80 protein-coding genes and 2 pseudogenes (1 of these 82 running past the window's edge) are annotated in these 90,000 nt (G+C 73.2%); 57 read left to right on the top strand and 25 right to left on the bottom strand.

Features of this window, described 5'->3' with window-relative positions:
• Positions 1 to 611: pseudogene (locus ACWC97_RS18945) on the top strand (hypothetical protein); the annotation flags it as partial.
• A complete protein-coding gene (locus tag ACWC97_RS18940; protein WP_352280580.1) occupies positions 596 to 1,375 on the top strand; it encodes a tetratricopeptide repeat protein in 780 nt (259 codons plus the stop codon). The pseudogene ACWC97_RS18945 and the gene ACWC97_RS18940, both read left to right, overlap by 16 nt.
• Positions 1,376 to 1,440: 65 nt before the next feature.
• Here ACWC97_RS18940 and ACWC97_RS18935 read toward each other — a convergent pair whose 3' ends face one another.
• Positions 1,441 to 2,724: a DUF1015 domain-containing protein gene (locus ACWC97_RS18935; protein ID WP_352280579.1), complete on the bottom strand. Its 1,284-nt coding sequence runs from the start codon at positions 2,722 to 2,724 to the stop codon at positions 1,441 to 1,443.
• Between the two features lie 71 nt (positions 2,725 to 2,795).
• On the opposite strand from ACWC97_RS18935, the gene ACWC97_RS18930 reads away from it, so the two are divergent.
• Together ACWC97_RS18930 and ACWC97_RS18925 are read left to right on the top strand one after the other, a co-directional pair.
• Entirely contained in the window at positions 2,796 to 3,824 is a 1,029-nt protein-coding gene (locus ACWC97_RS18930) for an HAD-IIA family hydrolase (protein ID WP_450650383.1), read from the top strand.
• Positions 3,825 to 3,970: 146 nt separating this feature from the next.
• Positions 3,971 to 4,831 (top strand): ABC transporter ATP-binding protein, encoded by an 861-nt coding sequence (locus ACWC97_RS18925; protein ID WP_450650381.1) that lies wholly within the window; start codon positions 3,971 to 3,973, stop codon positions 4,829 to 4,831.
• Here the strand turns inward: ACWC97_RS18925 and ACWC97_RS18920 are convergent.
• Positions 4,808 to 5,155: an SCP2 sterol-binding domain-containing protein gene (locus ACWC97_RS18920; RefSeq protein ID WP_352280574.1), complete on the bottom strand. Its 348-nt coding sequence runs from the start codon at positions 5,153 to 5,155 to the stop codon at positions 4,808 to 4,810. The genes ACWC97_RS18925 and ACWC97_RS18920 overlap by 24 nt on opposite strands.
• A 43-nt stretch (positions 5,156 to 5,198) precedes the next feature.
• On the opposite strand from ACWC97_RS18920, the gene ACWC97_RS18915 reads away from it, so the two are divergent.
• The 6 genes from ACWC97_RS18915 to ACWC97_RS18890 all read left to right on the top strand — a co-directional run bounded on the left by ACWC97_RS18915 (position 5,199) and on the right by ACWC97_RS18890 (position 11,218).
• On the top strand, positions 5,199 to 5,513 hold the full coding sequence (locus tag ACWC97_RS18915; RefSeq protein ID WP_450650379.1) for a hypothetical protein: 315 nt from the start codon (positions 5,199 to 5,201) through the stop codon (positions 5,511 to 5,513).
• 7 nt (positions 5,514 to 5,520) lie between these two features.
• Positions 5,521 to 6,336, top strand: coding sequence for a TlyA family RNA methyltransferase (locus tag ACWC97_RS18910; RefSeq protein ID WP_402396962.1), 816 nt, complete (start codon positions 5,521 to 5,523; stop codon positions 6,334 to 6,336).
• Positions 6,337 to 6,353: 17 nt separating this feature from the next.
• Complete coding sequence (locus tag ACWC97_RS18905) at positions 6,354 to 7,259, top strand: NAD kinase (protein WP_450650376.1); 906 nt, start codon at positions 6,354 to 6,356, stop codon at positions 7,257 to 7,259.
• A gap of 107 nt (positions 7,260 to 7,366) precedes the next feature.
• A complete protein-coding gene (gene recN, locus ACWC97_RS18900) occupies positions 7,367 to 9,112 on the top strand; it encodes a DNA repair protein RecN (RefSeq protein WP_450650375.1) in 1,746 nt (581 codons plus the stop codon).
• Between the two features lie 69 nt (positions 9,113 to 9,181).
• Complete coding sequence (locus ACWC97_RS18895; RefSeq protein ID WP_450650373.1) at positions 9,182 to 9,943, top strand: hypothetical protein; 762 nt, start codon at positions 9,182 to 9,184, stop codon at positions 9,941 to 9,943.
• A gap of 174 nt (positions 9,944 to 10,117) precedes the next feature.
• Positions 10,118 to 11,218, top strand: a complete 1,101-nt coding sequence (locus ACWC97_RS18890) for a glycosyltransferase family 4 protein (RefSeq protein ID WP_450650371.1) — start codon at positions 10,118 to 10,120, stop codon at positions 11,216 to 11,218.
• A 9-nt stretch (positions 11,219 to 11,227) separates the two neighbouring features.
• Here the strand turns inward: ACWC97_RS18890 and ACWC97_RS18885 are convergent, their stop codons facing one another.
• Positions 11,228 to 12,853: a PucR family transcriptional regulator gene (locus ACWC97_RS18885; protein ID WP_392279238.1), complete on the bottom strand. Its 1,626-nt coding sequence runs from the start codon at positions 12,851 to 12,853 to the stop codon at positions 11,228 to 11,230.
• 254 nt (positions 12,854 to 13,107) lie between these two features.
• Here ACWC97_RS18885 and ACWC97_RS18880 point away from each other — a divergent pair, with 254 nt between their 5' ends.
• Positions 13,108 to 13,968, top strand: coding sequence for a sulfurtransferase (locus ACWC97_RS18880; protein WP_450650369.1), 861 nt, complete (start codon positions 13,108 to 13,110; stop codon positions 13,966 to 13,968).
• Between the two features lie 20 nt (positions 13,969 to 13,988).
• On the opposite strand, the gene ACWC97_RS18875 is transcribed toward ACWC97_RS18880, so the two are convergent.
• Entirely contained in the window at positions 13,989 to 15,791 is a 1,803-nt protein-coding gene (locus ACWC97_RS18875; protein ID WP_450650367.1) for a glycoside hydrolase family 15 protein, read from the bottom strand.
• 426 nt (positions 15,792 to 16,217) lie between these two features.
• Between ACWC97_RS18875 and ACWC97_RS18870 the strand changes: the two genes are divergently transcribed.
• From ACWC97_RS18870 to ACWC97_RS18805, 14 genes are all read left to right on the top strand, one after another.
• On the top strand, positions 16,218 to 17,879 hold the full coding sequence (locus ACWC97_RS18870; protein ID WP_352280564.1) for a CTP synthase: 1,662 nt from the start codon (positions 16,218 to 16,220) through the stop codon (positions 17,877 to 17,879).
• Between the two features lie 92 nt (positions 17,880 to 17,971).
• Positions 17,972 to 18,598 (top strand): NUDIX hydrolase, encoded by a 627-nt coding sequence (locus ACWC97_RS18865; RefSeq protein ID WP_352280563.1) that lies wholly within the window; start codon positions 17,972 to 17,974, stop codon positions 18,596 to 18,598.
• 173 nt (positions 18,599 to 18,771) lie between these two features.
• On the top strand, positions 18,772 to 20,835 hold the full coding sequence (locus tag ACWC97_RS18860; protein WP_450650365.1) for a tetratricopeptide repeat protein: 2,064 nt from the start codon (positions 18,772 to 18,774) through the stop codon (positions 20,833 to 20,835).
• A 143-nt stretch (positions 20,836 to 20,978) separates the two neighbouring features.
• The gene (ald, locus tag ACWC97_RS18855) at positions 20,979 to 22,094 is read left to right on the top strand and encodes an alanine dehydrogenase (protein WP_352280587.1); all 1,116 of its coding nucleotides are present in this window, start codon (positions 20,979 to 20,981) and stop codon (positions 22,092 to 22,094) included.
• A 369-nt stretch (positions 22,095 to 22,463) separates the two neighbouring features.
• On the top strand, positions 22,464 to 23,579 hold the full coding sequence (locus ACWC97_RS18850; RefSeq protein WP_352280561.1) for a ParA family protein: 1,116 nt from the start codon (positions 22,464 to 22,466) through the stop codon (positions 23,577 to 23,579).
• Positions 23,576 to 24,169 carry a hypothetical protein gene (locus tag ACWC97_RS18845; RefSeq protein ID WP_450650398.1) on the top strand — a complete coding sequence of 198 codons (594 nt, stop codon included), beginning with the start codon at positions 23,576 to 23,578 and terminating at the stop codon, positions 24,167 to 24,169. Before ACWC97_RS18850 ends, ACWC97_RS18845 begins: the two co-directional genes overlap by 4 nt.
• A 111-nt stretch (positions 24,170 to 24,280) precedes the next feature.
• On the top strand, positions 24,281 to 25,351 hold the full coding sequence (locus ACWC97_RS18840; protein ID WP_450650362.1) for a segregation/condensation protein A: 1,071 nt from the start codon (positions 24,281 to 24,283) through the stop codon (positions 25,349 to 25,351).
• The gene (scpB, locus tag ACWC97_RS18835) at positions 25,348 to 25,995 is read left to right on the top strand and encodes an SMC-Scp complex subunit ScpB (RefSeq protein WP_352280559.1); all 648 of its coding nucleotides are present in this window, start codon (positions 25,348 to 25,350) and stop codon (positions 25,993 to 25,995) included. The genes ACWC97_RS18840 and scpB overlap by 4 nt, the downstream gene beginning before the upstream one ends.
• A complete protein-coding gene (locus tag ACWC97_RS18830; protein ID WP_450650360.1) occupies positions 25,995 to 27,119 on the top strand; it encodes a pseudouridine synthase in 1,125 nt (374 codons plus the stop codon). The genes scpB and ACWC97_RS18830 overlap by 1 nt, the downstream gene beginning before the upstream one ends.
• A gap of 135 nt (positions 27,120 to 27,254) precedes the next feature.
• On the top strand, positions 27,255 to 27,908 hold the full coding sequence (gene pnuC, locus ACWC97_RS18825; RefSeq protein WP_450650359.1) for a nicotinamide riboside transporter PnuC: 654 nt from the start codon (positions 27,255 to 27,257) through the stop codon (positions 27,906 to 27,908).
• Positions 27,905 to 28,984, top strand: a complete 1,080-nt coding sequence (locus ACWC97_RS18820) for an AAA family ATPase (protein WP_392279245.1) — start codon at positions 27,905 to 27,907, stop codon at positions 28,982 to 28,984. Before pnuC ends, ACWC97_RS18820 begins: the two co-directional genes overlap by 4 nt.
• Positions 28,981 to 29,715, top strand: a complete 735-nt coding sequence (locus tag ACWC97_RS18815) for an NUDIX hydrolase (protein ID WP_450650357.1) — start codon at positions 28,981 to 28,983, stop codon at positions 29,713 to 29,715. The genes ACWC97_RS18820 and ACWC97_RS18815 overlap by 4 nt, the downstream gene beginning before the upstream one ends.
• Positions 29,712 to 30,734: an ADP-ribosylglycohydrolase family protein gene (locus ACWC97_RS18810; protein WP_450650355.1), complete on the top strand. Its 1,023-nt coding sequence runs from the start codon at positions 29,712 to 29,714 to the stop codon at positions 30,732 to 30,734. The genes ACWC97_RS18815 and ACWC97_RS18810 overlap by 4 nt, the downstream gene beginning before the upstream one ends.
• 3 nt (positions 30,735 to 30,737) lie before the next feature.
• Positions 30,738 to 31,544, top strand: a complete 807-nt coding sequence (locus ACWC97_RS18805; protein WP_450650353.1) for a nucleotidyltransferase domain-containing protein — start codon at positions 30,738 to 30,740, stop codon at positions 31,542 to 31,544.
• On the opposite strand, the gene ACWC97_RS18800 is transcribed toward ACWC97_RS18805, so the two are convergent.
• Positions 31,545 to 32,246, bottom strand: a complete 702-nt coding sequence (locus ACWC97_RS18800) for a nucleotidyltransferase domain-containing protein (protein ID WP_352280552.1) — start codon at positions 32,244 to 32,246, stop codon at positions 31,545 to 31,547. It abuts the gene before it with no gap.
• A 99-nt stretch (positions 32,247 to 32,345) separates the two neighbouring features.
• Between ACWC97_RS18800 and ACWC97_RS18795 the strand changes: the two genes are divergently transcribed.
• From ACWC97_RS18795 to der, 4 genes are all read left to right on the top strand, one after another.
• The gene (locus ACWC97_RS18795; RefSeq protein WP_352280551.1) at positions 32,346 to 33,431 is read left to right on the top strand and encodes a prephenate dehydrogenase; all 1,086 of its coding nucleotides are present in this window, start codon (positions 32,346 to 32,348) and stop codon (positions 33,429 to 33,431) included.
• Positions 33,432 to 33,565: 134 nt separating this feature from the next.
• Positions 33,566 to 34,267, top strand: coding sequence for a (d)CMP kinase (cmk, locus tag ACWC97_RS18790; RefSeq protein WP_352280550.1), 702 nt, complete (start codon positions 33,566 to 33,568; stop codon positions 34,265 to 34,267).
• Positions 34,225 to 34,929 carry a lysophospholipid acyltransferase family protein gene (locus ACWC97_RS18785; protein ID WP_450650350.1) on the top strand — a complete coding sequence of 235 codons (705 nt, stop codon included), beginning with the start codon at positions 34,225 to 34,227 and terminating at the stop codon, positions 34,927 to 34,929. Before cmk ends, ACWC97_RS18785 begins: the two co-directional genes overlap by 43 nt.
• A 63-nt stretch (positions 34,930 to 34,992) precedes the next feature.
• Positions 34,993 to 36,462, top strand: coding sequence for a ribosome biogenesis GTPase Der (gene der / locus ACWC97_RS18780; RefSeq protein WP_352280549.1), 1,470 nt, complete (start codon positions 34,993 to 34,995; stop codon positions 36,460 to 36,462).
• Between the two features lie 114 nt (positions 36,463 to 36,576).
• On the opposite strand, the gene ACWC97_RS18775 is transcribed toward der, so the two are convergent.
• Positions 36,577 to 36,936, bottom strand: coding sequence for a hypothetical protein (locus tag ACWC97_RS18775; RefSeq protein ID WP_450650347.1), 360 nt, complete (start codon positions 36,934 to 36,936; stop codon positions 36,577 to 36,579).
• Positions 36,937 to 37,076: 140 nt separating this feature from the next.
• Positions 37,077 to 37,868: a hypothetical protein gene (locus tag ACWC97_RS18770; RefSeq protein ID WP_352279325.1), complete on the bottom strand. Its 792-nt coding sequence runs from the start codon at positions 37,866 to 37,868 to the stop codon at positions 37,077 to 37,079.
• Positions 37,869 to 38,235: 367 nt separating this feature from the next.
• On the opposite strand from ACWC97_RS18770, the gene ACWC97_RS18765 reads away from it, so the two are divergent.
• The 4 genes from ACWC97_RS18765 (at position 38,236) to ACWC97_RS18750 (ending at position 41,964) form a co-directional block, all read left to right on the top strand.
• Positions 38,236 to 39,519, top strand: a complete 1,284-nt coding sequence (locus ACWC97_RS18765; RefSeq protein WP_352279324.1) for a glycosyltransferase family 4 protein — start codon at positions 38,236 to 38,238, stop codon at positions 39,517 to 39,519.
• The gene (locus ACWC97_RS18760; protein WP_450650345.1) at positions 39,516 to 40,370 is read left to right on the top strand and encodes a transferase; all 855 of its coding nucleotides are present in this window, start codon (positions 39,516 to 39,518) and stop codon (positions 40,368 to 40,370) included. Before ACWC97_RS18765 ends, ACWC97_RS18760 begins: the two co-directional genes overlap by 4 nt.
• A 63-nt stretch (positions 40,371 to 40,433) precedes the next feature.
• On the top strand, positions 40,434 to 41,393 hold the full coding sequence (locus ACWC97_RS18755; protein ID WP_352279320.1) for a helix-turn-helix transcriptional regulator: 960 nt from the start codon (positions 40,434 to 40,436) through the stop codon (positions 41,391 to 41,393).
• Positions 41,394 to 41,748: 355 nt separating this feature from the next.
• Positions 41,749 to 41,964, top strand: coding sequence for an I78 family peptidase inhibitor (locus ACWC97_RS18750; RefSeq protein WP_352279318.1), 216 nt, complete (start codon positions 41,749 to 41,751; stop codon positions 41,962 to 41,964).
• 91 nt (positions 41,965 to 42,055) lie between these two features.
• On the opposite strand, the gene ACWC97_RS18745 is transcribed toward ACWC97_RS18750, so the two are convergent.
• Positions 42,056 to 43,066 carry a phosphatase PAP2 family protein gene (locus tag ACWC97_RS18745; RefSeq protein ID WP_450650342.1) on the bottom strand — a complete coding sequence of 337 codons (1,011 nt, stop codon included), beginning with the start codon at positions 43,064 to 43,066 and terminating at the stop codon, positions 42,056 to 42,058.
• Between the two features lie 522 nt (positions 43,067 to 43,588).
• On the opposite strand from ACWC97_RS18745, the gene ACWC97_RS18740 reads away from it, so the two are divergent.
• Positions 43,589 to 45,295 (top strand): MFS transporter, encoded by a 1,707-nt coding sequence (locus ACWC97_RS18740; RefSeq protein WP_352279314.1) that lies wholly within the window; start codon positions 43,589 to 43,591, stop codon positions 45,293 to 45,295.
• Between the two features lie 73 nt (positions 45,296 to 45,368).
• Positions 45,369 to 46,565, top strand: coding sequence for an acyl-CoA dehydrogenase family protein (locus ACWC97_RS18735; RefSeq protein ID WP_352279312.1), 1,197 nt, complete (start codon positions 45,369 to 45,371; stop codon positions 46,563 to 46,565).
• A 45-nt stretch (positions 46,566 to 46,610) separates the two neighbouring features.
• Here ACWC97_RS18735 and ACWC97_RS18730 read toward each other — a convergent pair whose 3' ends face one another.
• The gene (locus tag ACWC97_RS18730; RefSeq protein ID WP_352279311.1) at positions 46,611 to 47,048 is read right to left on the bottom strand and encodes a cell division protein SepF; all 438 of its coding nucleotides are present in this window, start codon (positions 47,046 to 47,048) and stop codon (positions 46,611 to 46,613) included.
• A 308-nt stretch (positions 47,049 to 47,356) separates the two neighbouring features.
• On the opposite strand from ACWC97_RS18730, the gene ACWC97_RS18725 reads away from it, so the two are divergent.
• The 7 genes from ACWC97_RS18725 to ACWC97_RS18695 all read left to right on the top strand — a co-directional run bounded on the left by ACWC97_RS18725 (position 47,357) and on the right by ACWC97_RS18695 (position 55,990).
• Complete coding sequence (locus tag ACWC97_RS18725) at positions 47,357 to 48,589, top strand: DUF5685 family protein (RefSeq protein ID WP_450650396.1); 1,233 nt, start codon at positions 47,357 to 47,359, stop codon at positions 48,587 to 48,589.
• Positions 48,590 to 49,049: 460 nt separating this feature from the next.
• Positions 49,050 to 50,882 carry an FAD/NAD(P)-binding protein gene (locus tag ACWC97_RS18720; RefSeq protein ID WP_450650339.1) on the top strand — a complete coding sequence of 611 codons (1,833 nt, stop codon included), beginning with the start codon at positions 49,050 to 49,052 and terminating at the stop codon, positions 50,880 to 50,882.
• Between the two features lie 79 nt (positions 50,883 to 50,961).
• The gene (locus ACWC97_RS18715) at positions 50,962 to 52,029 is read left to right on the top strand and encodes an LLM class flavin-dependent oxidoreductase (RefSeq protein WP_450650337.1); all 1,068 of its coding nucleotides are present in this window, start codon (positions 50,962 to 50,964) and stop codon (positions 52,027 to 52,029) included.
• On the top strand, positions 52,026 to 53,327 hold the full coding sequence (locus ACWC97_RS18710) for an NtaA/DmoA family FMN-dependent monooxygenase (RefSeq protein ID WP_450650335.1): 1,302 nt from the start codon (positions 52,026 to 52,028) through the stop codon (positions 53,325 to 53,327). Before ACWC97_RS18715 ends, ACWC97_RS18710 begins: the two co-directional genes overlap by 4 nt.
• A 4-nt stretch (positions 53,328 to 53,331) precedes the next feature.
• Positions 53,332 to 54,147: a DUF1684 domain-containing protein gene (locus ACWC97_RS18705; RefSeq protein ID WP_352279305.1), complete on the top strand. Its 816-nt coding sequence runs from the start codon at positions 53,332 to 53,334 to the stop codon at positions 54,145 to 54,147.
• A 254-nt stretch (positions 54,148 to 54,401) separates the two neighbouring features.
• The gene (locus ACWC97_RS18700; RefSeq protein WP_352279304.1) at positions 54,402 to 55,301 is read left to right on the top strand and encodes a S1 family peptidase; all 900 of its coding nucleotides are present in this window, start codon (positions 54,402 to 54,404) and stop codon (positions 55,299 to 55,301) included.
• A gap of 209 nt (positions 55,302 to 55,510) precedes the next feature.
• Positions 55,511 to 55,990 carry a hypothetical protein gene (locus tag ACWC97_RS18695; protein WP_352279303.1) on the top strand — a complete coding sequence of 160 codons (480 nt, stop codon included), beginning with the start codon at positions 55,511 to 55,513 and terminating at the stop codon, positions 55,988 to 55,990.
• Positions 55,991 to 56,023: 33 nt separating this feature from the next.
• Here the strand turns inward: ACWC97_RS18695 and ACWC97_RS18690 are convergent, their stop codons facing one another.
• The gene (locus ACWC97_RS18690; RefSeq protein WP_450650394.1) at positions 56,024 to 56,920 is read right to left on the bottom strand and encodes a DUF4231 domain-containing protein; all 897 of its coding nucleotides are present in this window, start codon (positions 56,918 to 56,920) and stop codon (positions 56,024 to 56,026) included.
• A gap of 257 nt (positions 56,921 to 57,177) precedes the next feature.
• Between ACWC97_RS18690 and fxsA the strand changes: the two genes are divergently transcribed.
• The 4 genes from fxsA to fxsT all read left to right on the top strand — a co-directional run bounded on the left by fxsA (position 57,178) and on the right by fxsT (position 65,141).
• Positions 57,178 to 57,345: an FxSxx-COOH cyclophane-containing RiPP peptide gene (fxsA, locus tag ACWC97_RS18685; protein ID WP_385218200.1), complete on the top strand. Its 168-nt coding sequence runs from the start codon at positions 57,178 to 57,180 to the stop codon at positions 57,343 to 57,345.
• A 66-nt stretch (positions 57,346 to 57,411) separates the two neighbouring features.
• A complete protein-coding gene (gene fxsBH, locus ACWC97_RS18680; RefSeq protein WP_450650332.1) occupies positions 57,412 to 59,658 on the top strand; it encodes a radical SAM/SPASM protein FxsBH, inactivated beta-hydroxylase extension form in 2,247 nt (748 codons plus the stop codon).
• A 244-nt stretch (positions 59,659 to 59,902) separates the two neighbouring features.
• Positions 59,903 to 61,228, top strand: coding sequence for an FxsC protein (gene fsxC / locus ACWC97_RS18675; protein WP_352279299.1), 1,326 nt, complete (start codon positions 59,903 to 59,905; stop codon positions 61,226 to 61,228).
• On the top strand, positions 61,212 to 65,141 hold the full coding sequence (fxsT, locus tag ACWC97_RS18670) for an FxSxx-COOH system tetratricopeptide repeat protein (RefSeq protein ID WP_450650329.1): 3,930 nt from the start codon (positions 61,212 to 61,214) through the stop codon (positions 65,139 to 65,141). Before fsxC ends, fxsT begins: the two co-directional genes overlap by 17 nt.
• Positions 65,142 to 65,208: 67 nt before the next feature.
• Here the strand turns inward: fxsT and ACWC97_RS18665 are convergent, their stop codons facing one another.
• From ACWC97_RS18665 to ACWC97_RS18640, 6 genes are all read right to left on the bottom strand, one after another.
• On the bottom strand, positions 65,209 to 66,084 hold the full coding sequence (locus tag ACWC97_RS18665) for an alpha/beta fold hydrolase (RefSeq protein ID WP_450650327.1): 876 nt from the start codon (positions 66,082 to 66,084) through the stop codon (positions 65,209 to 65,211).
• Positions 66,085 to 66,242: 158 nt separating this feature from the next.
• The gene (locus ACWC97_RS18660; RefSeq protein WP_385210419.1) at positions 66,243 to 66,755 is read right to left on the bottom strand and encodes a hypothetical protein; all 513 of its coding nucleotides are present in this window, start codon (positions 66,753 to 66,755) and stop codon (positions 66,243 to 66,245) included.
• Positions 66,756 to 66,851: 96 nt separating this feature from the next.
• Positions 66,852 to 68,099, bottom strand: coding sequence for a vWA domain-containing protein (locus ACWC97_RS18655; RefSeq protein ID WP_450650325.1), 1,248 nt, complete (start codon positions 68,097 to 68,099; stop codon positions 66,852 to 66,854).
• The gene (locus tag ACWC97_RS18650; RefSeq protein ID WP_450650323.1) at positions 68,096 to 69,370 is read right to left on the bottom strand and encodes an AAA family ATPase; all 1,275 of its coding nucleotides are present in this window, start codon (positions 69,368 to 69,370) and stop codon (positions 68,096 to 68,098) included. Before ACWC97_RS18650 ends, ACWC97_RS18655 begins: the two co-directional genes overlap by 4 nt.
• A 78-nt stretch (positions 69,371 to 69,448) precedes the next feature.
• Positions 69,449 to 70,831, bottom strand: a complete 1,383-nt coding sequence (locus tag ACWC97_RS18645) for a hypothetical protein (RefSeq protein WP_450650321.1) — start codon at positions 70,829 to 70,831, stop codon at positions 69,449 to 69,451.
• A gap of 149 nt (positions 70,832 to 70,980) precedes the next feature.
• Positions 70,981 to 72,018 (bottom strand): DUF3533 domain-containing protein, encoded by a 1,038-nt coding sequence (locus ACWC97_RS18640; RefSeq protein WP_385210428.1) that lies wholly within the window; start codon positions 72,016 to 72,018, stop codon positions 70,981 to 70,983.
• Between the two features lie 243 nt (positions 72,019 to 72,261).
• On the opposite strand from ACWC97_RS18640, the gene ACWC97_RS18635 reads away from it, so the two are divergent.
• From ACWC97_RS18635 to ACWC97_RS18615, 5 genes are all read left to right on the top strand, one after another.
• On the top strand, positions 72,262 to 72,627 hold the full coding sequence (locus ACWC97_RS18635) for a DUF2089 domain-containing protein (RefSeq protein ID WP_352279286.1): 366 nt from the start codon (positions 72,262 to 72,264) through the stop codon (positions 72,625 to 72,627).
• Positions 72,624 to 72,884 (top strand): hypothetical protein, encoded by a 261-nt coding sequence (locus ACWC97_RS18630; RefSeq protein WP_385210430.1) that lies wholly within the window; start codon positions 72,624 to 72,626, stop codon positions 72,882 to 72,884. Before ACWC97_RS18635 ends, ACWC97_RS18630 begins: the two co-directional genes overlap by 4 nt.
• Positions 72,885 to 72,907: 23 nt before the next feature.
• A complete protein-coding gene (locus ACWC97_RS18625; RefSeq protein ID WP_392279262.1) occupies positions 72,908 to 73,339 on the top strand; it encodes an SHOCT-like domain-containing protein in 432 nt (143 codons plus the stop codon).
• Positions 73,340 to 73,583: 244 nt separating this feature from the next.
• A complete protein-coding gene (locus ACWC97_RS18620) occupies positions 73,584 to 74,474 on the top strand; it encodes an esterase/lipase family protein (RefSeq protein ID WP_352279282.1) in 891 nt (296 codons plus the stop codon).
• Positions 74,475 to 74,567: 93 nt separating this feature from the next.
• Positions 74,568 to 76,115 (top strand): trifunctional class I SAM-dependent methyltransferase/NUDIX hydrolase/VOC family protein, encoded by a 1,548-nt coding sequence (locus ACWC97_RS18615; protein ID WP_385210436.1) that lies wholly within the window; start codon positions 74,568 to 74,570, stop codon positions 76,113 to 76,115.
• 99 nt (positions 76,116 to 76,214) lie between these two features.
• Here the strand turns inward: ACWC97_RS18615 and ACWC97_RS18610 are convergent, their stop codons facing one another.
• From ACWC97_RS18610 to ACWC97_RS18600, 3 genes are all read right to left on the bottom strand, one after another.
• Complete coding sequence (locus tag ACWC97_RS18610; RefSeq protein ID WP_450650317.1) at positions 76,215 to 77,651, bottom strand: APC family permease; 1,437 nt, start codon at positions 77,649 to 77,651, stop codon at positions 76,215 to 76,217.
• A 453-nt stretch (positions 77,652 to 78,104) separates the two neighbouring features.
• Positions 78,105 to 78,599, bottom strand: coding sequence for a DUF402 domain-containing protein (locus ACWC97_RS18605; RefSeq protein WP_352279277.1), 495 nt, complete (start codon positions 78,597 to 78,599; stop codon positions 78,105 to 78,107).
• Positions 78,580 to 79,500 carry an N-acetyltransferase family protein gene (locus ACWC97_RS18600; RefSeq protein ID WP_450650315.1) on the bottom strand — a complete coding sequence of 307 codons (921 nt, stop codon included), beginning with the start codon at positions 79,498 to 79,500 and terminating at the stop codon, positions 78,580 to 78,582. Before ACWC97_RS18600 ends, ACWC97_RS18605 begins: the two co-directional genes overlap by 20 nt.
• An 81-nt stretch (positions 79,501 to 79,581) precedes the next feature.
• Between ACWC97_RS18600 and ACWC97_RS18595 the strand changes: the two genes are divergently transcribed.
• Complete coding sequence (locus tag ACWC97_RS18595; protein WP_352279274.1) at positions 79,582 to 79,959, top strand: GntR family transcriptional regulator; 378 nt, start codon at positions 79,582 to 79,584, stop codon at positions 79,957 to 79,959.
• Between the two features lie 31 nt (positions 79,960 to 79,990).
• On the opposite strand, the gene ACWC97_RS18590 is transcribed toward ACWC97_RS18595, so the two are convergent.
• The gene (locus ACWC97_RS18590; protein ID WP_352279272.1) at positions 79,991 to 81,085 is read right to left on the bottom strand and encodes a DUF5925 domain-containing protein; all 1,095 of its coding nucleotides are present in this window, start codon (positions 81,083 to 81,085) and stop codon (positions 79,991 to 79,993) included.
• A 224-nt stretch (positions 81,086 to 81,309) separates the two neighbouring features.
• Here ACWC97_RS18590 and ACWC97_RS18585 point away from each other — a divergent pair, with 224 nt between their 5' ends.
• The 3 genes from ACWC97_RS18585 (at position 81,310) to ACWC97_RS18575 (ending at position 83,396) form a co-directional block, all read left to right on the top strand.
• Positions 81,310 to 82,119, top strand: coding sequence for an SGNH/GDSL hydrolase family protein (locus ACWC97_RS18585; RefSeq protein WP_352279270.1), 810 nt, complete (start codon positions 81,310 to 81,312; stop codon positions 82,117 to 82,119).
• Between the two features lie 252 nt (positions 82,120 to 82,371).
• Complete coding sequence (locus ACWC97_RS18580) at positions 82,372 to 82,635, top strand: hypothetical protein (protein ID WP_352279269.1); 264 nt, start codon at positions 82,372 to 82,374, stop codon at positions 82,633 to 82,635.
• A 152-nt stretch (positions 82,636 to 82,787) separates the two neighbouring features.
• The gene (locus ACWC97_RS18575; RefSeq protein ID WP_352279268.1) at positions 82,788 to 83,396 is read left to right on the top strand and encodes a TetR/AcrR family transcriptional regulator; all 609 of its coding nucleotides are present in this window, start codon (positions 82,788 to 82,790) and stop codon (positions 83,394 to 83,396) included.
• Between the two features lie 36 nt (positions 83,397 to 83,432).
• Here the strand turns inward: ACWC97_RS18575 and ACWC97_RS18570 are convergent, their stop codons facing one another.
• A complete protein-coding gene (locus ACWC97_RS18570; RefSeq protein ID WP_450650311.1) occupies positions 83,433 to 84,254 on the bottom strand; it encodes an ABC transporter permease in 822 nt (273 codons plus the stop codon).
• A complete protein-coding gene (locus ACWC97_RS18565; RefSeq protein WP_450650309.1) occupies positions 84,251 to 85,228 on the bottom strand; it encodes an ATP-binding cassette domain-containing protein in 978 nt (325 codons plus the stop codon). Before ACWC97_RS18565 ends, ACWC97_RS18570 begins: the two co-directional genes overlap by 4 nt.
• Positions 85,229 to 85,291: 63 nt before the next feature.
• Between ACWC97_RS18565 and ACWC97_RS18560 the strand changes: the two genes are divergently transcribed.
• Positions 85,292 to 85,999 carry a TetR/AcrR family transcriptional regulator gene (locus ACWC97_RS18560; protein WP_352279264.1) on the top strand — a complete coding sequence of 236 codons (708 nt, stop codon included), beginning with the start codon at positions 85,292 to 85,294 and terminating at the stop codon, positions 85,997 to 85,999.
• A gap of 11 nt (positions 86,000 to 86,010) precedes the next feature.
• On the opposite strand, the pseudogene ACWC97_RS18555 reads toward ACWC97_RS18560, so the two are convergent.
• The 3 genes and pseudogenes from ACWC97_RS18555 to hmgA all read right to left on the bottom strand — a co-directional run bounded on the left by ACWC97_RS18555 (position 86,011) and on the right by hmgA (position 89,514).
• Positions 86,011 to 87,170: pseudogene (locus tag ACWC97_RS18555) on the bottom strand (type ISP restriction/modification enzyme).
• A 160-nt stretch (positions 87,171 to 87,330) separates the two neighbouring features.
• Positions 87,331 to 88,107, bottom strand: coding sequence for a GntR family transcriptional regulator (locus tag ACWC97_RS18550; protein ID WP_352279262.1), 777 nt, complete (start codon positions 88,105 to 88,107; stop codon positions 87,331 to 87,333).
• Between the two features lie 78 nt (positions 88,108 to 88,185).
• A complete protein-coding gene (gene hmgA, locus ACWC97_RS18545; protein WP_385210466.1) occupies positions 88,186 to 89,514 on the bottom strand; it encodes a homogentisate 1,2-dioxygenase in 1,329 nt (442 codons plus the stop codon).
• Positions 89,515 to 89,707: 193 nt separating this feature from the next.
• Between hmgA and ACWC97_RS18540 the strand changes: the two genes are divergently transcribed.
• Positions 89,708 to 90,000, top strand: partial view of a right-handed parallel beta-helix repeat-containing protein gene (locus ACWC97_RS18540; protein WP_450650306.1) — the beginning only. Its footprint extends 1,768 nt past the window's final position; the window shows 293 of its 2,061 coding nt (coding positions 1-293); it begins with the start codon at positions 89,708 to 89,710; the stop codon falls past the right edge of the window.

Below are 90,000 nucleotides of genomic sequence, written 5' to 3'. Positions count from 1 at the left end.
GGACGACGAGCGTGGCGGGTTCCGTGGTCCCCGGCGTGACGACGACCGGCCGCGTGGTCCGCGTCGTGACGATGACCGGGGTGGCTACCGCCGCGATGACAACCGCGGTGGCGACAACCGCGGTGGTGGGTTCCGTCGTGACGACAACCGGCGCGACGACAACCGTGGTGGTGGGTTCCGCCGTGATGACAACCGGCGTGATGACAGTCGTAGCGGTGGTTACGGTGGTGGGTTCCGTCGTGACGACCGGGACCGTGATCGGGATCGTGGGCCGCGTCGGGACGACGAGCGTGGCGGGTTCCGTGGTCCCCGGCGTGACGACGACCGGCCGCGTGGTCCGCGTCGTGACGATGACCGGGGTGGCTACCGCCGCGACGACAACCGCGGTGGCGGCTTCCGCCGCGACGACAACCGGCGCGACGACAACCGCGGTGGTGGGTACCGCGGGCAGCGGGACGACCGGGGTGGGCGGGGCGGTGGCTACCGTGGACGCGACGACCGCGGCGGCTACGACCGGCGTGACGACCGGGACCGCGAGCCCGTCAAGCGGCTGCCGATCCCGGAGGACGTCACCGGCGACGAGATCGACAAGGACGTGCGGCAGGAGCTGATGAGCCTGCCGAAGACGCTGGCCGAGGACGTCTCGCGCAACCTCGTCATGGTGGCCCGGCTGATCGACGAGGACCCCGAGCAGGCATACGCGTACTCGCGGATCGCGCTCCGGCTGGCCTCGCGGGTGGCCGCGGTGCGGGAGGCGGCCGGCTTCGCCGCGTACGCCACGCAGAAGTACTCGGAGGCGCTGGCGGAGTTCCGGGCCGCCAAGCGGATGACCGGTTCCGTGGAGCTGTGGCCCGTCATGGCGGACTGCGAGCGCGGGCTCGGTCGGCCCGAGCGGGCGCTGGCGATGGCCGGTGAGCCCGAGGTGCAGAAGCTGGACAAGGCCGGACAGGTGGAGATGCGCCTGGTCGCCGCCGGTGCCCGGCGGGACATGGACCAGCTCGACGCCGCCATCGTGACGCTCCAGAGCTCCGAGCTCGCGTCGAGCGCCGTGCACCCCTGGACGGCCAGGCTGCGCTACGCGTACGCCGACGCGCTGCTGGCCGCCGGTCGTGAGAACGAGGCCCGGGAGTGGTTCGGGAAGGCGCTGGAGGCGGACAAGGACGGCTCCACCGACGCGTCCGACCGGCTCGCCGAGATGGACGGTGTCGAGTTCGTCGACGCCCTCGACGAGGAAGAGGCCGACGAGAACGGGGCCGACGGCAACGGCGATGGGGACGACAACGGCGAGGCCGTGAGCCCGGAGCCGGAGACCGCCGCGGACGGCGACAAGGACGGCGCCACGGACGGCGACAAGGACCGCACGCCCGAGGCGTGAGACAACGAGAGAGGGCGGCACCCCGGGACCCGGGGTGCCGCCCTCTCTCGTTTCTCCGTTCCGCCTCAGTCCAGATCGAGGTCGAGACTGCGCAGGACCAGCCCGGTGGCCGGCTTCGGACCGAACGACGTCGACTTGCGAGGCATCGTGACCCCCTGCCGGGCGAGATCCCGCACCACCTCCTCGCGCACCGGATGCATCAGGACCGCCGTGCCGCCCCGCCGCTCGGCCTGCTCCACGGCGGCGGCGGTGTCGTGGATGTAGGCGATGTGTTCCGGGGCGTCCGGTATCTCCCAGACGTGGTCGAGCAGGGCCGCGTGCAGGACCGTCGCGTCCAGGGCCCGCCAGGCGGGCGGTCGGTCGGCTGGGACCGTGCGGGCCAGCAGACCGGGATCCGGACGGTCGACGAGATGGAAGCCGCCGTCGCCGGCGAGCAGGAACGCGTTGCCCTCGGCGGACGCCCCGGCGAGCGCCTCCAGTGCGTCGGGGAGCGGGCCGGGCACCTCGCGTACCCGGAAGAGCCCGTCCAGCGCGGCCAGCGCCGCGTCGACCGGGAGCCGGTGCAGCAGCCGGTGGATGGCGCGTACCCGGAGCGGATAGCGGGCCGTGTCGACGAGCAGGACCAGGCCGAAGTCCCAGGGGCCGGGCACCGTGTGCTCCCGCTGGAGGCGGAGGTAGGTGGCCCAGCGATGGTGCCCGTCGGCGATCAGCGCCTGGTGGTGGGCGAGATCGGTGCCGATCTCCGCCTGCTCGACGGGGTCGGTGACCGCCCAGAGCCGGTGCCGGAACCCGTCCTCGGTCGTGGTGGTGAGCAGCGGCGGACGGTCCGTCGCCCGCTCGATGACGGCGGCCGCCCCCGCCTCCCGGCCGTCGCCCCGGTAGCTCAGCAGCAGCGGTTCGAGGTGGGCCGCGGTGGTGCGCATCAGGTCGGCCCGGTCCTCCACGACATGGGCCATCACGTCCTCGTGCGGCAGCACGACGCCCTCGGCCGGGGCGGAGAGCGCCAGCGTCCCGATGACACCCCGTTGCAGCAGATCGCCGTTGCGCTGCTCGTACACGTACAGAGCGGGCTCGTGGTCCGGTGCGAGGACGCCCTCGGCGAGCCAGTGCTTCAGGGTCCGCGCCGCCTGTTCGTGGCGGGCCGCGGCCGTGTCCGCCTGGGGCAGGATCAGCCGGACGATGTTGTGCGGATCGGCCGACTCCAGATGATGGAGCCCGTCGGGCCGCACCACCACGTCGTACGGGGGAGAGGTCACCGCTGCGAGACTGCCGACCTGCTCGGGGACGTACCGCAGCCCACGGAACGGAATCAGACGCAGTCCCTGGCCGGCCGGACCTGATGTGTTCATCCGTGCATGGTAAGTGCGGGACGGGGATACGCGATGATCTGAACAGAAGCGGGTAGCGAGGAGCACAAGGAATGAGTCAGACGGGCAGAACCCGACCCAGTGGCAGCGGTACGGCGCTGAGCAGGGCGTACGACACGGCGCTGCTCGATCTCGACGGGGTGGTCTACGCGGGCGACCGGGCGATCGTCCACGCCGTCGACGCGCTGGCGGCGGCGAGGAACGGCGGGATGCACCTGGCGTACGTCACCAACAACGCCCTGCGCACACCGGACGCGGTGGCCGACCATCTGACCGCGCTCGGCGTCCCCGCGGAGCCCGGTGACGTGATCACCTCGGCGCAGGCGGTGGCCCGGTTGATGGCCGATCAGCTTCCCCCCGGTGCCCGGGTGCTGGTGGTGGGCGGCGAGGGGCTGCGGTCCGCGGTGCGGGAGCGCGGCCTGGTGCCGGTGGAGTCGGCGGACGACGACCCGGCGGCGGTGGCCCAGGGGTACGGCGGCCCGGACATGGCCTGGGGGCGGTTCGCCGAGGCCGCGTACGCGGTCGCGCGCGGGGTGCCGTGGTTCGCGTCCAACACCGACCTGACGATCCCGAGCGCCCGGGGCATCGCACCGGGCAACGGTGCCGCGGTCGAGGTCGTACGGATCGCGACCGGTGCCGAGCCGCAGGTGGCCGGGAAGCCGCTGCCGCCGATGCACCGGGAGACGGTGCTGCGGACCGGTGCCGAACGCCCGCTGGTGGTCGGCGACCGGCTCGACACGGACATCGAGGGCGCGTTCAACGGGGGCGTGGACTCCCTGCTGGTGCTCACCGGGGTGACGGACGCGGCGCGGCTGCTGGCCGCCGTTCCGGCGCACCGGCCGACCTACGTGGACGCGGACCTGAGGGGGCTGCTGACCGGGCAGCCCGAGGTGGCGGAGAGCGGCGGCGGGTTCGTGTGCGGGGGCTGGACGGCCTCGGTGCGCGGCGACGGGCTGGCGCTGGACGGGGACGGGGACGCGCTGGACGGGCTGCGGGCGCTCTGCGGGGCGGCGTGGTCGTACGCGGGGGAGGGCTCCTGCGGGCTGGACGCGGGGAAGGCGGTCGCCCGGCTGGGGCTGTAGGGGCGGGGCCGGGGAGGGACGCCGGTCGACGGCCGCAGGGAACCGGCCCACCGCCACAGGGAAAGATAGGTTAACCTAACCTAACTTTGTTCTGTTCGGTGTGCCGCCGTTCCGCACCCGCCCCCTCCGACTCCGGGAGTACGACCATGCAGCGCCTCGCCGCGGACGCGGTGACCCTCGGCTACGACGGCAGGGTGGTCGCGGAGGACCTCTCGGTGGAGATCCCCGACCGTTCCTTCACGGTGATCGTCGGCCCCAACGCCTGCGGCAAGTCGACCCTGCTGCGCGCGCTCGCGCGGATGCTGAGACCGGAGCGCGGCCGGGTGCTGCTGGACGGGCGGGCGATCCACCGACTGCCCGCGAAGAAGGTCGCCCGGACGCTGGGACTGCTCCCGCAGTCCTCCGTCGCGCCGGACGGGATCACCGTCGCCGACCTCGTCGGGCGCGGCCGGTACCCCCACCAGGGGCTGCTGCGCCAGTGGTCGCCGGAGGACGAACGCGTCGTCGCGGAGTCGATGGCGGCCACCGGCGTCGACGCACTCGCCGACCGCCATGTCGACGCGTTGTCCGGCGGCCAGCGCCAGCGCGTCTGGATCGCCATGGCGCTCGCCCAGCAGACACCGCTCCTGCTGCTCGACGAGCCGACCACGTACCTCGACATCCAGCACCAGATCGACGTCCTCGACCTCTGCGCCGACCTGCACGAGACGCAGGGGCGCACCCTGGTCGCCGTGTTGCACGACCTGAACCACGCCGCGCGGTACGCCACCCACCTCGTCGCGATGCGGGACGGCCGGGTGATCGCCGAGGGGCCGCCCGGCGAGATCGTCACCGCGGACCTGGTGGAGCGGGTCTTCGGGCTGCGCTGCCAGGTGATCGACGATCCGGAGACCGGGACCCCGCTGGTGGTGCCGGCCGCGCGCGGACCACGCCGGGCCGTCGCGGCGGCGGCCGGAGGCCCGCCCGGCGGACCGGCGCCCGGCCTACAGCAGCGACCTCAGCCGTAGGAGATCGCGGAACCCCGCCTCCAGGCGGACCCGGCCCGAGGCCCAGGCGCGGGCGAAGTCCAACTCGCCGTCGACCATGGCCACCAGGTCGTCGCCGGTCATCGCGAGCCGGATCGCCGCCTTCTCGCGGGGTGGCCCCCCGACCGCGTCCAGCACCTGGATCCGGCCATCGGTCAGCCGGCCGGTGAACGTGACGTCGAGGTCCTTGATGTGGCAGCTCAGCGAACGGTCGACGGCGGCCGCACCGCGTACGGCGCCGTCGGCCTCCGCGAGGCGGTCGGAAAGTCTGTCGAGTGCGCTGCGGCACTCCGCCATGGTCGCCATCGTGATCGACGGTACCCCAGCCCTTCGGGGTAGCGTTTCCCGCATGAGCGACTCGATGCGGGAGACCCCGGGGACAGGGGAGGCACGGGAGGCGGCGGAACCGGCGACGGCGGCCGTGCCCGAACCCGACCCCGCCGCACCGGCGCCCCTGGGCGTCCCCCGCACCCCCACCGGCCACGCCGGGGTGGACGCGGGCCTGGAGCGTCTCGCCGACGCCGACCACCTCCCGGCGGACGGACACATCGAGGTGTACGAGGATGTACACCGTGGGCTGCGCGAGACCTTGACCGCGCTGGACAACGCGCCCACGACCGCACCGGTACCCGCACCGGTGCCCCCGCACGACAACAGGAGCTGAACCGAACGTGGCCGGAGTGGCACGCCGCCGTCTCGACGCCGAACTGGTACGCCGCAAACTCGCGCGCTCGCGCGAGCACGCCAGCCAGCTGATCGCCGCCGGGCGGGTCACCGTCGGCGGGAACACCGCGACCAAACCCGCCACCCAGGTCGAGACCAGCGCCGCCGTCGTCGTGACCAAGGACGACAGCGACCCCGAGTACGTCTCGCGCGGCGGGCACAAGCTCGCGGGCGCCCTCGCCGCCTTCGTCCCCCTCGGCCTGGCCGTCGAGGGACGCCGGGCCCTGGACGCCGGGGCGTCGACCGGCGGCTTCACCGACGTACTGCTCAGGGCGGGCATCGGCCATGTCGTCGCCGTGGACGTCGGCTACGGGCAGCTCGCCTGGTCGCTCCAGTCCGACGACCGCGTCACCGTCAAGGACCGTACCAACGTACGGGAGTTGACGTTGGAGGCGATCGACGGGCAGCCGGTGGACCTGGTGGTCGGGGACCTGTCGTTCATCCCGCTGGGGCTGGTCCTGCCCGCCCTGGCGCGCTGCGCCGCCCCCGGCGCCGACCTGGTCCTGATGGTCAAGCCGCAGTTCGAGGTGGGCAAGGAGCGGCTCGGCAGCGGCGGTGTGGTGCGCAGCCCCGAACTGCGGGCCGAGGCGGTGCGCGAGGTCGCGCGCCGGGCCTGGGAACTGGGCCTCGGGGTGCGGGGGGTGACGGCGAGCCCGCTGCCCGGTCCGTCGGGGAACGTCGAGTACTTTCTGTGGCTGCGGGCCGGGGCACCTGAACTGGATCCCGCGGATGTCGACCGTGCAGTGGCGGAGGGGCCTCGTTGACGACGAATGCGGCACGAATGACGACGGACGCGGCCCGGACCGTGTTCCTTCTCGCGCACACCGGCCGCCCGGCCGCGATCCGCAGTGCCGAACTGGTCGTACAGGGGCTGCTCCGCAGCGGTCTGGGCGTACGGGTGCTGGCCACCGAGGCGGCGGACCTGCCGCTGCCGCCGTCCGTCGAGACGGTCACGGACACCACACCAGCGGCGATGGACGGCTGTGAGCTGCTGATCGTGCTCGGTGGGGACGGGACGCTGCTGCGCGGCGCGGAGCTCTCCCGGGCCTCCGGGGTGCCGATGCTCGGCGTCAACCTCGGCCGGGTCGGGTTCCTCGCCGAGGCCGAGCGCGACGACCTGGACAAGGTCGTCGACCGGGTCGTCACCCGCTCCTACCAGGTCGAGGAACGCATGACGCTCGACGTCGTGGTGCGTACCAACGGCGACGTCGTCCACACCGACTGGGCGCTCAACGAGGCGGCCGTGCAGAAGGTGTCGCCCGAGCGGATGCTGGAGGTCGTCCTGGAGATCGACGGCCGCCCCGTGACCGGGTTCGGCTGCGACGGGATCGTCTGCGCGACGCCGACCGGGTCGACCGCGTACGCCTTCTCGGCGGGCGGGCCGGTCGTCTGGCCCGAGGTCGAGGCCCTGCTGATGGTGCCGATCAGCGCCCACGCGCTGTTCGCCAAACCGCTGGTGACCTCACCGGACTCGGTGCTCGCCGTGGAGGTCCAGCAGCACACCCCGCACGGGGTGCTCTGGTGCGACGGCCGCAGGACCGTGGAGCTGCCCGCCGGGGCGCGGGTCGAGGTGCGGCGCGGGGCAGTGCCCGTACGCCTCGCGCGGCTGCACCACGCCTCGTTCACGGACCGGCTGGTCGCGAAGTTCGCGCTGCCGGTCTCGGGGTGGCGCGGCGTCCCGCACTGACCGGCGGACGTTCCCCCGGAGGTGTCGCGAAGGGCGGGGAGCATACCCGGGAGAGTGAGCCGTGGAGCGGGGTACGTCGCACATCGGCCTTCGGACCTCGTAAGGTCGTGTCCGTGTTGGAGGAGATGCGGATACGGTCGCTCGGAGTCATCGACGACGCGGTGGTGGAGCTGTCACCCGGTTTCACCGCCGTGACGGGTGAGACCGGCGCGGGCAAGACCATGGTCGTCACCAGCCTCGGGCTGCTGCTCGGCGGGCGCGCGGACCCGGCCCTGGTACGGATCGGGGCCAAGGCCGCCGTCGTGGAGGGGCGGATCACGGTGTCCGAGGGGGACGCCGTCGCCCTGCGGGCGGAGGAGGCCGGGGGCGAGATCGAGGACGGCGCGCTGCTGATCAGCCGTACCGTCTCCGCCGAGGGGCGCTCCCGGGCGCATCTCGGCGGCCGGTCCGTGCCGGTCGGGGTGCTCTCCGAACTCGCCGACGAACTCGTCGCCGTGCACGGCCAGACCGACCAGCAGGGCCTGCTCAAGCCGGCCCGGCAGCGGCAGGCGCTCGACCGTTACGCCGGCGACGGCGTCGCCCGGCCGCACGCCGCGTACGCCGCGGCCTACCAGCGGCTGCGGGCCGTCGCCACGGAGCTGGAGGAGCTGACCACGCGCGCCCGTGAGCGCGCCCAGGAAGCCGATCTGCTCCGCTTCGGGCTGGGCGAGATCGCCGCCGTCGAACCACTGGCCGGTGAGGACGCCGAACTGGCCGCCGAGGCCGAGCGGCTCGGCCACGCGGAGGCGCTCGCTTCCGCCGCGTCCCTGGCGCACACGGCGCTCGCGGGCGACCCGGAGGACCCGGAGGGCGTCGACGCGACGACCGTCGTCGCGGCCGCCGGACGGGCGCTGGACGCGGTGCGCGCCCACGACCCGGCGCTGGCGGCGCTCGCCGACCGGATCGGCGAGATCTCGATCCTGCTCTCCGACGTCGCGGGCGAACTGGCCGGTTACGCCGACCAGTTGGACGCCGACCCGCGACGGCTCGCCGCCGTGGAGGAGCGCCGCGCCGCGCTCACCGTGCTCACCAGGAAGTACGGCGAGGACATCGGCGCCGTGCTCGCCTGGGCCCAGGAGGGCGCCGCCCGCCTCACCGAGCTGGAGGGCGACGACGACCGGATCGGCGAGCTGACCGCCGAGCGCGACGCGCTGCGGGCCGAACTCTCCGCCCTCGGGCAGGAGCTGACCGACGCCCGCAACCGGGCGGCGGCGCTCTTCGCCGAGGCGGTGACCGAGGAGCTGGCCTCCCTGGCGATGCCGCACGCCCGGGTCTCCTTCGCGATCCGGCAGACCGAGGCTCCCGACGAGGCCTCCGGCATCGACATCGACGGGCGGAGCGTGGTCTACGGTCCGTCCGGCGCCGACGAGGTGGAGCTGCTGCTGGCCCCGCACCCCGGCGCCCAGCCGCGACCGATCGCCAAGGGGGCCTCGGGCGGTGAGCTGTCCCGGGTGATGCTCGCCGTCGAGGTGGTCTTCGCGGGCGCCGACCCCGTGCCCACGTACCTCTTCGACGAGGTCGACGCGGGCGTCGGCGGCAAGGCCGCGGTCGAGGTCGGGCGGCGGCTCGCGAAGCTCGCCCGGTCCGCCCAGGTCGTCGTCGTCACCCACCTTCCGCAGGTGGCGGCCTTCGCGGACCGGCAGTTGCTGGTCGAGAAGACCGTCGACGGGGCGGTCACCAGCAGCGGGGTCACGGTCCTGGAGGGCGAGGACCGGGTGCGGGAGCTGTCCCGGATGCTCGCGGGCCAGGAGGACTCCCGGACGGCACGGGCCCACGCGGAGGAACTGCTCGCCGCGGCCCGCTCGGACGGCTGACACCCGCCCGTCGTCACGGGGACGGCCCGCCAAAACCGTCCGGCGGGCCGTCCCCGTAGGCTGGCGCGCATGGGAGCGACGTTCGGGAGGACCGTGGCGGCCGGTGCCGTCGCCGCGACGGTGGCGGGCGGGGTGTACCGGGTCCTGCGGTCCCGGCCGCGCCCGTTCGGACGGCGCGTCAACCACGCGGGCCGCGCCGTCGACCTCTGCGCGGGTCCGGCCGCCGTGCTCGGGACCGCGGCCGGCGCGGCGGTCCTTCCGCTGCCGCCCCGCACCCGGTGCGCCGCCGTCCTCGCGGTGCTGGCGGCCGGCGGCTGCGGCGCCCACGACGACCGCGCCGGCGCGGGCGACCCGCGCAGCGGCTTCCGGGCCCACCTCGGCGCGCTCCGGGACGGCGAACTGACCACCGGCGCGGTGAAGCTCCTCGGCATCGGTGCCGCCGGGCTCGTCGCCGCGTCCCTGCTGAAGGAGCGGCCCGTCGACCGGATGCTCGGCGCGGTGGTGATCGCCGGAACCGCGCATCTGGTCAATCTGACGGACCTGCGGCCGGCGGCGGCCGCCGCCACCGTCCTCGCCCTCGGCGCCCCCGGGCTGCCGGGCGGGCTCGCCGCCGCCCCGGTCGGCGCCGTCGCCGCGCTCCTCGCCGACGACCTGGGGGAGCGGACCATGCTCGGGGACACCGGGGCGCACGCCCTGGGCGCCGGGCTCGGGGTCGCGATCGTCGCGGGCCGGGGCCGGGCCGGACTCCTCGCGCACGGAGCCGCACTGGTCGCGGCGGCGGCGTACGGGGACCGGATCGGGGACTTCGTCCGGGCGGTCGCGGACCGCTGAGGGCGGCGGAGGGGCAACATCGCGCCGTTTTCTCACCCGTGCGGGTGGCAGGCGGTGTCCGGAAGTCGAGGTAGGGGCCATGACAGCCGCCCGACTGTGCCGGAACGCCCGTACGGACTGGCATCCTTGGCGGTGCCCTCACCACCGACTCGGGAGCCCCGGGAGCCATTCAACGTGTCACAGCTGCGTACGGTCCAAGTCCTGGGCGGCGGCAGCGCGGGCAGCAACGCCCACGTCGGCTCGCTGACCGCCGGGCTCGTGGCGCGGGGCGTGCACGTCACCGTCTGCGCCCCCGCCGAACTGGACCACGCCTACGGCTACTCCGGCACGGGCGCCCGGTTCACCCCCGTACCCCGGCGCGGGGACCCCGTCTCCGTCGCCGCCCTGCGGAGCGCCTGCGCGAGCGCGGACCTCGTCCACGCGCACGGACCGCACGCCGCCGTGCGCGCCGCCCTCGCGCTCGGCGGACGGAGCGTCCCCCTCGTCGTCACCTGGCATGCCCGCGCCCACGTCGACGGGGCCCGCCGCCGGTTGGTCCGGATGATGGAGCGACGGGCCGCGCGGGCGGCCGCGGTCGTCCTCGGCACCACGTCGGACCTGGTCGACCGGGCGCGCCGGAGAGGGGCGCGGGACGCCCGGCTCGCACCGGTCTCCGCCCCCGCGCCCCGGCTGCCGGAAGGCGCCCGGCCGGACAAGGCCAGGGCCGAACTCGGCGTGGTGGGAAGGCCGTTGATCGTCACCTGCGGAAGCCTCGTGCCGCATCACGGCTACGGCACCCTGTTCGACGCCGCCCGGATGTGGCGGGACCTCGACCCCGGGCCGCTCCTGGTCGTCGTGGGCGAGGGGCGGGAGCGGTCCGCGCTCCAGCGCCGGATCCGGGACGAGGAACTGCCCGTCCGGCTCGTCGGCGACCGCGAGGACCGCGCCGAGCTGCTCGCCGCGGCGGATCTGGCCGTGCTGCCCAGCAGTTGGGAGGAGCGCTCGGTGCAGGCGCAGGAGGCGCTCAGGCTCGGCGTCCCGCTGGTCGCCACCGCGGTCGGTGGCGTGCCCGACCTGGTGGGCGACGCGGCGGAGCTCGTGCCGTACGGCAACGCGGAGGCCCTCGGGCGGACGGTGACCCGGCTGCTCGGCGATCCGCTGCGCCGCGCGGAGATGGCCGCCACCGGGCTCGCGCAGGCCGCCGAATGGCCCACCGAGGACGACACCATCGCCCAAGTGCTCAGCGTTTACGACGAGTTGACCCAGCCGCTGGCGGTGGCGGTACGGGCGCGCTGAGCCTCCCGGCTACTCGGTGTGCCGGCGGGCCCGGAGCGCCAGGCTCAGCGCCAGCACCGCCTGCGGGTCGTCCAGATCGGTGCCGAGCAGCTCCCCGATCCGGGCCAGCCGGTTGTACAGGGTCTGCCGGTTCAGATGCAGCTCCCGCGCCGTCTCCGCCTTGCGGCCCGCGTGCGCCAGATACGTCTCCAGCGTCGGCAGCAGCGCGGGGCGCGAGGTCCGGTCGTGGTCCCGCAGCGGCCCGATCGCCCGGTCCACGAACGCGGCCAGGTCCGGGTGGTCGCGCAGCCGCCACAGCAGCAGATCGATGTCGAGACGCCGGGCGTCGTACCAGGGCCGGTCGTCGAGGCCGTACGCGGCCGTCGCCGTCTCGGCGGCGTGCCGCAGGCTCGCCCCGGCCGTCGCCCAGCCGCCCGCCACCCCCACCACCACGACCGGGGGCCGCGCCCCGGCCCGTTCGAGACCGGCCCGCTCCACCCCGGCCCGCAGCGCCGTCGCGACCCGGTCCGCGACCGCCGTGCGCTCCGACTCGGATCGCAGCCCCAGCAGCACCGGCACCCGGCCCTCCACCGGCCGCACCCCCAGCAGCACCGGCACACCCACCGACGACAGCTCCTCCAGCACCGCGCGGGCCAGCGACGCCCAGTTCCCGGACGCCGACAGCTCCGGGGCCAGCCGCATCACGACCGGCAGCAGCGGCAGCGCACCCGGCTTGAAACCCAGGACCCGGGCCTGGGCGGGCGCGTCCTCCGGGGTGATCCGGCCCTCGGCGAGATCGGAGAGGAAGTCGCCCCGGCCCCGGGCGGCGAGCTCCTCCTCCTGGCGGGCCTGCATCAGGACGACGGCGAGGATGCCCGCCGCCCGCTCCGCCGCCATCCGGTGCACCGGCAGCAGCGGCCCGGACACCGCCAGCAGCACCAGCCTGGCCCGCACCGCACCGGTGCCGGGCCCGCCGCCCGGTACGTCCACCAGCACCGAACCGGTCGGCGGCGCCTCGCGGGCCGCCCGCCCGCCCCGCATCCCGTCCCACACCTGGAGGGGATCGGCGCCGACCGGGCCGGTGCCCGGCCCCGCCGCGTACAGCAGCTGCCCGTCCGCCGTCTCCAGGAAGACCGGGTTGGCCGCGAAGTCCGCCAGGATGCCGAGGACCTGGGGCACCCCGCCACCGCCGAGCAGCGCCTGGGTGCACCGCCGGTGCACGTCCTCGGCCTGCCGCAGCAGGGCGTAGTGGCCGTTGACGATCTCGGTGTGGATCTCCTCCGTCACCGCCACGAACGGCACCTCGCGGTGCAGCTGCACCAGCGGCAGCCCCGCGGCCCGGGCGGCGTCCACGATCGAGGACGGCAGCCGGCTGAAACGCGGACCGAGCTCCACCACCAGGGCGGCGATCTGCCGGTCGGCGAGCCTGCGGACGAAGGCGCGCTGCTCGGCCGGACGGGTGCCGAGCCCGAGCCCCGTGGTGAGCAGCAGCTCACCGCCCTTGAGCAGCGAGGCGATGTTCGGCACCTCACCCGCGTGCACCCAGCGGACCGTACGGTTCAGCCGCTCCGAGCCCGCCACCACCTCCGGGAGCCCGCCCCGCAGCCCCGGCAGCTCCAGGGCGCGCTGCACGGTGATTCCGCCTTGGGTCTCCACTTGCTCAGGCCTCGTACTTCCGCTTGATCCGATGGGCGTCCGCCCGGGTCTCCACCTTGATTTTCGCCCCGGTTCAGGACGGTACCGGCACTCGGCGCCCAGGGCGCCGCCGGGGGAGCCGCCGGTGGGAGCCGGTGCGGGCCCGATGCCGGCCGGCGTTGACACGGGGTGAGCGCCGCTGCGATCTTGTGGACGCCGCGCTGTCCGGGCGGCCCCGTATCCACAGAGATGACCTTGGAGCAGGTGTGGGCGACGTGTCCCAGGAACCGTCCGGCCCGTTGGTCGGCGTCGACTGGCTGGCGGCGCGGATCGGCGCGCCGGACGGGCCGGTGGTCCTCGACGCCTCGGTCGGAGCGCATCGGGGCGGGGAACGGCGCATTCCCGGCGCCCGGGTCTTCGACATCGACGGAGCCCTCTCCGACCCCTCCGTGCCGCTGCCCCACACGATGCCCGGCGCCGACCGGTTCACCCGGGAGCTGCGCGCCCTCGGCGTGAACGACGCGGACACCGTCGTCGTGTACGACGGCGCCGGGATCTACTCCAGCGCCCGGGCCTGGTGGATGCTGCGGGCGATGGGCTTCGACCAGGTCGCGGTGCTCGACGGCGGCCTGCCGGCCTGGACCGCGGCCGGGCTGCCCCTGGAGAGCGCCCCTCCCGCGCCCCCGGCGGCTCCCGGTGACTTCACCGCACGACCGCGCGCCGGGATGTTCGTCACCGCCGACGAGGTGGCGCGGACCCTGACCGACCCCGCCGCTGTGGTCCTCGACGCCCGGTCCCCGCAGCGGTACGCCGGTACCGTCGCCGAGCCCCGCCCGGGGCTGCGCGCCGGACACATGCCGGGGGCGGTCAACCTGCCCTTCGACACCCTCCAGCACGACGGCCGGATGCGCCCGGCGGACGAACTGCGCGCCGCCCTCACCGCCCGCGCCGGGGAGCGCGAGCGGCTGGTCCTCAGCTGCGGATCAGGGGTCACCGCCTGCGTGCTGGCCCTGGCGGCGGAGCTCGCCGGGTACCGCGGACAGGCGGTGTACGACGGTTCGTGGAGCGAGTGGGGGATTGCCTCGGGGCCGCACCCCGTGGCGACCGGGGCGGACGGGCCGGCGCCCGCCCCGTGAGACCGGCCCGGCCGGGCCGGTCAGCCGACGTACGCCCCGCTCGCGGTCAGCCGCAGTGCCGTGTCGATCAGCGGAACGTGGCTGAACGCCTGCGGGAAGTTGCCCACCTGGCGCTGGAGCCGGGAGTCCCACTCCTCCGCGAGCAGGCCCAGGTCGTTGCGGAGCGACAGCAGCCGTTCGAAGAGCTGACGGGCCTCGTCGACCCGGCCGATCATCGCCAGATCGTCCGCCAGCCAGAACGAGCAGGCCAGGAAGGCGCCCTCGTCGCCCTCCAGACCGTCCACCCCGGCGTCATCGCCGGACGTCGGATAGCGCAGCACGAAGCCGTCCTCGGTGGACAGCTCCCGCTGGATCGCCTCGATCGTGCCGATCACCCGCTTGTCGTCCGGCGGCAGGAAGCCCATCTGCGGGATCAGCAGCAGCGAGGCGTCCAGCTCCCGTGAGCCGTAGGACTGGGTGAAGGTGTTGCGCTCCGGGTCGTAGCCCCGCTCGCAGACGTCGCGGTGGATCTCGTCGCGCAGCTCGCGCAGCCGCTCCACCGGGCCCTCCGCGTCCCCGGACTCGATGAGCTTGATCGTCCGGTCGACGGCGACCCAGGCCATCACCTTCGAGTGGACGAAGTGGCGGCGCGGGCCGCGCACCTCCCAGATTCCCTCGTCCGGCTCGTCCCAGTGCTTCTCCAGGTACTCGATCAGCTTGAGCTGGAGCCCCGTCGCGTAGTCGTTGCGGGTCAGGCCGGTCATGTGGGCCAGGTGCAGGGCCTCGGTGACCTCGCCGTACACGTCGAGCTGGAGCTGGCCCGCCGCGCCGTTGCCGACCCGGACCGGGGCGGAGTTCTCGTAGCCGGGCAGCCAGTCCAGCTCGGCCTCGCCCAGCTCGCGCTCGCCCGCGATGCCGTACATGATCTGGAGGTTCTCCGGGTCGCCGGCGACGGCCCGCAGCAGCCACTCGCGCCAGGCGCGGGCCTCCTCGCGGTAGCCGGTGCGCAGCAGCGAGGAGAGCGTGATCGCGGCGTCGCGCAGCCAGGTGTAGCGGTAGTCCCAGTTCCGGGAGCCGCCGACGTCCTCCGGCAGGGAGGTGGTGGGGGCGGCGACGATGCCGCCGGTCGGCGCGTACGTCAGGGCCTTGAGCGTGATCAGGGAGCGGACCACCGCCTCGCGGTAGGGCCCGTGGTACGTGCACTGGTCGACCCACTCGCGCCAGAAATCGACGGTCGCGTCCAGCGAACCGTCCGGGTCCGGCAGGCCCGGTGGCTCGTGGTGCGAGGGCTGCCAGCTGATGGTGAACGCCACCCGGTCGCCCGGCGCCACGGTGAAGTCGGAGTACGTCGTGAGGTTCTCGCCGTACGTCTCGGCGGAGGTGTCCAGCCAGACGGAGTCCGGGCCCGCGACGGCGACCGTGCGCCCGTCGACCTTGTGCACCCACGGGGTGACCCGGCCGTAGCTGAACCGCATCCGCAGCTCCGAGCGCATCGGCACCCGGCCGCTGACCCCCTCCACGATCCGGATCACCTGCGGGGCCCCGTCGCGCGGCGGCATGAAATCGGTCACTCTGACCGTGCCGCGCGGGGTGTCCCACTCCGATTCCAGGACCAAGGAGTCCCCGCGGTAGTGACGGCGGTCCGCCGCCTGCGGCCCCGTCCCGTCCGCGGGCGCCGGGCCGAGGCGCCAGAAGCCGTGCTCCTCGGTGCCGAGCAGCCCCGCGAAGACGGCGTGCGAGTCGAAGCGGGGAAGGCAGAGCCAGTCCACCGTGCCGTCCCGGCAGACCAGCGCCGCGGTCTGCATGTCTCCGATGAGTGCGTAATCCTCGATGCGCCCGGCCACGTGCAATCTCCAGTCGAACGGCCATGGAGCCCCGTAGGGCATTGCTGCGAAAGAAGGGGAAAACGGGAAACAGAGTGTCGTCGCAAGGCCTTGGTATGGGGAAACCCGCGAACGCTTCACCTCGCCCGGGGCGAGTGGTCCGAGCAGGATACGACGCACTCCGTTGATCCGCGCGACGGTCTTGACAACCGGACAGGTCCGAACGGGTGTGTGTACGGACACCCGCGGTGATCGTGCGTGGTGGGGGGCCGGGACGCCGCCGGAAGCGGGTCCCACTCGGCGCTGTTACCCTGGTAGCCCGTGGACCGGTGGTCGTCCGCAACCGCAGACGAGGCCCCCGAACCGCAGCGACGGCACCTCCGGAGTCTCCGGACGACACAGCCGGTACGCACCTCACGATCGCGACCACGGGAGCCCCCTTTGGCTATGCAGCCCACATCCACGACGACCAAGCACATCTTCGTCACCGGGGGTGTCGCCTCATCCCTCGGCAAGGGTCTGACTGCCTCCAGCCTCGGTGCCCTGCTCAAGGCGCGTGGCCTCCGGGTCACCATGCAGAAGCTCGACCCCTACCTCAACGTCGACCCGGGCACGATGAACCCGTTCCAGCACGGTGAGGTGTTCGTCACCAACGACGGCGCCGAGACCGACCTGGACATCGGCCACTACGAGCGCTTCCTCGACGTCGACCTCGACGGCTCCGCCAACGTCACCACCGGCCAGGTCTACTCCCAGGTGATCGCCAAGGAGCGGCGCGGCGAGTACCTCGGCGACACCGTGCAGGTCATCCCGCACATCACCAACGAGATCAAGCACCGCATCCGCCGCATGGCCACCGACGACGTCGACGTCGTGATCACCGAGGTCGGCGGCACGGTCGGGGACATCGAGTCGCTGCCGTTCCTGGAGACCGTCCGCCAGGTCCGCCACGAGGTCGGCCGGGACAACGTCTTCGTCGTCCACATCTCGCTGCTGCCCTACATCGGCCCGTCCGGCGAGCTGAAGACCAAGCCCACCCAGCACTCCGTCGCCGCGCTGCGCAACATCGGCATCCAGCCCGACGCCATCGTGCTGCGCGCCGACCGCGACGTGCCGACCGCCATCAAGCGCAAGATCTCCCTGATGTGCGACGTGGACGAGGCCGCCGTGGTGGCCTGCGTGGACGCCAAGTCGATCTACGACATCCCGAAGGTGCTGCACACCGAGGGCCTGGACGCCTACGTCGTGCGCAAGCTCGACCTGCCGTTCCGCGACGTCGACTGGACGACCTGGGACGACCTGCTGGACCGGGTCCACAACCCCGACCACGAGGTCACCGTCGCGCTCGTCGGCAAGTACATCGACCTGCCGGACGCCTACCTCTCGGTCACCGAGGCCATCCGGGCCGGCGGCTTCGCGAACCGGGCCCGGGTCAAGGTCAAGTGGGTCGCCTCCGACGACTGCAAGACCGCGGCGGGCGCCGCGAAGCAGCTCGGCGACGTCGACGCGATCTGCGTCCCCGGCGGCTTCGGCGACCGCGGTGTCGACGGCAAGATCGGCGCCATCCGCTACGCCCGCGAGAACAAGCTGCCCCTGCTCGGCCTCTGCCTGGGTCTCCAGTGCGTGGTCATCGAGGCGGCGCGCAACCTCGCGGAGATCCCCGACGCCAACTCCACCGAGTTCGACGCCGCCACCGCGCACCCCGTCATCTCGACGATGGAGGAGCAGCTGGCGTACGTCGAGGGCGCGGGCGACCTGGGCGGCACCATGCGGCTCGGCCTGTACCCGGCGAAGCTCGCCGAGGGCTCGGTGGTCCGCGAGGCGTACGAGGACCAGCCGTACGTGGAGGAGCGCCACCGCCACCGCTACGAGGTCAACAACGCCTACCGGGCCGAGCTGGAGAAGAAGGCCGGACTGGTCTTCTCCGGCACCTCCCCGGACAACAAGCTCGTCGAGTACGTCGAGTACCCCCGCGAGATCCACCCCTACCTGGTCGCCACCCAGGCGCACCCGGAGCTCCGCTCCCGCCCGACCCGCCCGCACCCGCTCTTCGCGGGCCTGGTCAAGGCGGCCGTCGAGCGCAAGACCGGTGCCAACCCGGGCAAGTAGTCCGGGGCCGCGCAGGTATTAACGTTGACCGGGGTACGGATCCGCGAAGGACTCCGTGCCCCGGTTTCCGTGGTTTTCGTGGGAGGACGCAGATGGGTTTCCAGGACACGCCCGAGGAGTGGCAGGTCACCAAGACCGAGACGCCCTTCACCGGCAACAAGACCAGCGTCCGCACCGACGAGGTGGTGATGCCGGACGGCACCGTCGTACGCCGCGACTACCAGGTCCACCCCGGTTCGGTCGCCGTGCTCGCGCTCGACGCGGACGGCCGCGTCGTCGTGCTGCGCCAGTACCGCCACCCGGTGCGCCACAAGCTCTGGGAGATCCCCGCCGGACTGCTCGACGTCCCCGGCGAGAACCCGCTGCACGCCGCCCAGCGCGAGCTGTACGAGGAGGCGTACGTCAAGGCCGAGGACTGGCGGGTGCTGACCGACGTCTTCACCACACCGGGCGGCTGCGACGAGGCCGTACGGATCTTCCTGGCCCGCGGCCTCTCCGAGGCGGACGGGGAGCGCTTCGAGGTCTCCGAGGAGGAGGCCGACATGGAGCTGGCCCGGGTGCCGCTCCAGGAGCTGGTCCGGGGGGCGCTCGCGGGGGAACTGCACAACAGCTGCCTGGTGATCGGTGTCCTCTCGCTGGCGGCGGCCCTCGCCGGGGACGGGATCGACGCGCTGCGCCCGGCCGAGGCGCCCTGGCCGGCCCGCCCGTTCACGGTCTGACAGGCCACCCGCCCCACGGGCCCGCACGGTCCTTCGATCGGACAAGCCGTTGATCCGATCGGGGGATCCGTGCGGCACGCTCCGCCGAGAACGCCCGCGCGCCTGAACTACGCTCGGAACGCCCTGACCGGAGTCCCGGGGGGCGACGCGTGCAGCGAAGTGGAGCGTGGCCCGTGACGGATCAGGCGGTGGACACCAGCGGCCCGGTCGAGGCGCCGGGAGCCGAGGAGCCGTCCGGTGCCGCCCCACCCCGATTCCTCGGCCGGGAACGGGAGTTGAAGTCCCTGCGGGCCGACGTCGGGCACGCGGGTCTGGACACCCTGGCCGGCCGCCGGGCCGCCCGCCCCCGGGTCCTGCTGATCGCCGGTCGTCCCGGATCCGGCCGTACCGCGCTCGCCGACGAGCTGGTCCGGGAGCTGCTCGCCGAGGGCGGCCACCCCGACGGGCCGTTCCGCGTCCGGCTCACCGAACCCGGCGGCACCCCGGTCCCCACCGAGCGCACCGCCCGTGAACTCCTCGACCGGTTCGGCGTGACCGGCCCGCCCGGGGCGGACGGGGACGAGCTGGCCGGGATGGTCCGCGACGAACTGGCCGGGCGGCGTGCCGTGCTGGTCCTGGACGACGCGGTGGACGCCGAACAGGTCGACCCGCTGCTGCCGGACAACCCGGACTGCCTGGTCGTCGCCACCTCCGGGGGCCCGCTGACCGGCATTCCGGGCGTCCGGCCCTGCACCATCGGCGGACTGGAGGCGGGCCCGGCCGTCCGGCTGCTGGCCCGGCTCATCGGCGAGGTGCGGATCACCGTCGACCCCCGGACCGCCGAGACCCTCGCGGAGGAGTGCGGCGGGCTGCCGGCCGCCCTGGTGCTGGTCGGCGGCTGGCTCGCCGCGCACCCGATGGCCTCGGTCGCCGACGCCACCCGGCGGCTGCGCGAGTCGGCGGACACCACCGAGCCGTCCGCCGGTCCCCGTCCGCTGGCCCGCGCCTTCCGGCTGGCCCACGACGCGCTGCCGCCGGTGTCCGCCCGGATACTGCGGCTGCTCGCCCTCGCGCCCGCCGGCCTCGTCGACGCCCACACCGCGTCCGCGCTGGCCGGCTGCTCCGTATCGGCCGCGCAGCGGGCCCTCGACGACTTCGTCTCCCTCGGGCTGCTGCACGGCGACGAGGCCGGCCGGCCGCAGTACGAGGTGCCCGGCTGCCTCGCGCCGCTGCTGCGGGAACTGCTGGCGGAGCGGGACCGGCCGGCGGAGATCCAGCTGGCCAGGGCCCGGATGCTGGAGCGGACCGTACGGCTGCTCCAGTCCTGCCGGGCGGTCACCGAGCCCGAGGGCTCCCCGGTCCGCCGCAGGCTCGCCGGGCTGCCCAGGTCGCTGCGGTTCCCCGGACCGGAGGCCGCCGCCGCGTGGCTGCGGGCCCGTAAACCGGCCCTGCTCGCCGCCGCCCGGGCGGCCGTCGAGGACGGTGAGCTCGACACGCTGGCGCGGAGGCTGGTCTCGGCCCTGGTGCGGGCGCTGGCGGTGCACGAGGGCACCGAGTCCGCCGCCCCGGACCTGTACGGGCTGCACGGCCTGGTGCTGGCGGTCGCCGAGCGGCGCGGGCTGGCGCGCGAACAGGCCGCCGCGCTGCTCAACCTCGCCGACCTCGACGCCGGGAACGGCCGCACCCGGGAGGCGCTGGCCCGCTACCGGGCCGCGCTGGACGCCGGACGGGCCGCGAAGGACCTGTACGCCACCGGCCGCGCGATGGAATCCGTAGCCGGCGCCTACGCGGAGCTCGGGGACTTCCAGCGGGCCTCCGACTGGTACGGCCGGGCGCTGGCCCACCGGCTCGGCCAGGGGGAGCGGGCCGAGGAGGCCCGGCTGTACGGACGGCTCGGCGCCGTGCACACCTATGCCGGGCGGTACGGCGAGGCGCTGCGGAACTGGCGCGCCGCGGCGGCGGGCTACCGCAGGCTCGGGGACGTACCGGGCCAGGCGCGGGCGCTCAGCGAGGTGGCCCGGGTCCAGGAGTACGCGGGGCGGCCGCAGGAGTCGCTGCGGACCTGCCAGGAGGCCGTCGAATGGGCCCGGCGGGCCGAGGACGTACGGCTCCAGGCGGCGCTGGAGCTCCGGCTGGCCGACACCCTCTACCGGCTCGGCGACCCGGCGGCGGCCGGGCTGCACCGGGGCGTGGCGGAGAGACTGCTGAATCAGAAGGATGTGACCTACGAAATCCGCAGTGCCCCGACAGAAAAATAATGCTTTGTAAGGCTAGACACCGAGAAACCCTTCATTAGAATGGTCGTGCCGCGTGTGTTCGCGGTGTCTCCATTTACGTAGTGTCTATCCGGGTATGTATTGCTATGTCCGGATAACCCTCTGAGTCAAGGACCGTGATCGACGTGAAGGTCGGCATCCCCCGCGAAGTCAAGAACAACGAGTTCCGCGTGGCGATCACGCCTGCTGGTGTGAACGAGCTCGTCCGCAACGGCCACCAGGTCGTCGTCGAGAAGGACGCCGGCCTCGGCTCCTCGATCACGGACGAGGAGTACACCGCCGCCGGAGCCGAGATCCTCTCCACCGCCGACGAGGTCTGGGCCGCCGCCGACCTGGTCCTCAAGGTCAAGGAGCCGATCGCCGAGGAGTACCACCGCCTCCGCAAGGACCAGACGCTCTTCACCTACCTGCACCTCGCCGCCTCCCGCGAGTGCACGGACGCCCTCCTCGCGTCGGGCACCACGGCCATCGCCTACGAGACGGTCGAGACCGCCACCCGCGCCCTCCCGCTGCTCGCCCCGATGTCCGAGGTCGCGGGCCGCCTCGCCCCGCAGGTCGGCGCCTACCACCTGATGCGCTCGGCCGGTGGCCGCGGTGTGCTGCCGGGCGGCGTCCCGGGCACGGCGGCCGGCAAGGCCGTCGTCATCGGCGGCGGTGTCTCCGGCTGGAACGCCACGCAGATCGCCGTGGGCCTCGGCTTCCACGTCACGCTGCTCGACAAGGACATCAACAAGCTCCGCGAGGCGGACAAGGTCTTCGGCACCAAGGTGCAGACCGTCGTCTCCAACGCCTTCGAGCTGGAGAAGGCCGTCGTCGAGGCCGACCTGGTCGTCGGTGCCGTGCTCATCCCCGGCGCCAAGGCCCCGAAGCTGGTCACCAACGAGCTCGTCGCCAAGATGAAGCCCGGAAGTGTCCTTGTCGACATCGCGATCGACCAGGGCGGCTGCTTCGAGGACTCGCACCCGACGACGCACACCGACCCGACCTTCAAGGTCCACAACTCGGTCTTCTACTGCGTCGCGAACATGCCGGGCGCGGTGCCGAACACCTCCACCTACGCCCTCACCAACGCCACGCTCCCGTACATCGTGGAGCTGGCCAACCGCGGCTGGGTCGAGGCGCTGCGCCGCGACGCCGCGCTCGCCAAGGGCCTCAACACCCATGACGGGCAGGTCGTCTACCGCGAGGTGGCCGAGGCGCACGGCCTGGAGCACGTCGAGCTGAGCTCGCTCCTCGGCTGACGGGTCAACCTCGTTCGTCAACCTCACGTGTCCGGCCGGACCTTGCCGAGCAAGGTCCGGCCGGAGGCATGTCCGGGCCCGCTCCGGACGGCGTGCGACTCGTCTCGAACGTGAGCCTTCGACCGATTCGTACACCCGGGAAACACGCACGCCGGTGGTCGCACGCCCTTGACAGCGGGGTGTTCGATTGCCGACACATCGGGCCGGGTCCGGCGGATTGTGTTGCTGCGGAGCGGTGACACGCCATAGAGTCGCCAATCGTCGGCATGGTGCCACGCTGACCTATCGATAAGTTTCCTGGTCACATCCAAGGAGGTAAGACGACTTGTGAATGAGTCGACATTTACTCCCGGGGGTGTCCGGCCAGGAATGTCCGCGCGGAGCCAGAGCCCGAACGGGCTGGAGGCTGTCGGCTCCGTCGCTGTCCGCACCTTCGCCACCCAACAGCACATGACGACAGCCCCCCAGATGATGGACGGCCTACACGTGAACGCCATGGCCGGCAACGAGAGTGGCCGGGACACCGCCCACTTCGCCGACTTCGACGAGCCCCAGGGGCACTTCTACGACCCCGACGCCGAGTACGAGCCCGATCCGGAGTACGCGGCCACCCTCGCGCCCGACGCCGCCCGGCAGCGCCGCGAGCGGATCGGCCCGACCGGCCGCCCCCTGCCCTACTTCCCGATCCCGGGCCCGCTGACCGATCACGGTCCCGCGAAGATCATCGCGATGTGCAACCAGAAGGGCGGCGTCGGCAAGACCACGTCGACCATCAACCTGGGTGCCGCGCTCGCCGAGTACGGACGGCGCGTCCTGCTCGTCGACTTCGACCCGCAGGGAGCCCTCTCGGTCGGACTGGGCGTCAACCCGATGGAGCTCGACCTCACGGTCTACAACCTGCTCATGGAGCGGGGCATGTCGGCCGACGAGGTCCTGCTGAAGACCGCGGTCCCCAACATGGACCTGCTGCCCAGCAACATCGACCTCTCGGCCGCCGAGGTGCAGCTGGTGAGCGAGGTGGCCCGGGAGTCCACGCTCCAGCGCGCCCTGAAGCCGCTGCTGGCCGACTACGACTACATCGTGATCGACTGTCAGCCCTCGCTGGGCCTGCTCACGGTGAACGCCCTGACGGCGGCCCACAAGGTCATAGTGCCGCTCGAATGCGAGTTCTTCGCCCTGCGCGGGGTGGCGCTGCTCACCGAGACCATCGAGAAGGTCCAGGAGCGCCTCAACCCCGACCTGGAGCTCGACGGCATCCTCGCCACCATGTACGACTCCCGTACGGTGCACAGCCGCGAGGTCCTCGCGCGCGTCGTCGAGGCGTTCGACGACCACGTCTACCACACGGTCATCGGGCGCACCGTGCGCTTCCCGGAGACCACCGTCGCCGGTGAGCCCATCACCACCTACGCCTCCAACTCGGTCGGTGCCGCCGCCTACCGCCAGCTCGCCAGGGAGGTGCTCGCCCGGTGTCACGCCGAGTGAGTCTGCCCGGGGCCGACGAACTGTTCCGCACCACCGGGGGGATGGGGCTCCAGGCATCCTCGCCCGTGGAACGGCGGCGCAAGGCGAACAGCGAGACCCGGGTGCCCGCTCCGGCCGGTGAGGGCGACGCCGCGGTGGACGGCGCCGGGACGGACCCGGACCGGGCCGCCGGCGTCGCGCGCGAGGAGCACTCCGCGGCCGACGCCGACGCGGGGGAGCCGCGCAGCCGGGCCGGTGACGAGGACCGGCCCGCTGCGGCCGGACGAGGCGCCCAGCGGCAGACCCCGGCGCCCGCCGCCCAGGAGGCGGCCTCCGCCGCCGTCCAGCAGCAGCGGCGGCGCGGGAGCGCGGGCGGGCGCGGTTCGAACCGCCGCCCCAGCGGCCGCGAGCGCCACGACGAGAAGATCACGGTCTATGTCTCGGCCGAGGAACTGATGGACCTCGAACACGCCCGCCTGGTGCTGCGCGGGGAGCACGGGCTGGCCGTCGACCGCGGGCGGATCGTCCGCGAGGCGGTCGCGGTGGTCCTGGCCGACCTGGAGTCCCGGGGCGACGCGAGCATCCTCGTACGGCGGCTGCGCGGCCGCTGACGGGCACGGCGCCGGTAGCCTGCCCGAGGGGCGGCCGCCGGACGAGCGGTGCGGCCCCCTCCCGTACGGGCCGAAGCCCGCCGCCCGTATCCCGCTCGCCCCTGGACCCTCATGCCGACGACCGACGAATCCGCCCGCGCCCGCCGCCGCCCCCTGGGACGCGGTCCGGGCTCCGCGGCGGTGCCGGAACGGGCCGACGAGGAGATCCGCAAGACCTCCGAGCCGCAAGAGCCGCAAGAGGTGCCACATACGCACGAGGCGTCCGAGGTGTCGGAGGAGCCCGGGTCGTCCGAGGCGCCTGCGGCTTCCGACACCCCCGAGGCGGCTGAAACCCCCGAGTCACCCGCGCCCGCGTCCGGCCAGGACGGTACCGACGGACGGTTCACCGTCCGGCTGGCGAACTTCGAGGGGCCGTTCGACCTCCTCCTCCAGCTCATCGCCAAGCACAAGCTGGACGTGACCGAGGTCGCGCTCTCGAAGGTCACCGACGAGTTCATGGCGCACATCCGCGCGATGGGCCCGGACTGGGACCTCGACCAGACCACCGAGTTCCTGGTCGTCGCCGCGACCCTGCTCGACCTGAAGGCCGCCCGGCTGCTGCCCGCCGCCGAAGTGGAGGACGAGGCGGACCTGGCACTGCTCGAAGCCCGGGACCTGCTCTTCGCCCGGCTGCTCCAGTACCGCGCGTACAAACGCATCGCGGACATCCTCAGTGAGCGGCTGGCCTCGGAGGAGCGGCGCTTCCCCCGCACCGTCGGGCTGGAGCCGCACCACGCGGAACTGCTGCCCGAAGTGGTGATCGGCATCGGGGCACGGCGGTTCGCCGAGCTGGCCGTGAAGGCGATGCAGCCGAAGGCCCCGCCCCAGGTGTACGTCGACCACATCCACGCCCCGCTGGTCAGCGTGCGGGAGCAGGCCGGGATCGTGGTGGCCCGGCTGCGCGAGGCGGGCGAGGCCAGCTTCCGCGCGCTCACCGAGGACGCCCCCGACACCCTCACCGTCGTCGCCCGGTTCCTCGCGCTGCTGGAGCTGTACCGGGAGAGGGCCGTCGCGCTCGACCAGCCCGAGGCGCTCGGCGAGCTGCTGGTGCGCTGGGCCGGGGGAGAGGGCGCCGGGCCCGTGGTCACGGACGAGTTCGACAGCGAGGCGCGCGACGCCGACGAGGAGGACGGGAAGGCATGAACCAGCAGGAGACGGGCGACCCCGCCGTCGCGGAGCTCGACCTCAAGCCCGCGCTGGAGGCCGTCCTCATGGTCGTCGACGAGCCCGCCACCGAGGAGCACCTCGCCAAGGTGCTGGAGCGGCCCCGCCGGGCCGTCGCCGACGCGCTGCGCGAGCTGGCCGACGACTACACCGTGCAGCGCCGGGGCTTCGAGCTGCGGCTGGTCGCCGGCGGCTGGCGCTTCTACACCCGGCCCGCCTACGCGGCGGCCGTCGAGCGCTTCGTCCTGGACGGCCAGCAGGCCCGGCTGACCCAGGCGGCGCTGGAGACCCTCGCGGTGGTCGCGTACCGCCAGCCGGTCAGCCGTTCCCGGGTCTCCGCGGTCCGCGGCGTGAACTGTGACGGGGTCATGCGGACCCTGCTCCAGCGGGGTCTGGTGCAGGAGGCGGGCACGGAACCCGAAACAGGTGCGATCCTGTACAGGACGACGAACTACTTTCTGGAGCGGATGGGCCTGCGTGGCCTGGATGAGCTCCCGGAGCTCGCGCCCTTCCTCCCCGAGGCGGACGCGATCGAGGCTGAGACGCTAGAGGGTGTGCCGTCGTTCGATCCGGACGCACCGGACACCCCGGATACCCACGCAGACGACAAGACGGAATTTTGATGCGAAGCAGTGGCAGGAACAGCGGAAGCGGCAACAGCGGCGGCCGGAGCGGCAGCGGCAGCGGCGGCCGGAACCCCCGCGGCGCGGGCGCCGGGCGTGACGGCAGGCAGGAGCAGCGCCCCCGCCGCCCCCGCCCCGAGGAGCGCCGCTACGACGTGGGCTCCGGCGAGCAGGGCGGCGACGGCCCCCGCAAGGGCCGCGGCGCCGCGGCCCGGGGCGGCGCCAAGGGCGGCCCGCGCACCCCGCAGTCGGGTGGCGGACGCAGCGGCGGCGGTGACCGGCGCCGCCAGGGCGCCCCGTCCCGCCCGCGCGAGCTCGACGCCAAGATCGAGCAGCGCAACCGGGACCGGTACGCGAACAAGCCCGAGATCAAAACGCCCCGGACGCACCCCGGCGCCGAGCAGGAGGGCGAGCGGCTGCAGAAGGTCCTCGCCCGCGCCGGCATGGGCTCGCGCCGGGCGTGCGAGGAGCTGATCGAGCAGGCCCGCGTCGAGGTCAACGGCGAGATCGTGGTCGAGCAGGGCATGCGCGTCGACGTGCACAAGGACGAGATCAAGGTCGACGGCCTGACCGTCGCCGCCCAGTCCTACCTGTTCTTCGCGCTGAACAAGCCGGCCGGTGTCGTCTCCTCGATGGAGGACCCGGACGGCCGCCAGTGCCTCGGCGACTACGTCACCAACCGTGAGACGCGGCTCTTCCACGTCGGCCGGCTGGACACCGAGACCGAGGGCATCATCCTGCTCACCAACCACGGCGAGCTGGCCCACCGCCTCACCCACCCCAAGTACGGGGTGAAGAAGACCTACCTGGCCGCCATCCAGGGCCCGCTCCCGCGCGACCTGGGCAAGCGGCTCAAGGACGGCATCCAGCTGGAGGACGGGTACGCCCGCGCCGACCACTTCCGGGTCGTCGAGAACACCGGGAAGAACTACCTGGTCGAGGTCACCCTCCACGAGGGCCGCAAGCACATCGTCCGCCGGATGCTCGCCGAGGCGGGCTTCCCGGTCGAGCGGCTCGTCCGCACCTCCTTCGGGCCGATCCCGCTGGGCGACCAGAAGTCCGGCTGGCTGCGCCGCCTCACCAACACCGAGGTCGGCATGCTGATGCGCGAGGTCGGTCTGTAACGACCGCCCGGCCGTCCGCTCCACGACCCGCGGCCGGTCCCCGTCCCCGAAATCCGGGACAGGGACCGGCCGCGGGTCTTTTCCCTGCCCCCTCCCCGCTTTATAGTCAATATGACTATTAAGAAGGAGGCGGGCGTGAGTCTCGCGGAGTACCTCGATCCCCTGCAACAACCCTTTGTGACGGTGCTCGGCACCCCGGTCAGCTGGACCGAGGTGCTCGGCTTCGGCAGCGGGGCGCTCTGCGTATGGCTCGTGGCCCGCCAGCACCTCGCCAACTGGCCGATCGGCATCGCCAACAACGTCTTCTTCATCCTGCTCTTCACCCAGTCCGGCCTGTACGCCGACGCCGGACTCCAGATCGTCTTCATCGCCCTCGCCGCCTACGGCTGGTGGACCTGGACCCACGGGGGTGGACCGGGCTCACCCGGCCTGCCGGTGCGCCGCACCACGCGCACCGAATGGGCCTGGCTGCTCGCGGCGGGGGCGGTGGGGACCCTCGCCCTGACCGTCCTGCTCGCCCGCGCCACCGACTCGACCGTGCCCTTCTGGGACGCCCTGACGACCGCGCTGTCCCTGACGGCGACGTACGGGCAGTGCCGCAAGCTCGTCGAGTCCTGGTGGCTCTGGATCGCCGCCGACGTGGTGTACATCCCGCTCTACGCGTACAAGGAGCTCTATCTGACCTCGCTGCTGTACTGCGGCTTCCTGACGCTCTGCCTGATCGGCCTGCGCAACTGGCGCCGCGATGCGGCCGGGGAGCGGCGCGAGCCCGCGGGGGCGGCGGCATGAGGCGCTTCGGACACGGACTGGTCCTCGGCAAGTTCTACCCGCCGCACGCCGGCCACCACCACCTGGTCCGCACCGCGCGGGACCGCTGCGACCGGCTGACCGTGCTGGTCTGCGCCGCCTCCGTCGAATCCGTGCCGCTCGCCGACCGGGTGGCCTGGATGCGCGAGGCACACCCGGACGTGACGGTCGTCGGCGCCGTCGACGACATCCGGATGGACGTCCACGACCCGGCGATCTGGGACGCGCACATGGCCGTCTTCACCGAAGCCGTCCCCGAACCGGTGGACGCCGTCTTCACCTCGGAACCGTACGGGGACGAACTGGGCCGCCGGTTCGGCGCCGCGTCCGTCTGCGTCGACCCGGACCGCACCCGCTTCCCGGTCTCCGGCACCGCCGTCCGTCAGGACCCGGTCGGCTGCTGGGACTTCCTGGAAGCGCCGGTCCGGGCCGCCCTCACCCGCCGGGTCGTCGTGCTCGGCGCCGAGTCCACCGGCACCACGACCATGGCCCGCGACCTCACCCGGCACTACCGCGCCCGCGGCGGGGTCTGGGCCCGGACCGCCCGCGTCGACGAGTACGGGCGGGAGTTCAGCGAACGGAAGCTGGCCGCGCTCCGCTCCCGCCACCCCGGCGCCCAGTGGGAGGACGTCGTCTTCACCACCGACGACTTCCCGCTGATCGCCGAGGTCCAGAACGCCCGGGAGGAGGCCGCCGCGCGGACCGGCTCCCCGGTCCTCATCTGCGACACCGACTCCTTCGCCACCACCGTCTGGCACGAGCGCTACGTCGGCGGCCGCAACCCGCTCGTCGAGCGCACCGCCGACCGGATCGCCCACCACCTGTGGCTGCTCACCGACCACGAGGGCGTCGCCTTCGAGGACGACGGGCTGCGCGACGGCGAGGAGCTGCGCCCCTGGATGACCGACCGCTTCCGGGCCGAACTCACCCGTACCGGAAGGCGGTTCGTCGAACTCACCGGGACCCGCGAGGAACGCCTGGCCACCGCGGTGGCCGCCGTCGACGCGCTGCTCGCCGACAGCTGGCGGTTCGCCCCGCCCCTGCCGGAGAACCGGTGAGCGCCCGCGTCCCCGAGGGCTACGACCCGCGCGCCTTCGAGCCCTTCGCGGTCACCGTGGACCTCGCCGTCTTCACCGTCCGGGGCGGCCGGCTGCACGTCCTGCTCGTCGAACGCGGCGAGGAGCCGTACCAGGGGCAGTGGGCCCTGCCCGGCGGCTTCGTCCTGCCCCGCGAGTCCGCCGGGACGGCCGCCCGCCGGGAGCTCGCCGAGGAGACCGGGCTGACGGAGGACGCCGTCAGCGCCTTCCACCTGGAGCAGCTGCGCACCTACAGCGATCCGGACCGCGACCCCAGGATGCGGGTCGTCTCGGTCGCCTACGCCGCCCTCCTGCCCGACCTGCCCGAACCGCGCGGCGGCGGGGACGCGGCCAGCGCCCGGTGGTGGGAGACCGCCGACGCCGGCCCGCTCGCCTTCGACCACGACCGCATCCTCGCCGACGCCCACGAACGGATCGGCGCCCGGCTCGAGTACAGCTGTCTGGCCACCGCCTTCTGCCCGCCCGAATTCACCCTGGGGGAGCTCCAGCAGGTGTACGAGACGGTCTGGGGCGTCGAGCTGGACCGGCCCAACTTCCGGCGCAAGGTCCTCACCACGCCCGGCTTCGTCCAGGCCGTGGAAGGGGCCCCGCGCCGCACCGGCGGACGGGGAAAACCGGCCGCGCTCTACCGGGCGGGTGCCGCCACCGCGCTGCACCCGCCGCTGCTGAGACCGGAAGGAAGAACCACATGACCGTGACCGGGACCACCACCAAGCAGGCCGCCACCGGCACGCTCACCGGGCTGGCGCTCGGCGACGCGCTGGGCTTCCCGACCGAGTTCAACAACGTGCCGTCGATCCTCGCGAAGTGCGGGCCCTGGCGCACCATGCGGCTGCCGAAGCCGGCCTTCGTCACCGACGACACCCAGATGACGCTGGCCCTGGCGCGCGGCATCCGCACCGCCATGGACCGGGGCCCGCTCACCGGTCCGCGGCTGGTCCGCCCGGTCCGCGAGGAGTTCGTCGACTGGTACCACTCGCCCGACAACAACCGCGCCCCCGGCCGCACGTGCATGACCGCCTGCCGGCTGCTCGACGGCGACCGGCCCTGGCAGGAGGCCAGCCAGACCGGCTCCAAGGGCTGCGGCGCCAACATGCGGGTCGCCCCGATCGGCCTCGTACCCGGCCTGAGCGACGAACAGCGTTCCGGGGCGGCCCAGTTGCAGGCCGCCCTCACCCACGGCCACCCGACCGCGCTCGCCGCCTCCGACCTGACCGCCCGCGCCGTGCACCTGCTGGCGCGGGGCGCCGACCCGGCGGGCCTGCTCGGGCAGCTGCGCTCCTACGCGTACGAGAACAGCGGCCGGTACCTCACCCGCTGGCTCGGCGACCTCTGGCGGTACGCGGGCGACCCCTCGCCCGAGCGGTACGTCCGGCGCGGCTGGGAGGAGTGCCTGACCGCCCTCGACCGGGTCCAGGACGCGCTGCGCGACCCGTCCCCGGAGACCGACCCGTGCGAGCGGACCGGCGACGGCTGGATCGCCGAGGAGGCCCTGGCCACCGCCCTGCACTGCTTCCTTCTCTTCCCCGAGGACCCCGTCACCGCCCTCCGCCGCGCCGCCTGCACCCGGGGCGACTCCGACTCCCTGGCCTGCCTGACCGGCGCCTTCGCCGGGGCCCACCGGGGAGCGGCGGCCTGGCCCAAGGAGTGGGCGGAGCGGATCGAGCACCGGAGCGACCTGCTGGCCCTGGGGGCGCTCTGGGACGCTTGAGCCATGCGTACGAAGAACGAACATCTCGACGGCGACCTCGGGGCGGCCGGACTGCCGGTCACGGATCTCGCCCCGGTCATCGCCGGGGAGCGCCACCCGCTGCTGTTCGCCACGGTCTCGGGGGCGCATCTGTACGGGTTCCCTTCCGCCGACTCGGACGTGGACCTTCGGGGGGTCCATCTCCTGCCCGCGGAGGACCTCGTGGGCCTGCGCGAGGCCGACGAGACGTGCTCGCGGATGTGGGACGCGGACGGCGTCGAGATGGATCTCGTCACGCACGACCTGCGTAAGTTCGTCCGGCTGATGCTGAAGCCGAACGGCTATGTGCTGGAACAGTTGCTCTCGCCGCTGGTCGTGCACACGGGCGGGATCCACGCGGAGCTGTCGGCCCTGGCGCCGGGCGTGCTCACCCGCCACCACGCCCACCACTACCGGGGCTTCGCGGGCACCCAGTGGCGGCTCTTCGAGAAGACCGGCGAACTGAAACCACTGCTCTACACGTTCCGGGCCCTGCTCACTGGGATCCACCTGATGCGCCGCGGTGAGGTGCTGGCCCATCTGCCCTCCCTCCTCGCCGAGGTGGCGGAGGCCCCGTCCTACCTGCCCGGTCTGATCGAGGCGAAGGCCGCGGCCGAGCACGGGGGAGCGGAGGACGCGGCCGGTGTCCGGGCGGCCCGGGACGTCGAGGCGCTGCACGAGGTGCTGGACCGGGCCCGGGTCGCCTCACGGCTCCCGGGGACCGCGGGCGGGTTCGACGCCCTGCACGACCTCGTGGTGCGGGCGAGGCTGGGAGGCCGGGACACCCCCTAGCTAGGCCCTGTCCCAGGAGGCCGAGGCCCGGCGGGTGCGGACCAGGAAGTCCTCCACCCGGGCCCGGTCCGGTCCGGGCGGGAGCGGGGAGTCCCGGACCGCCTCGTCGTTCCGCTCGATCAGGCGGTTCATCCGGCGCTCCACCTCCGCCCACGGCACCTCGCCCCGCTTCACCGCCAGCAGCTCCTCGCGGGCCGCGCCCACCTCGATCGTGAGCGCCCCGGTGCGCAGCAGGTCCAGGCAGGAGGCCAGCAGGCGCAGCAGATGCATGGCGTGCTTCCAGCGCGGCACCCCGTGCTGCCGTACGTCGGCCTCCAGCTTCCGGCGCTGGCCGACGGCGTAGCGTACGAAGGTCTGGTGGGCCTGCCGGGAGAGGAAGGCGCCGCGCAGGGCGAGCAGCTCCCGGCCCACCGCGTCGGCATGGTCCACCAGCGGCGAGTGCAGGCACTCCAGCACATTGGGATTGGCCCGTAGCGCCAGTTCGCAGAACCGCTCCAGCTCCCAGGAGAACTGCTCCGGGGCCGGCCCCTCGACATGGGTCGGCGGCTTCTCGAACCGCCAGAACAGCGGGGTCGGCGCGAGGAACACCCCGCGCCGGTCGGTGTCGCTCCCCTCGGTGGCCAGCCCGAAGGCGCGCGAGCCCATCACACAGGAGTAGACCGTGTGGTCGCGGACGAGGGCCTCGGGGCCGGGAGTGATCATGACGGCGAGCGTACGGGAGCGGAATCGGCTTGCGCCGGGGATTACGGCCAGCCCTTAGGCTGACGGGTAACACCCCCGCACCCGCAAGGACATCGCCCAGTGAGAACCGCCGTCGTCATCGGAACGGGCCTTGTCGGCACCTCCGCGGCCCTCGCCCTCGCCGGGCGCGGCATCCAGGTCCACCTCCGCGACCACGACCCCGGCTCGGTCCGCACCGCCGCCGCGCTGGGCGCGGGCACGGGCGAGGCGCCCGAGGAGCGGGTGGACCTGGCGATCGTCGCCGTGCCGCCCGCCCATGTGGCTCCGGTGCTCGCCGACGCCGTACGGGAGGGCGTGGCCCGCGGCTACCTGGACGTCGCCAGCGTGAAGGGCGGCCCGCGGCGCGAGCTGGAGGCCCTCGGCCTCGACCTCACGCACTACATCGGCACGCACCCGATGGCGGGCAAGGAGCGGTCGGGCCCGCTCGCCGCGAGCGCGGACATGTTCGAGGGGCGGCCCTGGGTCCTCACGCCGACCCGGGACACCGACACCGAGGTGCTCAACCTGGCCCTGGAGCTGGTCGCGCTCTGCCGCGCCGTCCCGGTCGTGATGGACGCCGACGCGCACGACCGGGCCGTCGCCCTCGTCTCCCACACCCCGCAGCTGATCTCGTCGATGGTCGCCGCCCGGCTGGAGGAGGCCGACGAGACCGCCGTACGCCTCTGCGGGCAGGGCATCAGGGACGTCACCCGGATCGCCGCCTCGGACCCCCGGATGTGGGTGGAGATCCTGGCCGCCAACCCCGGCCCGGTCGCCGACGTGCTGGCCGGGGTCGCCGCCGACCTGGAGGAGACGGTACGGGCGCTGCGCGGCCTGGAGTCCGCCGACGACGACCGCCGCCGCGCGGGCACCGAGGGCATCGAGGACGTGCTGCGGCGCGGCAACGCGGGCCGGGTCAGGGTGCCCGGCAAGCACGGCACCGCTCCCACCGCCTACGAGACGGTCACCGTGCTCATCAGCGACCGGCCGGGCGAGCTGGCCGGGATCTTCGCCGACGCCGGACGGGCCGGGGTCAACGTCGAGGACGTGCGCATCGAGCACGCCACCGGGCAGCAGGCCGGTCTGGTGCAGCTGATGGTCGAGCCGAGCGCGGCCCCCGGGCTGAGCGCCGCGCTGCGCGAGCGCGGCTGGTCGATACGGCAGTAGGCACGGGGCGCCGGGGCCGGGGCCGGGCGCCGGTTGTCCACAGGGGTGACCGGGCCCGTCCCGACACTCGGTAACCTTGTTCGGGGCGGGGTTCGCACACGCCCTCGTCCCGCCCACCCCGTGTACTCAGGAAGGTGTCCACCACCGTGGAAACCCGTACGGCCCCGGCCGCAGTGATCGTCGCCATCGACGGGCCCTCCGGCACCGGCAAGTCGAGCACGTCCAAGGCCGTCGCCGCACAGCTCGGCCTGAGCTACCTGGACACCGGCGCCCAGTACCGGGCGATCACCTGGTGGATGCTGAACAACGGCATCGACGTGCAGGACGCGGCGGAGGTCGCGACCGCGGCCGCCAAGCCCGTCATCGTCTCCGGCACGGACCCCTCCGCCCCCACGATCACCGTCGACGGCGAGGACGCCTCGGGCCCGATCCGCACCCAGGAGGTCACCTCCAGGGTCAGCGCCGTCAGCGCCGTCCCCGAGGTCCGCACCCGGATCACCGAGCTCCAGCGCACCATCGCCGCCGCGGCCGAGCGGGGCATCGTCGTGGAGGGCCGGGACATCGGTACGACCGTGCTGCCCGACGCCGACCTGAAGATCTTCCTCACCGCCTCCCCGGAGGCCCGCGCCGCCCGGCGCAGCGCCGAGGTCAAGGGCTCCGACCTGGCCGCCACCAAGGAGGCCCTGATCAAGCGGGACGCGGCCGACTCCGGCCGGAAGACCTCCCCGCTGGCCAAGGCGGGCGACGCCGTGGAGGTGGACACCACCGAGCTGAGCCTCCAGCAGGTCATCGAGTGCGTCGTCACCCTCGTCGAGGAGAAGCGGGCCTCCCGGTGACCGGAGCCGCCCAGGGCCCGTCGTCGCCCTCGCCGCGCGGCGCGGCGGTCGGGCGCGGCATCGGCATCGGGCTGATGTACGGGCTGTGGAAGCCCCGCGTCCTCGGCGCGTGGCGGGTCCCGGCCGCCGGACCCGTCATACTCGCGGTGAACCACGCGCACAACATCGACGGTCCGATGCTGATGGGCACCGCGCCCCGGCCCGTCCACTTCCTGATCAAGAAGGAGGCGTTCGTCGGTCCGCTGGACCCGTTCCTGCGGGGAATCGGCCAGCTCAAGGTGGACCGTACGACCGTCGACCGCACCGCCGTCACCGACGCCCTCGGCGTACTGGAGAGCGGCGGGGTCCTCGGGATCTTCCCCGAGGGCACCAGGGGCGAGGGCGACTTCGCCTCCCTGCGGGCCGGGCTGGCGTACTTCGCGGTGCGCAGCGGGGCGCCGATCGTGCCCGTGGCCGTCCTGGGAAGCACCGAGCGGCGCGGGCGGTTGATATCGGCGCTGCCGCCGCTGCGCAGCCGGGTCGACGTCGTCTTCGGGGACCCCTTCGAGGCCGGTGACGGAAGCGGGCGGCGTACGCGCAAGGCGCTGGACGAGGCGACGGTACGGATCCAGGGGCGGCTGACCGCCCACCTGGACGAGGCCAGGCGCTTCACCGGGCGTTAAGTAAGACTTGAGTAGTGGGCCGCCTGTTCGCGGCCCATCGATGATGCAAGAGGAACGGACTTCATGAACGACCAGATTCACTCCGACGGCTCGGACCATGAGCACGGAGCACTTGGCGACGCCGAGTACGCGGAGTTCATGGAGCTCGCCGCGGAGGAGGGCTTCGACCTCGAAGAGGTCGAGGGCGCCATCGACGAGGCCGGACACGGGCCGCTGCCCGTCCTCGCCGTCGTCGGCCGCCCCAATGTCGGCAAGTCGACCTTGGTGAACCGGATCATCGGCCGCCGCGAGGCCGTCGTCGAGGACAAGCCCGGCGTCACCCGCGACCGCGTCACCTACGAGGCGGAGTGGGCGGGCCGCCGCTTCAAGGTCGTCGACACCGGCGGCTGGGAGCAGGACGTGCTCGGCATCGACGCCTCCGTCGCCGCCCAGGCCGAGTACGCGATCGAGGCGTCCGACGCGGTCGTCTTCGTGGTCGACTCGACCGTCGGCGCGACCGACACCGACGAGGCCGTCGTCAAGCTGCTCCGCCGGGCCGGCAAGCCGGTCGTGCTCTGCGCCAACAAGGTGGACGGGCAGAGCGGCGAGGCCGACGCCACGGCGCTCTGGTCGCTGGGTCTCGGCGAGCCGCACCCGGTCTCCTCGCTGCACGGCCGCGGCACCGGCGACCTGCTCGACGCCGTGCTCGAAGCGCTCCCGGAGGCCCCGGCGCAGCGCTTCGGCAACGTGGTCGGCGGCCCGCGCCGGATCGCGCTCATCGGCCGCCCGAACGTCGGCAAGTCCTCGCTGCTGAACAAGGTGGCCAACGAGGACCGCGTCGTCGTCAACGAGCTCGCGGGCACCACCCGCGACCCGGTCGACGAGCTGATCGAGCTCGGCGGCATCACCTGGAAGTTCATCGACACGGCCGGTATCCGCCGCCGCGTCCACCTCCAGGAGGGCGCCGACTACTACGCCTCGCTGCGCACCGCCGCCGCCGTGGAGAAGGCCGAGGTCGCCGTCGTCCTGATCGACGCCTCCGAGACGGTCAGCGTCCAGGACCAGCGCATCATCACCATGGCCGTGGAGGCCGGGCGCGCCCTGGTCATCGCCTACAACAAGTGGGACAAGCTCGACGAGGAGCGCCGCTACTACCTGGAGCGCGAGATCGAGACGGAGCTGGCGCAGGTCGCGTGGGCCCCGCGGGTCAACGTCTCCGCGTCCACCGGCCGCCACATGGAGAAGCTCGTCCCGGCGATCGAGACCGCGCTCGCCAGCTGGGAGACCCGTATCCCCACCGGTCGGCTGAACGCCTTCCTCGGTGAGATCGTCGCCTCCCACCCGCACCCCGTCCGTGGCGGCAAGCAGCCCCGGATCCTCTTCGGCACCCAGGCGGGCACCAAGCCGCCGCGGTTCGTCCTGTTCTCCTCCGGCTTCCTGGAGCACGGCTACCGCCGGTTCGTCGAGCGTCGGCTGCGCGAGGAGTTCGGCTTCGAGGGCACCCCGATCCACATCTCCGTGCGGGTCCGCGAGAAGCGCGGCCGCAAGAAGTAGCACCCCGGCCCGGGATCTCCGGGCCCATGACGGAGCCCCGGGCCCGCCTCTCGTACGAGGCGGGCCCGGGGCTCCGTCATGACAGCGGGGCCGGGGCCCGGAGGATCAGGTGGATCACGAACCCGGCGGCAGGGCCGCCGGACGGGCCCGCCCCGAATGCCGGCCCACCCGCTGCCAGGCGCCGGGGCCGCCGCTCTGCGCACCGGGACCGCCACCGCCGACCCCGCCACCGCCGATCCCACTGGCCCCGCCGGTCATGGCGAGCCCGGTGGAGAACCCGGCGGAGTGACCGGAGTGGCCGCTCGCCGGGAGACGGCTGCCGAAGAGCCCGAGGCCGAAGGCCATGAAGCCGAGGTTCTCCTCACCGCTCCGATCACCTGGCAGCGCCCGGAACGACCGCCGGTACTCGGTGTACAGCGCGTCGTAGATCGGGGTCTGGGACGGACCGGCCGAAGGGTCCTGCGAGGGCCGCATGGCAGGAATCGGGGTCGGGCGCTGGTGGGAGGAGTCGTATGAGTGCACGTACCTGCCAACGACGTCGCTCTCCGTCGGATGCGGGCCCGGCGGAGAAATCGCGGTGCGGCGCCGTCGCCGCGGAAGCTCGCCCGACACGATCAGGTCCCGGCCAGCGGCATCGTGGCGGCGACCAGCAGCCCCTCCGCCGCAGCCTTGTCCAGGGCATCGCGCATCAGGTCCTCGCGGGGCTGCTGGCCGATCGTCCCGGCGGGGGCGGCGTAGACCAGCACGGTCTGCGACTTGCCCGCCGCCGTGCGCCAGCCCTCGGTGACCTGGAGCGGCGTATGGGCCTGCCACCACGCGACCGGGGCACCGCCGTCCGTGCCCGGCTGGAGCACGGCGTGCAGCTGGCCCACGGCGAGCAGGATCGACCAGCCGGGCAGCGCGGCGGGCATCTCCTCCATCCGGTGGACCGAGTGGAAGCCCTGCTCCACCAGCAGCTGGAGGAACTCGTCGCCCTGGCTGCCGTCCGTGCCCGGCCGGGCGATCGCACCGGTCGGCTCGACGACGAGGGCCGGGTGGAGGTCGCCGTCGATCAGGACGAGGCCGCTGGTGATACCGAGGACGGCCTGCCCGCCGGGGACGTTCTGCGGTACCGCCGTGCCGCCGCGCTCGTCGCCGGTGATGCTGCGTACCGCGCCCTGCAACTGCTCCTCGGCGACCTGGACGACCTGGGAGGGGATGCACGTCGCATGGGCGAAGGCGAGGACGGCCGTCTCGTCGCCGACGAAGAGCACGGTGCTGGTGCGCTCCTGCTCGGAGTTGCCGGGGGTGCGGCAGGAGGTGCAGTCGTAGCTGCCCGGGGCGCTGTCCCCGGCCAGCAGCCGGTCGGCTTCGGTATCGCCGATCTCGGCGCGTACGTCCTCGCTGACGTCGAGCATGCGCGGCACGGGTGGCTCCTCGAACTCGGTGCGTGCGCCGGGCGGTTCCCGGCTCATGGATATGACAACGGGAGATCCACGGCCGGGGTCACGCGGTAAAGGGAACGTAATCGAACCAACCGGTGCGGAGAGTGAATATCCGGCTCCGAAAGGGGTGTTTGGTCCCTTTTCGTGTCGGTTCAGCGGGAGCGCGGTGCGGTCGGTGTGGTGCACTCGCCGACGCGCTCGGGCCCCAATACGGCGACATAGTCGGAAAGTTAACGAGTCTACATTTGGCCGGATCTTGTCGCTCCCGGAGTGAACCGTCCGTCGGCCCGAGCCGTCCTGCCCAGTGCAGCCCGCAGTCGATCAGCCGAACCGGGAGACATCGCGTTACATGCACATTTCCTTCCTGCTCCACAACGCCTACGGGGTCGGGGGCACGATCCGTACGACGTTCAACCTCGCCGGGGAACTGGCCGGGCACCACGACGTCGAGATCGTCTCGGTCTTCCGCCACCGTGACGTGCCGGCGCTGGGGGCTCCCGAGGGGGTGCGCATGAGCCACCTCGTCGATCTCCGGAAGAAGAGCCCCGCGTACGACGGCGACGCCGCCGACTACGCTCGCCCGGCGGCCGTCTTCCCGCGCGGCGACAGCAGGTACCGGCAGTACAGCAGGCTGAGCGACGCACGGATCGCGGAGCATCTGCGCTCCCTGGAGGCGGACGTCGTGGTCGGTACCCGGCCGGGGCTCAACGTGCACATCACCCGGCAGGCCCGCCGCGGCCCGGTCCTGATCGGCCAGGAGCACCTCACCCTCGACAGCCACGGCTACCGGCTCCGCCGCGAGATCGGGCACCGGTACGCCCTGCTCGACGCGATCACCACCGTCACCGAGGCCGACGCCCGCGCCTACCGGGCCGGGTTCAGACTGCCCGGCGTACGGATCGAGGCCATCCCCAACAGCGTGCCCGCCCCGGCCGTCGCCCCGGCCGAGGGCGACCGCAAATGGGTGATCGCCGCGGGCCGGCTGCACAAGGTCAAGCGGTACGACCTGCTCGTGCGGGCCTTCGCCGACGTGGTCGCCGTCCGCCCGGACTGGCGGCTGCGCATCTACGGGGCCGGCGACGCCACCGGCGACGAACGGGGCACCCTGCTCGATCTCGTCGCCGAACTCGGCCTGCACGAGCACGTGCTCCTGATGGGCCCGGTCAACCCGCTGGAGGCCGAGTGGCCCAAGGGGTCGATCGCCGCCGTGACCTCGGACCGCGAGTCCTTCGGGATGACCATCGTCGAGGCGATGCGCTGCGGACTGCCGGTCGTCGCCACCGACTGCCCGCACGGACCCCGCGAAATCATCGACGACGGCACCGACGGCCGCCTGGTGCCCGTGGGGGACCGGGCCGCGGTCACCGACGCCCTGCTCGGCCTGATCCAGGACGACGAGGCGCGCCACCGCGCGGGGCGGGCCGCGCTGGCGGCCTCGCGGCGGTTCGACCCGGCGACGATCGCCGAACGCCACGAACGGCTCTTCACCGAACTCGCCTCACGCGGTCCGCGCGACCGCTCGCACGGCGCGCTGAGCACCTCCCTGCACCGTGCCCGGGGCACCGTACTCGACGGGGCGTACGCCCTGCGCTACAAGGCAGCCGCCGTGATCCGCAAGGGGAAGACCGCATGACCGCCACCACCGGGCGCCGGGCCCCCCGGGCCGACTGCGCCGTGACGTCCGACGGCCGGATCACCTTCGACCTCGACACCCACGGCGCCGGGCACGGCACCGCGCCCGAACTGCTGCTCCGGCTGCGCGGCGCCAAGGGGCCGGACGCCCGGACCGTACGGCTGCCGCTCGACCCGCTGGACGACGGGCGGCTGCGCGCCGTGCTGCCCGCGGACGCGGAGTACGCCGAGGGCCGCTGGGACGTCCACCTGCGGGGGCCGGACGCGGGCGACGACGGGGCGGTGGCCGTCGAGCCCGGGATCCGGGACCTGCGCCGGCTCGTCGACCCCGACCCCGCCCCGGGGGCCGGGCGCGTCGCGGTCCGCATCCCGTACCCGACGCTCGACGGCCGGCTCGCGGTCCGCTGCTGGCTGCGCGCACCGCACGCCGAGGCCGGGGCGGTGACCCTCGACGGGGCCGCGATGACCGTCCGGGGACGGCTCCACGGGGCGCGGCCGGGGGACGGCGCCCACGTCGAGGCCCGGCAGCCCGGGGCCGGGGGACGGGTGCTCAGGGTGCCGGCCGCCCCCGGCGACGAGGACGGCGCCTTCGCCTTCACGCTCCCGCTGGACCGGCTGGCCGACGGACCCGTCACCGCCCCGCAGTTCTGGACGCTCTGGCTGCTCCCCGGGGCGGCGGAGGGCGGGCCGGACGAGGGCGTACGGATCTCCCGCATCCTCGACGACATCTGGGACCGCAAGAAGATCCACGTCTACCCCGGCCGCAGCGCGGGCCCGGGTGTCCGGGCCACCCCCTGCTACACCACCGACAACGACCTCTGCGTACGGCTCGAACCGGAACCGGCCGCCTGAGCCCGCCCGGACGTGACCGGCTTGCGGACACCACCTGTCCGCAAGCCCTGGCAGACTCGCCCCATGCTGGAGACCTCGGCACGACTGCTGCGTCTGCTCTCACTGCTCCAGGCCCACCGCGAATGGTCCGGGCCCGATCTCGCCGACCGCCTCGGGGTCACCCCGAGGACGGTCCGGCGCGACGTCGACAAGCTGCGCGAACTGGGCTACCCGGTGCACGCCAGCCCGGGTACCGGCGGCGGCTACCAGCTCGGTGCCGGTGCCCGGCTGCCGCCGCTGCTCCTGGACGACGAGGAGGCCGTCGCCGTCGCGGTCGGTCTGCGCACCGCGGCGGGCCACGGCGTCGAGGGCATCGGCGAGACCTCCGTGCGGGCCCTGGGCAAGCTCGAACAGGTGCTGCCGGACCGGCTGAGACGCCGGGTGAACGCGCTGAACACCTTCACCGTGCCGATGCTGCGCGGGCCCGCCGGCCCGGTCGCCGACGCGGGCGTGCTGACCGAACTCGCCGGGGCCTGCCGGGACGCCGAACGGCTGCGCTTCGCGTACCGCGACCACCCCGGCTCCGTCTCCCGGCGCGCCGTCGAGCCGCACCGGCTGGTCTGCACCGAGCGGCGCTGGTACCTCGTCGCCTGGGACCTGGACCGGGCCGACTGGCGTACGTTCCGGGTGGACCGGATCACCCCCACCCCGCCGCACGGCCCGAGGTTCGTCCCCCGTGAGGGCCCCGCCGAGGATCTGGCCGCCTACGTCTCGAAGGGGGTCTCCATCGGGGCGTACCCGGACCGCGCGGTGATCCGGCTGAAGGCGGGGATCGACCGCGCCGCCGAGCGGATCTCGCCGTCGGCCGGAGTGCTGGAGGCGGTCGACGACGACACCTGCCTGCTGCATACCGGGGCGCACGGCGTGGAGGTGCTGATCATCCACGCGATGATGACGGGCTTCGACTTCGAGGTGGTCGAACCCCCGGAGCTGCGGGACGCGATCAGGGGGCTCCGGGACCGGCTCTCCCGGGCCCTGGACTGAGCGCTGCGCGGGCCGCCGCTTCGGTACGAAATATTGTGACCAAAGGATAAGGGTGCCATAAGGAAGCGTGAATTCCCGGCGACCCGGCCCTTTACGGAGGCCATTCGGACCGGAAATTCCCGGCACCCGGCACCGGGTATTCCGATCCGATTTCCGACCTTGTACGTGATCGTTCTCCCGCTTGTGTGATTACTGTGTGTCCGATGTCCGGGGAGGGTGTCCGTGCGGGGCGATCCGTACGGCAGGCGTGTCGTGATCCTGTGACACAAGCGTGACCGGCGGGGGATGCGGGGATGCCGGTCGGCGGGGGCGGCTCCGCTACCGTCGCCGGGCGAACCGGCCTACGGTGAAGAGCATGGCACCCATACCGACCCCGCCCGCCCAGCCCGACGACGCCCCCGGGCAGTACGTCGGCCTCGCCGCCGACGCCGCCGAGCGGCGCGCCCGCAGCCGTGGCTGGACCACCGTCAGATCCCTGCCGCCGGGGACGGTCGTCACGATGGAGTTCCGCAGCGGACGGATCAACTTCGAGGTCGACGGCGCCGTCGTCACCCGCTGCTGGCTCGGCTGAGAGGCGTTCGCCCCGGCACATGAGGAAGGCCCCGACCGGAGTCGGGGCCTTCTCGTCGTCCGGGGGGCGTACCGGCCCCGGGCGCGGGGGCTCAGCCGCCGGCCACCGGCCGGGCCGGGGCGGTGCCGCCGCGCGGTGTGCGGTCCGCGTGCGGCGGGCGGCGGCTGCCCGCCGGGGTGACCGGAGGCCGTTCCGAGCGCGCCAGATGCGGCGCGTGCGCCCGAGGGCGTCCGCCCGCGCCGCCCGTGGCCACCGGCTCCGGCGCCAGGCTCCGTACGGGGATCTCGCCGCCGTCCTGCTGCGGCAGCGGCACAGCGGTCCGGGGGCCGCCGACCGTGACCGGCGCCGCGGGGGCGGGGGCAGGGGAGGGGCGGCCCAGCCCCAGGAGCTCGCGCTGGGTGAAGATCCAGGCCTCGGCCCGGGTGATCAGCGGCTCCACCCAGGGCAGCCCCAGCATGATCAGCAGCCCGGCGGCCCAGCCCAGCAGGACGTCGCTCAGCCAGTGCGTACCGAGATAGACGGTGGTGAGGCCGACGCCGAGCGAGACGATGGCCGACATCGCCGAGAGATACCGCCGGGCCCTCGGCGTGGTGGCCAGATAAGCGAGGATTCCCCAGGTCACCACCGCGTTCGCGGTGTGCCCGGAGGGAAATATGTCGCCGCCGGCGAAGAGCTCGGCGGAGCCGATCTGGGTCGCGTAGTGCGGACCGAGGCGCCCCAGGCCGATCTTCACCGCGCCGACCGTCACATTGAGCAGCAGCAGCGCGGCGGCCAGCGTCAGCAGCGGCCGCAGCGTGTGCTGCCGCCAGGAGCGCCAGCCGAGCCAGCAGGCGACCATCGTGGCGGTGGGCCCGCGCTGGCCGAGCACGACGTAGTAGTCGAGGAACGCGTGGATCTCCGGCCACTGCTGGTACGGCCGGAACAGCATGACCTTCCAGTCCAGGGTCACCAGCCAGGACGAGACCAGCACGGCCACGACGATGGCGACATAGAACGCCAGCGTCCCGCCGAAGAGGGCGATGCGGTGACGGCTCATCCGCGGCGGCTCTATCTTCGGCGGCTCCGGCTCCCGGTCCAGCCGGGCAAAGATGTCGGTACGCACCCAATCGACGTTACAGCGAGTGAGTGCAGGACCAGGGCGTTCCGGTCTCTTCGTGATGACGATGTGATGTGGAGTATGTCTCAGTGAGGTCTTTATTCCTGACCCGCAAACGGTCCCCGGCAGGGGATGGCGCTATTGATTTCGCACGCATTTCGGAAGGGTGTTTGGCCGCGTGCAGAAAAGCGCAGGAGGTGCCGGTATGAATTTATCCGGCCCTTCGGGGCGGTGGAACGGAACGTGCCGGTCCGGTCACCCGCCGCTCCCGGCGCGGGCCCGGCGGACGCTCCGCGCGGGCGGCCGAGTACCGTCCTGTGCCGGGCGCCGGGGGCGTCCTCGCAGGTCCCGGCGTGGCCCATGCCACATCTCCGGGCCGGAACGGGTATGAGATGGACCACGTGTGGGGGGTCCGAACTCGCGTACGCTGACGGATCACTCGCCCGCCGATGCCGGGCCGTGAGGGGCGGCGAACGGCCGCGCTCCCGGATGGCCCGCCGCGCGCGAGGGACCTTTGGAGGTACATGCATGACCGGGACGACCAGAGCCCGATTCCGGCTGCGCCCGGCGGCCGACGGTGCCCATCGATGGGTCGTCCTCGTCGTCCTCTGCCTCAGCCTCCTGCTGGTGGCGCTCGACTCGACCGTGCTCCACGTCGCCGTACCCGCCGTCACCGAGGACCTCCGGCCGAACGCGGCCGCCCTGCTCTGGATCGTCGACGCCTATCCGCTGGTCTGCGCCTCGCTCCTGGTCCTCTTCGGCACCCTCGGCGACCGGGTCGGCCGCCGCCGGGTGCTGCTGCTCGGCTACGCGCTCTTCGGGGCCGCCTCCGCGCTCGCCGCGATGGCGGACAGCCCCGCCGTCCTCATCGCGGCACGAGCCCTGCTCGGGGTCGGCGGCGCGATGATCATGCCCGCGACGCTGTCGATCCTCCGCCAGGTCTTCCCCGACCGGCGCGAACGGGCGGTGGCGATCGGCGTCTGGAGCGCGGTCGCGGCGGTGGGCGCCGCCGCCGGCCCCGTCGTCGGGGGCTTCCTCGTCGAGCACTTCTGGTGGGGCTCGGTCTTCCTGATCAACGTTCCGCTGATGGCGCTGGTCCTGCCGGTCGGGCGGCTGCTCCTGCCCGAGTCGCGCGGCAGCCACGACGGCCCCTGGGACGTGCTGGGCGCGCTGATGGCGGCGGCCGGGGTGCTCGGGGTGGTCCTCGGGGTGAAGCGGGTGGGTACCGGCGAGGGGGCGCTGACCCTGGCCGCGCTCGTCCCGCTGCTGGTCGGTGCGGTGCTGCTCGTGGTGTTCGTACGCCGTCAGAAGCGGCGCGCGAATCCGCTCATCGACATCGGGCTGTTCACCCGGCCCGCCTTCTCCACCGCGGTGGGCTGCATCGTCATCGCCATGCTGGCGCTGGTCGGCCTGGAGCTCATCGCCGTGCAGTACCTCCAGCTCGTCCTCGGCCTGAGCCCGCTGGAGACCGGCCTGCGACTGCTGCCGCTCACCTTCGCCGCGATGGCCGCGGGCGCCACCGGCTCGTACACCCTGCGTCTCGTCGGCCCGCGCCGGATGGTCGGCTGGGGCTTCGTGATCACCGCCGTCTCGGTGCTGGTGCTGACCGCGATGGGCCAGCACGACCGGCCCCTCCTGCTCGCGGTGGCCTTCGTCTTCCTCGGCTTCGGGCTCCAGACCACCCTCTTCGGGGCGTACGAGTCCATGCTCAGCGAGGCCCCCGCCGACCGGGCGGGCGGAGCGGCGGCGATCGGCGAGACCTCGTACCAGTTGGGCGCGGGGATGGGGATAGCCCTGCTCGGCAGTGTCATGAACGCCGCCTACGCGCCCGGCCTCTCGAAGCTCGCCGACGACGGTGTCCCGGCCGGGGCCCGGGGCGCGGCCGCCCACTCGCTGGGCGAGGCCTACCAGGTGGCGGACCGGCTGGGCGGGCCGCTGGGTACGGTGCTGCGCTCCACCGCCCGTACCTCCTTCGTCACGGGCCTCCATGTCACGCTGCTGGTCAGCGCCGCCCTGCTGCTGGCCGGGGCGTTCGCCGCGCTGCGGCTGCCGAGGCGGATGGACTCCCCGCCGGTGCCCGGGGGGACGGAGGAGCCGGCCGGTGCGAAGACGGCGTGCGAGGGGCGCGAAACCCCGTCCGAGAGCCCCGGCACCGACCGCCCGCAGCGCTCCCTGCCGCGCCCCCGCCAGGGTCGACCCGCCGGGGCGACCGGCCCTGGACGGGCGGCGCACTGAGCCGTAACGTCGGGGCGAGTTCGTAACTACCACTGCTAGTTTCAGCGTCGCGCGAGCCGCCGGAGGCAGTCGCATGTCCACCACCGAGCCCTCGAAGCTCCCCCCTTTCGACCCCGCCGACCCGCTCGGCATCGACGATCTGCTCGGCGCGGAGGACCTCGCGATCCGCGACACCGTCCGGGGCTGGGCAGCCGACCGGGTCCTGCCGCACATCGCCGAGTGGTACGAGAACGGCGAACTGCCCGGCATCCGCGAACTGGCCCGCGAGCTGGGCTCGCTCGGCGCGCTCGGGATGTCCCTCCAGGGGTACGGCTGCGCGGGCGCCACCGCCGTCCAGTACGGGCTGGCCTGCCTGGAGCTGGAGGCCGCCGACTCGGGGATCCGCTCCCTGGTCTCCGTACAGGGCTCGCTCGCCATGTACGCCATCCACCGCTACGGCTCCGAGGAGCAGCGGCAGCGCTGGCTTCCGGGCATGGCGGCCGGTGAGATCATCGGCTGCTTCGGGCTCACCGAGCCGGACCACGGCTCCGACCCGGCCGGGATGCGGACCCGTGCCCGGCGCGACGGCGGGGACTGGGTGCTCGACGGCCGCAAGATGTGGATCACCAACGGCTCGGTCGCCGGGGTCGCGGTGGTCTGGGCGCAGACCGACGAGGGGATCCGCGGCTTCGCCGTACCGACCGACACCCCAGGCTTCTCGGCGCCGGAGATCAAGCACAAGTGGTCCCTGCGCGCCTCGGTCACCAGCGAGCTGGTCCTCGACGGGGTGCGGCTGCCCGCCGACGCGGTGCTCCCGGGCGTCACCGGTCTGCGCGGTCCGCTCGGCTGCCTCAGCCACGCCCGGTACGGAATCGTCTGGGGCGCCATGGGCGCGGCCCGGGCCAGCTTCGAGGCGGCGGTGGACTACGCGCGCACCAGGGAGCAGTTCGGCCGGCCGATCGGGGGCTTCCAGCTCACCCAGGCCAAGCTCGCGGACATGGCCGTCGAGCTGCACAAGGGCATCCTCCTCGCCCACCACCTGGGGCGGCGGATGGACGCCGGCAGGCTCCGCCCGGAGCAGGTCAGCTTCGGGAAGCTCAACAACGTGCGGGAGGCGATCGAGATCTGCCGTACCGCGCGCACGGTCCTCGGCGCCAACGGGATCTCGCTGGAGTACCCCGTGATGCGCCATGCGACGAATCTGGAGTCGGTGCTCACGTACGAGGGGACCGTGGAGATGCACCAGCTGGTGCTGGGCAAGGCGCTCACCGGCCTGGACGCCTTCCGGTAGGAAGCGGCGCCCCGTCCGCCCCGGGCCGTCCGGCGAGCACCCTGCTCAGCTCTGGTTGAAGAAGCCGTCGGCCGGGCGGCCGGCGGTCTCGGTGACGATCTGGGTGTCGGCCGGGGTCAGCAGGAAGACCCGGGTGGCCACGCGCTCGATCGAACCGCGCAGCCCGAAGATCAGTCCGGCGGCGAAGTCGACGACCCGCTTCGCGTCCGTGGGGTCCATGGTCGTGAGGTTGACGATCACGGGAACGCCGTCCCGGAACAGCTCACCGATGGCCCGCGCGTCCCGGAAGCTCTCCGGGGTGACGGTGGCGATCCGACGGTCCGTCTCCTCGGCGGCCTCCGCCGCGACCTGGACCCGGGGATCCGTCACCCACGCCGGGCCGGTCCCGGTCTGCGCGCCCTCGGCGTACTCGTCGTCGTAGTACCGCTCGTCGTTGTCCTCCACGAGGCCCAGCCAGGCACTTGCCTTGCGCACCGATCCCATGGACGCCTCCTCTCACCGCGGTTCCGTGATGTTCCGCATCTCTTTCGTCTCCCTATGGTCGTCCATGATGCGGATCGTGCGCCAAGTGGATAGTCGGCGCGCAGGGGTTTCGTGACGGTACTGGTGCAGAAGATCTGTCGATTCGTCAGGGTTTCTCCCGCATCGGGAGTCCGAAGGAAAGAAAATATGACGCTTCGGGCCGGACGGGTGATGCCGGGGGCGTACGGGTGGGGGAACGCTCGAATACGATGCCTGTCGCCCGGGCGCACGAGCCCGGCGTACAGGTGAACGACTCCCGGGGGAACGTCGTGTTCGGAATCGTCAGGCCCTGCACCCATCGCTTGTCCGAAGGGCTCAGGACCGAGTGGATGGCACACCTCTGCGGGCTCTGTCTCGCTCTCCGCTCCGACCACGGCCAGTTCGCCCGGATCGTGACGAACTACGACGGGCTGATCGTCTCCGTCCTGACGGAGGCCCAGTCCGAGCGCACCACCGGCTGGCGGCGTACGGCGGGCCCCTGCCCGCTGCGCGCCATGCGCACCGCCCCGGTCGCCCGGGGCGAGGGGGCCCGGCTGGCCGCCGCCGTCTCCCTGGTGCTCGCCTCGGCGAAGGTCCGGGACCATGTCGCGGACGGGGACGGCCTGCTGAGGCGCCGTCCGGTCGCGGCCGCCGCCCGCCGGGTCGCCGCGGGCTGGGACCGCGCCGGTGCCCGCGCCGGCGCCCGGCTCGGCTTCGACACGGCGCTGCTGGTGGACGCCGTCGACCGGCAGACCGGCATCGAGCTGGCCGCCGGCCCCGGCACCCCGCTGCTCACCGTCACCGAGCCCACCGAGACCGCCACCGCGGCCGCCTTCGCCCACACCGCGGTACTCGCCGGGAGGCCGGGGAACGCCGTCCCGCTCGCCGAGGCGGGGCGCCTCTTCGGCCGCCTGGCCCATCTGCTGGACGCCGTGGAGGACCAGGCGGCCGACGCCGCGTCCGGCGCCTGGAACCCGCTCACCGCGACCGGCACCTCGCGCGCCGAGGCGCGACGGCTCTGCGACGACGCCGTGCACGGGGTGCGCCTGGCGCTGCGCGACGCCGAGTTCACCGACGGAAAGCTGGTCCACGTCCTGCTCGCGCACGAGCTGCGCCGGTCGGTGGACCGGGCCTTCGGCGCCGAGGCGTGCTCGCACCGGGCGGGCGGGGTGCTCCTGGACGGGACCGGCGCGCCGGTGGGGGGCCGGCCGGACGGCTCCTTCGGGCCGCCGCCGGGCAACCCGTACGCGCCCGGCGGACCCGTGAGCCCGCCGCAGCCCCCGCCGGAGCCGCCGCGCGACCGGCGCGGTCTGGTCGCCGGATGCCTGGTCTGGGCGGGGCTGGCCTGCACCTGCCAGATGTGCTGCGGCACGTTCGAGGACCCGTGGACCCGTCAGCGCCGCGAGGGCCTCTGCAGCCAATGCGACTGCGGGGACTGCTGCGAGGGATGCGACTGCTGCTGCAACTGCGGTGAGTGCTGCGACGGATGCGACTGCTGCGACTGTGGCTGCGACTGCGGTTGACGGAGCCGGACCGGACGGTAGGACAGGGCGCGGCGAGGGGAGGGGGAAGCTGCGTCGTGTGCCGAAGGCACGGGGGGAGCGGCACCCGGATGCCGTACGGGGCCCGGGGCCGGGAGGCGCGAAGGCGCGGGGGGTCGGCTCAACAGGAGGCGGACCACACGCGACCGAAGTCGATGTGGGAGCGTTTGACCAGCCGCTGCTGCGCATGCATGGACCCAGTGGAACAGGCATCCGACGAGCCGTCAACCACGCCTGGTCGAGGGGACCACAGTGTGGACGGGCGTTGACAACCCCCCGTCGTCGGCGCTTGTCTCGGAGCCGGACCGGCGCTGAGGGGCCCGGTCCGCGTTGTGTGACGGCCGAAGGCACCCCGTGTCCGATCTCTGCATCCACGGAGCCTTCCCATGCCCGCGCACACCCCTGCCCCCACCCGTCCCGCGCGCCTCCCGGCCGGTGCCCGGTGAGCGGGACACCGGCACTCGTCGTCATAGGCGCCGGACCGAGCGGTACCGGACTGATCGAGCGCATCGCCGCCAACGCCCCCGACCTGTACGGCGACCAGCCGCTGACCATCCACCTCGTCGACCCGCACCCGCCCGGCGGCGGACGGATCTGGCGGCACGGCCAGTCGCCGCTGCTCTGGATGAACTCCCGGGCCGAGGACGTCACCATGTTCACGGACGACACGGTCCGCATGGCGGGGCCGGTCCGCCCCGGGCCCGCGCTGCACACCTGGGCCGCCGACGTCCGGAGCGGCCGCGCGGAGCTGCCGGACGGGGCGCGGGCCGACACCGGCCTCCGCGACGGGATCGGCACCCTGGCGGACGACGGCTTCCCGGGCCGACGGGTGCAGGGCGCCTATCTGCGCTGGGTGTACGAACGGGCCGTGGCCGCCCTCCCGCGGCGCGTCACCGTCCACTGGCACCGGGGCAGCGCGGTCCGGGTCTCCGGTTCGCGCGAGGGGCGCCAGCGGGTCTGGCTGGCCGGGCACGGCACCCCGCTGCTCGCCGACGCCGTCGTCCTCGCCGTAGGCCATCTGGAGGCCGAACCTGAGCCGGAGCACCTGGAGTTGGCCGATTTCGCGCGGCGGCACGGGCTTCTCCACCTGCCGCCCGACTTCACCGCCGACACCGACCTGGACGCGGTGCCCGCCGGCGAACCGGTCCTCGTCCGCGGCTTCGGACTCGCCTTCGTCGACCTGATGGTGCTGCTCACCGAGGGGCGCGGTGGACGCCATGCGGACGGCGCGTACCTGCCGTCCGGCCGGGAACCGGTGCTGTACGTCGGATCGCGCCGGGGCGTCCCGTACCACTCCAAGCTCGGGTACGGCTGGCACGGCGAGAGGCCGCCGCTGCCGCGCTTCTTCGGCCCGGACCGGATCGAGGCGCTGCTGAAGGCGGACGGGCCGCTCGACTTCCGGCGCGATGTGTGGCCGCATATCGACAAAGAGCTCGGACACGCCCACTACCACCGGCTCTTCACCGCCCACCCCGAACGCACCACGGGCCGCCGGAAGGACTTCGAGGAGCGGTACGCCGCCGCCGAACCGGGCGGGGCCGAACTGGCCGCACTCGTCGCCGCCGCCGTCCCCGACCCCGCCGACCGGCTCGACCTCGGCGCGCTCGACCGCCCGCTGCGCGGTGTGCGCCACCCGTCCCACGAGGCCCTCCAGAAGGCGATGCGCGGCTACGTCGCCGCCGACCTGGCGCGCCGTCACGACCCCGCGCACAGCGCGGACCTCGCGGTCTTCCTCGGACTGCTCTCCGTCCACGGGCAGCTGACCCGCCTCGGCGACGTCGGGGACTGGTGGCCCGGGTTCTTCGGCTTCCTCGCCTCCGGCCCGCCCGGACCCCGGCTGCACCAGCTCCTCGCGCTCTCCCGGGCCGGAATCGTACGGTTCCTGGGCGCCGGGACGACCGTCGCCGCCGACGAACGGCGCGGCCTCTTCCTGGCGGGCTCCACCACCGTCCCCGGCCCGCGGACGGCGGCCCGCACCCTGATCGAGGCCCGTCTGCCCGGCCCCGCCCTGGAACGCACCCGCAGCCCACTGCTCCAGGAGCTGTACGCCGAGGGGGCCGCCGTCACCGCCGGCGGACTGCTCGCGGTCGACCCCGACACCGGCCACGTGCTGTGGAGCGACGGCCGGCCGCACCGGCGCCGCTTCGCCCTCGGCCCGTACACCAGCGCCCGTACCGGCGCGGTCTTCACCCGGCCGCGCACCGGCGGACCGGCCTTCCGGCAGAACGACGCGACCGCCCGCGCGGCACTCACCCTCCTGAGGGACCTCGCCTGAGGCGAGCCACGCCACCACCGCACGGCCCGGGGCCCGAAACGCCCCGGGCCGCGTTCCCCCGACCCCGAGAGGTACGTCCATGCCCCCGACCGCGCCCCTGCACCTCGCCGCCGAGATCGGCGGCCCGCCCCGCTACGACCCGGCGCACTACACCGGCCTCGCCCGGCTCGCCGAGCGCGGCGCCCTCGACTTCGTCACGCTCGGCGACTCCTTCGCCCGGCCGGGCCCCGACGCGCTCGCCGTACTCGCCCGGGTCGCCCCCGCCACCCGCCGGATCGGGCTGGTGCCCACCGTCACCACCACCCACACCGAGCCCTTCCACGTGTCGTCCGCCGTGGCCACCCTGGACTGGGTGAGCCGGGGCCGGGCCGGCTGGCAGGCGGACGTGTCGGCGACGGAGGCCGAGGCCCGGCTGTTCGGCCGCCGCCCGGCGGCGCCCGCCGAGGAGCTGTGGCGCGAGGCGGGGGAGTGCGCCGACGTCGGCGCCCGGCTCTGGGACAGCTGGGAGGACGGCGCCGAGATCCGGTCCGTCGCCACCGGCCGCTTCATCGACCGGGACAAGGTCCACCACATCGATTTCGAGGGCGAGTTCTTCTCCGTCCGGGGTCCGGCGATCGTCCCCCGGCCCCCGCAGGGCCGCCCGGTGACCGTGGTCGACGCGACGGGCGGCCCGGCCCGGGGGACCGCGGCCCGCCACGCCGACGTGGCCCTGGTCCGGGCCACCACCCCCGAACGGGCGGCCGAGGCGCGCGCCGAACTGCGCCGCCGCGCCGCCGCGTACGGACGCGACCCCGGAACGCTCCGGGTCCTGGTCGCGCTCACCGTCGACCTGGGCGACGCCGAGAGCGCCCGGGAGCCCGGTCTGGCGAGCGGCCCGCCGCTGGCCGCGGGCGGTTCGTACTACCGGGGCGGCCCGGTGGACCTCGCCGAACTGATCACCCGGTGGCACCGCGCCGAAGCGGCCGACGGCTTCCACCTCACCCCCATCACCCCCGGCCGCGACCTCGAACGGATCGTCAACGGCACCGTGGCCCTGCTCCAGCACCGCGGCCTCTTCCGCACCTTCTATCCCGGCGGCACCCTGCGCGAGCACCTCGGGCTGGCCCGCCCCGCCAACCGGTACGCCACCCGAGGAGACCGGGCATGACCACCGCGCCCCCGCAGATGCATCTCGCCGCCCACTTCCCGGGCGTCAACAACACCACCGTCTGGTCGGACCCCCGCGCCGGGAGCCAGATCGAGTTCGCCTCCTTCGAGCACCTGGCCCGCACCGCGGAACGGGGCACGTTCGACTTCTTCTTCCTCGCCGAGGGACTGCGGCTGCGCGAGCACAAGGGGCGCGTCCACGACCTGGACGTGGTCGGCCGCCCCGACTCCCTCACCGTGCTCTCGGCGCTGGCGGCCGTCACCGACCGGATCGGCCTCGCCGCCACCCTCAACGCCACCTTCAACGAGCCCTACGAACTGGCCCGCCGCCTCGCCACCCTCGACCACCTCAGCGAGGGCCGGGCCGCCTGGAACGTGGTCACCTCGCCGGACGCCTTCACCGGCGAGAACTTCCGGCGCGGCGGCTACCTCGACCCGGCCGACCGGTACGGCCGGGCCGCCGAGTTCGTGGCCACCGCCCGGGAGCTGTGGGACAGCTGGACCCCCGAGGGCACCCCGCGCCCGTTCCGCCACCACGGACGGCACTTCGCCGTCGAGGGCGAGTTCACCGTGCCCCGCTCCCCGCAGGGCCGCCCGGTCGTGATCCAGGCCGGGGACTCCCCGGAGGGCCGGGAGTTCGCCGCGTCCGCCGCCGACGTCGTCTTCACCCGTCACGGCACCCTGGAGGAGGGCCGCGCCTTCTACGCCGACGTCAAGGCACGGCTGGCGAAGTACGGCCGGTCGCCGGACGAGCTGAAGATCATGCCCGGGGTCACCTTCGTGGTCGGCGACAGCGACGCCGACGCCCAGGAGGAGGCGGCCGAGATCCGCCGCCTCCAGGTCTCCCCGCAGAACGCGATGCTGGCCCTGGAACAGGTCTGGGGCCGCGACCTCTCCGCCTACGACCCCGACGGGCCGCTGCCGGACATCGACCCGGATCCCACGGCCGCGCTCGCCCGGGGCAGGGTCAGGCACGGCGACCCGCTCGTCGTCGCGGCGCGCTGGCGGGCGCTGGCCGAGGAGAAGGGGCTGTCGATCCGGCAGACCGTCATCGAGACGACGAGCCGTCAGTCCTTCGTCGGCAGCCCGCGCACCGTCGCCGAACAGCTCGTCCGGTTCGTCGCCGCCGGGGCCGCCGACGGATTCATCCTCGTCCCCCACCTCACCCCCGGCGGCCTGGACGGATTCGTCGACCGGGTCGTCCCGCTCCTGCGGGAGCGCGGGGCCTTCCGCGCCGCGTACACCGGCCCCACGCTGCGGTCGCACCTGCGACTCGCCGAGCCGGTGTGGAAGGGTTGACCCCATGAGCACGGACGCACCGCAGCCGCACGGAGCCGAGCAGGCGGCACAGGACTGGAAGCACTGGCACGAGGAGCGCACCGTCACGGTCGCCGGCCCCTACGGACCCCTCTCCCTCACCGGCACCCACTGGCTCTCCGACCACCCGGAGGGCCGCATCCCCGGGGTACCCGGACAGTGGCGGGAGGACGACGGGGCGGTCCTGCTCAGCGCCTCGGCCGAGGACGGGCTGACCGTCGACGGCGAACCCTTCACCGGCCGGGCCCGCCTCACCGCCGACCGGGGCCCGATCGAGACCTCCCGCGTCGCCCACGGCCACCGCCGGCTGGTCGTACTGAGCCGGGAAGGGCTCTGGGCGGTACGCGACTTCGACCCGGACGCCCCCGCGCGGCGCGCCTTCCGGGCCATCGAGGCCACCCCGTACGACCCGCGCTGGGTGTTCCCGGGCACCTTCCGCCCGTACGAGGACGCCCGCACGGTCCGGGTCGAGAACGCCGACGGGGTGGAGCGCGGTCTCGGGCTCGCCGGGGAGGTCGCCTTCGAGGCGGACGGCGCGGAGCACACGCTGCGGGTCGCGGTCGAGCCGGACGGATCGCTCTGGGCCGTCTTCGCCGACGCCACCAGCGGGAACACCAGCTACCGCTTCCGCTTCCTGCGGCCCGCGGCGCCCGCCGGGGACGGCGGCGTGACGGTCGACCTCAACCGGGCGATGCTGCCGCCGTGCGCCTTCGCGGACCACTTCATCTGCCCCTTCCCGCCGCCCGGCAACACCCTCTCCCTGGCCGTCGAGGCCGGTGAGCGCAACCGCGTCGACGGCTGACCGCTCGTCACGGGAATTCGGAACGACGGCCCCCGGCGCCCACCTGCGCGGCGGGGGTCGTTCGCCGTCCGAAGGGCGGCCCGGGGCCAACGGGCCCTCTTGCGTGACAAGTTGACGCCTTGAATACTCCCTCGCAGCGCTTGTCAGGAGCACGGCAGGCCCGCGCTGCGGGATCCCGCCGTGCCGACGACTGCGCCTCACGGGTCCGACCACCCCACGGGCGGACCCCCGACTTCCCCACGGGAGGATGAAAAGTGAGGATCAAGCGCACCGCCCCCCTCGGTTCCACCGCCGGACGCACCCGGGCCGTCGCCATCGCCGCGGGCCTCGTCGCCGTCGCCGCCCTGGCCGTCCCCAGCGCCCAGGCCGATTCCCCCACCACCTTCAGCGCCCAGCAGCTCTCCGCCGCGAGCGACGCCGTGCTCGGCGCCGACGTGGCGGGCACCGCCTGGAGCGTCGACCCGACGACCAAGAAGCTCGTGGTCACCGCCGACAGCACGGTCTCCCGGGCCGACATCGCGCGGATCAAGGAGCTCGCCGGTGCCAACGCGGGCGCCCTGAAGATCGAGCGCACGTCCGGCAAGATCAGAAAGCTGATCTCCGGCGGCGACGCGATCTACGCCCCCAGCTGGCGCTGCTCCCTCGGCTTCAACGTCCGCAGCGGCAGCACCTACTACTTCCTGACCGCCGGTCACTGCACCGACGGCAACCCGCCCTGGTACACCAACTCGTCGAGCTCGACCAGCATCGGCCCGACGGTCGGCTCCAGCTTCCCGACCAACGACTACGGCCTGGTCCGGTACGACAACTCCGCGGTCTCCCACGAGGGCACCGTCGGCAGCGTCGACATCACCGGCGCGGCCAACGCCACGGTCGGCATGTCGGTCACCCGCCGCGGCTCGACCACCGGCACCCACAGCGGCTCGGTCACGGGCCTCAACGCCACGGTCAACTACGGCAACGGCGACATCGTCTACGGCATGATCAAGACCAATGTCTGCGCGGAGCCCGGCGACTCCGGCGGCCCGCTCTACTCCGGCTCCAACGCGATCGGCCTCACCTCGGGCGGCAGCGGCAACTGCTCCTCGGGCGGAACCACGTACTTCCAGCCGGTCACCGAGGCGCTGAGCGCCTACGGGGTCAGCATCTACTGACACCCCGGCACCTCCGGTTCCACCCCGTCGAACAGGCGGCCGACCACACGCGGAGCCCTCGTCCGAATGCCGGGCGGGGGCTCCCGCTCGCACCGCGGCATTTGGCATGATGTGGGGCAGGTCGGTCACGCTGGAGCAACGGGGGCGGGCGGTCGCCGTACGGAGACGTCCTCCGGGCCCCCGGCAGAAACCTCAGGGGGTTCGGGTCCGTGAATCGCATCGGAGTGACCGGTCATCGCACCATCCCGGAAGAGGCCCGGGCCCATGTGCTCGCGGGGCTGAGAGCGGCGCTCTGCGGTCTGGAGGGATCCCTGGAGGCGCTCTCCAGCCTGGCGGTGGGGGCCGATCAGCTCTTCGCCGATCTGGCCCTGGCCCGTGGCGCGGACCTCACCGTGGTCATCCCGAGCGGCGACTACGAGGCCTGCTTCGCCGACGAGGCCGAACTCGCCCGCTACCGGGCCCTCAAGGGCCGGGCCGCCCGGGAGGTGCGCCTCGGCTACCCGCACTCCACCGACGAGGCGTACTACGCGGCGGGCACCTACATCGCCGACCACTGCGACCGCCTCCTGGCGGTCTGGGACGGCCGGCCCGCCCGCGGTCTCGGCGGCACGGGCGACATCGTGACGTACGCCCGGAGCCTGGGCCGCCCGGTCACGATCATCTGGCGCGAGGGCGTCGAGCGCGACTGAGGGTCCGGCCGGCGGGCCGGACCCGGCCCGCCGTCACATCTGGTGGCGGGCCAGCCAGTCGGTGTGCTGCGGGGAGACGATCCGCTCGGTCTCGAAGACCGCCCCCGGCCACTGGCGCTCCGTCAGCGTCGTCTCCATCGCCACCTGCATGGCCTCCAGGTCCTCCTCCACCAGGGAGTGCGCCGAGATCAGCGGGTGGTGGCGGCGCATCTCGCTCCAGGCGAGGCAGGCGGCCGCCGCCGCCGAGAGCGCGCCCGTCAGGGCGAAGGACTGGGCGGCGGAGAACGTCCTCAGCACCGCGAACACCAGGGCCAGCGCGGTCAGGACGGCGATCGTCGTCGACCAGACCAACGTGGCCCGCCGGGACACCTCCTGCCGCCTGCGGTACCAGTTCCGCTGCTCGATCAACCGGTCCCGTACGTAGGTCTCCTTGCGTACGGTGAACGCCTTCTCCCGCAGTTCGCGCATCGAGTCGGTGATCAGCCCGCCCGAATCGGCCGTCAGGTCCCGGGGGTCGGCCCATCCCACCTTGCGGAGCTCCTGGAGCCCCTCCTCCAGCCGGTTGGCGAACACCGCCTCCGGGTGATGGGTGCCGGTGTCGAACGGGGAGCCGTGCACCGAGTAGCGCCAGCACATCGACTTGATGAACTCCGCGGCCGACCGGTTGAGCTGCCAGTGCGACTTCGCCTTGCGCCGGGCCGAGAGGTACGTCGATATCAAGACACCCAGGTACGCCAACACGCTGACGGAATCGGTGAGTTGAAGCGTGTCAGCCACGGTGAAGTGCCAGGGGATGGCTGCCGGAACGGCCCCGGCGACCAGTAGGATCAGCTGGAAGCGGGTGGTGTTCACGGCCTCCCGCTGCCGGGCGACGGCGATCTCGTCCGTGTGGTGGAAGAGCGCCGGGAGGTCGGCGTTCCTGAAGACCATGCTCTGGAGCGGCCCGGGAAGCGCCGTCATGTTCACTCCCGTCTGCGGTTATGTCGTCTTTCCCGTGGCGGAATCGATAGTTCCGTTCGATTCCGGGCAGCCGTGTCCGACGCCCTGGTACACGTGCGGCTTACTTCAGTTGCCAACCGAGGGCATGAGAGTAAAGTCGTGCTACCGGACACTGCAATGGTGCAGAAGGCATCGCGGCATTCCTGTCCGGAACCCTTCCATCGGAACGAATCCCCTCAAGGACGGCCGTGAACACCTCTGAATCCTCCGTCTCCTTCGCCGCCGCGAAGAAGAACCGTGTGCCGCTCGCCCAGATCGACGTCCACGGCACCGCCGCGGACCGCAAGCTCGGCCGTGTGCACGCCGCGTCGGCGGCCCGCCGCACCCAGGCGGCCACCTTCAACTCGGCGCTCTGAAAAAACCGCACCATACTTCACGATTCGAGGTCCGAGCCACCCCTTCGGACTGGATAGACTGGTGGAATGACAGGACCCCTGGTCCCTTTTCGTGAAGTTGTTCTCAAGGTCCACAGCAGATGCGATCTTGCCTGTGACCATTGCTATGTCTATGAACATGCAGATCAGAGCTGGCGCACCCGGCCCAAGGCATCTTCCGACGATGTCATCCTCCGGACCGCTCAGCGCTTGGCCGAGCATGCCAAAGCACATGCACTGCCCTCCGTGTCGGTCATCCTGCACGGAGGGGAGCCTCTACTGGCGGGGCCCGCCCGACTGCGGCAGGTCTGCGAAGCTCTGACCTCCGCCCTCGACGGCGTCGCGGAACTCGACCTCCGCATCCATACCAACGGACTCCAGCTCAGTCCCCGGTATCTCGACCTCTTCGACGAATTCGGCGTCAGGGTCGGCATCTCCCTCGACGGCGACAAGGCAGCCAACGACCGGCATCGCCGCTTCGCCGACGGGCGCAGCAGCCACCCGCTGGTCCTCAGGGCCGTGGAGCTGCTCCGGCAGGAGCGGTACCGCCATCTGTACCTCGGGCTCCTGTGCACCGTCGACATCGAGAACGACCCCCACGCGGTCCTCGACGCCCTGGCCGAACTCGAACCACCGCTCATCGACTTCCTGCTCCCGCACGCCACCTGGGACGATCCGCCGCCGCGCCCGGAAGGCGCGACCACCGCCTACGCCGACTGGCTCCTCGCGGTCTTCGACCGCTGGCAGGAGCGGGGGCGTCCGGTGCCGGTGCGGATCTTCTCCTCGGTGCTCTCCACGCTGAGCGGCGGCCCCAGCCTCACCGAGTCCCTGGGGCTCGCCCCCACCGATCTCGTCGTCGTCGAGACCGACGGCCAGCTCGAACAGGTCGACTCGCTCAAGAGCGCCTACGAGGGCGCCGCGGCCACCGGTTTCGACGTCTTCACCCACACCCTCGACGAGGTCGCGTCCCACCCGGGCGTCCGGGCCCGGCAGCTCGGGCTCGCCGGGGTCGGCGAGGCCTGCCGGCGGTGCCCCGTCGTCCGCTCCTGCGGCGGCGGCCTCTACACCCACCGGTACCGCTCCACCGGCCCGTCGGGCCCCTTCGGCAACCCGTCCGTGTACTGCGCCGACCTGATGGCCCTGGTGCGCGGCATCGAGGCGCGTACGGCCGCCTCCCTGATCGCCCCCGAGGTGACCGGGCGGGAGGAACTGCCCGGCTCCCAGCGGGACCTCACCCGCATGCTGCTGGCCCGGCTCAACGCCGACCTGGAAGGGCGCGGCGGCGAGCCGTGGGCGCGGGCCTGGGAACTGGCCGCCGCGATCGAGGCGTCCGACGAGGGCGCCGGCGGTCTCGACGAGGTGCTGGCCCACCCCTACACCCGCACCTGGCTGCTCCATGCGCTGGAGCGGCTCCAGGAGGGGGACGTGTCCGTCGCGCGGAGGCTTCCGGAGTACCTCGCGGTCGCCGCGGTCCGGGCCGGTCTCGATCTCCCCGTGGACGTCGGCCACGCGGACGGCCGGCTGGTGCTGCCCGGGATGGGGGAGTTGCGGATCGAGGGCGCGGGGGAGCGCGGGACGGCGCAGGTGCGCGCCGTCGAGGACGGCTTCCTGGTCCGGTGGGGCGGGCAGGGTTCCGCTCCGGCGGAGCGGCGGGTCACCCGGCCCCGGACGGCCGCCCCCGGCTGGCGGCCGGTGCGTCGGTTCGCGATGCCGGGCGGTGCGCCCGGCCCGGTCTTCGAGCTGGCGCTCGACGACCTCGACCCGTACCGCGACTGCTTCCCCGCCCCGGTCGCCGCGCCCCTCGGGGACCGGGCCGCCGCGGATCTGGTGTTCCGGCTCGGTGAGGCCTGGGTGCTGATCGAGGCGAAGGCGCCCGCGCGGGCCGCGGAGATGGTCCGGAGCCTCACCACCCTCACCCCGCTCACCGGTCTCGCCCCCTCCGAGCCCGCTGTCGGGCGGCACGGATACGGGGCCCTCGGAATCGCCGTGGACGGCGGCGTCGAGGAGCTGGCGTTCGCGCTGCTCCGGGGTTTCCGGCGGGCCGAATTGCGGGCCCTCGCCGACGTCACGGATCTTTACGCGGCGGACGGCTCCTGGGAACATCGGATTCCCTGGCAGGAAGAAACAGTTCCGTTTTCCCGGTTGTTGGCCGAGACCTATGAGCGGATGGCGTTGGGTGTATTCGAGCCACGTTGTCTGGAGGGTGTCGCACAGGCTCTCGATACGCTGGAAGGTGGAGCCGAGCTCACCGTCAGCGGAAAGCGATTGCTGGATCTGATGCGAAAAGAAGTCTGAGGCTCGAATTCCGGTTCGAACGAGGGTGTGGGGGCGCGTGGGACAACTGGGAAGAACGGTCCCAGACCGAATTCGATCAAGGTGAGTCTCGACGCACCGCGGGAACCTATGACTGAAAACCGGCGTTGAATGACCGAACGCCATGGGGGTGGAGCAAGGTCCGCTCCGGAATGATGAATTCGCTCGCATTCGATTCACTTCACGGATGCGGGTGCTCACACAGGACGGGGGTCGTGTTCACGCGATGACGCAGCAGCGAGCGGCGGACCATCGACCGTACTTCTTCTTGAGTTACGCCCATACACCGGGGTACGGCAGTGGCACGGACCCGGACATGTGGGTCGAGCGCCTCTTCAAGGATCTCTGTGACCACGTGCTGGCCATGACGGATCTGCCCGCGGGCGCGCCCGCGGGGTTCATAGACCGCGAAATACGCTCCGGCGAGGGCTGGTCGGAACGGCTCGGCGAGGTGCTCGCCACCTGCCGGGTGTTCGTTCCGCTGTTCTCGCCGCGCTATTTCGCCAGTGAGATGTGCGGCAAGGAGTGGTACGCCTTCGCGCAGCGCGCCATCCACTACCGGGCCCGCTCCAACCAGCCGGCCGAGGCGATCGTCCCGGCGCTCTGGGTGCCCGTCCCGCCGACCCAGCTCCCGGTGCCCGCCGAACGGCTCCAGTTCAACCACCGTGACTTCGGGGACCGTTACGCCAGCGACGGGCTCTACGGCCTCATCAAGCTGAAGCTGTTCGCCGAGGAGTACGAGCGCGCGGTCTACGAGCTCGCCAAGCGCATCGTCAACGTCGCCGGAACCATCAGGATCGGCACCGGGCGCCCCGTCGACTACCGGCTCGCCCCCAGCGCCTTCGGCCCGCGCAACAGCACGCCCGGCGGCCCCCGCCCCATGCAGGTCACCGTCGCCGCGCCCACCCGGCACGACCTGCCCCCGGGCCGCAGTGCCGACTACTACGGCGACAACCCGCAGGACTGGAACCCCTACCACCCCTCCTCGGCCCGCCCGTTGGCCTACGTCGCGGAGGACCTGGTGCGCTCCCTGAACTACCAGCCGACCATCTCGTCCTTCGACGAGGAGGCCGGGCACGGCGAGGGCAAGCAGCCGCCGAGCAGGCCGGAGATCCTGCTCGTCGACCGCTGGGCCCTCCAGGACGAGGACCGCCGCAGGCGCCTCGCCGCCTTCGACGCCGAGGACCGCCCCTGGGTGACGATGGTCGTGCCGTGGAGCCGCGAGGACCCCCAGAGCATGGCGGCGGAGGCCGAGCTGACCGCGAAACTCGAAGAGACGATGCCGATCAAGATGAGCCAGGGGCGGGCCTTCTGCCGCTCCGCGGCCAAGGGCGTGCCCAGCATGGAGGCGTTCGGCCAGATCCTGCCGCAGGTCGTCGAAGTGGCGGCCCAGCAGTATCTGCGGCACGCGACCGCCTATCCGCCCGCGAGCAGCGGCGGCGGACACACCGAACGGACCCGGCTGATGGGGCCGATGGCGCAGACGAACTACATCCCCGAGACACACGATCCTGCGACGGATGCGGAGGACACGGATGACGGCCGGTCGTGACGGGCGCATCGTCACTTTCTACTCGTACAAGGGCGGCACCGGGCGCACCATGGCCCTGGCCAACACTGCCTGGATACTCGCCGCCAACGGAAAACGGGTGCTGGCCGTCGACTGGGACCTGGAGGCGCCGGGGCTCCACCGCTTCTTCCACCCGTTCCTCGACCCGTCCACCCTCGGTGCCACCACCGGTGTCATCGACCTGATCACCGAGTACGCCTGGGCCGCGACCAGCCCGGTCCAGCGCGCCGACGACTGGCACCGCGACTACGCGCGGATCCAGCCGCACGCCGTCTCGCTCACCCCCGAGGCGCTCGGCTGGGAGTTCCCGCAGGGCGGCACGCTCGACTTCGTCTCCGCCGGACGGCAGAACCGCGAGTACTCCGCGACCGTCTCCACCTTCGACTGGGACAACTTCTACGACCGGCTCGGCGGCGGCCACTTCTTCGACGCGCTCCGCGACGACATGAAGGCCAACTACGACTACGTCCTCATCGACAGCCGCACCGGCCTCAGCGACATCGCCGACATCTGCACCGTCCACCTCCCCGACATCCTCGTCGACTGCTTCACGCTCAGCGACCAGTCCATCGACGGTGCCGCCTCCGTGGCCCGGCAGATCTCCGAGCGCTACACCGGCCGCCCCATCTCGATCTACCCCGTCCCGATGCGCATCGACGAGGGCGAGAAGGAGAAGGCGGACGCCGGACGGGCGCTGGCCCGGCTGAAGTTCGACCGCCTGCCGCGCAACCTGTCCGGGGACGAACTCACCGCCTACTGGGGCGCGGTGGAGATCCCGTACCGCCCCTACTACGCCTACGAGGAGACCCTCGCCACCTTCGGCGACGAGGCCGGCCTCACCAACTCCCTGCTCTCCGCCTTCGAGCGGCTCACCTCCGTCATCACCGACCAGCAGGTCACCGCGATGCCGCCGGTCGGCGAGGAGGCCCGGCTGCGGATCCGGGACGCCTTCACCCGGCGCCGGCCCGCGCTCCCCGCCGACCTCTTCCTCAGCTATGTGGCCGAGAACCGGATGTGGGCCGACTGGATCGAGTCCGTGCTCACCCGCGCCGGGTTCCGCGTCGTCCCGCGCGACGTGTCCGCCGAGCGCAGCGAGGAGACCGCCCCGGCCGGGGAGAACGCCGCCCGCACGGTCGTCCTGCTCTCCTCCGCCTACCTCAAGTCCCAGCGCGCGGTGAGCGTCTGGGACCGGGCCGTCGCGGAGGACCCGGGGGGCGGCCGGCGCCATCTGCTGCCGATCAGGGTCGGTGACGTACGGCTGTCCGCCAACTACATCGACCGCAACCCCGTCGACCTCTTCCGGCTCGACGAGGTGCACGCCACCGCCGCGCTGCTGCGCGCCCTGGACCGGCCGGTCCAGCTGACCGACGCGGTGTCGCCCGGCCCGCGCTTCCCCGGCACCGTCCCCAGGATCTGGAACGCCCCGCCGCGCAACCCCGGCTTCACCGGCCGCTCCCTGGTCCTGGAGCGGATGCGCGACCAGCTCGGCGGCGGCATGGCCGTCGTGCTGCCGCAGCCGCAGACCCTGTACGGACTCGGGGGCGTCGGAAAGACCCAGGTGGCCCTGGAGTACGTGCACCGCTTCATGGCCGACTACGACCTGGTCTGGTGGATATCTTCCGAGCAGACCGACGACGTGGTGGCCTCGCTGGCCGAGCTCGCGGTCCGGCTGGGTGCTCAGGGCGGCGACGACATGGCGGCGTCCTCCGCGGAGGCGGTGGACCTGCTGCGGCGCGGGGTGCCGTCGGACCGCTGGCTGCTGGTCTTCGACAACGCCGACGACCCGGAACGGCTGCGGCGCTACTTCCCGCAGGGCGGATCCGGACACATCCTGGTCACCTCGCGCAACCAGGCCTGGTCCCAGCACGGTGACGCGCTGCCCGTCGACGTCTTCCTGCGGGAGGAGTCCATCGAGCACCTCCAGCGCCGGGCGCCGGGGCTGAGCATGGAGGACGCGGCCCAGGTGGCCACGGCGGTGGGCGACCTTCCGCTCGCCGTCGAGCAGGCGGCGGCCTGGATCGCGGAGACCGCCACCCCGATCGACGCCTACCTGGAGCAGTTGGCGCAGCAGGCCCCCGAGGTCCTGGCGCTCAACCAGCCGACCGGCTACCCGCTGCCGGTCGCCGCAACCTGGAACATCTCCATCGAACGGCTCAAGGAGCGGTCGCCGGCCGCGGTGCGGCTGCTCCAGCTCTGCGCCTTCTTCGCCCCCGAGCCCATCTCCGGGAACCTGCTGTACAGCAAGGAGATGATCGAGGCACTGAAGCCGTACGACGCCTCGCTCCAGGAGAAGCTGGTACTGGGCCGGGTCATCCGGGAGATCGGCCGGTTCGCCCTCGCCAAGGTCGACCAGGTCTCCAACTCCATCCAGGTGCACCGGCTCGTCCAGGCGGTCATCCGGGCCCAGCTCACCGAGCAGGAGCAGCGGGAAGCCCGGCACGCCGTGCACCGCATCCTCGCGGGCGCCCGGCCCGACGACGACGAGCCGATCGACAACCCGTCCACCTGGCAGCAGTTCGCCACGATCTGGCCGCACCTCGGCCCGTCCGACGCGCGCAACTGCAAGGAGCCCGAGGCCCGCAGGCTGCTGATCGACCGGATCCGCTACCTCTGGAAGCGCGGCGACTTCCGGACCGCCACCACGCTCGGCGAGGAGCTGCGCGACATCTGGCGCGAGACGCTGGGCGAGCGGGACATCCAGTACCTCTACCTCTGCTTCCACCTCGCCAACGTCTACCGCGCGCGCGGGCGCTACGTGGAGGCCAAGGAGCTCGACGAGGTCACCCTGGCGATCCAGCAGGAGGTCCTGGGCCCGGAGCACCCGCACACGTACATGAGTGTCAGCAGCCTGGCGACCGACCTCGGTGTGCTCGGCGACTACACCAGGGCGATCGAGCTGGCGACCGAGGCCACCGAAGGGTTCAACCAGATCTTCTTCGACCGGCACCCCAGGACGCTGGCGGCCTCCAACAACCTGGCGTTCACCCTGCGGTCCATCGGTCAGTACGCACGGGCCAGGGAGATCGACCAGGACGTCTTCGACAAGCGGGTCGAGGTGCTCGGCGCGGAGCACCCCTACAGCCTCTCCTCGGCGATGAACCTCGCCCGTGACCTGCGGGACGTCGGCCGGTACGAGGATTCGGTCAACCTCCTCAGCCGTACGTACGACAGCTACAAGGCCACGCTCGGCCGCGCCTTCCCGGGCACCCTGAGCGCGGCCAAGAGCCTCGCGGTCTCGCTGCGCCGGGCGGGCAGATTCGAGGACGCCCGCAGGCTCACGGTGGCCACCCGCGCCCGGTACCGCGCCAAGTACACGGCCGCCAACCCGGAGTCGCTGGCCTGCGATCTCAACCTGGCGGCCGACCTGTACGCGGCCGGTGAGACGATCGAGGCGAGGGACGCGGCGCAGGAGGTCGTCGACCAGTACATGATCGTGCCGGGGGAGAAGCACCCGTACACCCTGGCGGCCCTGAACAACCTCGGCGTCTACCAGTCGGGGATCGGTGCCTCGGACGAGGCGGTACGGGTCCTGACCCGGGTGGTGGCCTCGATGCGGGAGGTGTACGGGCCGGAGCACCCCAACACGCTGCTCTGTGTGATGAACCTGGCGAACGCGACGGCGGAGCGGGGCGACCTCGAACTGGTCCTGGAGACCGAGGAGAAGGTGGCCGGGCAGCTCCGGAGGGTCCTGGGAGCGCACCATCCGGAGACCCTGGCCATGACGTCGAACATGGCGGTCACGCTCGACGCGATGGGGCGCAAGGACGAGGCCATCCGGGTGCGGTCCGAGACCGTCGAGGAGCTGGCCCGTCAGCTCGGCGACGACCATCCGATGACCAGGATCGCCCGGGACGACGACCGGTTCGAGCGTGAGCTGGAGCCGATGCAGGTGTGAGAGAAGGGGGCGCCCGGCCGCAGGCCGGACGCCCCCTTCCCCTGTCCTCTTCCCTTCCCGCCGGCGCTCAGCAGGCGGCGGGCTCCAGCAGCCAGTTCAGGATCCTGGGCAGGGCGTGCAGCGCGTCGAAGTGCGCGGCGGCGGGCTCAACCACCACGGTGGAGTTCGGGATGCGTTCGGCCAGCCAGCGGGAGTGGCCCACCGGAGAGAACACGTCCTTCTCGCCGTGCCACAGCAGCACCGGTCCCGGGATGTCCGCCGGATCGAACCCCCAGGGGTTGCTGAACGCGAGGGCGTCGTCGATCCAGCCCCACGCGGATGTGCGCAGCCCCTCACGGTAGTTGCGCAGCAGCATGGTGCGGACGCCCGCGTCGTTCACCACCATCCGGTCGGAATCGGTCAGTTCCTGGCGCAGGTCGTCGATGAGCCGGCCGGGGTTCTTCCGGATCACCGCGGACCGTGAGATGAACGATTCCGCGAGTCCGTCCGGGTCGGCGGACGCGGTGGAGTAGGCCAGGACGTTGGAGGCCGCCATCCCCTCGAACCAGTCGAGCCCGTCGGCGCCGCGCGGTGCCAGCCCGACCAGCGCGGCGGCCCTCGTCACCCGCTCGGGCATCAGCGCCGCGCAGGCCAGGGCGTGCGGGGCACCGCCGGACCGGCCCACCACGGCGAATCGTTCCAGCCCGAGGTGGTCCGCGATGGCCCGGACGTCCTGGACGGCGTCGGCGACACAGCGGCCCGGCAGCCGGTCGGAGTCGCCGTATCCCGGCCGGTCGTAGGTGATGAGCTGGGTCTTGCGCTGGTAGAGGACCATGCCGCGCGGAGCCGGCCCGAGGCGGCTGCCCGGCATTCCGTGCATCAGGAAGACCGGTCTGCCCCGCGGGTCCCCGAGCCGTTCCACCACCAGATGCCGCCCGTCCGCCGCGCGCACCCGACTACGCACTTGACGCCTCCTCCGCGTGGTGCAGGCACAGGCGTGCCCGACTTTCCTGCCCGATTCGATGATGGCTCATCAGAGCACTTACCTGACAGGGGTGTTGGGAAACCACGGGCGGGAGGGGAGCTGAGGCGGTAAAGGGGGAGCGCGGTGCCGGGCGACGCTCAGACGGCTCTCGACTCCAAGTGGTAGGTGGTGTCGACCCAGAAGCCGCTCGTGGCCCTGGCCTTGATCTCCAACACGTACTCGCCGGGCGTCAGCGGGGGGAAACCGCCCCACACACCCCATGCGTACCGTTGCGTCAGTCCTGTGCGGAACGGCGCGGAGAATTCGTGGAGCGGCAGCGGGACGCCGTTGAGCGAGGCGGTGGCCTCCACCACCGACAGGGACAGCGGCACCCGGGAGTACGACCGGGGGTGCTGCATGTTGAGGACGGGGAAGAAGGCCGGCCGGTCCGAGGGGATCGGGCACCGCCGGACCACCCGGCCACCGTACGTGCCGGCCAGGAACCAGAGGTCGTCCGGCTGATTCCAGGCGGCGTGCTCGCCCGTCGTGTCCGCGACCGGGCTGCGGTCGTCGGGCGCCGACAGGGCCCACCGCCACCAGCGCCCCGCGAGTTCCCCGCCCTCCTCCGCGGTCGGTCTCCACCCGTCCCCGGCCCGGCCCGCACCGTTCATGACATCCTCCCCAGGGCACCCCCCTGACCAGGGGGATCGAATCGAACGAGCGGACAGTATCCGGGCCGGTCGGACCGGCCGTACCCGGGTCGGGCGTCACCGGGCCGGGGTGGCCGAACCGATGACGACCGTGCGCGCCCAGGCCGGCGGGGTGTTCGGGAAGCGGCCCCGCGGATCGTCCTCGTCCCAGCTCCGGGGGAACAGGCCCACCACCGTCCGGCACGAGGGCCGGGCGTCCGGCCACGGTGTCTGGCCGTCGGTCAGGACCACGACGACATCGGGCCCCGGCCGCATCCGCAGGGCCCTGGCGAACCCCCTGCGCAGATCCGTTCCCCCGCCGCCGACCAGCGGGATCCCGGCGGCCTGGCACAGCGGGTGCGCGACCCCGACGGCGGCGTCGCACGAGAGGACCGTGACCAGGTCGCGACGGCCGCCGACCGCACGGCAGATCGCGGTGATCTCCAGGAGGGCGCTGCCCAGTTCGCCGTCGCTGACCGAGCCGGACGTGTCGACGATCACCGTGATCCGGGGCGGTCGGCGCCGCAGGCTCGGCAGTACGGCACCGGGCACCCCGGCAGAACGCCGGGACGGCCTGCCGTACGTGTAGTCCTCGCCCGCGCCCGAGCCGGAGACGGCCGAGCGGACCGCCGCGCCCAGCAGCTCCCGCCACGGCTGCGGCGGGTGGAACGCCTCCTCGGCCCACCGCCGCCAGTTCTTCGGCGCGTTCCCGGGATGGCCGGTGATGCCCTGCGCCACCCGGAACCGCACCGCGTCCCGCTCCTGTTCGCTGAGCCCGTGCGCCCCGTCCGGCCCCAGGTCCCATTCCCGCCCCAGCCCGTCCGCACCGCTGCCGCAGTCCAGCCAGGCCAGGCCCGCGGTGTGCGGCCCGAGCCGGAACCGGCGGACGTACTCCTCCATGAGCAGGCCCTCGGGAAGTCCCAGGAAGCCCGGATCGACGGCGTCCTCCGGCGCGAGCAGCCCGTCGCCGTACACGTCGTCGTTGATCTCGCAGTCGGCGGCGATGTTCATCCGCAGCCGTCCCGCGGGGCCGGTCAGCCCGTGGAGCCGGGCGATCCGGTCGCCGCGTCCGGGGTGGTCGCGGAGCAGGTGCGCCACCTCGTGGACCCAGACCCCGGCCAGTTCCTCCACCGGGGTCCGGGCCACGAACCCGGGCGAGGCGTAAACCCGCCAGTACCGGTCGACGGCCATCGTCGGCACCCGCCGATCCTCCACCACGTGCAGGGCGAACAGGGCCGTCGCGAGATAGGGCCGGGCCCGGACGGCCTGGAGCCGGGCGGCGAAGAGCTTGTCGAGGTCCAGCGGACGGGGCGGGACGGGGGTCACCGGCCGGCCTTCGCGCCGACGGCCTCCCGGTCGGCGGTGCGGGACGCGGCCCGGTCCGCCCGCCGGGACAGCGACACCACCCCGGCGAGCTGTTCGATCGCGGCCGGTACGTCCCAGTCCTCCTGGCGCAGCGAGGCGAGCGTGGTCGCGGGTACGACCACCACGTCCGGGGCGCCGGTCTCCAGCGCCCGGACCAGGAGCGCCCACGCCGCGTCCCAGCGGGACTGTTCCGGGCGGTTGCGGACCGCCGCCACCACGCCGTCGAGCACGGCCTGACGCAGATCGCCGCGTTCGGGCAGGACGGCGTTGGCCGGGTCGGCGAGCACCGCCTCGGGGTCGGGCAGGTCCATCCGGTCCAGGCTCGCCAGGAGTTCCAGCCCGGGGCCGTCCCCCACGGTGCCCCGGACCAGGAGGGAGAGCACGTCCCGGGAGGAGTCGGCGGCGGTGGCGAACGCGACCAGGGTGAGCGTCATGTCCCAGCTGCGGGGCGACGGCCAGGGCCCGCCCCGCCGGGTCTCGCCGCTGGGCAGCCGGTGCACGAGCGTCGGGCGGGCGGCGAGCAGCCCGCACACCGCGCGCCGCGCGAAGTCCACCGCCTGCGGCAGCCGTTCGGGATCGAGCCGGGGAAAGACCGCCCGGGGCCAGACGCCGCCGAGACCGCGCACCACGACCTCGTGGTCGTGGGTCCACTGGAGGTGGACGAAGCGGTTGGCCAGCGGCGGGCTCAGCTCCCAGCCGTCGGCCGCCGAGGACCGCGGATTGGCGGCGGCGACGATCCGTACCCCCGGCGGCAGCCGCAGGGCACCGACCCTCCGCTCCAGCACCAGCCGGAGCAGGGCGGCCTGGACGGCGGGCGGGGCGGTGGACAGCTCGTCCAGGAAGAGCAGGCCCCGGCCCGCCCGTACCAGGCGCACCGCCCAGTCCGGCGGGGCCATCGGGACGCCCTGTTCGGCGGGGTCCTCCCCGATGACCGGCAGCCCCGAGAAGTCGGACGGTTCGTGGACGCTGGCGACGACCGTGGTCAGCGGAAGGTCCAGGGACTCGGCGAGCTGGGTGAGGGCGGCGGTCTTGCCGATGCCGGGCTCGCCCCGCAGGAGGACGGGCAGGTCGGCGGCGACGGCCAGGGTCAGTGCCTCCAGCTGGTCGTCGGGACGGGGCTCGGTGGCGGTGTCGCGGAGCAGGGCCGTGAGCTCGCGGGCGATGTCGAGCTGGGAGCCCCGGTCGGGGCCGACGGGGGCGCGGGGCGGGGCGACGGAAGGGTGTGCGGGCATGGCTGATCACCTTTGGGGTCTGTGACGCGTGCGTGGTCTTCGGGTCGGCGGGGAGCCGTGGTGCCGGAGGTTTCGGGGTCAGTTCGCTGCCGTGCGGCGCGGGCGACGGCGGCCGGGGCGGTGGTACGGGGCGCGAGGGGGGCCCTCGGCGAGGCCCGCCCGGTACAGCCCGTACGTGATCCGCCGCCGCGCGGCCGTCTCCAGCTCGTCCCGCAGCTCGCCGCCGCGCAGCACCGCGCCGGGGCCCAGCAGCCCCTCGACGACGGCCAGCGCACCGGTGATGTCGCCGTGGTCCAGGCGTTCGCGTACTCCGGGGAGGCAGTCGGGGCGGCGGTGGGCCTCGTCGATGGCGCGGAGGCAGGGGAGCGGGGTGCCGGTCAGCGCGACCAGCAGCTCCTCCCGGCGGAGCTCGACCGGGTCGTGGTCGAGCGGGGAGAGCACCCCGTCGACCAGGCCGATCCGGTGCAGGGCGCCCCGGCACTCCACGGTGCGCGGTGCCCCGGGCGGGTCCGGGCGTCGGGCGGGCGGGGCCGCCGGGCGCCCCGGCAGCAGGGCGGCGAGGACCAGCGGATGCAGCCGGTCGGCCTCGATCGCACCGGTACGGAGCAGGTCGAGGTCGGGCAGCACCCAGGTCGCCGCGTCGGGCAGCACCGGCGGTGTACGGCCGGTGCCGCCCCCCGGGTCCGGGGCGGCGGAGGCGATCCGCGGCACGGGCGGACCAGTGCCGTCCCGTTCCGCGACCAGCTCCAGGAGCAGCCGCTGCCGGGCCCCGAGCCGGACGGCGACCGTCCCGGCGGAGCGGCCCTCGGCCCGGAGCAGGATCTCCGCCTCGGCCGCCCACCGGCCGGTGGCGCAGTGCAGCTCGTCCGGCACCACCGCCCGCACACGGTCCGGAATCGCTTCCGTCACGTCGGTGCCGGAACGGGTCCGCAGCTCACCGGCCCGGCGCGCGTCCCACAGATGGCGGTGCAGGTCGAGCCGGAACCGTGGGTTCGGGCGGGGGTGCGGGTGGCGGCGGGCGTCCGTACCGGGGGCGGCGGAGTCCCACAGCGCGAGGGAGATCCGCTGACCGGCGTCCGCCCAGGCGGGCGGGGTCCGGACCACCAGATGGACCGGGCGCACCGGCCCGGGGCCCCCGGTGGCGTACCGGGCCAGGGAGAGGGTGAGTCCCGGGCGCAGCAGTCCGCGGGGAGCGGTCCTCGGCAGGTGCCAGCGGAGCAGGTCGGGCGCGAGATGGCGGAGGTCGTCCCGGAGCCGGGCGGCGAACTCCCGGCCGTGGACGCGTGCCACGGCGCGCGGGGTGAGGTCGATGTCGATACCCGCGGCGGCGCAGGCCCCCGCCCAGTCACCGGCGCGGCGGCGGGCGGTCGCGGTCTCGATCATGGAGGGCGGAACGGCGAACTCGCGCACGCGCCGCCAGAAGGACAGTCGGGGATCCGTTTCCACGTCAGAAGTGCGCATCAGCACGCACCTTGTGTGGTAGGAGCCCCCAATCCGCTGAGGAGGTGAGTAGTCATCGCGGGGCAGCGTAGCTTCCGGCCACCCCGTGCGCCAGCCCCTTTCTTTCCGGGACGGGGCCGAGGGCCGTTCGGGGCGGGGCCGGGCGGGTGTCAGTCGACCGTCGAGCCGAACGGCGGTCGTGCGCCGCTGAGTTCCTCCGGGGTGCGGCGGATGGCGGTCAGAAGGGTGACCGCCGTGCCCACCACCGCCCACGCGGACAGCACCAGCAGCGGGCCGGTGACCGCGTTGCCCCGGAAGTAGGCGATCGAGCGGGCGACCCAGGTGCCCGCCCCGGGTGGCAGCGCGGGGCCGATCGCCCGCCAGAAGTCCGGGACCATCGGCAGCGGGTAGGCGCCGCCGGCGCTCGGGTTGCCCGCGATCACCACGATCAGGACCGCCAGGCCGATGCCGACGATGCCGGTGAGGGCCTGGAGGGCGAGGGTGATCATGCCGACGGCGAAGACGGTCAGCGCGCCCAGCCCGGACAGCCCCCAGAAGCTCCCGGGCAGGGCGCCGAGGACGGGCCCGACGATGACCGCGCCCCCGATCCCGCCCAGCACTGCATAGAGCGCCATCACGCCCGTGCGGATCACCGCGCGCCGCCGGTTGGCGGGTTTGGCGCCCGCGCTGATCGCCAGGATCGAGGCGCAGAGGTAGCCGCCGACGCACCACCCCACCACCAGGTAGAACGACGAGATCCCGCCCGCGTCCTGCACGGAGGCCGGGGCCACGTCCACGGACCGCACGGTGCGCTGCCGGCTCTGGTCGACCTCGGTGAGGATCCTGGTCAGGGCGGTCGACAGTGAGGCGCCGCCGCCGGAGGCGACCAGCACGGTGTCGGTGGTGGACCGGGGGTCGACGATCAGGGCGCCGTCGATCTCGCGGTCGAGGATCCGCGCCCGCGCCTCGGCGGCGTCGGCGACCTCGCGAGGATCGAGCGGGCCGCCGGGGAGGTCCTTCAGTTCGGTGACGAGCCGGGCGGACATCTGCCGGGGGGCGACCACACCGAACGGCACGTCCGTCGGGGTCGGGCGGTGCAGGGCGCCGACGTAGGACGCGATGAACAGCAGTTGCAGCGCGAGCACACCGATGACGAGCAGCGCGGCCCGCGGTGTGACGGCGTTCTTCACCTCGTCAGCGAACGTCATGTCCCCACGCTGGAGGGTGCCGTCCGATCGTGCAGGCGGGGCGGGGCCGAACGGCTGAGCGCCCCGTCGGTCCGGGTACGGGGCGGCCCCGCACGGATCCCTCCGGGGCCCGTGCGACAGTCGCCTTCGGCGAGAAAAATTCAGATGAAGATTGATGAAATCAAGTTTTCATCGTTGCCACATAAGAAAACTCAAGGTAAGAATGAGTGGTCGGTGTGGCGCGGAGGAGTGAGGGAGTCGGGGATGGACTGGCAGGAGCTGACGGACCTGACGCAGGGTCGGCCCTTCGTGGTCGAGCGGGTCCGTCTCGCCGACAACGGCGTCGCGATCGAGGGGGACTTCGAGCCGCCCCAGCTGGCCCGGCTCGGCGTCGACGACCAGGTGTTCGTCGCCGCGTTCGTCCGGGCGCACGGTTCGATCAAGGAGATGGAGCGGATCTTCGGAGTCAGCTATCCGACGGTCAAGTCCCGGCTGAACCGGATCGCCGGGCAGCTCGACTTCGTCGACACCGACCCGGCACCCACCGGTGCCGCCGAGGTCGTCGACCGGCTGCAGCGCGGGGAGATCAGCGCCCGGGAGGCGCTGGACGAGTTGGAGCGGTCCCGGTGATCCCGCAGCTGGTGACGGTGGGTCTGCGCCGCTCCGACGGCCGCCGCCGACGACTGTACGTACCCGTCCTGCCGGTGGTGCTGCTGCTGGCGCCCCTGCTCCTGCTCGCCGCGGTGGCCGCGCTGGTCGGCTGCCTCGTCCTCCGGGTGAGCCCGGTGGGGGCGCTGCTCGGCGCCGGGCGGCTGCTGTGGGCGCTCCCCGGCACCCGGTTCGAGATCGAACAGGGCCGCGCGGCCCTGCTGGTGACCATCAGATGACACGGAAGAACGAAGGGGTAGTCATGGACGAGCAACGCCGCCAGGTCCTGCGGATGCTGGCCGACGGAAAGATCACCGCGGACGAGGCCGAGCGGCTGATCGACGCCCTCGAACGGGACCTGCCCCGGGAGCGCCAGGAGACCGCCTCCCGGCAGGGGAACCGGCGCAGGTACCTGCGCGTGATGGTGGTGGACGCGGCGGACACCGCCGGGGAGGGGCCGAGCCGGGTCGACATACGGGTGCCGCTCCAACTGCTGCGCGCCGGGGTCCGGCTCACGAGCCTGCTCCCGCCGAGGGCGGTCGCCCGGGCCAACGAGGAACTGCGCAGGTCCGGTGTGCCGATCGATCTCGCAGAGCTCAAGCCGAAGGATCTGGAGGAGCTCGTCGACCAGCTCGACGAGGTCAGCGTCGACGTCGAGGACCCCGAGGCGAAGGTGCGAATCTTCTGCGAGTGACGTGCGGCCGTACCGCCCCCGGAGCCGACGGAACGGCCCGTGCGGTCGGTCCCGGGGCGGTTGGTACGCCGTACGGACGGGCTCCGCGCGGCCCGCATTTTTTACCGACGCGTAACTTCCCACGCCACCCTACCCGCGCGTAATTTGGCTCGGAAGCACCACGGAACCAGCGTCAGATCTTGTGGTCCGGGCCGCAGGGCGTACAGACATCGCAACCTCCCCAAAGCCGCAAGGAGACCACACGATGCTGCCCCGGAAACGTGCGCCGCGCACCCCACGTACGCGAAGGACCCTCGCCGCACTGCTCCTCGCCGTCGCCGCTGTCGCCACCCCCACCGCCGCTGCCGCCGCGGCCACCCCCACCGCCACGGCCCCCTCGCGCGGCTGGAACGACTACTCCTGCAAGCCCTCCGCGGCCCACCCGCGCCCCGTCGTCCTCGTCCACGGCACCTTCGGGAACTCGGTCGACAACTGGCTGGTCCTCGCCCCCTATCTCGTGAACCGGGGCTACTGCGTCTTCTCGCTGGACTACGGACAACTGCCCGGTGTACCGGTCTTCAACGGCCTCGGCCCGGTCGACAAGTCGGCCGGACAGCTCGCCGTCTTCGTCGACAAGGTGCTCGCCTCCACCGGCGCGGCCAAGGCGGACCTGGTGGGCCACTCGCAGGGCGGCATGATGCCGAACTACTACCTGAAGTTCCTCGGCGGCGCCGCCAAGGTCAACGCCATGGTCGGGATCGCCCCCGACAACCACGGCACCACCCTGCTCGGCCTGACGAAGCTGCTCCCGTACTTCCCCGGGGCCGAGGACCTGCTGAACGCCAACACCCCCGGTCTCGCCGACCAGGTGGCGGGCTCCCCGTTCATCAAGAAGCTCAACTCCCTCCCGGACACCGTGCCGGGGGTGCGCTACACCGTCATCGCGACCCGGTACGACGAGGTCGTGACCCCGTACCGCAGCCAGTTCCTGGACGGACCCGACGTGCGCAACGTCCTGCTCCAGGACCTCTGCCCGGTCGACCTCTCCGAGCACGTGGCGATCGGCACCGTCGACCGGATCGCGTACCACGAAGTCGCCAACGCCCTCGATCCGGCGCACGCCACCCCCACCACCTGCGCCTCCGCCGTCGGATGACGGCAACTCCGGTGCGGGGGAACGGGCTTCCCCGCACCGGCGTGCGCCGCATCGGAGGGCGCGGCAGGCGGGGGTGACTGGCACGATCGACGCATGACGACCATCGACTGGGACTCCGCGGCCGACTCCTTCGACGAGGAACCCGACCACGGGCTGCTCGACCCGGTGGTCCGGGACGCCTGGGCGCGGCGGCTGGAGAGCTGGCTGCCCGGCGGCCGCTCCGACATCCTCGACCTGGGCTGCGGGACCGGCAGTCTGGCCCTGCTCGCCACGGACCAGGGCCACCGGGTCACCGCCGTCGACCGCTCCCCGCGCATGGCCGAGCTGGCGCGGGCCAAGCTCGCCGGCACGGACACCGAGGTGCACGTCGGCGACGCGGCCCGCCCGCCCGTGGGCGGCCAGCGGTTCGACGTGATCATGGTCAGACATGTGATGTGGCTGCTGCCCGACCCGGAGGCGGTGCTGCGGCACTGGTTCGCCCTGCTGCGGCCCGGCGGCCGGCTGATCCTGATCGAAGGCGTCTGGGGCGGGGTCGGCCTCTCCGCCGAGCGGCTGACCGGGCTCCTCGCGTCCTGCACCGAACGCGTCCACCACGAGCCGCTCTCCGACGACCCGCACCTGTGGGGCAAGCGGGTCGACGACGAGCGGTACGCCCTGGTGGCCCGCGCCCAGCCGCCGCACCGGCACACCGAGGTCGTCGACGTCCATCTGATCCTGCGCCGGGGCCCCGAGGTGCTGCTCGCCCGCCGCGCCGGCACGGGATACGCGGACGGGCTGCTCCACGCCCCGTCCGGGCACGTCGAGGACGGCGAGGACGTCCGCGAGGCGATGATCCGCGAGGCCGCCGAGGAGATCGGGGTGGAGCTGGGGCCCGAGGAGCTGCGGGTCGCCCTGGTCATGCAGCACCGGGGGCCCGGCGGCGCGCCCCGCACCGGCTGGTTCTTCGAGGCGGAGTACGACCCCGCCCGCCCGCCGGACAACCGTGAGCCGGACAAGTGCTCCGAGCTGGGCTGGTTCCCGCTGCACGCCCTCCCGGACGACATGGTCGCCTACTGCCGGGCGGGGCTCGACGGCTACCGGGCGGGCGAGCACTTCCTGATCCACTGGCACGAGGACGGCGACCCCGTGGCGTACCGGCCGGACGGCGTCCGCCGGGCCGTTCCGCTGCCGGCCGGCGGCGCGGGCAGTGGCGCGGTGCACCACATCGAGCTGTGGGTGCCCGATCTGGCGGCGGCCGTACGGAGCTGGGGCTGGCTCCTCGGCGAGCTGGGCCATGTCCCGTACCAGCACTGGGAGAACGGGCGGAGCTGGCGGCGCGGCGAGAGCTATGTGGTGGTCGAGCGGTCGCCCGACCTGGTGCCCGGCCCGTACGACCGCCACCGTCCCGGCCTCAACCACCTCGCCTTCCACGTCCGGGACCGGGCCGCCCTCGACGCCCTGGTGGCCGGGGCCCCGGAGCACGGCTGGCGGCCGCTCTTCGCCGACCGCTACCCGCACGCGGGCGGCGAGGAGCACACCGCCGCCTACCTGGAGGACGCCGCGGGGTACGAGGTCGAACTGGTCGCCGGGGCCCGCAGCCCCCGCCCGGCCCCCGAGGAACCGGCACCGTACGCCGACGCCTGGGCCCGGCGCAGGGACTGAACGGCGCAGGGACTGAACGACGCCGGGACTGAAGGGCGCCGGAACCGGACGGGGTTGGGACCGGACGGGGTCTCGGCGCCGAGGGGTGGGCGAGGCCGGTCAGCCGTCGCCCGCGGCGGGGGTACGGCCGGCCGTGAAGTACGGCGACCGGTGGTGTCGGCGGGCCCACGCGGCCGCCACCAGCCCGGAGCCGATCATCAGGACCGGGACGAGCAGGGCGAACCAGCCGTTGTCGGCGGAGACCTCGAAGTGGTCGGTGGACCGGTAGAAGGTCCAGGCGAGGTAGCCGCCGGTGGCGAGCAGCGCGAGCGCGCCCAGCACCGGACCGACGACGGCGCGCAGGGCCTCCAGCGGTGCGGAGCGCAGCAGATGGCGGAAGCGCACCGCGGCGGCCGTGGCGGTGAGGGCGTAGTACAGGGCGACGACGATGCCGATCGCGTTGACCGAGGCGAAGATCAGGTCGTTGACGGTGGGGATGATCAGCGCCAGCGCGGCGAGGGCCAGGGCGATCGCGGTGATCAGCAGGGTGCCGGCGGCTGGTGTGCCGTGCCTGGGGTGCAGCCGGGTCCAGACGGGGCCGAGCACACCGTCGCGGCCCATCGCGTACATCCCCCGGGCGGTCGGGATGACCGACGCCTGGAGCGACGCCACGGCGGAGAACATCAGGGCGATGAGCGGGAGGGCGGCCAGCGGCTGTTCGGCGAGCTTCGTACCGAAGTAGGCCAGCCCCTGCGCGCCGTTGTCGGCCAGTTCGTCCAGCGGCAGGACGCGCTGGAAGGCGGTGCCGGCGAGCAGGAAGAGGAGCAGCATGACGGTGAGCGCGATGAACCCGCCGCGCGAGGCGTCCCTCGGGTCGCCTACCTCCTCGCCGACGCTGAAGACCGACTCGAAGCCCCAGTAGCAGAAGACCGCGAGCACCATCCCCTGGGCGAGGGCCGCCGCCGAGGGGATGTCGAAGGGGTTGAACCACTGCAAGGAGAAGGGCTGGTCACCGGCGAACAGCCCGTAGCCGCAGAAGGCGAGCAGCACCCCGTACTCGAAGACCAGCAGGTACTTCTGGAGCCGCGCCGCGAGGTCCAGCCCGCGGACGGCCACCAGCGCGGCGGCGATCAGGACGGCCATGCCGAGCAGGGTGGACTGGAAGGTGGAGTTCGCGTCGAGGTCCAGTCCGGCGACGCGGTGGAGCCCGGCCTGGCCCAGCAGTTGGATGACCGCCGAGCCGGTGACCGTGGTCGTGTAGGCCATGAACACGATGGTGCCGACGACGTTGACCCAGCCGACCAGGAAGCCCAACCAGGGGCTGAGGACGCGGCCGACCCACTGGTAGCTGCTGCCCGCGCTCGGCTCGACGCGGTTGAGCCGGCCGTAGCCGCCCGCGATGCCGAGCACGGGCAGGAAGGCGAGCAGCATGATGGCCGGGAGATGGAGGCCGACGATGGCCGCCATCAGACCGAGGCCGATTCCGATGCTGCTGGTGGCCGCGGTGCTCGACGCGGCGAGGACGATGCCGTCCACGACGCCGATGGACTGGCGCATGGCCGCCCGGGAGGCCTGGTCGCCAGGGTCTGGCGTGATTCTCGCGTTCTTCACTGATGCCGCCAATGAACGTCGCCTTGCTCGGGAGGAGGGCTCACGGAAGGCCGGGCCCGGTGACGGGCCCGGGGGATGGAGCCCGGGGGGAGAGGTGGCCGGAGAGCCCGGCCGGCACGTCATGAAACTCCCGTCCCCGTTACACGTCAATGGTGTTGTCGTAAGAGGGCGGAGGGGTACGCGCGAGGGACCCGGGGAAGGTGAAGAGTTACGTCAACGATGTTGACTTCGGGGCGGAGGTGGCGTTCTGATGGCGGCGGCTACCGGGTACGGATCGCCTCCCGCGCCGGACGGCGGGCGGGGCGGCACGGCCCCGGCTCATGGGGCCCGAGGAGCCCTAGGGGCTCGAGGGCATCGACCGGCCCGGACCGGCTCCGGAAGGCGACCCGTGCCGCGTTCTCAGGCCAGCAGCGCCGCGAGCTTCCCGGCGCGGGCCAGGCGCTCCAGTTCGTCCAGCGCGGAGACCGCGGCGTCGGCCGCCGCCGGATCGTGCCCGGCCAACCCGCTCTCGGTGAACTCGTCCTCGTCCAGTCGCAGGACGGACGAGCCGTCGGCCGACACCCACAGGTCGAGGTCCAGGTCCTCCACCCGCAGCTCCCCGTCCCGCAGCACCGCGGGGCGGGTGATGTCGCAGTACCAGCCCTTGAGCACGCCCGCGCCCGTGCGGACCTCCTTCACCGCGAACCAGCGGTCCCGCCAGTAGTGCTCGGTGAACACGTCACCCGGCTCGAAGCGGACGAAGCCGAAGTCCCGCACCCCCGGCGCCGCCCACGGCGCGCGCACCGTGATCCGGGTACCGTCGTCGCGGACCGGCTCCGCCGGATACCTGATCTTGGTCCGGCCGGCCTTCACCAGGGCGACGACCAGCGCGGCCTCAGCCGAGCCTGCGGACATGGCGCACCTCCGTCGCGCAGATCCGGTAGCCGAACCAGCGGTTGATCGCCAGCATCGGGCCGTTGCCCGCGTCGTTCCCGGTGTACGCGTCCGTGTAGCCGGCGGCGCGCGCCCGGTGCAGCGAGTCGTTCTTGACGAGCTTGGCCAGGCCCCGGCCGCGGTGGGCCCGGCGGGTGCCGGTCATCCCCGACATGTACCGGGTCTGCCCGTCGGTCTCGGCGGCGCTGAACGCCACCACCTCGCCGTCCACCACCGCCACCGAGGTCAGCCCGTGGTCGAGTCCCGGGCTGCGCCAGGTGTGGTTCAGCCAGTCCTCGTAGTCCGACAGCTCGGCCGGGGTGTCGGACGGTTCGTCGGCCGTGGTCTCGGCGTCCGCCTCGAAGAGCGGACGGGGGTCGTCCGCGAAGTCCGCGGCGGTCCGCAGCTCGACCCCGGCCGGGACCTCCTGGCGGGGCGGCAGCGGACCGCCCGCCAGGTCGAGGTGGAGGAAGTGGGCCGGACGGCTCGGCGTGTAGCCGCGCTTCTCGGCGAAGGCCCGGTCCGAGGGGGTGTCGAGCACCCAGGCGTGGACCGAGACCGCGCCCTCCCGGGCCAGATGCTCCTCGGCGGTGCGCAGCAGCAGCCCGCCCGCGCCGCGCCCGGTGCGTTCCGGGTGCGTGTACGTGTTGCAGAATCCCTGGCCGGGTTCGGGGCTGTCGTGGGCGAGGCCGGTCTGCGCCGTCCCTATCACCTCCCCGTCCTCCTCCGCTACCAGCAGCCGGTAGCGCTTGTCCGGGTGGGCCGAGGCCAGGTCGAAGGCGACGCGCTCGGGCGTCGTCACGATGAAGGGGAGAGCGGCCCGCCGGACCCGTACCCAGTCCTCCGCGTCGGTGGGGAGAAAATCGCGAACGATGACAGTCATGCGCCGGACGGTACGGGGAGGAATCCATCGGCGCCCTCGAATTTTTCCGGTGGCGGGGCAGAGGTGAGGGACAATCAGGAGGTGACCCTGAAGATCGTTCTCGACCCCGACGCCGGTATCGCCCCGTACGAGCAACTGCGCACGCGGATCTCCGAACTGGCCCGCTCCGGCGAGCTGCCCGTCGGCTTCAGACTGCCGACGGTACGCGGCTTCGCCGAGGAGCTGGGCCTCGCCGCCAACACCGTCGCCAAGGCGTACCGTGCCCTGGAGGCCGACGGGGTGATCGAGACCCGGGGCCGCAACGGCACCTTCGTCGCCGCCGCCGGCGACGCGGCGGACCGCCACGCGGCCTCCGCCGCCCGGGCCTACGCGGAACAGGCGCGGCGGCTCGGCCTCGCCCACGAGGAGGCGCTGTCCCTGGCCCGGGACGCGCTGCGGGCGGCGTACGAACCGGAGTGAGCCTGGGCGTGCCGGGCGCGCTCCGGGGTGCTCAGAGGTACAGGCCCGCGTCGGCCCCGGAGTCCTGCCGGGGCACCGAGGCGGGGCCGCCGCCGCGCCGTAGCGCGTACAGCTCGGCCAGCGTCGCGCCCTCGCGGCCGATCTCGTCCTCCGCGCCCAGCCAGCCCACCGCCTCCTCGCGGGTCAGCCGGCCCACCTCGATCCTGGCGAGGCAGCGGCCGGGCCGGACCACGGCCGGGTGGAGCCGCTCCAGGTCCTCGTTGGTGGTGACGCCCACCAGGACGTTGCGGCCCTGACCGAGCAGCCCGTCGGTGAGGTTCAGCAGCCGGGACAGGGCCTGGCCCGCGGCGTGCTTGGCCTCGCCGCGGATCAGCTCGTCGCAGTCCTCCAGGAGGAGCAGTCGCCAGCGGCCCTTGGCCGTGCCGTCGTCCTCGCCGATCGCGATGTCCATCAAGTAGCCGACGTCGTTGAAGAGCCGCTCCGGATCGAGTACGCAGTCGACCTGGCACCAGTCCTGCCAGGAGCGGGCCAGCGTGCGCAGGGCGGAGGTCTTGCCGGTGCCCGGCGGCCCGTGCAGCAGGAGCAGCCGGCCCGAGATGTCGTCCGGGGTGACCTTCATCAGCCGGTCCATGGCGGTGGCCACCGGCGCCGTGTAGTTGCCCCGGACCTCGTCCCAGGTGCCGGCGTTGATCTGCCGGGTGGTGCGGTGCGGGCCGCGGCGCGGGGAGACGTACCAGAAGCCCATCGTCACGCTCTCGGGCTGCGGTTCGGGCTCGTCCACGGCCTTGTCGGTGGCCTGGTCGAGGATCTTCCGGGCCAGCTCGGGGGTGGTGGCGGTGACCGTGACGTCGGCGCCCCGGTTCCACCGCGAGACGAGCAGGGTCCAGCCGTCGCCCTCGGCGAGCGTGGCACTGCGGTCGTCGTCGCGGGCGGTGCGGAGCACCGAGGCGTCCGGGGGCAGCAGGCTCGCGCCCTTCCTGACGCGCTCCAGGGTGGTGTTGTGCGAGTGCGGCTGCTCGCCGTTGGCGAAGCGGCCGAGGAACAGCGCGTCGACCACGTCCAACGGGGAATCGCTGTCGTCGACGGTGAGCCGGATCGGCAGCGCGGACTCGGGGTTGGCGGACATGGCCCCATGATCGGCCACCGGGGGGTCCGGCGCACCAGGGTTTCGTGCCGTTTCCTCCCGGCCGACGGCGCGCGAGGAGCACATACGGGTCCGAAGAGCCGCCCGGCGCATGTGAATTGATGGAACGAACTTGGCATGCACACTTCCGGTGAGGGGGACGGGGCTGCTACCACGTACTCGTGTAGACCGGGCGGACGTCTCCCGGTCGGTCCCTGGGAGGTCCCATGAAGCTGTCCAGACTCGCGGCGTTCTCGTCCTCGCTGCTGCTCGGCGCCGTGCTCGCGCTGACCGGCGCCGCCACCGCGAGTGCCGCGACGTCCGTCCAGGGCGTCGACTACGTCGCCCTCGGCGACTCGTACTCCTCCGGTGTCGGCTCGGGCAGCTACGACAGTGCCAGCGGCAGCTGCAAGCGCAGCAGCAAGGCGTACCCCGCCCTCTGGGCCGCGGCCAACGCGCCCGCCTCGTTCTCCTTCGTCGCCTGTTCCGGTGCCCGGACCGGCGATGTGAAATCCGGTCAGCTCGGCCCGCTCAGCTCCGCGACCGATCTGGTGTCGATCTCCATCGGGGGCAACGACGCGGGCTTCGCGGACGTCATGACGACCTGTGTGCTCCAGTCCGAGGCCACCTGTCTCAGCCGGGTCAACACCGCCCGCAGCTTCGTCGACACCACCCTGCCCGGCAACCTCGACTCGGTGTACTCGGCGATCCGCGCCAAGGCGCCGTCCGCCCGGGTCGTCGTCCTCGGCTACCCGCGCTTCTACCAGATCGGCGGCAGCTGCGTCGTCGGCCTGAGCGACAAGGTGCGCACCGCGATCAACTCGGCGTCGGACTACCTCAACGCGGCCACCGCCAAGCGCGCCGCCAACTACGGCTTCACCTTCGTCGACGTCGCGGGGAAGTTCAGCGGCCACGAGATCTGCTCCGGGAGTGCCTGGCTGCACAGCGTCAACTGGCTGAACATCGGCGAGTCCTACCACCCCACCGCCACCGGCCAGGCCAGCGGCTATCTGCCCGCCTTCAAGTCGGCTGCCTGATCCGCCCGACGGATGAGGGCCCCGTGGGTCGCGGGCCCTTGTCCGTCGCTCCGAACAGGTGTGGACGGGCGGCCGGAATGGTGTCATCCGTTTCCGTTCCGTCCGGACCGCCCGGAAATCGGATGGATCCCTGAACGGGGTCAACCTCCGTATGCGTGTGCGTAATCCCGCCACCGGGATGCGCAGGTGTCGGCGCGGGACGATAGGGTTAACCTGCCCGGGTCGGGTGCCCTCGTACGGGTGGGGAGTGACATGGAACAGATAGCGATGCGGAGCAGGCCGCGTGTGCCTGCCATCACCTGCGGGAGCGGTGCGACGAGTTCGCGCCTCGACCGCCATCTCGCGGTGCTCGGCGGCCCCGCCGTGCCGCAGCGGGAGGCCGCGGAGGCGACGTTGCTGATGCGCGAGCTCACCTCGCGCGACGCCGCCCACCACCACCGGAGCAAGAGCGCGCGGGTCTCGCTCTTCGCGCCGCTGCGGCGGCTGCGGCGTTCGCTCTTCGGCAGCCGCCACTGACCCGACGTCCCGTCACGCCCGTCTGCCGGTGGTCCACCGACCCCGGCGCCGCGCTGCCGTCCGCCCTCCCGTCATCCCCGGGGCGCACGGCAGCGTTTCGCTGTGTTCGGGGGCGCGGTACGGCGCAACCGAAGCGCTCCTAGACTGTGTGTATGTCCGAAAAGCGAGGCGGGCGGCTGAGCCCCGGTGAACGGCGGGCCCAGTTGGTCGCCATCGGCCGGGACATGCTCGCCGAGCTGACGCTGGACGAGCTCTCCACGGACGAGGTGGCGCGGCGGGCGGGCATCTCGCGCGGGCTGCTCTTCCACTACTTCGACTCCAAGCGCGACTTCTACCGCGCCGTGGTGCAGCGGGAGTGCGACGCGTTCGTCGCCGCCACGGAACCGGATCCCTCGCTCGGACCGGTCGCCTGGCTCCGGGCGTTCATCGCCGGCTTCGTGCGGTACGTGCTGGAGCACCGCCGGGTCCACCTCGCCCTGGTGCGGGGCGCCGCGGGCGGCCACCCCGCGGTGGAGGACATCGTCGACGGGGCCAGGGCCGCCCTCGCCCGGCGGGTGGCGGAGGGGCGGCGTCGGCTCGGCCTGCCCGACTCGCCGCGGCTGGCCGTCGCCGCCCGCGCCTGGACGGCGTTCGCGGAGGAGGCCGTGATCAGCTGGCCGCGCGAGGACCCGGACGCGGCGGCGCGGCTCGCGGAGTTCCTGGAGTCGGGCTTCGTCAGGCTGCTCGGCGACCTGGACCGGCCCTGCGCGCTGCCCGGCTGAACCGGGCGACCGGGGATCCCCGGGCCGGGCGGGCGGTCACTTCGCGCCGCGGGCACAACTCCGTACGGCCAGCGGGACGAACACCGCGAGCAGCACCGCCGACCAGGCCAGCGTCCCGGCCACCGGATGGGCGACCGGCCAGGCGGCACCGGCCTCGGGAGCGGCGCCGCCGAACAGGTCGCGGGCGGCCGACGCCATGGCGCTGATCGGGTTCCACTCCGCGACCGTCCGCAGCCAGCCCGGCAGGTTCCCGGTCGGGATGTACGCGCTCGACAGCAGCGGCAGCACGAAGGTGGCGCTGCCCAACTGTCCGGCGATCTCCTCGTTGCGGATCAGCAGGCCGAGCCAGCAGCCCAGCCACGCCATGGCGAACCGGAAGAGCAGCAGCAGCGCGAAGCCGCCCAGGACGGCGAGCGGTCCGCCCTCGATCCGCCAGCCGACCGCGAGCCCGACCAGGATCAGCGGCACCATGCCGACGGCTGTGGTCAGCAGGTCGGCGGCGGCCTGGCCGAACGGCACGGCGGCCCGGCTCATCGGCAGCGTGCGGAACCGGTCCATCACCCCGCGGTGGCAGTCCTGCGACGACTGGAACATGCCGACCATCAGGCCGTTGGCCGCCGTCGCCGCCAGCAGGCCCGGCACCAGGAACGCGCGGTACTCCCGGCCGGGCACGGCCAGCGCGCTGCCGAAGACGTAGCCGAAGAAGAGCAGCATCGTGATCGGCATGGTCTGGGTCAGGATCATCACGCCCGGGGCGGCCTTGATGCGCCGGAGATGGCGGCCCAGCACGGCCAGGGCGTCGGCGACGGGGGTGCTCGTCGCGGTGGGCGGGGCGTGGACCGTCGCGGTGCCGTTCATGCCGCTGTCTCCTTCGGTGCGGGGGCGGGGCGGCCGTCGTCGCGGCCGGTCAGGCGGAGGAACACCTCGTCGAGCGTCGGCGGGCGCAGGCCGACGTCGACCACCGGCACCCCCGCCGCGTCGAGTTCCCGGACGAGCCGGGGGAGGGTGAGCGTGGTGTCGGTCGTGACGGCGCCCACCGTGCGGTGCTCGTGGTCCAGCACCGGTGCGGAGCCGGTGAGCTGGTCGAGCACCCCGGCCGCCGGGACCACGGCGGAGCCGTCGGCGACGACCACCTCGGCGTAGCTGCCGATCCGGGCCTTCAGCTCGGCGGGGGTGCCCCGGTGGGCGGCCCGGCCCCGGTCGATCAGCACGATGTCGTCGGCCAGCCGGTCCGCCTCCTCCAGATACTGCGTGGTGAGCAGGACGGTGGTGCCGCGGTCGGCCAGCTCCCGTACCGCCGCCCAGATCCGGTTGCGGCTGTGCGGGTCGAGGCCGGTGGTCGGCTCGTCCAGGAAGAGCACCCGGGGGGTGGTCAGCAGGCTGGCGGCCAGGTCGAGCCGGCGGCGCATCCCGCCCGAGTAGGTCCGGGCCGGGCGGTCGGCCGCCTCGATCAGCCCGAAGCGCTCCAGCAGCTCGTCGGCGCGGGTGCGGGCCGCCGTGCCGCGCAGTCGCTGCAGCTTCGCGAAGAGCCGCAGGTTCTGCCGGCCGGTCAGCTCGCCGTCGACCGAGGCGTCCTGCCCGGTGACCCCGATCGCCGCGCGCACGGCGGCCGCCTCGCGCCTCACGTCGTGGCCCGCGACCCGGGCGCTGCCGCCGTCCGGCGCCGTCAGCGTCGTGAGCACCCGGACTGCGGTGGTCTTCCCCGCGCCGTTCGGCCCCAGCACCCCGCAGACGGTGCCCTCGGCCACCGCGAGATCCAGGCCGCGCAGGGCGTGGACCTCGCCGTACCTCTTCTCCAGACCTTCACTGAGTACAGCGTACGTAGTTTTCATGGGGTCACCGTAGCGCACTACGTACGGTGTACGTAACTACGATGGGGGGCGAGGTGATGATCGATGGTGGGGCGACCCGCTGTACCCGAAGTGATCTGGGCGCGCCCCGAGCGCGCCGGCCGGGGCCCCAGACCCGCGTTCAGCAGGGCGGACATCGCGGCGGCGGCCGTCCGGATCGCCGACGCGGAGGGGCTCGACGCGGTCTCCATGCGCAAGGTCGCGGCCGAGCTGGGCTGCGGCACGATGTCGCTCTACAACTACGTGCCGCGCAAGGAGGACCTGTACGAGCTGATGCTCGACGCGGTCAGCGCCGGCTACGAGTTCTCCGAACCGACCGGTGACTGGCGCGCCGATCTCGTCGCGCTCGCCCACCAGACCCGCGCGATGATGCACCGCCACACCTGGGTGCCCCGGCTGATGTCGCCGGTGTACGGCTTCAGCCCCAACGCGCTGCGGTACCTGGAGTACGCGCTCAGCTGCCTGGACGGGGTCGACGCGCGGTTCGGCGAGAAGATGGAGCTCATCGCCATGGTCAACGGCGTGGTCACCACCTACGTGGCCAACGAGATCGCCACGGCCGAACGCAGCCGCTCGCTCCCCTGGTCCGAGGAGCAGGAGCAGGCCGTGCGCACCGGCTATCTGATCAGCCAGATAGCGACCGGGAAGTACCCGAGGATGGCGGCGGGCTTCGCCGAGGACCCCGGGCCGATCGATCTGGACGGGGTCTTCGAGCGGGCGCTGCGCAGGGTGCTGGACTCCTTCGGCGGCTGAGACCCCGGGCCTCAGAGCAGGGCGAACTGCCCGTCCGGGCCCTCCTCCCGGTGGCCCAGGACCGACGCGGGCCGCCGGGCCGGGGCCGGTACGGGCAGGACCCCGGCCGCCCGCAGCTCGTCGGCGGTGATGAGGGGGCCGTCGGCGAGGGCCGCCTGCCGGGGCCGGAGCCCGTCCAGCAGGGCGAGCAGGGTGATCAGCTCCAGCAGCTCCGAGGTCCACGCCTGGGGCCAGCTCCCGGGCCGGAGCGCCGCCAGGCCCTCCGCACCCTCGGCCCCGGCCGCCGAACGGCGCCCGAACCAGAGTTCCAGCATCCGGACCCCGCCCACCCGGAACTCCCACGCCCCGGCCGGAACCGGTGCGATGCGCCCCGTGCCCAGGCCGAGCGTTTCGGTTCCGGCGTCGTACTCCATCGCGTCCGGCACCGGGGGCACCGCCGCCCGGACGTACGGCCGCCGCCCGCCGGGCAGCCGGGGACGCTCCCCGCCCCGGGCCCCGCGCAGCTGGAGCCGGAGCAGCTCCTCGCCCAGTTCCACCCCGGCCGTCCAGCGCGCGGTGTCGGCGGGCAGCGGCACCACGCAGCCGGCGGGCGAGGGACGGGCCGCCGCCAGCACCCACGCCAGCACCGACCGGGGGGTCACCGCCGCCCCGTGGCGGCCCCGCAACAGGGCGAGCAGCCCGGGGGCCAGATTGGGTTCCTCGCCCCGGGGCGCCGGAACAGCGGCCGGATCCGGCCGGGCCGGCCCGCGGGGGAGTGGCCGTCCGGCAGCAGCGCCGTCACGGAGAGGGCGGGCCCGGTCTCCTGGGGCACGTACCCGTGCTCCACGGCGAAGAGCTGGTGTTCGTCGGCGACCCGCCACAGCTCGGGGCGGGCGGCGTCGATCAGCCGGTGGTCGGGGAGCAGCCACTGTTCGTCGAACGGCCCGTGCGCGATGCGCAGCGGCTCGGGGCAGGGCCCCGCCTCGCGGGCGAACCGGCCGGTCCCGGTGGCCTGTCCGGGCAGCGCCGGCACCGCCGTACGCGTGGTGCGGGCCCGGGTCGCCCCGAAGAGCCGCTCACGCTCCTCGGCCGGAGCCCCGGTCAGCCGCTCCCAGCGCGCCCGGAGCCAGTCGGCGTCCGGGGCGACCACCCAGGGGCGGCCGGTGCGCAGCGGCCGTACGGACCAGGGCATGAGGTCGTCGAGGAGCGGGGCACCCGCGTCCCGGCCGTCATCCGGGCCGCCCGTCGGCCGTGCTGCCACCGCGTCGTCCTCCCCGTCGCCCCGTCCGTGGGCATCGTAAGGGCTCTCCCGGGCCCCGCGGCCGCACACCGGCCGGGTACCGGCGGGGCCGTCAGTGCGCCTCGACGGTGACCGAGAAGGAGAACCGGTCGCCCCGGTAGCGGATCAGGGCCACGTCGACCACCTGCCCGCTCTCGTCGTACGTCACGCCCGTGTAGAAGAGGATCGGGCTCAGCAGCGGGACCTGGAGGAGTTCCGCGGTGACCGGGTCGGCCAGCCGCGCCTCGACCGTGTCGGTGATGCGTGCGATCCGTACGCCGACCCGGTCGCGCAGCACCTTCGTCATCGGCCAGCGCTCCAGGTCGGCGACGTCCAGCCGGTCCGCGATCTCGGGGCGCACCAGGTTCTCCGCCCAGTTGGTGGGCTCGTCGCTCTCCCCGTCGTGGCGCAGCCTGCGGTAGCCGACCACCTCCGGGCAGTCGGGGAAGTACGGGCCGAGCTCGCCCGGCACGGCGACAGGGCCGTGGCCGAGCACCGAGGTCCGCTCGCCGGACTGCTGGGCCACGATCGCGTCGATCGACCCCAGCAGCCGGACCGGGGAGACCCGCCGGGCGCGCGGCTCGATGAAGGTGCCCCGCCTGCGGTGCCGGCTGATCAGCCCCTCGGTCTCCAGCTCCTTGAGCGCCTGGCGCATGGTCAGGACGCTGACCCCGTAGTGCGCGGCGAGCTGCTCCTCGGTCGGCAGCCGTGCCGAGGCGTCCCGGGCGCGGCCCAGTATCGAGGCGCGCAGCGACTGCGAGACCTGGTACCACAGGGGGAGCTTGCGGTTCAGGACCAGCGAGTCGGGGGCGAAGGCGGGCCCCGGGGGGATCTTGGGCGTCTGGGGCACCTGGGGCCTTTCGTCCGGGGCGGCCCGCTCCCCGTCGGGAGCGGGCGTCGTCTTCTGGTGGACCGCGACCGTCGTCGGCTACGGGCGGAAGTTGCGGCTCAGACCCTGCCACACGTCGTCGTAGCCGTGCTGCAGATGGTCGGCGGTGGCCGCCTGCCCGGTCGCCGTCACCGGCCAGCGGGTCTCGAACATGAAGGCGAGGCCGTCGTCGATCTTCTGCGGCCTCAGCTCCGCCTCGCTCGCCCGGTCGAAGGTCGTCCGGTCCGGGCCGTGCGCCGACATCATGTTGTGGAGCGAGCCGCCGCCGGGGACGAAGCCGCCCTTTCCGGCCGTCTTGGCGTCGTACGCGCCCTCGATCAGCCCCATGTACTCGCTCATCACATTGCGGTGGAAGTACGGCGGCCGGAAGGTGTCCTCGCCGACCAGCCAGCGCGGCGCGAAGACCACGAAGTCGACCCCGGCCAGCCCCGGGGTGTCGGACGGAGAGGTCAGCACCGTGAAGATCGACGGGTCCGGGTGGTCGTAGCTGATCGAGCCGATGACGTTGAAGCGGTGCAGGTCGTAGACGTACGGGGTGTGGTTGCCGTGCCAGGCGACCACGTCGAGCGGCGAGTGGTCGTACGTCGCCGACCAGAGGTTCCCGCAGAACTTGTTGACCACCTCGACCGGGCGGTCCTCGTCCTCGTACGCCGCCACCGGGGCGAGGAAGTCGCGGGCGTTGGCCAGGCCGTTGGCGCCGATGGGGCCGAGGTCGGGGAGGGTGAAGGGCTGTCCGTAGTTCTCGCAGACATAGCCCCGGGCGGTGGCGTCGAGCAGTTCCACGCGGAACCGGACGCCGCGCGGGATCAGCGCGACATGGCCCGGCTCGGCGCGCAGCAGGCCCAGCTCGGTGCGGAGCAGCAGGCCGCCGCGTTCCGGGACGATCAGCAGCTCGCCGTCCGAGTCGCCGAAGACCCGGTCGGTCATGGAGGCGTTGGCGTGGTAGAGGTGCACGGCCATGCCGGTGCGCTGGGTGGCGTCGCCGTTGCCGCCGAGGGTCCACAGGCCCGCCAGGAAGTCGGTGCCGGGGGCGGGGTCGGGGAGCGGGTCCCAGCGCCGCCGGTTGGGGTCGGGCACCGACTCGGTGAACGGGGCGGTGCGCAGGGCGCCGTTGTCGATCCGGACGAACGGCGGATGGGCCGCCGACGGGCGGATCCGGTAGAGCCAGGAGCGGCGGTTGTGGGCCCGCGGCTCGGTGAAGGCCGAGCCGCTCAGCTGCTCCGCGTACAGGCCCAGTGGGGCGCGCTGGGGGGAGTTGCGGCCGTGCGGCAGCGCTCCCGCGACCGCCTCCGAGCCGTGCTCATTGCCGAAACCGGCGGAGTACTCCAGCGTCTCCGCCGTCTTCCTCGCCTGCTCGATGCCACTCAAGTGTGCTCCCGGTGCCGAAGAAATCCTATGGGTAACCGTAGGAATCGAGTCGTGGAGAGTCAACGGCATTCGTGCGCCGCCGGTTTCGGATGTGCGCTTTGTCCGCCGGTTCCGGAGGTGCGCCGCGCCTGAGGCGCGGAAGGGCGGTGCACGGGGGGTCCAAAAAGATGAACATTGCTCTACTCTCGCGTCTATGTCGTGGACACGCAGACTTTTGGTGCTTCTGGCGGCGCTCGCGGCCGCCCTCCTCGCGGCACCGGGCGCCCAGGCGCACGAGGAGCGTCCGGTCGCCCTCCCCGACGGGAAGGGCAGCGTGCCGGTGTACCGCACCGGCGAGCCCGATCTCCTGGTCTGCAAGACCGACCGGGCGGACTTCGAGCGCCGCGTGTCGGGCTTCCCGGCCCCCCTGCGCGCCCGCAACCTGAAGCTCTTCGACCGGTGCCGCGCCTCCGGCTACCGCCACCTGCAGCAGGCCGTCGACGCCGT

This window comes from Streptomyces sp. NPDC001108, from assembly GCF_053598535.1.
The sequence above is the reverse complement of the archived record's forward strand: the minus strand, read 5'-3'. Positions and strand labels throughout refer to the sequence as shown.

Coding starts and splice junctions, on each gene's coding strand:
- ACWC97_RS18935 (WP_352280579.1), bottom strand. CDS start 2,724: ATGAACACATCAGGTCCGGCCGGCCAGGGACTGCGTCTGATTCCGTTC.
- ACWC97_RS18930 (WP_450650383.1), top strand. CDS start 2,796: ATGAGTCAGACGGGCAGAACCCGACCCAGTGGCAGCGGTACGGCGCTG.
- ACWC97_RS18925 (WP_450650381.1), top strand. CDS start 3,971: ATGCAGCGCCTCGCCGCGGACGCGGTGACCCTCGGCTACGACGGCAGG.
- ACWC97_RS18920 (WP_352280574.1), bottom strand. CDS start 5,155: ATGGCGACCATGGCGGAGTGCCGCAGCGCACTCGACAGACTTTCCGAC.
- ACWC97_RS18915 (WP_450650379.1), top strand. CDS start 5,199: ATGAGCGACTCGATGCGGGAGACCCCGGGGACAGGGGAGGCACGGGAG.
- ACWC97_RS18905 (WP_450650376.1), top strand. CDS start 6,354: ATGACGACGGACGCGGCCCGGACCGTGTTCCTTCTCGCGCACACCGGC.
- ACWC97_RS18895 (WP_450650373.1), top strand. CDS start 9,182: ATGGGAGCGACGTTCGGGAGGACCGTGGCGGCCGGTGCCGTCGCCGCG.
- ACWC97_RS18870 (WP_352280564.1), top strand. CDS start 16,218: ATGCAGCCCACATCCACGACGACCAAGCACATCTTCGTCACCGGGGGT.
- ACWC97_RS18865 (WP_352280563.1), top strand. CDS start 17,972: ATGGGTTTCCAGGACACGCCCGAGGAGTGGCAGGTCACCAAGACCGAG.
- ACWC97_RS18850 (WP_352280561.1), top strand. CDS start 22,464: ATGTCCGCGCGGAGCCAGAGCCCGAACGGGCTGGAGGCTGTCGGCTCC.
- ACWC97_RS18840 (WP_450650362.1), top strand. CDS start 24,281: ATGCCGACGACCGACGAATCCGCCCGCGCCCGCCGCCGCCCCCTGGGA.
- scpB (WP_352280559.1), top strand. CDS start 25,348: ATGAACCAGCAGGAGACGGGCGACCCCGCCGTCGCGGAGCTCGACCTC.
- ACWC97_RS18830 (WP_450650360.1), top strand. CDS start 25,995: ATGCGAAGCAGTGGCAGGAACAGCGGAAGCGGCAACAGCGGCGGCCGG.
- ACWC97_RS18820 (WP_392279245.1), top strand. CDS start 27,905: ATGAGGCGCTTCGGACACGGACTGGTCCTCGGCAAGTTCTACCCGCCG.
- ACWC97_RS18810 (WP_450650355.1), top strand. CDS start 29,712: ATGACCGTGACCGGGACCACCACCAAGCAGGCCGCCACCGGCACGCTC.
- ACWC97_RS18805 (WP_450650353.1), top strand. CDS start 30,738: ATGCGTACGAAGAACGAACATCTCGACGGCGACCTCGGGGCGGCCGGA.
- ACWC97_RS18800 (WP_352280552.1), bottom strand. CDS start 32,246: ATGATCACTCCCGGCCCCGAGGCCCTCGTCCGCGACCACACGGTCTAC.
- der (WP_352280549.1), top strand. CDS start 34,993: ATGAACGACCAGATTCACTCCGACGGCTCGGACCATGAGCACGGAGCA.
- ACWC97_RS18775 (WP_450650347.1), bottom strand. CDS start 36,936: ATGCGGCCCTCGCAGGACCCTTCGGCCGGTCCGTCCCAGACCCCGATC.
- ACWC97_RS18765 (WP_352279324.1), top strand. CDS start 38,236: ATGCACATTTCCTTCCTGCTCCACAACGCCTACGGGGTCGGGGGCACG.
- ACWC97_RS18760 (WP_450650345.1), top strand. CDS start 39,516: ATGACCGCCACCACCGGGCGCCGGGCCCCCCGGGCCGACTGCGCCGTG.
- ACWC97_RS18755 (WP_352279320.1), top strand. CDS start 40,434: ATGCTGGAGACCTCGGCACGACTGCTGCGTCTGCTCTCACTGCTCCAG.
- ACWC97_RS18750 (WP_352279318.1), top strand. CDS start 41,749: ATGGCACCCATACCGACCCCGCCCGCCCAGCCCGACGACGCCCCCGGG.
- ACWC97_RS18740 (WP_352279314.1), top strand. CDS start 43,589: ATGACCGGGACGACCAGAGCCCGATTCCGGCTGCGCCCGGCGGCCGAC.
- ACWC97_RS18735 (WP_352279312.1), top strand. CDS start 45,369: ATGTCCACCACCGAGCCCTCGAAGCTCCCCCCTTTCGACCCCGCCGAC.
- ACWC97_RS18730 (WP_352279311.1), bottom strand. CDS start 47,048: ATGGGATCGGTGCGCAAGGCAAGTGCCTGGCTGGGCCTCGTGGAGGAC.
- ACWC97_RS18715 (WP_450650337.1), top strand. CDS start 50,962: ATGCCCCCGACCGCGCCCCTGCACCTCGCCGCCGAGATCGGCGGCCCG.
- ACWC97_RS18710 (WP_450650335.1), top strand. CDS start 52,026: ATGACCACCGCGCCCCCGCAGATGCATCTCGCCGCCCACTTCCCGGGC.
- ACWC97_RS18705 (WP_352279305.1), top strand. CDS start 53,332: ATGAGCACGGACGCACCGCAGCCGCACGGAGCCGAGCAGGCGGCACAG.
- ACWC97_RS18690 (WP_450650394.1), bottom strand. CDS start 56,920: ATGGTCTTCAGGAACGCCGACCTCCCGGCGCTCTTCCACCACACGGAC.
- fxsBH (WP_450650332.1), top strand. CDS start 57,412: ATGACAGGACCCCTGGTCCCTTTTCGTGAAGTTGTTCTCAAGGTCCAC.
- fsxC (WP_352279299.1), top strand. CDS start 59,903: ATGACGCAGCAGCGAGCGGCGGACCATCGACCGTACTTCTTCTTGAGT.
- fxsT (WP_450650329.1), top strand. CDS start 61,212: ATGACGGCCGGTCGTGACGGGCGCATCGTCACTTTCTACTCGTACAAG.
- ACWC97_RS18660 (WP_385210419.1), bottom strand. CDS start 66,755: ATGAACGGTGCGGGCCGGGCCGGGGACGGGTGGAGACCGACCGCGGAG.
- ACWC97_RS18650 (WP_450650323.1), bottom strand. CDS start 69,370: ATGCCCGCACACCCTTCCGTCGCCCCGCCCCGCGCCCCCGTCGGCCCC.
- ACWC97_RS18645 (WP_450650321.1), bottom strand. CDS start 70,831: ATGCGCACTTCTGACGTGGAAACGGATCCCCGACTGTCCTTCTGGCGG.
- ACWC97_RS18640 (WP_385210428.1), bottom strand. CDS start 72,018: ATGACGTTCGCTGACGAGGTGAAGAACGCCGTCACACCGCGGGCCGCG.
- ACWC97_RS18635 (WP_352279286.1), top strand. CDS start 72,262: ATGGACTGGCAGGAGCTGACGGACCTGACGCAGGGTCGGCCCTTCGTG.
- ACWC97_RS18625 (WP_392279262.1), top strand. CDS start 72,908: ATGGACGAGCAACGCCGCCAGGTCCTGCGGATGCTGGCCGACGGAAAG.
- ACWC97_RS18620 (WP_352279282.1), top strand. CDS start 73,584: ATGCTGCCCCGGAAACGTGCGCCGCGCACCCCACGTACGCGAAGGACC.
- ACWC97_RS18615 (WP_385210436.1), top strand. CDS start 74,568: ATGACGACCATCGACTGGGACTCCGCGGCCGACTCCTTCGACGAGGAA.
- ACWC97_RS18610 (WP_450650317.1), bottom strand. CDS start 77,651: ATGCGCCAGTCCATCGGCGTCGTGGACGGCATCGTCCTCGCCGCGTCG.
- ACWC97_RS18605 (WP_352279277.1), bottom strand. CDS start 78,599: ATGTCCGCAGGCTCGGCTGAGGCCGCGCTGGTCGTCGCCCTGGTGAAG.
- ACWC97_RS18600 (WP_450650315.1), bottom strand. CDS start 79,500: ATGACTGTCATCGTTCGCGATTTTCTCCCCACCGACGCGGAGGACTGG.
- ACWC97_RS18590 (WP_352279272.1), bottom strand. CDS start 81,085: ATGTCCGCCAACCCCGAGTCCGCGCTGCCGATCCGGCTCACCGTCGAC.
- ACWC97_RS18585 (WP_352279270.1), top strand. CDS start 81,310: ATGAAGCTGTCCAGACTCGCGGCGTTCTCGTCCTCGCTGCTGCTCGGC.
- ACWC97_RS18580 (WP_352279269.1), top strand. CDS start 82,372: ATGGAACAGATAGCGATGCGGAGCAGGCCGCGTGTGCCTGCCATCACC.
- ACWC97_RS18575 (WP_352279268.1), top strand. CDS start 82,788: ATGTCCGAAAAGCGAGGCGGGCGGCTGAGCCCCGGTGAACGGCGGGCC.
- ACWC97_RS18570 (WP_450650311.1), bottom strand. CDS start 84,254: ATGAACGGCACCGCGACGGTCCACGCCCCGCCCACCGCGACGAGCACC.
- ACWC97_RS18565 (WP_450650309.1), bottom strand. CDS start 85,228: ATGAAAACTACGTACGCTGTACTCAGTGAAGGTCTGGAGAAGAGGTAC.
- ACWC97_RS18560 (WP_352279264.1), top strand. CDS start 85,292: ATGGTGGGGCGACCCGCTGTACCCGAAGTGATCTGGGCGCGCCCCGAG.